This is a genomic window from Serratia microhaemolytica (assembly GCF_004011885.1).
In the GTDB taxonomy this organism is placed as follows: Bacteria; Pseudomonadota; Gammaproteobacteria; order Enterobacterales; family Enterobacteriaceae; genus Serratia_G; species Serratia_G microhaemolytica.
Map to the genome: position 1 here is coordinate 1 of NZ_SBEF01000010.1, position 98,817 is coordinate 98,817.

The 98,817-nt window shown below is 49.1% G+C and carries 83 protein-coding genes, 1 other RNA gene and 3 pseudogenes; 40 read left to right on the plus strand and 47 right to left on the minus strand.

Annotated features, from left to right (window positions below; translation table 11 throughout):
- Nucleotides 1–817 precede the first annotated feature (817 nt).
- Both clpB and rluD read right to left on the minus strand, forming a co-directional pair.
- Nucleotides 818–3,391: an ATP-dependent chaperone ClpB gene (gene clpB, locus EOJ37_RS05865; protein WP_127958817.1), complete on the minus strand. Its 2,574-nt coding sequence runs from the start codon at nt 3,389–3,391 to the stop codon at nt 818–820.
- Between the two features lie 331 nt (nt 3,392–3,722).
- Nucleotides 3,723–4,700, minus strand: a complete 978-nt coding sequence (rluD, locus tag EOJ37_RS05870) for a 23S rRNA pseudouridine(1911/1915/1917) synthase RluD (RefSeq protein WP_127958819.1) — start codon at nt 4,698–4,700, stop codon at nt 3,723–3,725.
- 132 nt (nt 4,701–4,832) lie between these two features.
- Here rluD and bamD point away from each other — a divergent pair, with 132 nt between their 5' ends.
- The 3 genes from bamD to pheA all read left to right on the plus strand — a co-directional run bounded on the left by bamD (nt 4,833) and on the right by pheA (nt 7,650).
- The gene (gene bamD / locus EOJ37_RS05875; RefSeq protein WP_127958821.1) at nt 4,833–5,564 is read left to right on the plus strand and encodes an outer membrane protein assembly factor BamD; all 732 of its coding nucleotides are present in this window, start codon (nt 4,833–4,835) and stop codon (nt 5,562–5,564) included.
- Between the two features lie 259 nt (nt 5,565–5,823).
- On the plus strand, nt 5,824–6,153 hold the full coding sequence (gene raiA / locus EOJ37_RS05880; protein WP_127958823.1) for a ribosome-associated translation inhibitor RaiA: 330 nt from the start codon (nt 5,824–5,826) through the stop codon (nt 6,151–6,153).
- A gap of 339 nt (nt 6,154–6,492) precedes the next feature.
- Nucleotides 6,493–7,650: a bifunctional chorismate mutase/prephenate dehydratase gene (gene pheA / locus EOJ37_RS05885; protein ID WP_127958825.1), complete on the plus strand. Its 1,158-nt coding sequence runs from the start codon at nt 6,493–6,495 to the stop codon at nt 7,648–7,650.
- 55 nt (nt 7,651–7,705) lie between these two features.
- On the opposite strand, the gene tyrA is transcribed toward pheA, so the two are convergent.
- Nucleotides 7,706–8,824 (minus strand): bifunctional chorismate mutase/prephenate dehydrogenase, encoded by a 1,119-nt coding sequence (gene tyrA, locus EOJ37_RS05890; protein WP_127958827.1) that lies wholly within the window; start codon nt 8,822–8,824, stop codon nt 7,706–7,708.
- 3 nt (nt 8,825–8,827) lie between these two features.
- Nucleotides 8,828–9,904 (minus strand): 3-deoxy-7-phosphoheptulonate synthase, encoded by a 1,077-nt coding sequence (locus EOJ37_RS05895; RefSeq protein ID WP_127958829.1) that lies wholly within the window; start codon nt 9,902–9,904, stop codon nt 8,828–8,830.
- Nucleotides 9,905–10,869: 965 nt separating this feature from the next.
- On the opposite strand from EOJ37_RS05895, the gene EOJ37_RS05900 reads away from it, so the two are divergent.
- Entirely contained in the window at nt 10,870–11,049 is a 180-nt protein-coding gene (locus EOJ37_RS05900) for a type II toxin-antitoxin system HicA family toxin (RefSeq protein WP_127958831.1), read from the plus strand.
- Nucleotides 11,050–11,070: 21 nt separating this feature from the next.
- Entirely contained in the window at nt 11,071–11,481 is a 411-nt protein-coding gene (locus EOJ37_RS05905; RefSeq protein WP_127958833.1) for a type II toxin-antitoxin system HicB family antitoxin, read from the plus strand.
- Nucleotides 11,482–11,587: 106 nt separating this feature from the next.
- Here EOJ37_RS05905 and EOJ37_RS05910 read toward each other — a convergent pair whose 3' ends face one another.
- From EOJ37_RS05910 to EOJ37_RS14780, 10 genes and pseudogenes are all read right to left on the minus strand, one after another.
- On the minus strand, nt 11,588–13,396 hold the full coding sequence (locus EOJ37_RS05910) for a pyocin knob domain-containing protein (protein WP_127958835.1): 1,809 nt from the start codon (nt 13,394–13,396) through the stop codon (nt 11,588–11,590).
- Nucleotides 13,393–14,013 carry a baseplate wedge 1 family protein gene (locus tag EOJ37_RS05915; RefSeq protein WP_127958837.1) on the minus strand — a complete coding sequence of 207 codons (621 nt, stop codon included), beginning with the start codon at nt 14,011–14,013 and terminating at the stop codon, nt 13,393–13,395. The genes EOJ37_RS05910 and EOJ37_RS05915 overlap by 4 nt, the downstream gene beginning before the upstream one ends.
- 57 nt (nt 14,014–14,070) lie before the next feature.
- Entirely contained in the window at nt 14,071–14,892 is an 822-nt protein-coding gene (locus tag EOJ37_RS05920; protein ID WP_127958839.1) for a hypothetical protein, read from the minus strand.
- Between the two features lie 50 nt (nt 14,893–14,942).
- Entirely contained in the window at nt 14,943–16,124 is a 1,182-nt protein-coding gene (locus EOJ37_RS05925; RefSeq protein WP_127958841.1) for a baseplate J/gp47 family protein, read from the minus strand.
- A complete protein-coding gene (locus tag EOJ37_RS05930) occupies nt 16,111–16,458 on the minus strand; it encodes a contractile injection system sheath initiator (protein ID WP_127958843.1) in 348 nt (115 codons plus the stop codon). Before EOJ37_RS05930 ends, EOJ37_RS05925 begins: the two co-directional genes overlap by 14 nt.
- Nucleotides 16,455–17,252, minus strand: a complete 798-nt coding sequence (locus tag EOJ37_RS05935) for a Gp138 family membrane-puncturing spike protein (protein ID WP_127958845.1) — start codon at nt 17,250–17,252, stop codon at nt 16,455–16,457. The genes EOJ37_RS05930 and EOJ37_RS05935 overlap by 4 nt, the downstream gene beginning before the upstream one ends.
- The gene (locus EOJ37_RS05940) at nt 17,234–18,073 is read right to left on the minus strand and encodes a baseplate hub protein (protein ID WP_127958847.1); all 840 of its coding nucleotides are present in this window, start codon (nt 18,071–18,073) and stop codon (nt 17,234–17,236) included. Before EOJ37_RS05940 ends, EOJ37_RS05935 begins: the two co-directional genes overlap by 19 nt.
- A complete protein-coding gene (locus EOJ37_RS05945) occupies nt 18,074–18,376 on the minus strand; it encodes a phage baseplate plug family protein (RefSeq protein ID WP_127958849.1) in 303 nt (100 codons plus the stop codon).
- Nucleotides 18,377–18,625: a hypothetical protein gene (locus EOJ37_RS05950; protein WP_127958851.1), complete on the minus strand. Its 249-nt coding sequence runs from the start codon at nt 18,623–18,625 to the stop codon at nt 18,377–18,379. It lies immediately after the preceding gene.
- A 15-nt stretch (nt 18,626–18,640) separates the two neighbouring features.
- A pseudogene (locus EOJ37_RS14780) lies at nt 18,641–18,898 on the minus strand (recombinase); the annotation flags it as partial.
- 215 nt (nt 18,899–19,113) lie between these two features.
- Here EOJ37_RS14780 and EOJ37_RS05960 point away from each other — a divergent pair.
- Nucleotides 19,114–19,374 carry a YfhL family 4Fe-4S dicluster ferredoxin gene (locus EOJ37_RS05960; RefSeq protein WP_127958853.1) on the plus strand — a complete coding sequence of 87 codons (261 nt, stop codon included), beginning with the start codon at nt 19,114–19,116 and terminating at the stop codon, nt 19,372–19,374.
- A 23-nt stretch (nt 19,375–19,397) separates the two neighbouring features.
- On the opposite strand, the gene acpS is transcribed toward EOJ37_RS05960, so the two are convergent.
- The 12 genes from acpS to trmN form a co-directional block, all read right to left on the minus strand.
- Entirely contained in the window at nt 19,398–19,781 is a 384-nt protein-coding gene (gene acpS, locus EOJ37_RS05965) for a holo-ACP synthase (RefSeq protein ID WP_127958855.1), read from the minus strand.
- Nucleotides 19,781–20,512, minus strand: coding sequence for a pyridoxine 5'-phosphate synthase (pdxJ, locus tag EOJ37_RS05970; protein WP_127958857.1), 732 nt, complete (start codon nt 20,510–20,512; stop codon nt 19,781–19,783). The genes acpS and pdxJ overlap by 1 nt, the downstream gene beginning before the upstream one ends.
- 149 nt (nt 20,513–20,661) lie before the next feature.
- Nucleotides 20,662–21,393, minus strand: coding sequence for a DNA repair protein RecO (recO, locus tag EOJ37_RS05975; protein ID WP_127958859.1), 732 nt, complete (start codon nt 21,391–21,393; stop codon nt 20,662–20,664).
- 8 nt (nt 21,394–21,401) lie between these two features.
- Entirely contained in the window at nt 21,402–22,310 is a 909-nt protein-coding gene (gene era, locus EOJ37_RS05980) for a GTPase Era (RefSeq protein WP_127958861.1), read from the minus strand.
- A complete protein-coding gene (rnc, locus tag EOJ37_RS05985; RefSeq protein WP_127958863.1) occupies nt 22,307–22,987 on the minus strand; it encodes a ribonuclease III in 681 nt (226 codons plus the stop codon). Before rnc ends, era begins: the two co-directional genes overlap by 4 nt.
- Before the next feature lie 124 nt (nt 22,988–23,111).
- A complete protein-coding gene (gene lepB, locus EOJ37_RS05990) occupies nt 23,112–24,083 on the minus strand; it encodes a signal peptidase I (RefSeq protein ID WP_127958865.1) in 972 nt (323 codons plus the stop codon).
- Nucleotides 24,084–24,115: 32 nt separating this feature from the next.
- Nucleotides 24,116–25,912, minus strand: a complete 1,797-nt coding sequence (gene lepA / locus EOJ37_RS05995; protein ID WP_127958867.1) for a translation elongation factor 4 — start codon at nt 25,910–25,912, stop codon at nt 24,116–24,118.
- Between the two features lie 288 nt (nt 25,913–26,200).
- Complete coding sequence (locus EOJ37_RS06000; protein ID WP_127958869.1) at nt 26,201–26,695, minus strand: SoxR reducing system RseC family protein; 495 nt, start codon at nt 26,693–26,695, stop codon at nt 26,201–26,203.
- The gene (rseB, locus tag EOJ37_RS06005; protein WP_127958871.1) at nt 26,692–27,648 is read right to left on the minus strand and encodes a sigma-E factor regulatory protein RseB; all 957 of its coding nucleotides are present in this window, start codon (nt 27,646–27,648) and stop codon (nt 26,692–26,694) included. The genes EOJ37_RS06000 and rseB overlap by 4 nt, the downstream gene beginning before the upstream one ends.
- 2 nt (nt 27,649–27,650) lie before the next feature.
- Nucleotides 27,651–28,346: an anti-sigma-E factor RseA gene (gene rseA, locus EOJ37_RS06010; RefSeq protein ID WP_127958873.1), complete on the minus strand. Its 696-nt coding sequence runs from the start codon at nt 28,344–28,346 to the stop codon at nt 27,651–27,653.
- A 30-nt stretch (nt 28,347–28,376) separates the two neighbouring features.
- Nucleotides 28,377–28,952 (minus strand): RNA polymerase sigma factor RpoE, encoded by a 576-nt coding sequence (rpoE, locus tag EOJ37_RS06015; RefSeq protein ID WP_127958875.1) that lies wholly within the window; start codon nt 28,950–28,952, stop codon nt 28,377–28,379.
- A 299-nt stretch (nt 28,953–29,251) separates the two neighbouring features.
- A complete protein-coding gene (trmN, locus tag EOJ37_RS06020; protein ID WP_206194028.1) occupies nt 29,252–29,998 on the minus strand; it encodes a tRNA(1)(Val) (adenine(37)-N(6))-methyltransferase TrmN in 747 nt (248 codons plus the stop codon).
- Nucleotides 29,999–30,129: 131 nt separating this feature from the next.
- Between trmN and srmB the strand changes: the two genes are divergently transcribed.
- Entirely contained in the window at nt 30,130–31,446 is a 1,317-nt protein-coding gene (srmB, locus tag EOJ37_RS06025) for an ATP-dependent RNA helicase SrmB (protein ID WP_127958877.1), read from the plus strand.
- An 86-nt stretch (nt 31,447–31,532) separates the two neighbouring features.
- Here srmB and grcA read toward each other — a convergent pair whose 3' ends face one another.
- Nucleotides 31,533–31,916, minus strand: coding sequence for an autonomous glycyl radical cofactor GrcA (grcA, locus tag EOJ37_RS06030; RefSeq protein WP_127958879.1), 384 nt, complete (start codon nt 31,914–31,916; stop codon nt 31,533–31,535).
- Nucleotides 31,917–32,474: 558 nt separating this feature from the next.
- Between grcA and ung the strand changes: the two genes are divergently transcribed.
- Nucleotides 32,475–33,152, plus strand: a complete 678-nt coding sequence (gene ung / locus EOJ37_RS06035) for a uracil-DNA glycosylase (protein ID WP_127958881.1) — start codon at nt 32,475–32,477, stop codon at nt 33,150–33,152.
- 55 nt (nt 33,153–33,207) lie between these two features.
- Here the strand turns inward: ung and grpE are convergent, their stop codons facing one another.
- Entirely contained in the window at nt 33,208–33,795 is a 588-nt protein-coding gene (gene grpE, locus EOJ37_RS06040; protein ID WP_127958883.1) for a nucleotide exchange factor GrpE, read from the minus strand.
- 124 nt (nt 33,796–33,919) lie between these two features.
- Here grpE and nadK point away from each other — a divergent pair, with 124 nt between their 5' ends.
- From nadK to bamE, 3 genes are all read left to right on the plus strand, one after another.
- On the plus strand, nt 33,920–34,798 hold the full coding sequence (gene nadK / locus EOJ37_RS06045) for an NAD(+) kinase (protein WP_127958884.1): 879 nt from the start codon (nt 33,920–33,922) through the stop codon (nt 34,796–34,798).
- Nucleotides 34,799–34,950: 152 nt separating this feature from the next.
- Complete coding sequence (gene recN / locus EOJ37_RS06050) at nt 34,951–36,612, plus strand: DNA repair protein RecN (RefSeq protein WP_127958886.1); 1,662 nt, start codon at nt 34,951–34,953, stop codon at nt 36,610–36,612.
- A gap of 148 nt (nt 36,613–36,760) precedes the next feature.
- The gene (bamE, locus tag EOJ37_RS06055) at nt 36,761–37,099 is read left to right on the plus strand and encodes an outer membrane protein assembly factor BamE (RefSeq protein WP_127958888.1); all 339 of its coding nucleotides are present in this window, start codon (nt 36,761–36,763) and stop codon (nt 37,097–37,099) included.
- Between the two features lie 185 nt (nt 37,100–37,284).
- On the opposite strand, the gene EOJ37_RS06060 is transcribed toward bamE, so the two are convergent.
- Both EOJ37_RS06060 and EOJ37_RS06065 read right to left on the minus strand, forming a co-directional pair.
- Nucleotides 37,285–38,574 carry an HlyC/CorC family transporter gene (locus EOJ37_RS06060; RefSeq protein ID WP_127958890.1) on the minus strand — a complete coding sequence of 430 codons (1,290 nt, stop codon included), beginning with the start codon at nt 38,572–38,574 and terminating at the stop codon, nt 37,285–37,287.
- An 86-nt stretch (nt 38,575–38,660) separates the two neighbouring features.
- Nucleotides 38,661–39,434, minus strand: coding sequence for a cytochrome C assembly family protein (locus EOJ37_RS06065; protein ID WP_127958892.1), 774 nt, complete (start codon nt 39,432–39,434; stop codon nt 38,661–38,663).
- Nucleotides 39,435–39,692: 258 nt separating this feature from the next.
- Here EOJ37_RS06065 and ffh point away from each other — a divergent pair, with 258 nt between their 5' ends.
- From ffh to rplS, 5 genes are all read left to right on the plus strand, one after another.
- The gene (gene ffh / locus EOJ37_RS06070) at nt 39,693–41,054 is read left to right on the plus strand and encodes a signal recognition particle protein (protein ID WP_127958894.1); all 1,362 of its coding nucleotides are present in this window, start codon (nt 39,693–39,695) and stop codon (nt 41,052–41,054) included.
- A 329-nt stretch (nt 41,055–41,383) separates the two neighbouring features.
- Entirely contained in the window at nt 41,384–41,632 is a 249-nt protein-coding gene (gene rpsP / locus EOJ37_RS06075) for a 30S ribosomal protein S16 (RefSeq protein WP_127958896.1), read from the plus strand.
- 18 nt (nt 41,633–41,650) lie between these two features.
- Complete coding sequence (gene rimM, locus EOJ37_RS06080; RefSeq protein WP_127958898.1) at nt 41,651–42,199, plus strand: ribosome maturation factor RimM; 549 nt, start codon at nt 41,651–41,653, stop codon at nt 42,197–42,199.
- 49 nt (nt 42,200–42,248) lie between these two features.
- Nucleotides 42,249–42,992, plus strand: a complete 744-nt coding sequence (gene trmD / locus EOJ37_RS06085; protein WP_127958900.1) for a tRNA (guanosine(37)-N1)-methyltransferase TrmD — start codon at nt 42,249–42,251, stop codon at nt 42,990–42,992.
- A 72-nt stretch (nt 42,993–43,064) separates the two neighbouring features.
- Nucleotides 43,065–43,412, plus strand: coding sequence for a 50S ribosomal protein L19 (rplS, locus tag EOJ37_RS06090; RefSeq protein ID WP_127958903.1), 348 nt, complete (start codon nt 43,065–43,067; stop codon nt 43,410–43,412).
- Between the two features lie 320 nt (nt 43,413–43,732).
- On the opposite strand, the gene EOJ37_RS06095 is transcribed toward rplS, so the two are convergent.
- Both EOJ37_RS06095 and EOJ37_RS06100 read right to left on the minus strand, forming a co-directional pair.
- A complete protein-coding gene (locus EOJ37_RS06095; protein WP_127958905.1) occupies nt 43,733–46,873 on the minus strand; it encodes an efflux RND transporter permease subunit in 3,141 nt (1,046 codons plus the stop codon).
- 18 nt (nt 46,874–46,891) lie between these two features.
- Nucleotides 46,892–48,082, minus strand: coding sequence for an efflux RND transporter periplasmic adaptor subunit (locus EOJ37_RS06100; protein WP_127958907.1), 1,191 nt, complete (start codon nt 48,080–48,082; stop codon nt 46,892–46,894).
- 146 nt (nt 48,083–48,228) lie between these two features.
- On the opposite strand from EOJ37_RS06100, the gene acrR reads away from it, so the two are divergent.
- Both acrR and EOJ37_RS06110 read left to right on the plus strand, forming a co-directional pair.
- On the plus strand, nt 48,229–48,882 hold the full coding sequence (gene acrR, locus EOJ37_RS06105) for a multidrug efflux transporter transcriptional repressor AcrR (protein WP_127958909.1): 654 nt from the start codon (nt 48,229–48,231) through the stop codon (nt 48,880–48,882).
- A gap of 83 nt (nt 48,883–48,965) precedes the next feature.
- Nucleotides 48,966–49,319 (plus strand): DsrE/DsrF/TusD sulfur relay family protein, encoded by a 354-nt coding sequence (locus EOJ37_RS06110; RefSeq protein WP_127958911.1) that lies wholly within the window; start codon nt 48,966–48,968, stop codon nt 49,317–49,319.
- Between the two features lie 167 nt (nt 49,320–49,486).
- Here the strand turns inward: EOJ37_RS06110 and rsmS are convergent, their stop codons facing one another.
- Nucleotides 49,487–49,675: a pleiotropic regulatory protein RsmS gene (gene rsmS, locus EOJ37_RS06115; RefSeq protein WP_127958913.1), complete on the minus strand. Its 189-nt coding sequence runs from the start codon at nt 49,673–49,675 to the stop codon at nt 49,487–49,489.
- A gap of 128 nt (nt 49,676–49,803) precedes the next feature.
- The gene (gene priC, locus EOJ37_RS06120; RefSeq protein WP_127958914.1) at nt 49,804–50,340 is read right to left on the minus strand and encodes a primosomal replication protein PriC; all 537 of its coding nucleotides are present in this window, start codon (nt 50,338–50,340) and stop codon (nt 49,804–49,806) included.
- A 327-nt stretch (nt 50,341–50,667) separates the two neighbouring features.
- Here priC and apt point away from each other — a divergent pair, with 327 nt between their 5' ends.
- From apt to hemH, 8 genes are all read left to right on the plus strand, one after another.
- Entirely contained in the window at nt 50,668–51,219 is a 552-nt protein-coding gene (gene apt / locus EOJ37_RS06125; RefSeq protein WP_127958916.1) for an adenine phosphoribosyltransferase, read from the plus strand.
- 127 nt (nt 51,220–51,346) lie between these two features.
- Nucleotides 51,347–53,347, plus strand: a complete 2,001-nt coding sequence (gene dnaX / locus EOJ37_RS06130; protein ID WP_127958918.1) for a DNA polymerase III subunit gamma/tau — start codon at nt 51,347–51,349, stop codon at nt 53,345–53,347.
- A 40-nt stretch (nt 53,348–53,387) separates the two neighbouring features.
- Nucleotides 53,388–53,717, plus strand: a complete 330-nt coding sequence (locus EOJ37_RS06135) for a YbaB/EbfC family nucleoid-associated protein (protein ID WP_127958920.1) — start codon at nt 53,388–53,390, stop codon at nt 53,715–53,717.
- On the plus strand, nt 53,717–54,322 hold the full coding sequence (recR, locus tag EOJ37_RS06140; protein WP_127958922.1) for a recombination mediator RecR: 606 nt from the start codon (nt 53,717–53,719) through the stop codon (nt 54,320–54,322). The genes EOJ37_RS06135 and recR overlap by 1 nt, the downstream gene beginning before the upstream one ends.
- A 236-nt stretch (nt 54,323–54,558) precedes the next feature.
- Nucleotides 54,559–56,436: a molecular chaperone HtpG gene (htpG, locus tag EOJ37_RS06145; protein ID WP_162473660.1), complete on the plus strand. Its 1,878-nt coding sequence runs from the start codon at nt 54,559–54,561 to the stop codon at nt 56,434–56,436.
- 533 nt (nt 56,437–56,969) lie between these two features.
- Entirely contained in the window at nt 56,970–57,611 is a 642-nt protein-coding gene (gene adk, locus EOJ37_RS06150) for an adenylate kinase (RefSeq protein WP_127958926.1), read from the plus strand.
- A 158-nt stretch (nt 57,612–57,769) separates the two neighbouring features.
- The gene (locus EOJ37_RS06155; RefSeq protein WP_127958928.1) at nt 57,770–58,909 is read left to right on the plus strand and encodes a sugar diacid recognition domain-containing protein; all 1,140 of its coding nucleotides are present in this window, start codon (nt 57,770–57,772) and stop codon (nt 58,907–58,909) included.
- A gap of 73 nt (nt 58,910–58,982) precedes the next feature.
- A complete protein-coding gene (gene hemH / locus EOJ37_RS06160; protein WP_127958930.1) occupies nt 58,983–59,957 on the plus strand; it encodes a ferrochelatase in 975 nt (324 codons plus the stop codon).
- Here the strand turns inward: hemH and ybaL are convergent.
- From ybaL to copA, 3 genes are all read right to left on the minus strand, one after another.
- Nucleotides 59,954–61,660, minus strand: coding sequence for a YbaL family putative K(+) efflux transporter (gene ybaL / locus EOJ37_RS06165; protein WP_127958932.1), 1,707 nt, complete (start codon nt 61,658–61,660; stop codon nt 59,954–59,956). The two genes, hemH and ybaL, sit on opposite strands and share 4 nt — an antisense overlap.
- 129 nt (nt 61,661–61,789) lie before the next feature.
- Nucleotides 61,790–63,010, minus strand: a complete 1,221-nt coding sequence (locus EOJ37_RS06170) for an MFS transporter (RefSeq protein ID WP_127958934.1) — start codon at nt 63,008–63,010, stop codon at nt 61,790–61,792.
- A 446-nt stretch (nt 63,011–63,456) separates the two neighbouring features.
- The gene (gene copA / locus EOJ37_RS06175; protein ID WP_127958936.1) at nt 63,457–66,216 is read right to left on the minus strand and encodes a copper-exporting P-type ATPase CopA; all 2,760 of its coding nucleotides are present in this window, start codon (nt 66,214–66,216) and stop codon (nt 63,457–63,459) included.
- Nucleotides 66,217–66,714: 498 nt separating this feature from the next.
- Between copA and EOJ37_RS14785 the strand changes: the two genes are divergently transcribed.
- A complete protein-coding gene (locus EOJ37_RS14785; protein WP_240651670.1) occupies nt 66,715–70,149 on the plus strand; it encodes an autotransporter outer membrane beta-barrel domain-containing protein in 3,435 nt (1,144 codons plus the stop codon).
- A 510-nt stretch (nt 70,150–70,659) separates the two neighbouring features.
- A complete protein-coding gene (gene serA, locus EOJ37_RS06185) occupies nt 70,660–71,898 on the plus strand; it encodes a phosphoglycerate dehydrogenase (protein WP_127958938.1) in 1,239 nt (412 codons plus the stop codon).
- 56 nt (nt 71,899–71,954) lie between these two features.
- Here the strand turns inward: serA and EOJ37_RS06190 are convergent, their stop codons facing one another.
- From EOJ37_RS06190 to zapA, 3 genes are all read right to left on the minus strand, one after another.
- The gene (locus tag EOJ37_RS06190; protein ID WP_127958940.1) at nt 71,955–72,551 is read right to left on the minus strand and encodes a 5-formyltetrahydrofolate cyclo-ligase; all 597 of its coding nucleotides are present in this window, start codon (nt 72,549–72,551) and stop codon (nt 71,955–71,957) included.
- 110 nt (nt 72,552–72,661) lie between these two features.
- A non-coding RNA gene (ssrS, locus tag EOJ37_RS06195) (6S RNA) lies at nt 72,662–72,845 on the minus strand.
- An 89-nt stretch (nt 72,846–72,934) separates the two neighbouring features.
- The gene (zapA, locus tag EOJ37_RS06200; protein WP_127958942.1) at nt 72,935–73,264 is read right to left on the minus strand and encodes a cell division protein ZapA; all 330 of its coding nucleotides are present in this window, start codon (nt 73,262–73,264) and stop codon (nt 72,935–72,937) included.
- Nucleotides 73,265–73,703: 439 nt separating this feature from the next.
- Here zapA and EOJ37_RS06205 point away from each other — a divergent pair, with 439 nt between their 5' ends.
- The 4 genes from EOJ37_RS06205 (at nt 73,704) to ubiI (ending at nt 78,141) form a co-directional block, all read left to right on the plus strand.
- Nucleotides 73,704–74,282 carry a YecA/YgfB family protein gene (locus EOJ37_RS06205; RefSeq protein WP_127958989.1) on the plus strand — a complete coding sequence of 193 codons (579 nt, stop codon included), beginning with the start codon at nt 73,704–73,706 and terminating at the stop codon, nt 74,280–74,282.
- Between the two features lie 89 nt (nt 74,283–74,371).
- The gene (pepP, locus tag EOJ37_RS06210) at nt 74,372–75,709 is read left to right on the plus strand and encodes a Xaa-Pro aminopeptidase (protein WP_127958951.1); all 1,338 of its coding nucleotides are present in this window, start codon (nt 74,372–74,374) and stop codon (nt 75,707–75,709) included.
- Between the two features lie 13 nt (nt 75,710–75,722).
- Nucleotides 75,723–76,901 (plus strand): 2-octaprenyl-6-methoxyphenyl hydroxylase, encoded by a 1,179-nt coding sequence (ubiH, locus tag EOJ37_RS06215; protein WP_127958953.1) that lies wholly within the window; start codon nt 75,723–75,725, stop codon nt 76,899–76,901.
- 37 nt (nt 76,902–76,938) lie between these two features.
- Nucleotides 76,939–78,141 (plus strand): FAD-dependent 2-octaprenylphenol hydroxylase, encoded by a 1,203-nt coding sequence (gene ubiI / locus EOJ37_RS06220; protein ID WP_127958955.1) that lies wholly within the window; start codon nt 76,939–76,941, stop codon nt 78,139–78,141.
- A gap of 289 nt (nt 78,142–78,430) precedes the next feature.
- Here the strand turns inward: ubiI and EOJ37_RS06225 are convergent, their stop codons facing one another.
- Both EOJ37_RS06225 and EOJ37_RS06230 read right to left on the minus strand, forming a co-directional pair.
- Nucleotides 78,431–79,621: a hypothetical protein gene (locus tag EOJ37_RS06225; RefSeq protein WP_162473661.1), complete on the minus strand. Its 1,191-nt coding sequence runs from the start codon at nt 79,619–79,621 to the stop codon at nt 78,431–78,433.
- Between the two features lie 692 nt (nt 79,622–80,313).
- The gene (locus tag EOJ37_RS06230; protein ID WP_127958959.1) at nt 80,314–81,567 is read right to left on the minus strand and encodes a hypothetical protein; all 1,254 of its coding nucleotides are present in this window, start codon (nt 81,565–81,567) and stop codon (nt 80,314–80,316) included.
- Between the two features lie 240 nt (nt 81,568–81,807).
- Here EOJ37_RS06230 and EOJ37_RS06235 point away from each other — a divergent pair.
- Nucleotides 81,808–81,935: pseudogene (locus EOJ37_RS06235) on the plus strand (FAD-dependent 2-octaprenylphenol hydroxylase); the annotation flags it as partial.
- 75 nt (nt 81,936–82,010) lie between these two features.
- Here the strand turns inward: EOJ37_RS06235 and EOJ37_RS06240 are convergent.
- Complete coding sequence (locus tag EOJ37_RS06240) at nt 82,011–82,991, minus strand: alpha/beta hydrolase family protein (protein WP_127958961.1); 981 nt, start codon at nt 82,989–82,991, stop codon at nt 82,011–82,013.
- A gap of 499 nt (nt 82,992–83,490) precedes the next feature.
- Here EOJ37_RS06240 and gcvT point away from each other — a divergent pair, with 499 nt between their 5' ends.
- The 3 genes from gcvT to gcvP all read left to right on the plus strand — a co-directional run bounded on the left by gcvT (nt 83,491) and on the right by gcvP (nt 88,080).
- Nucleotides 83,491–84,588, plus strand: coding sequence for a glycine cleavage system aminomethyltransferase GcvT (gcvT, locus tag EOJ37_RS06245; protein ID WP_127958963.1), 1,098 nt, complete (start codon nt 83,491–83,493; stop codon nt 84,586–84,588).
- 21 nt (nt 84,589–84,609) lie between these two features.
- Nucleotides 84,610–84,996, plus strand: a complete 387-nt coding sequence (gene gcvH / locus EOJ37_RS06250) for a glycine cleavage system protein GcvH (RefSeq protein ID WP_127958965.1) — start codon at nt 84,610–84,612, stop codon at nt 84,994–84,996.
- 186 nt (nt 84,997–85,182) lie between these two features.
- Entirely contained in the window at nt 85,183–88,080 is a 2,898-nt protein-coding gene (gene gcvP, locus EOJ37_RS06255) for an aminomethyl-transferring glycine dehydrogenase (RefSeq protein WP_127958968.1), read from the plus strand.
- A 190-nt stretch (nt 88,081–88,270) separates the two neighbouring features.
- On the opposite strand, the gene ygfZ is transcribed toward gcvP, so the two are convergent.
- Nucleotides 88,271–89,257: a tRNA-modifying protein YgfZ gene (gene ygfZ / locus EOJ37_RS06260; RefSeq protein ID WP_127958970.1), complete on the minus strand. Its 987-nt coding sequence runs from the start codon at nt 89,255–89,257 to the stop codon at nt 88,271–88,273.
- A 181-nt stretch (nt 89,258–89,438) separates the two neighbouring features.
- Between ygfZ and sdhE the strand changes: the two genes are divergently transcribed.
- Nucleotides 89,439–89,705 carry an FAD assembly factor SdhE gene (gene sdhE / locus EOJ37_RS06265; protein WP_127958972.1) on the plus strand — a complete coding sequence of 89 codons (267 nt, stop codon included), beginning with the start codon at nt 89,439–89,441 and terminating at the stop codon, nt 89,703–89,705.
- Nucleotides 89,686–90,123: a protein YgfX gene (locus EOJ37_RS06270; protein ID WP_127958974.1), complete on the plus strand. Its 438-nt coding sequence runs from the start codon at nt 89,686–89,688 to the stop codon at nt 90,121–90,123. Before sdhE ends, EOJ37_RS06270 begins: the two co-directional genes overlap by 20 nt.
- Before the next feature lie 148 nt (nt 90,124–90,271).
- Here the strand turns inward: EOJ37_RS06270 and fldB are convergent, their stop codons facing one another.
- From fldB to metH, 3 genes are all read right to left on the minus strand, one after another.
- Entirely contained in the window at nt 90,272–90,790 is a 519-nt protein-coding gene (gene fldB, locus EOJ37_RS06275) for a flavodoxin FldB (protein WP_127958977.1), read from the minus strand.
- A gap of 27 nt (nt 90,791–90,817) precedes the next feature.
- The gene (locus EOJ37_RS06280) at nt 90,818–91,387 is read right to left on the minus strand and encodes a glycerol-3-phosphate responsive antiterminator (protein ID WP_127958979.1); all 570 of its coding nucleotides are present in this window, start codon (nt 91,385–91,387) and stop codon (nt 90,818–90,820) included.
- A gap of 67 nt (nt 91,388–91,454) precedes the next feature.
- The gene (gene metH, locus EOJ37_RS06285; RefSeq protein ID WP_127958981.1) at nt 91,455–95,132 is read right to left on the minus strand and encodes a methionine synthase; all 3,678 of its coding nucleotides are present in this window, start codon (nt 95,130–95,132) and stop codon (nt 91,455–91,457) included.
- A 413-nt stretch (nt 95,133–95,545) separates the two neighbouring features.
- On the opposite strand from metH, the pseudogene EOJ37_RS14790 reads away from it, so the two are divergent.
- Nucleotides 95,546–97,225, plus strand: a pseudogene (locus EOJ37_RS14790) (type VI secretion system Vgr family protein); the annotation flags it as partial.
- A gap of 1,092 nt (nt 97,226–98,317) precedes the next feature.
- Nucleotides 98,318–98,608 carry a barstar family protein gene (locus EOJ37_RS06295; protein WP_127958991.1) on the plus strand — a complete coding sequence of 97 codons (291 nt, stop codon included), beginning with the start codon at nt 98,318–98,320 and terminating at the stop codon, nt 98,606–98,608.
- Nucleotides 98,609–98,817 lie beyond the last annotated feature (209 nt).

A 98,817-nucleotide genomic window follows, 5' to 3' on the forward strand; every position in this document is an offset into this window, starting at 1 on the left:
ATTAACTGTATGAATTTACTTCTACGAGTCACTCTTCAAGACTTCATTTATTTCGCCGCTTGCGCAGCGTGATAACGGCCTTGTGAGTGCCCACACAGATTGTCTGATAAATTGTTAAAGAGCGTTGAGTTCACCGGCTCGCCGGCTGGCTCGAGGTGGCGTATATTACGCTTTCCTCTTTCAGAGTCAACCCCGTTTTTCAGGTTTTTCTCTCGACTGACGGAACTTTTGCAAACTTGTTTTCTTGCTGCCCTGTCAGTGGATGCGCATTATAGGGACTGCAAAAAATGGCGCAAGTGTTAAATGCAAAAAAAAAATCTGACTGCACAAATAACGACCTTTGGCGCAGCTATTGCATGATTTTAGACCAACTCAGTTGCATATTATATACAGCAATCCTCGTACGCCCCCGCCACAATGTCACGAACATCGGGATAATTCATTTATAAGTTAATAAGTTGGATTTTCACTCCGAGTTGGAAGATACGTTTGCAAGATCGATATCGGTAATGCTAATACCCATGTTTGCTATGAGCATGTTTCTTCATAATGTCGATCTGTTCACAAAATGGAGACTCCATATCGACTTTAGCCATGCTAACCTTGCTGCTGAATCAGGCATCCTACATTGCAATCAATGCATTGAATACTAAATCAAAAAACCAACCTTTCTAATAAGGGGGGAATCCACTGTAGGTTGATTCTTGCACTAAGATCTAATCATAGGCTCAGGCGCTAACGTCACAACTTACGCTAGCACCTGTACTTTACTGAATTTCCAGATTATCGAAATAATGTAGTGTCGCTGGGAAAGGTCCTACTGGCTCGCTACAATGCTACCATTCTCCACACCCAGTGTGACCAAACTGCCTGGAAGCAATTGTCCCGACAAAATTTGCTGAGCCAATGGGTTCTCAATTTCCTGTTGGATCGCTCTTTTCAGTGGGCGTGCACCATATACTGGATCGTAACCAGCCTTACCCAACAGTTCCAGAGCTTCTTCGGTGATATGAATTTCATAACCTCGTTCCTCCAGACGCCGGTAAAGCCGCGCTAGCTGGATCTGGGCAATTTGCGCAATGTGTTGCACACCCAGTGGATGAAATACCACCGTCTCATCGATTCGGTTGATAAATTCCGGTCTGAAATGATGACCAACCAACTCCATAACCGATTGTTTCATCTTACTGTAGTTAAGTTGACCAAACTGTTCTTGGATCATCGCAGAACCGAGATTTGAAGTCATGATGATGACCGTGTTACGAAAGTCGACGGTTCGCCCTTGGCCATCTGTCAGCCTTCCATCATCCAGCACTTGTAGCAAAATATTGAATACGTCAGGATGTGCTTTTTCGACTTCATCCAGCAGAATCACTGAATAAGGGCGACGACGCACTGCTTCAGTTAAATAGCCGCCTTCCTCATAGCCAACATAACCAGGGGGAGCACCTACCAGTCGTGATACCGAATGTTTTTCCATAAATTCTGACATGTCGATGCGCACCATGGCATCATCACTGTCGAATAAATAAGTTGCTAAGGCTTTACATAACTCTGTCTTTCCTACCCCAGTTGGTCCTAAGAACAGGAACGAACCAATTGGACGTTGTGTATCAGAAAGCCCTGCCCGGCTACGCCGAATAGCATTCGCTACCGCATTGACCGCTTCGTCCTGCCCAATCACACGTGTATGCAATTGTTCCTCTAGACGTAGCAGTTTTTCACGCTCACCTTCCAACATTTTAGCCACTGGAATACCGGTCGCTTTGGCTAATACCTCGGCAATTTCTTCGTCAGTAACCCGGTTACGCAGCAATTTCATAGCGCCGCCCTCAATCTGCGTCGCTGCCTGTAATCGCTTCTCCAGTTCAGGGATCTTGCCATATTGCAGTTCAGACATACGTGCAAGATCGCTGACTCTTCGTGCCTGTTCCAACGCCAGCTTTGCCTGTTCTAACTCTGCTTTGATGTGCTGCGTTCCAGACACTGCTGCTTTTTCAGCTTTCCACTCTTCTTCCAGTTCCGAGTATTCACGCTCTTTCTGTTTTAATTCATTCAACAGCATCTCCAGCCGTTTTTTACTGGCTTCATCTGATTCTTTGTTCAGTGCTTGCTGCTCTAGCTTCAATTGGATGATGCGACGTTCCAGCCGATCCAGTGATTCTGGTTTAGAATCCATTTGCATACGGATGCTGGAAGCAGCTTCGTCGATCAGATCTATGGCTTTATCTGGTAATTGACGGTCTGAAACGTAGCGATGTGACAGAGTCGCTGCTGCCACAATGGCCGGATCAGTAATCTGCACATGGTGATGTAACTCATAGCGCTCTTTCAATCCACGCAGGATAGCAATCGTATCTTCCACGCTAGGCTCTGCGACATAAACTTTTTGGAACCGGCGCTCCAAAGCCGCATCTTTTTCAATATACTGACGATACTCATTGAGCGTTGTTGCGCCGACGCAGTGTAATTCACCTCGCGCCAAAGCCGGCTTCAGCATGTTACCTGCATCCATCGCACCATCCGCCTTGCCTGCACCAACCATGGTATGCAATTCATCGATAAACAGAATGATACTGCCTTCCTGTTTTGCCAGATCATTGAGAACCGCTTTCAGGCGCTCTTCAAACTCTCCTCGATATTTAGCCCCAGCGATCAGTGCGCCCATATCGAGCGAAAGTACACGCTTATGTTTCAGTCCTTCGGGTACCTCACCATTGACGATACGCTGTGCCAACCCTTCAACAATCGCTGTTTTACCCACCCCCGGTTCACCAATCAGAACAGGATTATTTTTGGTGCGACGTTGTAACACTTGAATGGTTCTTCTGATCTCTTCATCACGACCAATCACCGGATCAAGTTTTCCCTGTTCGGCACGTTCAGTCAGGTCAATAGTGTATTTTTGTAGTGCCTGACGTTGATCTTCGGCACCCTGCTCATCAACTCGGCTACCACCACGCATTTGTTCAATTGCCTTAGTAATTTTCTCTACTGTAGCGCCCGCAGCCAGCAGCAGATCGGTTAGCGTTCCGCGATCTTCCAGTACCGCAAGCACAAATAATTCTGAGGAGATAAATTTATCTGAGCGTTTTTGTGCCAGTTTATCGCAGAGGTTGAGTACACGTACCAACTCCTGAGAAGGTTGAACATCACCGCCAGTACCTTCAACCTGCACTAGTCGTGCCAAGGCTCGATCGATATCCGTTCGCACACGCCCTGCATCAATACCGGCGGCAGTTAACAATGGACGAACCGTGCCCCCTTCCTGAGTGAGCAGAGTGCTCATCAGATGCAATGGTTCAATGTATGGGTTGTCGCGCCCAAGTGCTAAAGATTGGGCATCGGCGAGGGCAAGCTGGAATTTGTTGGTAAGACGATCCAGACGCATAACACCTCCAGGTTGGGTCAAAATTGCTACTGGAGATTAAATGAGGTCAGACCTCAAATTTTCAAGGTTATCTCGACACCAATTCGCTGTGTGGTGTGATGCATCTGTGGATCGTCCTAGATCTGTAGGTTATATCACTCGGTACAAACTTGCCAGACATCCTGTAACTCTGTCATGCTAATAGAATAAAAATTGGCTAATTTGGGTGATGTTCCCTCGTTAAAACTGGTGTTACTGCTTTTTTGCTTACCATACCGATGGAAAATCTGTGCTGCTGCTTTACCTCGCACCAGCAAGCAGCCAGATCGCTATGACTTCTATTGGCGTATTTTTAGCCGTCAAATTGGTGCTTAAACTCCTCCTTGTCGTCTTTGAGAGCTTGAATAAGATGCTGCATATCCTGCGGTAAAGGAGCCTGCCACTCCATCTGGATCCCACTAATCGGATGATAAAGCCGCAACATAGTGGCATGGAGCGCCTGGCGATCAAAACTACGCAGCATCGTGATCAACTGTTCACTGGCTCCCTTCGGAGGACGAGGACGTCCGCCATAGAGCGGGTCTCCCACAAGAGGATGGTTGATATGTGCCATATGTACTCGTATCTGATGGGTTCGTCCGGTTTCCAACCGAAGCCGTAGTCGGGTATGAGCACGAAAATGTTCCATGATACGATAGTGGGTCACCGCCGGTTTACCCATTGGATGCACCGCCATGTGCGTGCGCTTAGTTGCATGGCGAGCTATCGGTTCTTCTACACTACCACCACCAGTCATAGTACCAACCGCTACAGCCTCATACTCACGCGTGATCTCTCGTGCCTGCAGCGCCTCAACCAGATGAGTTTGTGCCGGAACCGTTTTTGCTACCACCATAAGTCCAGTAGTGTCTTTGTCTAAACGATGGACAATCCCTGCACGAGGCACATCTGCAATTGCTGGAAAATGGTGTAATAGCGCATTAAGTACCGTGCCATCGGGATTACCTGCTCCCGGATGTACCACCAGATCACGTGGCTTATTGATTACCAGAATATCTTCATCTTCATACACTATATCTAACGCAATTTGCTGCGGTTGCCAGCGTATTTCTTCTTCTATCTGTGCCTCGATGGTGATTATCTCCCCCCCTAACACCTTTTCTTTCGGCTTATCTATAATTTTGCTATTGACCTGTACCACGCCTTCGAGTATCCACTCTTTTAGGCGAGATCTTGAATAATCAGGGAACAATTCAGCTAACGCCTGATCTAAACGTTGTCCAAGCTGAGTTTCAAGCACTGTTGCAGTAAGTTTCACTTGTTGTGGCATATGCTGTTTCTTCGTTAACTTTAGGTTTCCACGGCGCAGCCGTTTAATATAATGTGGTACCATAACTGGTCTTTTGTCGGGAGCTTAACAGGCAGTCTCCCGGAATAACACTCTGAGGATAATCAAAACGTCATGACGCGTATGAAACATCTGGTGGCAGTGGCCACACTAAGCCTGGTTTTAGCAGGCTGCTCCTCATCTCAAGATGCGACTTCCGACAGCCCACCGGCAGAAGTCTATGCAAGCGCACAGGAAAAACTGCAGGACGGTAACTTTAAAGGAGCAATTACTCTGCTCGAAAAGTTAGATAGTCGTTATCCTTTTGGCCCTTACTCCCAGCAAGTGCAATTAGATCTTATCTATGCTTACTACAAGTCCGCCGATTTGCCACTAGCACGTGCCTCGATTGATCGCTTTATGCGTCTTAACCCAACCCATCCTAACATTGATTACGTTATCTATATGCGTGGCGTAACCGATATGGCACTGGACGATAGCGCACTACAAAGCTTGTTTGGTATTGATCGTTCCGATCGCGACCCACTGCAGGCTCATGAGGCGTTTCGTGACTTTAGCCTTTTAATTCAACAGTACCCAAATAGCCAATATGCTCCAGATGCACATAAGCGTCTTATCGCACTGAAAGAGCGTTTGGCAAAGTATGAGCTTTCCGTTGCACAATACTACACTAAACGTGGTGCTTACGTTGCAGTAGTTAACCGTGTTGAGCAAATGATGAGTGAGTTTCCTGATACCCAAGCCACGCGTGATGCATTACCGTTGATGGAAAATGCCTATCGTCAGTTAGCGTTAGAAACACAAGCTGATAAAGTCGCCAAAATTATCGCTGCCAATCCTAATTAATCCCCGGCCTGTCTGAGTGAAAGCGGCAACAAAAATTGCCGCTTTGATGCTCTTCAACGATTTTCGTCGAGTTGCTCACAGATTCTATTTCTCCTTCATGTTAAAGCAAAAAGTCATGACCTTCGTCACACCTTTTCGCGCCAAGACGTATATGCTGAAACTGTGTCTTGATGATGACGAGGAAAGCGAACCTCGCTACGTTCAATAATTAGCGTCATCTAGGCATATCCTGGACAGTCAAGCTAGAGAGGTAAGTTATATGACAATCAGTATTACTAGCAAACACATGGATATCACTCCTGCCATCCGTGGTCATGTCAAAGACCGTCTCGCGAAACTAGAGAAGTGGCAGGTTCATCTGATTAACCCGCATATTGTTTTATCTAAACAGCCACAAGGATTTGCTGCTGATGCCACAATTACCACACCTAATGGTCCATTGTTAGCCAGTGCCAAACACGATGACATGTACGCAGCCGTTAACGACCTGATGGTCAAGCTTGAGCGCCAACTGAATAAGGTACAGCATAAGGGTGAGGCTCGTCGTGCATACTTTAGTGTGAAAGACTTGGTTCCCAAAGAGGGATAAAAATCAGTTGACTGAACTCATGTGTGAAGTGTGTTGGCGATCTTCAAGTTTTTTTGTTGACAGCGAGAAAAGCTAACGGTTACTTTAGCAGCGAGCATCTCACCTTCACACTCTTTGGATAGATATGGAACTTATGCTGTTCACATTTGCACCATTTTTTCCCCTCCATGACTCGGGAGGTGTGCTGTGATGTCAGCAAGTTGTTGCCAAGAGCAACCATGAAGCCTCCTAACACAGGAGGCTTTTTTTATCGCTACAGCCACATGAGCGGAGTCAGCAGATACTGCTACAACTGCTTTAACCTGATTGGACTTATGTAAAACAAAAGGCTACGTTGATATGACTGATAACCCGTTACTCGCGCTACGTGAACGTATCAGCGCACTGGATATAAAGTTGTTGGCTCTACTGGCTGAGCGCCGTCAACTGGCAATTGAGATCGGACAGAGCAAACTGAACTCACATCGACCGATTCGTGATAAAGAACGTGAGCGAGATTTGCTGAATACACTGATCAATGCGGCAAAACCCTACGATCTTGATGGTTTCTATATTACACGCTTGTTCCAGTTGATCATTGAAGACTCGGTTCTCACTCAACAAACGTTACTGCAACATCAACTCAATCAGATCAGTCAACACTCTGCGCGCATTGCCTTTCTAGGCCCTAAAGGCTCCTATTCTCACTTAGCGGCACGGCAATATGCTGCCCGTCATTTTGAGCAGTTAATCGAGTGTGGATGCCAAAAATTCGCAGACATCTTTACCCAGGTAGAAACCGGGCAAGCCGATTACGCCATGTTGCCGATCGAAAATACCAGTTCAGGTTCCATCAATGAGGTCTATGATTTGCTGCAACACACCTCACTGGCTATTGTCGGTGAGTTAAGTTTACCAATTGATCACTGCTTACTTGCTAGCACTGATTGTGACCTTGCTGATATCGAAATCGTCTACAGTCATCCTCAACCTTTCCAGCAATGCAGCCAATTTATTCAACGCTTTCCACATTGGAAGTTGGAATTCTGTGAAAGTACCGCTGCAGCGATGGAAAAAGTGGCCAAACTCGGTTCAACCAAGGTGGCTGCTCTAGGAAGTGAAGCAGGGGGAGCGCTGTACAACCTACAGGTTATTGAGCGTCATTTAGCCAATCAACAGCAAAATATCACCCGCTTTATTGTCTTGGCGCGTAAAGCACTGGAAGTCTCTGAGCAAGTACCCGCCAAAACCACTTTAATCATGGCTACTGGTCAACAATCCGGTGCTTTAGTCGAGGCGCTATTGGTGTTACGCGAACATGGCGTCATTATGACGAAATTGGAGTCGCGCCCAATTCACGGCAATCCCTGGGAAGAGATGTTCTACATCGATCTACAAGCCAATTTACGCTCACAGGCGATGCAGCAGGCACTGAAAGATCTGGCCGCAATTACCCGTTCATTAAAAGTTCTTGGTTGCTACCCTAGTGAAAATATTGTACCGGTGAATCCAGCCTAGCCAGGCTGGCTGTCGGCGCTGGAGTTGGCCAGTGCCAATCCCAGCCAGCCTTCATCTAACGATTATCGTTCGCTTGGCGCAGTAGTGTACGACTCTCTAACAAGAAACGCTGAGCATAATCACCAAACCACTGACCTACCTGCTGAAAACGTTGTATAAACTCCTTTTTATTCGAGCAATCAAGCAGTTTGATTGCTTCACCCAAACAACGGTAATAGCGCTTGATCAGTTGGATGTTGTCATCTGAAGACATAATAATATCCGCATACAACTGTGCATCCTGAGCGAACAAACGTCCCACCATTGCCAGTTCTAGCCGATAAATAGGTGAAGAGAGTGCCAATAGTTGCTCCAGTTGCACTTTTTCCTGTGTTAAGTGCAGTCCATAGGCAAAAGTAGTAAAGTGACGCAATGCTTGGATGAAGGCCATGTTCTGGTCATGTTCAGCCGCATCAATACGGTGTAACCTCACACCCCAGACTTGTAACTGCTGCAAAAACCACTGGTACGCCTCCGGCTGACGCCCATCACAGTAGACCACTACCTGCTTTGCCACACTGCCTACATCAGGGCCAAACATAGGATGTAAGCCCACTACTGGGCCACTGTGCACCGCTAGCATTGCCTGTAATGGTTCTCTCTTCACCGAGGCGAGATCAAGTAAAATACAATCTGCTGGCAGAGGCGGGAGTTGGTGGATCACCTGTTGTGTGACATGGATCGGGACACTAATAATTACCATTCCTGCGTTCGCCAACAACGCGTCGGCTTGTCCCCAATCTTCTGGCTCTAACACGTTAACTTGATAACCAGAGAGTTGGAGTAACCGACCAAACAGGCGCCCCATCTGCCCATTGCCACCAATAATCACAACGGGACGCAGTTCTGGGCAAAGAGTTTTAAACCCTTTGTCATTCTCGCTGGTATAGGATTCGCGCATAATGCGGCGTAATACATCCTCGATCAGATCTGGCGGCACGCCGAGCTGTTCAGCTTCTTGACGACGCGACGCCAGCATCACTGCTTCCCGTTCAGGAACATAAACCGGCAGACCATGACGGCTTTTCACTTCCCCAACTTCAGCAACCAGCGTCAAGCGTTTCGCCAGCAACGCCAGTAATGCCTTGTCCACTTCATCGATTTGATCACGTAATGCGCTCAGCTCTGCCACCATAACTTACCTATCTCCAATACGTGCCATTAATGCTGTACCAATTTCTTGATGAATTTGGCGCAGTAGTGTTTCTGTACTTTCCCAACTGATACAAGCATCTGTCACTGAAACACCATGGCGCATGGCTGCACGTGGCTGCTCAGAAGACTGACTCCCTTCATGCAGATTACTCTCCAGCATAATACCGGTAATAGAACGATTACCTTCCTGGATCTGCGCTACCACCACCGCTGCTACGTTCGGTTGTAAGCGATAGTCTTTATTAGAATTACCGTGGCTACAGTCTATCATCAGGGAAGGTATTAACCCTGCTTTTTGCATCTGCTGTTCACAAGCTTGCACATGCTCAGCATCATAGTTAGGTGTTTTGCCTCCACGTAAAATCACATGGCCATCTGGATTACCTTGTGTCTGTAACAAACAAACCTGCCCAGCCTGATTGATGCCGACAAATCTATGTGGCATTGCCGCAGCTCGCATTGCATTAATTGCTGTTGTTAAACTACCATCTGTGCCGTTTTTAAATCCCACTGGCATAGAGAGCCCAGAAGCCATCTCGCGGTGTGTTTGTGACTCCGTAGTACGCGCACCAATTGCAGACCAACTGAATAGATCACCTAAATATTGTGGGCTATTCGGATCCAACGCTTCTGTTGCCAACGGCAGTCCAATTTCAACCAGATCCAATAACAGCCGGCGTGCAATGTGTAGACCCGCTTCAACATCAAAAGAGCCGTCCATGTGAGGATCATTAATTAACCCTTTCCACCCCACTGTCGTTCTTGGTTTTTCAAAATAGACTCGCATTACAATGTAGAGTTGATCACTTAGCTCAGTCGCCAATGCCTGCAAACGCCGTGCATACTCCAGTGCTGCATCAGGATCATGAATCGAACAAGGGCCACACACCACTAGCAAGCGGTGATCCTGCTTTTTGATAATATTGGCAATCGATTGACGTGCAGTAGCGATTTGAGCAGCATGACCTTGGTCAAGTGGATACTCCTTTTTTAACTCTTCCGGAGTAATCAAAACCTGCTCTGCACTGATATGTACATTATTGAGTACGTCTTTCTGCATGATTTACTTTCCTAAAATCAGTTGTTGCACTGGGCATCCAAAAGAATGAGTATTTTTTAATCAAAAAGCTATCCAGTTTCTATTGCTTATCTGCGCTGTCGGCAAAGCAGCCTATAAGCGAGGTAATACAATCATTACACCGTCAGCACTATTGATCAGCACCTGCCTAGATTAGCATGATGTGTAAAAATTTTAATCCGGCAAGTGTAAATAATTAAAGCCACAAAATCATACAAGCACTCACTCTCAAGATGGCAAGGAGTAAATTTAACTTATTGAAATAAAACAACAAATAAATAAAGAACTAAGGATGATTATTTTCATACAAAAAAACGTAATTAAAAGTTTACAAAAATAAGTTAAACATCGAACGATATCGCATCGTGATCCACCACTCTATGGCCTCTCGTTAATCCACACAATGGTGACTGTTCCCTTCCCATTTTGAGATAAATGCCACTCTATTAGCAGCCATTCAACTCAACATTCGCTGTTGTTGGCGTTTGCTGCTGGCTATGCTACAGTGCGGCCGTTAACGCAACCGATTGGTTAGGCAACAAGGTTACTTAAATGATTTTTTCATTAATTCTCATCGTATTATATCGTTGGCGCAGTTTGAATTGCTCGTAATCAGCAAATCCAGCAACAACAGAACAACAAGAAAAGACAAAAAGGCAACTGACTGAAGTGGCTCTATTAATTACCACCCGCTGTATTAATTGTGATATGTGTGAACCACTAATAAAAAACATTAAAAAAACAATAAATTAATTTTTCGTGTTACCCTTTGCGTTGCGATGAGTAATGCATAGGTTAAGCATCAAAAAACCACCGTAACACAAAACGCTTTACAACACTTACGACTTCTCTTCTCCAAAAATAACCCCAATAACCCTAAAATCTCTTGACCATCAATAAAGGAAGAGTTATTATAACCCCATCAAAGCAAAACAGAGAGCGGGAGGATGGATAGCAGGAATGTAATAGCAATGATAGAGGCCGATGGATGGTATCTGGTGAGAACAAAAGGCAGTCACCACCAGTTCAAACACCCATCAAAAAAGGGACTGGTAACGGTAAAACACCCACAAAAGGACATACCGCTGCCAACACTGAAAAGTATCAAGAAACAGGCGGGGCTTTAAGCCCCACCTCTTGGAGGTTATATGTTGTATCCAGTTGCTATTGATAAGAGCGATTCATCCTTCGGCGTTCGCGTGCCGGATATTCCCGGCTGCTTTTCTGGTGGCGATAACTATCGGGATGCGCTTGAGAGCGTGCGTGAGGCTATCGACGCGCATATCGAATTGCTGGTGGATGATGGCGAGGCGGTGCCAGAAGCGACCAGCGTTGAAAACTGGCTGGCCGACCCCGAGTACGCGGGGGTGGTGTGGGCGCTGGTGGATGTGGATGTTACACGGCTGATGGGGAAAGCGGAAAAAATCAACGTAACGCTTCCAGCGTTGCTGATCCGCCGTATAGATCAGTTTGTTGCCGCGCACCCTGAGTATGGGAGTCGCTCCGGCTTCCTGTCCCGTGTGGCGGCTGATAAAGTGATCGGCCGCGAAAAACGTTAACCCGCGTCCCCTGCAGTGTGGTCACCTTGGGGCTGGTGGCCACGCGATATTAGGCGCTGTTGCTACATCTGTAGCCTGTAGTGCCTTGATGTAACCACCAACGTTATCAGTACAGCTCCCATGCGCTAAAGACCAGAGGATCACCGAATGCGAAGCGCCGATACTCTGCCGTGGAGTTATATGGCATGTAGACTTGACGACATCCGTTGTCGTCAACGCCGGTGCGGTAAACTTTTAAAGCTCCAGCTACCAGCACGGGGTAGTTAAGTGCTAGCGTTGCGTTGCTGGTCACATTTTGATAGTACTCCCCCGGTGCCGTGATGTCGTCTAGATCGGTTCCAGCCCCGATCACATCATCAGCGATAAAGACAGCGCTTACGTCTTTTGCTGTGATGTCGCTTTTAGTTGCCAACTCACCCAGCCCTAAATTTTCCCGTGCTTTAGTTTGCAGTTCTTCATCTTGCGAAAATTCAGATAACGTGTTGCTAATTCTAAGGTATTTCTCATCTTCTGGCGCGGCCTTGGTGGTGATGGTGATGGAGTCTTTAACACCGGAACTTGCCCCAGCCAGTGTTAGTACCACTTTGCCAACATCGCTGATCGTGAGCGTCCCATCTTGTGACAGAAAGGCAGTCGTTGAGTCAGATGATGAGGCGATCAGCGCTTCGGTGTATGTTGCAGGGCTGCAATTTACGGGGATTTTGTACGTTTTACCCACGATCAATTCTGATGGCACAGCACCAATATCAACCGACTCAAGATAAACATGCTGTGTTACCGTAGCTGTTGCGGCTAGCCCAGTTGCTACGCTTGCTATGATACTCTGTGTGCCGTTTTTGCCAGCCTTGGCCACATACTGGCCAGAAACTCCGATAGAACCCAAAAGTGGATCTGACACTGACCAGGTCACAGGGTATTCATGCGCAATTTCCGCTGGTAGTACAGTAGTGGCAAAGTTCACGCTGCTGCCCGCATTGATCGTTGCCGTTGCAGGGGTGACGATAACGCCGGTGGGTTGATCCGCTTTTTTCGTTGTTGCTCCCTGAATGTAAAAAATCGAGAAAACCGCGTTAGCACCTCTTCCCCAGTTTGTTTTATGCTCAAAAGTTAACGCGCTACCCTCGGCTAGCTGTAGATCGACAAGCATCGAGAAGGGGAGCGATTCCACGCGGTAGTGTGCGTGGCCTTTGCTGCCACTTACCCAGCCGCTGAAATCACGGCGGTTAATCAACATGCCGTTGGCGTACAACTCATTTGTCCACACGTTACGGCTTTCTACGCCTATAGCTTCATAGTGTCCAATGATCAGCACTTGGATTACGCTGGCTGGTACGGTCAATGTCGCTCGTCCCGGCATTGTTGGCGTGGCCGCTGTATTGACGGCGGCAACTTGTAGGTTGCCCACGCGGGTGATCGCACTTGAGACGCGGCCAATTTCGCTTTCTATGATGTCAGTTTTGTCTTTTAAGCGACGTGGCGTGATAACGCTGGTGGATGACAGCCCAGCAATCGCCTCTTGTTTTGATGCTTCGCGCTGGATGTACGGCTGCCAGTTCTCAGATGTACCCGGCATCGCAGTGTTATTTTCAACGAGCGATAAATAGAATTTATCTCCATGTTTAACAACGACTCCCACATCATATGGCAGCGGTGCGCCTGCGTTGTCGGCAGAGGAAACCCACTCAGGATAAGTAGTGGTTTGGTAGTGCTTTATAGCCGAAGTTACTGAGTTTAAAACCGCATTCATTGCTCGTCGCTCGACGGCTTTTGCTTTTGTATCGCTGTACAGATCGCGCTCGTAGTCTTCTCCCCATCCTTCTGAAAAGCTGACTGATCCGTCGGCGGTTTTGTCGTCTGGCAACTCTTGCCTGTCGCCAGATTGTGCAAAAGGGACTCTAAAATACTTTTGATTCATGCGGTTTCCTTTTTATATGGCCATGTGAGTTTTCCGCCGTCGTAGAACGGGGCATGACCAAAATTGTGATTGTGGTGACCAAAGCCAAAAGGCCGATATCTGATGATGCGAAAACCAAGCCCGACGGTTGCAGGCCGTGGCAAAAGGTCATATTTCAGCAAGATGAAAGCCAGTGCTTCATCGGGCTGATAAGTGAAAACGTAGAGAATGCAACTCATATCGTTGGGGTCAAGCGCGTAGGCTTTGCCCTTCTCAGTTGTGAACATATCTTTCATGATCCCGTTTACTTCTGGGATAGTGGCACGGGTGATTAACTGATAGTACCGTAAGCGGCAAACAAAGCGTTTTTGCTCTGTGGTTAATTCTATGTCTGGATACCCCTCCGCAATGAACGACACGCCGAGAATAATTGACCAGATTTGTAATCCGAAATCATTTGCTGTTTTTAAATCGAAAACGTCACGATACCAATCATCCCAATACTTTGTTTGTTCATTCTCGTACCAGCCATTTTTCTTTGAAATGATTGTATTGAGTGCTTCTGAGCTATCATATTGCCAGATAATGCTACGCAATAAGTTAACGCTAGAATCAGGCTCTGGAACTTTAGAGGTCATTATTTCCACCAAATAAAAAGCCCAGGCAATGCCTGGGCCGTGTTGCGTTAATAGTGCTTAGTGTAACAAAGCAGTTAATATGGCGTCTGCTACTCGAGCATCATATTCATCAAGTGTTAATGTGTAAGATTTGCTGCTAATGTGGAAAATTACCCCATCAGCGAAACTTTCAAAACTGGTTAGTTTTGTCAGTGGTGCTTCAAAACTCTTTTTGTCGCCAGCAAAAATAACGCGCATGTCAGTTATCACAAGTTCCCCCCGCGCTACAATCGCATTCTCTTTTATTGCTCGTGACCTGCCTCTGCCAGTGCCGATCGATACGCCTTTCACTACTCTGACTCTTACACTTGCACCACCAGATGTGTAGCCAGTGGTGATATTCTCGACAAGCTTAGCTGACTCAGAAAAGTGTGCGATTTCGCCATCGCGTATAATGGCTTTTCTAGCTCTCACGATCGGCAGTTGGCCATCATAAATCTGATTTACTTCATCCTTGACTTCTCTTTCTCTTTCTTCTGTTTTTTTGATTAACCTTTTATTTTCCATGTGCCTATTGAAAAGAAAACGAGCGGTTATCAGCAAGTAAAATAAGAAAATGACCCCGTGGAAATTTTTACCGCTGGCGAAGTTGCCCAGAGCAGCAAACAGCGATACTGGCAGAGATAGCCATGCTGCGAAAGCATACATTTTCAGGCGTCGCCTGCTTTTTTCGTCGTACCCGTTCGCTGCTTGTCGTACAAAATATATAGTGATAGCGATAAAGCAGATCAGAAACAACGTTGCTCTTGTTGAGTCTCCGCTATGTATCACATCGTATGCTGTTGTTGTGTTAGCCATTGCTGCTGCCGGAAGCAACAATGGTATGATAAAGCGCTTCATGATTCACTCCAATCCTCGTCAATTGAAAGCACAGTCTACCCCTTTTAACATTATGTGTTTATTGTTACGCTGATATTTTCTTCAGTGATCGACGGCAGCTCATCCGGTGCGATGGTGATTTCTGCCGCTGCTGGTGGCTCGCCACTGCGGCAAATCTTGATGCTGCGCACAAAAATAGCTGTGCTGAAAAGATTGATCGCCCCAGCCAGCTCAAAGGGGCTGACATTGCCACCGACAACTAAACCTCTTTCACCTTCTAGTTTTCCGCTTGCGTACTGCATGATTGCCGTTTTGACTTGCTCCACGGTGCCCTTGCTGATTGTCACATGCAGATCAATCTTCACCTCTTTAGGTCGATCAAAAAGCACGGTGTAAGGGATGTCTGCGCTTGGCTCGATGATGACTGTTTCAACTGCGCCGTTCCATGCTGCGCCGTCTGTTTTATGCTTGAGTAGCGACATGGCTATATCTGCATCAAGACCACCGTGTACACATGCCCACACGCTGTGCGGCTTCATCCTGATACCGTTTATGACCTGATAGTCATGGCTGATATTTTCTTGAAAAGAGAGCGACTTGACTCCATCCACGGCATAGAGTCCGCTGATCTGCGCTTCCATCGTTGAGATCCCCTGATTGGCTAAGCGCATTTGGCGTTCCAGACGCAAAGATACATCACTCTGAATGTCTCCACCCACAACGGCTGCGTTGCTGTTGTAGACTGTCTCCCAACCAAGTACAGCATCAACGAGGGTGCTCAAGTCGCCTTGGGCACACGCGATCGCGCCAGTATCGACTGCCACAAAGTCCACAATGGCGCGGCCAGCGGTATCTAGTACTACATCACGCGATGATTCGAAGAGATCGCCAGCACGGCTACGCGCACGCGATCCGGCGGCAATTTTCACGAGTGGCGTACCAGTTAGCCTGACGTTGTTGATTATCGATTTTGTAGCTTGTTTGCGCGTGATGCCCAGCAGCGCAGCCAGTGCATCAAGATAGACGCCTGTCGCTAGGTTTGGGTTAATTTGGTTGGCTAACAGTGCGTTATTGCGTGCGACAAATGCTCTTGCCGCTGTCTCAGTGCTGATCAGGCGCCCTTGAGGCGAGTCCGGCGCGGTTGACATTCTTTCGCCTAGCGCTTCCCTAAACTCTGCTTCTACCGCTGCCTTTATGTCGGCAGTGTCTGGCACGATAACGCCAGTTTCAGTAATAAAATCATAACCTGCCATTTAACGCCCCGTTGCCGTATGTCGTTTCTATAGTTGCCGTGTAGTTAAGTGCATCGCCATCTCTCGTTACTGAAAATTTGAGAATGCTTACCACGCCAGGCACTTTTAATATTTCGTGACGTACCGCCGCTTCAAACTGAGCTGGTCGGTAGCTTTCCCACACCAGCGCTTTGGTTGGTACTCCTTCATCCATGGCGTAGATCATCTCGCCGCGCTGTGCGAGAATTGCCGTTTTGCAGGCTTGCATGACCGCTGGCAAATCTGAGGTTATGCTCAAATTACCAGCATCGTCTAAATAGATGTCACCCCTATCGTTTAAGCCTAGACTGATCATGCTGTCGGTGCTCCTGTACGGCCATCTATCATCGTGCCTCCGGTGTGTCGGTGGCTTTCTAAGCGGGTGCCTCCAGCGCTCATTGATGGAGCTGTAAAGCTGCTTGGTGATGATACCGCTCCCGCTGTAGTGAATGACACGCCGTTGATGGTGATGCCGGTTTCCGTGATCGTGATTTTTGAACCACCCACGGATAGGACGATCTCCGAATTTGCCATGGCAATTTCAGCACTTCCGGTTTTAACATTGACAGTTGATTCGGTCAGCGTAGCTGATGAGCCACCGGTAACGCCTCTGATTCTGTTGCCGCTGATGCCGATGAACGTGGTGCCGTTGGTGTGCTGGATGATCGCTTCGTCGTCAGCGTGGGATGGCAACGTGTAGCGATTAAAAACATCGGGGATAAATCGAGCATCAGAAAATTCATGTAATCTTAGCGTGTTTGGTCTTGATGAGGCTTTGCTTTGCATGAACAGCGAGATGTCCCGATCGCTCGCTTCAATCCAACCGAGATCACCCGATTTGAGCGGAAAAGTGACAGAGATACCTCCTCCACCTAGCGATAACACAGGGATGCTGGCGATAGTGGGGCGTTCTACTGGGTCGCCTGCCGTTGTTAGCCTTGAAATCAACGGCTTCACCATCGCCAGATTTTTCTCCCTGTCGTAGCTGATGACTACGGCGGGTAGCTGAACATCAGTGCGCTGAAGTGATTTTTTTATTGCAAATTCAATTACCCCAGCCAGTGATTCGCGTGCCCCAGGGTCGATTGAACCTAGATGAGTTTCTGCCATATGCCTAATTTCCTGCATTCTGCGACGTTATAAAATGCGCCATCGCGGTTGCTGAGTTCATATGTGATTTTGAAGATGACAAATGAGCCGTTTGCCGCTGGATTCATTTCACTGTTGATAGTAAGGAGTCCGCCAATTTTACTGTTCGGGTCTAGCAGATATTTCACTGTGACACCCTCTTCATTAACCAGCGGAATGCCAATCATGCCTGAGTTTTTATTCAATGATGCTGATGTGTTGGTGAGGGGCTGATCTGCATTTTTAACCACCAGCTTATCATCATCGACGAACACGTTGTAATTACCTGCCGATGCCAAGCTGTCTATCTGCTTTGCTTTTGCCCCACTGTAGTTGTAGTTGCTGATGTTTTTGTCTGTTGCTTCAAATGCTAAGGTTAACCCCATTCCTTCCGCTGTGTCTTTGGCTATTTTACTCATGGCAACATCAGCGGCATAGCTTGTGCTGGTGATGTCGCCCATAAAGAAAAAACCGGTTCTCGCTTTGATGGTGAGCGCGATATCTGGCGGCTGAGTAATTAACGTCTGGACTATATCGCCTTCGAACACTTTGAAGGTTCCGTAACTCTGCCTACCAGCATAGAGAATTATTTGCCTTCGCTTTCTAGGTAAATTTAACGGTGAGGTCTCGTTAATAATGTGATCTCGCGCTGCTCGAGAGAGATTATAAATTGTGATCGAGAATTCACTCTGTATGGTGTTGGCGAGTTTTGAGCCTGTTGCCTTTATTGGTAGGTTTTTATATGTGCTGACCTTTCCATCAATTTCAATCGCCACATTTAATATTCGTGGGTCAAGTTGCATTTAAACCTCATCGCCTGAATAGTAAAAAAGCAGGTGGTCGCTAGTGAATTTTTCCCAGTGCGGATATTCATCATCACGGGTGATAAAGGCAAAATTCCCGGCGTTACCCGCTAAGTAAGCTGGCAGCAACAGCATTGATGGCATAGCCCGTTGATTTTGTATCAATAGCATGTCATCACGTGCGATCGACACACTCATCACATCGATGGATATCATCTTAACGGTAATTTCGTAGCGATGATCACCAAGCCGAATGGTTAAGCTCTGATTTGGCACCGCTTCAAGATTGACTTGTTGTGGCATTTATCCTCCTGGGAACAGTGCATTGAGTTTCTCATCGGCCATGTTGTATAGCTTTTTCGTTACAGTCTGCTGAGTGGCTTTCTGCTCTCCGCGCTGCACTGTGCTGGCGTCGCGTGGGTCAAGTACCTTCTCCTGTGGTAGTGCTTGGTACTGGGTAGTGACTATTTTCGCCTCTTTGAGCTTGATGATCAGCATTATGCTGTCAATTTGCTCTGGCGTTTGCTCGTGGGGTATCGCTTGCAGTGCCATATTGCTGTACCACTACACTCCCATCTTTTTAGGATACTCTGCATAGAACGTAACCTTGCCCGCTTTGCTGAAATCAATGCGTAGATAGCTGTCTTTCTCATACTTAGACCGTCGAGATTGTCCTTGGTGTTTGAGTATGGTTTTTACCGCAGTAACACAGATCCGTATGTCCGAGCTTGTATAGGGGGGCTTGCACCCTTCCCAACGTTCTAACGCGCTCAAAAAATCATCATTATTTGGCTTTTCGGGGTGATGTGTTACAGTGTGCGGCATTGAAATTCCTTATCCCATGCCCTGCGGTGAAAAAAGCTCACACATGAGGGTTTTTAGGAGGTTCATTTTCTGTATGTGTTGCGGTTTTGTGTTGCTACGCTAAGTGTATCAGTGTTTTTTATACTGTACAAACCCACAGAAAGTTAACCACAGTAAGGAATGCAAAAAGCAATTAACCAATTGATTAAAATAGATAAAAAAGGCAACTGACTGAAGTGGCTCTATTAATTACCACCCGCTGCATTAATTGTGATATGTGTGAACCTGAATGCCCTAACCAAGCAATTTCAATGGGTGAGCAGATATACCAGATCGACAGTAGTCGTTGTACTGAATGTGTTGGCCATTACAACGTACCGACCTGTCAACAGGTCTGTCCGATCGACAATACTATCATCACGGATCCAGAACAGATCGAAAGCCAAGAGCAGTTGTGGGAGAAGTTCGTTCTACTGCACCACAGTGATCAGCTTTGATTAGCAGTAGGTAGCAATACTCATCAGTTGCCTTCAATGATCACTGTCGCACACGCATAGCTGCGTTCATCGGCCAAAGAGACATGGATCTTGTCCACGCCCATTTCTATTGCCAACTCGGCAGCGCGTTGGTGCAATCGGAGGTTTGGCTTACCAAGATCATCATTGAACACTTCAAATTGATTAAAGGCCAAACCATTGCGAAAACCGGTACCAAAAGCCTTTGCTGCTGCTTCTTTCACTGCAAACCGTTTGGCTAGAAAGCGGATTGGCTGTTGATGCTGACAATAGAGCACCCACTCGGCCGGTGACAATATGCGACGAGCAAGACGCTCTCCACTACGCGCAATCACCGCTGAGATACGATCTATCTCAACGATGTCAGTGCCTAATCCAAGTAACGCCATTAACGACGCGCCTGCCACATCAGTTTCTTCATCTCGGCCACAGCATTTGCCAGTCCACTGATGACCGCCTGACCAATAATGGCATGGCCGATGTTAAGTTCATAAAGCTCAGGCAATGCTGCTATCGGCTGTACATTGTGGTAGGACAAACCATGCCCAGCATTGACTTTCAGCCCTTTACCTGCCGCATAAGTCGCCGCTTTAGCAATCCGTTTTAACTCAGTTTGCATCGCTAACTCACTCTCTGCTTCAGCATAGCTACCAGTATGAATTTCAATATAGCTAGCACCAACAGCAACTGCGGCATCAATCTGACGGTGATCTGCATCGATAAACAGCGAAACTTGGATCCCTGCCTGAGTCAAGCGCTCAACCGCAATCGTCATCTTGTCTAACTGGCTAGCAACATCCAAGCCACCCTCTGTTGTCACCTCTTGCCGTTTTTCTGGCACTAGGCAGCAGAATTGGGGCTTTAGCTCGATGGCAATATCTAACATTTCATCGGTTACTGCCATTTCCAAATTCATCCGCGTTTGGATAGTCTGACGTAAAATACGCACATCACGATCGGTGATGTGGCGGCGATCTTCACGCAAATGAACAGTAATACCATCAGCACCAGCCTGCTCAGCAATAAAAGCCGCCTGCACCGGATCAGGATAGTCAGTCCCGCGCGCATTACGTAAAGTTGCAATATGGTCGATATTCACACCCAACAATAAATCAGCCATGATAATCCTCTAAAACAAATCATTTTCAATAACTGTAGTTTACATCGCGGCTTTCAGTGGCAAAAGAGAAATAACGACAACTGACCGAGTCAGGGGGATATGTTGTGCGTTTGTTCGATATCTAACAAAGCAACTGAGGAAAACTTTTATTAAACCTCATCAATCGGCGAATCAGGTTGCTTACGCACAAACTGACGAAATAATTCCCGACTTTTTAATGGTCTATTACCAAGATAAGGCTTTAATGCCAAGCGGGTAAAGCGTTTAGCCGCTCGAAGTGTAATCTGATCAGGAAATTGTCGTTCTGCCAATGCCCTCAATTCGCGCCCAGTAAAACTGTGATGGTCAATCACTAAGCTTGCAATAAAACCTTTCTCTTCACGATACCGATAACTCATGGCATCATCGATCGGCTGTCCGCTGCCGGCGCAGTGGAGAAAATCCAAGCCATAGCCGAGATGCGTGAGCAATGCCAGTTCAAATTGCCTCAGTGCTTGTTCCGGAGAGCCCCCCTCACTCGCCAATGCTTGCAAACAAGCTAAATAGTCAAAAAACAGTGCCTGATAGTCACCCTCTTGCTCCAGTACTCGAGAGAGTAGTTCATTGATATAGAGTGCGCTGTAAAGCATTGAACCAACTAACGGTAAACCGAGCGAGATCGCCTCCGCCGAACGTAAGATCTTAATCTCGCCACGTCCCCCCCAACGTACTAACAGCGGAATAAACGGTTGTAAGCAGCCTTTTAAAGGCGAACGGCGACTGCGTACACCTTTTGCCAACAGCCGCACTCGACCATGATTCTCGGTGAACAGATCGAGTAACAAACTGCTTTCACTATAGGGACGTGCATGTAGGACAAAAGCGCGTTGCCAACTCTCCATCAGAAAAACTACTTCACATCGTCAACGTAACCCAAGCTGCTCAATGCTCGTTCGTCATCCGCCCAGCCTGACTTCACTTTTACCCATAGCTCCAAGTGGATCTTACTGTCGAACATACGTTCCATATCTTGGCGCGACTCAATGCCGATTGTTTTGATCTTGCTACCTTTGTTGCCAATTACCATTTTTTTCTGGCCTTCACGCTCCACCAGAATCAAACCATGCACATCGTAACCACCACGATCATTGGCCGCGAAACGTTCAATTTCTACCGTGACTGAATAGGGCAGTTCCTCTCCGAGAAAGCGCATCAATTTCTCACGAATAATTTCGGAGGCCATAAACCGCTGGGAACGATCTGTAATGTAATCCTCTGGAAAATGGTGTTCAGCTTCTGGCAATAAACGCCGCACGATATCTGCTATTGTTGCCAGATTGTCTCCTTTTTCTGCCGAGATTGGCACAATATCAAGAAACTGCATCTGCTGGCTGAGAAAAGCCATATGGGGCAGTAACTGTGTTTTATCAACAACATTATCAATCTTATTGATCGCCAACAATACTGGGCACTTCACACCGCGCAACTTGTTAAGCACCATCTCGTCATCAGCCGTCCAGTGCGTACCTTCAACGACAAAAATCACCAATTCAACATCACTAAGTGAACTACTTGCCGCACGATTCATTAACCGGTTGATTGCCCGTTTCTCTTCAATATGCAGCCCTGGGGTATCAACGTAGATCGCTTGGTAGGCCCCTTCGGTATGGATACCCATAATGCGATGGCGTGTAGTCTGTGCCTTACGTGAGGTGATCGAGACTTTTTGCCCGAGTAGCTGGTTCAGTAATGTCGATTTCCCGACATTAGGACGACCAACGATAGAAATAAAACCGCAATACTGTTTTTGCTCGCTCATTCAAGTTCCAGTTTTTTCAGTGCCTGTTTTGCTGCTTCCTGTTCCGCTTTACGACGACTGGAAGCAATACCAACCACCGGCTGTTCCAGCCCGCTGATCTGACAATGAATAGTAAATTCCTGATCATGTGCCTCGCCGCGAACCTGCACCACTAAATAGTTCGGTAGCGGTAAATGTCTTCCTTGCAAAAACTCCTGTAGGCGTGTTTTCGGATCTTTCTGCTTATCCCCCGGACTGATCTGTTCTAGCCGGCTGTGATACCAAGTCAGGATCAAGCGTTCAACTGTTTGAATGTCACTATCCAGCAAAACACCCCCGATCAATGCTTCCATGGTATCAGCAAGGATTGATTCACGCCGAAAACCACCGCTTTTCAATTCACCAGGTCCTAAACGCAAGCATTCGCCCAGATCAAATTCACGCGCCAGTTCAGCCAGCGTATTACCTCTCACCAAAGTCGCTCGCATTCGACTCATATCCCCTTCATTAACATGGGGGAAACGCTGATAGAGGGTATTGGCAATGACAAAACTGAGAATCGAATCGCCCAAAAACTCAAGCCGTTCATTATGCTTGCTACTGGCACTGCGATGGGTGAGTGCCTGTAGTAACAGCTCCTGCTGCTGGAATGTGTAGCCTAGCTTACGCTGCAACCGGTTTATTACAATCGGGTTCATGAGTTACCAATAGGTCAATAATACGTCAAAATGTCCAACAGAGTGTGAGTGCCACTTTGACCAGTGGCAGCCAAAATAGCGCTCTCTTCGAAGTGCACGCCAACAGCAACGTTAAGCAAACTAATTAATGGATACCGCCAATCCGACTGAATCGGATGCCGGTAGGCCATTCACCTGGCTGTTTCTCAAAACTCATCCAGATAGCAGTCGCCCTGCCAACCAAATTTCTTTCCGGCACAAAACCCCAATAGCGACTATCTGCACTATTATTACGGTTATCACCCATCATAAAGTAGTGACCTGCTGGAACGATCCATTCAGCGAAAGGCATTCCGTCTTGTCGATGATAAGCCCCGATCTGATCCTGCACTCCAGGGACCAATAAAATACGATGGCTAACCTCACCCAATGTTTCGTGACGTTGCATCAGCCGAATGCCACCCTCTGGCACGCGCTGACTAACTGGAACCTGCACAAAACGCCCACTGGCTTCAGCCATCCCATTACGCGAGAATATTTGTACAAAATCGCTCTCTTCAACTCTGCCATAACTAAACGGTAGCGGTTGTTCGCAAGGCGCTGCACCACACGATGGCCATACCACCACTTGCTTAGCCACCGGATCATAAGTGACACGGTCACCAGGTAGCCCAACCACACGTTTGATATAGTCTAAACTTGGATCTTTGGGAAACTTGAATACCGCAATATCACCGCGTTTTGGCTGTCCAGTTTTAATCAGTGTGGTCTGAGTGATCGGATCTTTAATTCCATAAGCGAATTTCTCCACTAGGATGAAGTCACCGATCAACAACGTCGGCATCATCGAACCTGACGGAATTTGAAATGGTTCATAAATAAATGAACGCACAACAAATACCACCAACAGCACTGGAAAAAATGAAGCAAATGTATCCGCCCAACCAGAACTTACTGCTTTGGCCACCGTCTGTGGATCAATCGCATCTCCGTTCTGCTCATGAAGCGCAGCAAACTTGGCTCTACGTGCTGGTGCCCACTTGAAACGTTCAAAACACCAGATGATACCGGTTACCAATGTTGCAATCGCCAATATCAGGGCAAACTTATTCGCCATGTAAACTCCCTATCTTAGGTCAGCTTATGCTGTTATTTATCTTTGCCAACGTGCAAAATAGCCAAAAACGCCTCTTGTGGTAATTCAACATTACCTACCTGCTTCATGCGTTTTTTACCCTCTTTCTGCTTCTGCAGTAGTTTCTTCTTACGACTGACATCACCACCATAACACTTGGCAAGCACGTTTTTGCGCAGTTGCTTAACCGTAGAGCGAGCAATTACATGAGTACCAATCGCTGCTTGGATAGCAATATCAAATTGCTGGCGAGGGATCAGATCTTTCATTTTATCAACCAACTCACGACCACGGTATTGCGCATTGTCACGATGTGTGATCAGCGCCAGCGCATCCACTCGCTCACCATTTATCAACACGTCAACACGCACCATATTCGATGCCTGAAAACGCTTAAAACCATAATCAAGCGATGCATAACCGCGTGAAGTCGACTTTAGCCGATCGAAGAAATCAAGCACCACTTCTGCCATCGGAATTTCATAAGTCAGCGCGACCTGGTTGCCGTGATATACCATATTGGTTTGTACACCACGCTTTTCAACACACAAGGTGATCACATTCCCCAAATACTCCTGCGGCATCAACATATGACACTCGGCGATCGGTTCACGCAATTCAGCAATGTTATTTAGCGGTGGCAACTTTGACGGGCTATCAACGTAGATGATCTCTTTGCCTGTTGTTTCAACTTCATACACTACTGTCGGTGCGGTAGTGATCAGTTCCAAGTCATATTCACGTTCCAACCGCTCTTGGATAATTTCCATATGCAACAAACCAAGAAAGCCGCAACGGAAACCAAAACCCAATGCGGTAGAACTTTCTGGCTCGTAGAATAGCGAGGCATCATTCAAGCTTAGCTTTCCAAGCGCGTCTCGGAAAGCTTCATAATCATCAGAGCTGATCGGGAATAGTCCGGCATAGACCTGTGGTTTGACCTTTTTAAATCCAGGTAACATCTGTTCCGCTGGTTGGCGAGCCAGCGTCAAGGTATCACCCACTGGGGCACCAAGAATGTCCTTGATTGCACAGACTAACCAGCCCACCTCCCCACAACTCAAAACATCGCGATCAACACGTTTTGGTGTGAAGATACCTAACCGATCGGCATTGTAGACCTGCCCAGTGCTCATCACTTTGATCTTGTCGCCTTTACGCAAGGTACCGTTTTTTACGCGGATCAATGACACCACACCAAGGTAATTATCGAACCATGAGTCGATAATCAATGCCTGTAGTGGTGCTTCAGGATCGCCTTGTGGTGCTGGAATATCACGGACTAAACGCTCTAGTACATCGGGTACCCCAACGCCGGTTTTAGCCGAACAGCGCACAGCATCAGTCGCATCAATACCAACAATATCCTCAATCTCCTGTGCAGCACGATCGGGATCTGCTGCTGGCAAATCGATTTTGTTCAGTACTGGTACAACCTCAAGATCCATATCCAACGCAGTGTAACAATTAGCCAATGTCTGTGCTTCTACCCCTTGCCCTGCATCAACAACCAGCAGCGCACCTTCGCAGGCAGCCAAGGAGCGGGACACCTCATAAGAGAAGTCAACATGGCCAGGGGTATCAATAAAATTGAGCTGATACACTTGGCCATCGTTGGCTTTATAGTCCAGCGTTACACTCTGTGCTTTTATCGTAATACCACGCTCACGCTCCAGATCCATCGAGTCGAGAACTTGTTCGGCCATTTCACGGTCACTCAAACCACCACAAATCTGGATGATACGATCAGACAAGGTCGATTTACCGTGGTCAATATGAGCAATGATGGAGAAGTTTCTTATGTATTTCATTTAACTCTTTTTTCTCAGATTAATCGCTTACGTTTTTAATCAATGGATATTGTGAGAATGATAAATCAACACATCCACATGGCATGGCTGGCATCTTACACTGTCTGTGCGTTCGACGAAAGCATAGCAAACCCAAGTCTATCGGTAACGCTAACGCCTGTAGGCTAGGCTGTTACTTGAATGACATCATGAATATTTTCTAACCCGCGATGATTGTTCAGCGGAACAGGGGCAGAGCTTGGCAAAACTGTTGAAGATTGCCACCGAGAGTTTTACCACTCGCTACAATCACGATGAGAGTTGGATAGAGTGTGGAGGATGGCTCTCCTGTGCAACACGCGAGGAATTTGGCAACGGCAACACCTGCAACAACACCGGCTGCCAACCACCTCTTTTGGACAACTTTGGTGCGAGATACCTGGCCAGCAAAAACGCCACAGAACCACCAAATATTGCACCGCATAACGCAGCAATATCATTGTCAAACTGCCACTGGAGTAGCGCTGCACCGAACAATAAACCCAACAACGGGGTGATATAAACCAGCGCAGCAGAACGCAATAGATTCGTGGTTACTAGCCCCAGTTCGACCTGCTGACCTGGTCGCAACGGCTGAGCCACAGTCAACTGTAACTGATTTCTGTGTTCAGTGGCTGCACTGCCAACTACCCCTGCAGCACAATTGGAACGTGATTGACACCCAGCACAACTACTGTTTAGCTGGCATTGTACAACAGCAACACCGTGCTGCCAGGACTGCACTGTTGCCCAAATCCTGATCATTGTGCTTGAACCTTAAAAGAGAGACTGCTGGCAATCCGTTTTGCTGTTGACGGCGGTAGTTCACCCACCACCGTGATTTCATTACCATTGCGCGTTTCAGTCTGAATGGTGCGGCGACCTTGACGATAAAACTGCTGCCCCACATTACTACCGGACGGGCTGATATTGACGGAAAAACTAAACAAACCATCGCTATAAAGGCGAGACTCAACAGGTTCACTGATATTGGGCAACTTACGGCGGCTACGAGCCACCTCATGCATTCCGGCCGGCACCCATCCGATACTCCAATCAAGCTCGACGTTCTCTGCTGCTGGCAGTGAAAGCCGTGGCGGTGAGCTGATGCTGAGCAGTTCTTGCATTTCGCTTTTTACCTGCTCTCCCTCCAACAGAGAAATCACACGGTATTGCTCCAACGGCTCACCATCACGATCAAGTAATTCAATGCGTAACGGCAGTTTAGTGACGCTATCAATCCAAATGACATAGCTATAGCGTGAACCGTCGCGGGCAACAATGCGGAATGCTTCCGACAAACGATCAGCAATACGATTTCGGCCGACTGGAATAAAATCGTAATACTTCTCCAAGTAGCTAAAATCAGCAAACACTATCGCGGGCAGCGCATCAACAATATGGTCACCCGCTAGCGTGAACGCTTCCAATCCAGGTTCAAAATAGCTGATACCACCAATATGGCTGACCACTTCACGCCGTGGTCCATCCATATGCAAAAGTTGCCCTAGCGGCTGCTTGTCAATCACTGCATGTCGATAGCGCAGGGAATCAATACCCTGCTTGCTGATGCTAATGTAGGAAATTTCATAGTCGAGTGAACGACCAGCACGGCTCATCTGTTGCAGCACATCCACTGGCTGTGGATTCGCGTGTGCAATGCCAAATGAGAACAGAGTGGCCGTTACAATACAAAGGCAAGAACAGAGTGTTTTCATCACTACTGTTGTATTCCTAAAGCATGGGACCCAGTGACCTGTTCCACCATATGCTGTGGCGTCAGTTGTTCCAACTCCAGCAGATCCGAATGCAAACGCCGTTGCAACTCATAATCCTGAAGCATGGCATTGATCCGTTTACGTTGCTCCTGGACCTGCTGCTGTTGACCATTACTAATCGACAAACTTTGTGCAGGAACGCCTAAACTGACCGGGGAAGCTTGTCCCATAATCGGTATGGTATTAAATGCAGGAGACTCAAAACCTTGTTCTGTCGCTGCTGGTTGCTTGTAATACTGAACACCAACAATCACAAATAACGAAACACTGGCAGCAACCCCAACTTGCATTAGTTGACCTATCCAAGGACGAACACGTTGACTCAATGGAAGTCGCACCGTCTCGTTGACTGCCCGCTTGTTAAACTCGCTGTTAGATTGGTTGCTATCCCCTGGATGAGGCTGTGCTTCAAGTATGCCTGAGGGAATTAAGCGTACTGGCTCTTTTTCTAACGCAGCAGCAACTCGACTAGCAATATCGATATGGATCACATCACTACTGTCACCACGCAACACATCACGTATTAAGTGATAACTCTGCCAGCTTTGTTGCAGTGTCCTATCCTTCGCTAACGAAACCAGCAGCTCGTTATCGAACATTTCGCCATCCATCAAAGCGGAAAGCTTTTCTCTCTGCATAGTTAATACCCTTTCAGTGTCCGCTATCACTTAACGCTGGAGCAACGGTTGAACTTTATTATCGATAGCTTCCCTAGCACGAAAAATACGCGAACGCACTGTTCCAACGGGGCAATCCATAATTTCGGCTATCTCTTCATAGCTCAGACCATCCAGCTCTCGCAGGGTGATTGCCACACGCAAATCCTCCGAGAGAGACTCAATAGTCTGAAAAACTATCTGGCTCAGTTCCTCTGACAACATTAAGTTCTCAGGGTTCGCAATCTCTTTCAAGTTAGTTGCCGTTTCGTGACTCTCCGCATCATTTGCGTCAATATCACTTGACGGAGGGCGGCGCCCCTGAGCTACCAGATAATTTTTTGCTGTATTGACCGCAATTCGGTACAACCAAGTGTAAAAAGCACTATCACCACGGAACGACTCCAATGCGCGATAGGCTTTGATGAACGACTCCTGCACCACATCAGGCACATCCCCCTGTGGCACATAACGGGAAACAAGGCTCGCCACCTTATTCTGATAGCGAACCACAAGTAAATTGAACGATTTCTGATCACCATTTTGGGTTCGTTCAACCAAAACCAAATCCGTTAGCTGCTCACTCATCCGAGGTAAATTCTCCTCAAGCTCATTTAGACGTGCAAAATTACCATCCCGCCAGTCATACACAATTATTTCCTGAGCAAGCACTCGCTTGGAGTTCACACAGAACGTAAAGTTCCATGTGCAGGCTTATTTTTTCTCACTGCTCGTCAGAGCAATTTCAGGCTACTACCTAAGGGCAACGCATTCATCCAACACCACGGTGAGTCAGCATGGTTGACTCACCAAGCAATCAGGAAAGTAAAAACCACTCTTGTCAATAAAGCAAGCATCGCTCCCGTTTTGCCCAACAAAGTTATCATTCAATAATGCAGATAAAAATCACCAATTAACTGGCAGAACTGGGCCGAGTAACCACCTTCTGTATTTTTTATCACCAGATGTGCCTGTTGTTCTGGCTGCTTCTGCCGCGTTAGTGTCAATATCATACGATGGTTTGCAGTATCGTCTCGATCACTGATAGTTAACCGATGTGCGCTATACCAACCTTGTTGCCGTGCTTGTTGCTGAAAATTCTCACCAACACGATAAGGCAGAATAAGACAAAAGCGCCCATCATCACTAATCAGCCGCTGCGCGCAATCAAGCAATCCACGGTGCGTCAGTTTTTGTGTGTAACGCGCATCAGCACGTGCACTGTCACGGCAGGCAACTGCCGGTTCAAAATAAGGGGGGTTGCTGACAATCAAGTCATAACTATCATCGTTCGGTGCAACAAAGTGATGGATATCCTGATGATGGACCGTCACTTTCTCCGGCCACGGCGAAGCGCGCACATTATCTCTCGCTTGTATCGCTGCCGCTTCATCCAGTTCTACCGCATCGATAAAGACATCAGTTGCTGTGCGTTGGGCAATCATCAATGCAATCAACCCACTGCCACAACCAATATCCAATACCCGCTGAGTACGTTCAATATTTACCCAAGCACCCAATATTACCCCATCAGTACCCACTTTCATTGCACAACGATCATGGGCAATGAAAAACTGTTTGAAGGTAAATCCGCCACGACGCAGCGGAGTTTCTGTTTTAGGCTTATCATTCACAACATTCACCAAAAGAAAAAGTGGCTCTCAGCTCAGCGCTTATCCATCAGCCTAACAGATAGGTTGACGCTAAAAAAGGTGAACCTCAGCGCTAACCCGTTTATAATCTGCGCCCCAAGCAGAGGTAGCACATGACAATAACCCGTTTTTCTGAACTTGAACTCGATGAACGCCTACTCACCGCATTAAGTGAGAAAGGTTACCTTCGGCCCACGGCCATCCAGGCTACCGCTATCCCACCCGCGATGGATGGTCGTGATGTGTTAGGTTCAGCGCCAACTGGCACTGGTAAAACCGCCGCATTCTTGCTACCCGTATTACAGCATCTGCTCGACTTTCCACGTAAAAAATCTGGCCCACCACGGGTGCTGATCCTTACTCCAACCCGTGAGTTGGCGATGCAGGTAGCAGAACAGGCTCGAGAGCTCGCTGCACATACCTCGCTAGACATCGCCACCATCACTGGCGGCGTTGCCTATATGAATCACGCAGAAGTTTTCAGTGAAAATCAGGATCTGGTGGTCGCTACCACCGGGCGGCTATTGCAATATATCCGCGAGGAAAATTTCGATTGCCGTGCAGTCGAAACGCTGATCCTCGATGAAGCTGACCGCATGCTTGATATGGGTTTTTCACAAGATATCGAAACCATCTCGGCTGAAACCCGCTGGCGTAACCAGACTCTGCTGTTCTCAGCCACGTTAGAAGGCGATGCGATTCGGGATTTCGCTGAACGGATCTTAAATGATCCCGTAGAAGTTGAAGCTGACCCATCACGGCGCGAACGCAAAAAAATCCACCAGTGGTACTACCGTGCTGATGACTTAAAGCACAAGACTGCACTATTGATTCATCTGCTACAGCAGCCTGACGTACAAAAATCGGTCATCTTTGTGCGTAAACGCGAACGGGTACATGAGTTGGCGACTTGGTTACGTGAAGCCAATATCGCCAGTTGCCACCTTGAAGGTGAAATGGTGCAAGCCAAACGTAATGAGGCAATCAAACGTATGCTAGATGGACGGGTTAATGTCCTGATTGCAACCGATGTCGCTGCACGTGGCCTCGATATTCTCGATATCACACATGTGTTCAACTTTGATATGCCAATAACTGCCGATACTTATCTGCATCGCATCGGAAGAACTGGACGTGCCGGACGTAAAGGAACCGCTATCTCCCTGGTTGAGGCGCACGATCATCTGCTATTAGGCAAAGTGAGCCGTTACCTCAATGAGCCATTAAAAGCGCGTGTTATTGATTCTCTACGCCCAATCACCAAGCCACCCAGCGAAAAAAACAACGGAAAACCTTCGAAAAAAGTACTGGCGAAACGCGCAGAAGAGAAGCTGAAGAATAAGCCGAAAGTAAAAGCAAAGTTACGTCAGCGCGACGTAAAAAATGTCGGTAAGCGCCGTAAACCAGCAGCAAAAGCTCACAGCGACTGATTGCAAATAAAAAGCCCCCAGACTTCAAGTCGCCAGGGGGCTTCACCTAACCAAAGCAGTGCTGTTGCTGGCAATGCCGGTGATCGCTACAAACTTTCAGTAAAAGTACGAGCGATAACATCACGCTGCTGTTCTGGTGTCAGTGAGTTAAAGCGCACTGCATAGCCAGAAACACGGATCGTCAACTGCGGGTATTTTTCTGGATTCTTCACGGCGTCTTCCAACGTTTCACGCCGCAGCACATTTACATTCAGGTGCTGACCACCTTCTACACGCACAGTGGGTTTCACTTCCATGGGCACTTCGCGATACTCGAACTGCCCCAGTTGTTCTACTGGAACGATTTGATCTTCTTGATACTCGGCTTTCGCACAGACACAACGTGCTTCGGACTTCTCTTCATCCAGCAACCAGAATGAGTTCACCAGTGCCTGATTGTTTGCCTTAGTGATTTGGATACCTGTAATCATATTATTGCCTCCATATCGGGGAGAAAAATTTTATCTCGCTGAAACTCAGCCACGATACCGACTGTTTTATTTGCCAAAATCGGTTATTTGGTAAAACCAATGCTACCTTATTGTCCTGTATACCAGCCCAAGGGAAGACGTTCTTTGATACAAATCAATTTCCCCAAGGTGCCGCAAAATCACCAAACCATAAAATAATGTTTTAAATCAATTTTACTCATTTTTCGCTACAAATTATTTTTGTAAATTTTCAAAATTTTTTGCACTGATGCGTGAAATAGCAGAACACTATTTCACTGTAATGCAGCACACGGTAAGCTATAGCCACTCAGAGCAGAGCCTGACTTTTAATATAGCCCGCCGTTACCGTGCCAGACAGTCAGCCATCTAATCAGATCAATGCTAAACAATCGATAACGGTAATTTGTACGGTTCGACCCTCTCTCTACCCTCGACAAGTCGATCAATGTGTTGGCTGAATTGAGTTTTATATAGAGGCAGTTCTGGCTACCCTGAGTACAACACTGCATCCTTTATCACACTACAAGGAGAACGTTGATGTCTGATTCGTTAACGTGGCACGACGTCATTGGTACCGAAAAAAAGCAGCCCTACTTTCTCGAAACGCTCGCCTTCGTTGCAGCCGAACGCCAAACGGGCAAAACCATCTACCCACCCGCTCAAGATGTCTTTAATGCCTTTCGTTTTACTGAATTCACTGATGTCAAAGTAGTGATTTTAGGCCAGGACCCTTATCATGGCCCCAATCAGGCACATGGTCTGTCGTTTTCCGTTCGGCCTACTGTTCCGCCGCCACCGTCACTGGTGAATATGTATAAAGAGCTAGCGACCGATATCCCCGGTTTCGAACGGCCAACACACGGTTATCTAAAAAGTTGGGCAGAACAGGGCGTGTTACTGCTTAATACCGTACTAACAGTAGAAGGGGGAAGAGCACACTCTCATGCTAATTTAGGTTGGGAGACATTTACCGATCGTGTGATCGCCGCATTGAATCAGCATCGTAATGGATTGGTTTTTCTACTTTGGGGCAGTCATGCACAGAAAAAAGGGGCATTTATTGATCAAAAACGGCACCACGTACTAAAAGCACCACACCCTTCACCGCTCTCGGCTCATCGTGGTTTCTTTGGCTGCCGTCATTTCTCACAAACCAATCAATTTCTCGCGCAACAGGGCCTATCGCCTATTGATTGGTCACCTCGTTTGCCATAAGTGTTTAAAAACCGAACCCCTGGTAGTTAAGAGGTTCGGTGATCAGCAATAGCACTTATTCAGATTTAGCTTTCGAAACCGCAACCATCGCTGGTCTGAGTAAGCGTCCATTAAGTGTGTAGCCTTTTTGCATCACCATCATCACCTGATTCGGTTGATGCTCCGGTGACTCAATCAAACTCATCGCTTGATGAAGATCCGGATTGAACGGTACTAACGTTTCACCAACCACTTCAATACCGTGTTTGCGCACCGCATCAAGCAAAGATTTCAGTGTCAGCTCAATCCCTTCCACCATTGAAACCAATTCAGGATTTGCTTTATCAACCAATTCCAGCGCCCGCTCCAGGTTATCGATCACTGGCAGCAAATCAGCAGAAAAGCGTTCCAGTGCAAACTTATGTGCTTTCTCAACATCCAGTTCACATCTACGACGAACGTTTTCCACTTCGGCCTTGGCCCGTAGCAAGCTATCACGCTCATTTTGTTGCGCTTTAGCCAACTCGGCCTCTAATTCGGCAATCCGTTGATTGAGAGACTCGACACTTTCCACCACCTCTGGCACGCTCTCTTCACATTGTGTTTGCTGCTGTATTTCTTCCGAGACTGGCTCGTTAGGCGTATTTTGTCCTGTGCTACTCATTAATATCTCCGCATTTTCACATTAACCTCGCAACTTCGCTTATTATGGGGATCAATACTTGAGTTTCAAGTCAACCGGTTGCAATGTGGGGCATAAACCTGCTTCGGTAAGGAAAATCACTACCATGAATAAAAAGTTTACATGCATTGGTATCGTTGGCCATCCACGCCACCCTTCGGCGTTAGCTACACATGAAATGCTATTCTACTGGCTCACTTCGCGCGGTTATAACGTGATTGTTGAGCGCCAGATTGCTCTCGCACTCAATCTGACTGAAGCCCTCACTGCCAGCTTATCGGAAATTGGTCAGCGAGCTGATCTTGCTGTCGTTGTCGGTGGTGATGGTAACATGCTGGGTAGTGCACGCACCTTGGCACGTTATCCGATCAAAGTGATCGGTGTTAATCGTGGTAACCTTGGTTTTCTGACAGATCTCGACCCTGATAACGCGTTACAGCAACTCGCTGAGGTATTGGAAGGTGAATATATTGATGAGCAGCGCTTTCTATTAGAAGCCGTAGTACATAAACAGCAACAGCCGTGTCACTCTAGTACCGCAATTAATGAAGTGGTTCTACACCCTGGCAAAGTAGCACACATGATCGAGTTTGAAGTCTATATTGATGATCGCTTTGCTTTCTCACAGCGTTCAGACGGTCTGATCATTGCAACTCCTACCGGATCCACCGCTTATTCACTATCTGCTGGAGGCCCAATCCTGACACCTTCTCTAGATGCAATCGCTCTGGTGCCCATGTTCCCACATACCCTCTCGGCTCGGCCCCTAGTGATTAACAGTAGCAGCACTATTCGCCTCAAGTTTGCCCAAACCGGTAACCCACTGGAGATCAGTTGTGATAGCCAGATCGCACTGCCGATCCAAGACGGAGAAGAAGTACTGATCAGGCGCAGCGAGTTTCAACTCAATCTAATCCACCCAAAAGATTATAGTTATTTCAATACATTAAGCACAAAATTGGCATGGTCAAAAAAATTGTTCTAACAATCACTCAGCCTCTTTACTGTATATTTATTCAGTATATACTGTATATAACAACAGTTATATTTACCGACCCACTCTTGGCTGTTCTTTCTGTTCGAGATGCCATTGGTAAAAGTACAGCTAACGAGTGGCAGTAAAACAGGGAGGCCCTGATGCTTACACAATTAACTATCAGCAACTTTGCCATCGTACGCGAGCTAGAGATTGACTTTCAAGCCGGAATGACCGTCATCACAGGTGAAACCGGGGCAGGTAAATCGATTGCTATTGATGCACTAGGACTCTGCCTAGGCAATCGGGCCGATGGTGACTCCGTGCGGCAAGGCGCTTCACGGGCTGATATCTGTGCTCGTTTCTCGTTAGCTGATACCCCATCTGCGCGTAACTGGCTAGAAAAAAACCAACTTGATGATCACAACGAGTGTCTGCTGCGACGAGTGATCAGCAAAGATGGACGTTCACGTGGGTTTATCAATGGTACCGCTGTACCTATCTCACAACTGCGCGAATTAGGCCAACAACTGATCCAGATCCACGGTCAGCATGCACACCAATTATTGCTCAAGCCTGAACATCAAAAACAGTTACTTGATGCCTACCTAGCAGATCCGGCTTTAACTCTTGCCATGCGACAAGCCTATCAACAGTGGCACCAAAGCTGCCGCGCCCTCTCGCAGTATCAACAGCAGACCCTTGAACTGGATGCTCGCCAACAGTTACTACAATATCAGTTGAAAGAGTTAAATGAATTTGCCCCGCTCAGTGGTGAGTTTGAACAGAACGATCTTGAGTACAAACGGCTGTCCAACAGCAATCAACGGTTGGCAATCAGCCAGCAAGCGCTACAACTGCTCACTGAGCATGACCAGCACAATATGCTCAGCCAACTCCATAGCACCAAGCAACTGCTACTGGAACTCTCAGCAATAGATAACCAATTACTGCCCCTGTTAGAAATGCTAGACGCCGCAGCGATCCAACTCAAAGAAGTCAGTGATGAACTGCATCACTACGCAGATCATACCGAGTTTGATCCCAACCGCTTGCATGATCTGGAGCAGCGAGTATCACGACAGATCAATTTGGCACGCAAACATCGTATTGCGCCGGAAACCCTGCCGGAACTTCACCAACAATTGCTTGATGAACAAAAACGCATCACACAACGGGAAACACATCATCAGCAACTGCAAACTGATATGGAGCATTATCACCAACAGGCATTGGCGTTGGCGCAACAGCTACACCAAAAAAGGCAACAATATGGCAATGAACTGGCGGCACTAATCAGTGAAAGTATGCACACACTCGCCATGCCACACGGGCAATTCAGCATTCAGCTGAGTTTTGAACCGCAGCATCTCGCCAATGATGGTGCCAGCCGCATTGAGTTTTGTGTCTCCACCAACCCAGGGCAACCACTGCAACCTTTGGGCAAAGTCGCTTCTGGGGGGGAACTTTCGCGTATTGCACTGGCGATCCAATTAATTAGCGCACGCAAAATGGAAACACCCGCCTTGATATTTGATGAAGTTGATGTCGGTATTAGTGGCCCTACTGCCGCAACGGTCGGTCGTCTGCTGCGGCAATTGGGTGACTCAACACAAGTCATGTGCGTCACCCACCTACCACAAGTTGCTGGTTGTGGCCACCACCACTTTTTTGTCAGTAAGTCTAGCAACGGTGTAGAAACAGAGACACAGATGTCAGCCTTGAACAAAACTGCCAGACTACAAGAGTTGGCACGGTTGCTGGGTGGTAATGCTGTAACCAAAAATACGCTGGCAAATGCCAAAGAGTTACTAGCAGCTTAATCTGGCCACTTGAGGAAATTAGAAGCATTGGCGAACAGCACAGGCTAGATCGGCAGTATATTGGCGCGCTCTTGGCACTATAAAGGTTTTCAAGCACCGAAAGGTCTATTATCATCTCTATTCTGAGCCCTAATGGAATCTATCGACTATGCGCTGCAAAACGATGGCAATTGCCACCACAGTTTTTATGATGTTCACCACCGGTTGTTCTACCCTGGAAAAGGCCGTCTATCGCCCTGACATTAACCAAGGTAACTACCTTACCGCCAGTGATGTGGCAAAAGTTCATACCGGAATGACACAACAGCAGGTTGCCTATGTTCTGGGAACACCGATGATGCAAGATCCGTTTGGTACCCAAACTTGGTTCTATGTATTCCGCCAACAGCCGGGACATAAAACCATTACTCAGCAAACCTTAACACTAACGTTTAATAGCGCAGGTATTCTGACCGATATACAGAATAAACCCGCTCTGGCACAGTAACCCGTTCTTACTGCTGCCAACCTATCACTGCAAGCTAATCCGTGTATATACTAGAAAAAACCGCCGGTTGTATCAGCAACAGGCGGCATGGATGAGATCTGATGCGGTTATTGCGTGTTTAAGCTGTTGTATCGACCATTACTGCAACGACTACGCTCAGTCGCGGCTGGTTTGAATTTTTTAAATCAACCATCTTGTACACTTGATTGCAGCGACTTGATCGGGGTAACACGCACCTGCTTGATCATGTTCTCCTGCACATCAAGAATATCGATCTCATAACTATCAATACGCACCCGTGTGCCGACACAGGGGATTTCTTCTAACTCTTCCAACAACATGCCGTTGATTGTGCGTGCATCGTTAGCGGGTAACGACCAGTTAAAGGCTTTATTCAACTCGCGCACGTTGGCGGTTCCATCAATCAACACTGATCCATCACTCTGTGGATTAACTTCCTCTGCTAATGTTGGTGACATCGAAGTGGTAAAATCACCAACAATCTCCTCCAGAATATCCTCAACTGTCACCAAACCTTGGATATCGCCATATTCATCAACCACAATTCCTACTTTCTCCTTGTTGCGTTGGAATTTCACCAACTGAATATTTAATGGTGTCCCTTCCGGTACATAGTAAATTTTATCAGCGGCACGTAACAGGTTTTCTTTATTGAATTCTTTCTTTTCTGTCATCAAACGATAGGCTTCACGTACCCGCAACATACCAATCGCATCATCCAACGAATCACGATACAGCACAATCCGACCATGAGGAGAGTGAGTCAACTGACGCATGACCGATTTCCACTCATCATTAACATCAATACCAACGATCTCATTACGCGGCACCATAATGTCATCCACTGTCACCTTCTCAAGATCGAGCACCGATAGCAGCATATCCTGATTACGACGTGAAATTTTAGAGTGTGACTCATTCACTATGGTACGTAACTCATCTTTGCTGAGAGCGGCACTAAGTTGATTATTCAATCGGATGCCAAAAATACTCAACAACAGTGAAGTGATGCTATTCAGCAACCATACCAGTGGAAACATCAATTTTTGCAATGGACTGAGCAGGAAACTGCTTGGTAACGCAATCCGCTCTGGATGCAGAGCAGCAAAAGTTTTTGGCAATACTTCGGCAAATAACAGCACCACCAGTGTCAGTACCCCAGTGGCGATGGCAACACCAATGTCACCATACAGACGCATGCCGACGATAGTCCCCAACGCAGACGCAAGAATATTGACCAAGTTATTGCCGATCAACACCAAACTGATCAAGCGCTCAGGGTTCTTCAGCAGTTTCTCGGCACGACGTGCGCTGCGATTCCCCTGCTGTGATAAGTGACGAAGGCGATAGCGATTAAGCGTCATCATGCTAGTTTCAGATGCAGAAAAATAAGCAGAGATCACTATCATAATCACTAGAATAAAGATGAGAGTCCCTGTTGAAACATGCTCCAACGCAGTATTCCTCAAGTAAAGGGAAAAAATTACCGTCTAACATTCAGCCCATGCCCAGTATTAATCCAGACAGGCATAACGACATATCAGATCAGGCGGCTACCAAAATAGGCTACGGTAAGTAACAACACACCGGAAAAGCTGGCCCAGACAACGCGACGACCACGCCAACCGTGACGGTAATGTCCCCATAGCAGAACGACATAAAGCACCCATGCCAATAGCGATAGCACAAATTTATGCCCGTTTTCTTTACCAAACAGGTTATCCATATACAACAAGCCAGTACACAGCGTCAACGTCAGTAACACCACACCAATCTGGGTGATATGCAATATCTTTCTCTCAATCCGCATCAATGGTGGCATCTCGACACTAAAAGTCAGCTTTTTGTGCTTCAGCAAATAATCCAGCCAAGCCAACTGAAAGGCGTAAAGTGCAGCAATGATCAGCGTCGCGTAGGCAAACAACGCTAACCCGATATGTACCATCAGTGTCGGACTGGCTTCAAGATGAGTGACAAACTCCCCAGGCAACAGACTGGCAAAGGCGAGATTGATGATGGCAAAACTGTAGACAATCGGCAGCAAAAACCAGCCACGATCACGTGAGGCAACCAGAGTCATCACTGAACAGATGATCAAACTCACTAACGAGCCGATATTCAGCAGACTAAAGTTTTGCCCAGAATCGAGATCAAAAATACGCTGCTGCAACACAATAGCATGGCAAATCAACGCGACCACTGCCGCAATCACAGCTGATTGACGGTATGCTCGATGTTTCCGCAGCAACCCAGGAATGATCAGCCCCAGGCTGAGCAGATAGGCTAGCAGAGCAACAACAGAAAAGTGTGGCATGGCGTTAAGTAGCGTCGGTATGGTTAATCAGAGTGTCAGTATATACCCTTATTTGTTGAAGTTGCAGTATTCAACTGATTAGGGTTGTCCTAGTGATTAGGATCCATTCTGTCAGCTTGAACTACAGATAGCCATCACAGGCCGCATCATCAACAACGTAACAGCTGAGATCATCACAAGATAGTGTTATAATCGCGCCAATTCTAACGCCATCACGGCTCGCAGTGTCGAGCCTGACTCTTGGATTGAGCATCAAATATGTTTGAAAACTTAACTGATCGATTGTCGCGCACACTACGCAATATCAGTGGCCGTGGTCGCCTGACTGAAGAGAACATTAAAGAAACCCTGCGTGAAGTGCGTATGGCTCTGTTGGAAGCCGACGTTGCCCTACCAGTAGTGCGTGATTTCATTACTCGGGTCAAAGAGAAAGCAGTTGGTCATGAGGTCAATAAAAGCCTAACCCCAGGTCAAGAGTTCATAAGAATTGTACAAAATGAACTAATTAGTGCCATGGGTGAGGTGAATAGTGAGCTTGATTTAGCCGCCCAGCCTCCAGCAGTAGTGTTAATGGCTGGTTTGCAAGGTGCCGGTAAAACCACCAGCGTAGCGAAACTCAGTAAGCATCTTAAAGAAAAACAAAAGAAAAAAGTGTTAGTGGTCTCTGCTGACGTTTATCGCCCTGCAGCGATTAAACAGTTAGCCACGCTGGCTGAAGGAGTTGGTATCGATTTTTTCCCCTCCAGTGTGGATGAAAAGCCTCTCGATATCGTCAACCGTGCGCTGCAACAGGCCAAACTGAAGTTTTACGATGTATTGATTGTGGATACCGCCGGTCGCTTACACGTCGACGAGGCGATGATGGAAGAGATCAAACAGATCCACGCAGCCATCACACCCGTCGAAACGCTGTTTGTTGTTGATGCAATGACAGGCCAAGATGCGGCGAATACCGCCAAAGCGTTTAACGATGCACTTCCCCTAACCGGGATTGTCTTAACCAAAATTGATGGTGATGCTCGTGGTGGTGCCGCACTCTCTATCCGTCACATCACCGGCAAACCGATCAAGTTTCTTGGTATTGGCGAAAAATCTGATGCGCTAGAGCCATTCCATCCTGATCGTGTTGCCTCGCGCATTCTTGGTATGGGTGACGTGCTATCGCTGATCGAAGATATCGAAAGTAAAGTCGATCGTGCTCAGGCAGAGAAGCTGGCTAACAAGTTAAAGAAAGGCGATGGATTTGATTTAACAGACTTTCTTGATCAACTCAAACAGATGCGCAACATGGGCGGCATGGCCAGTATGCTCAGCAAATTACCGGGTGCCGGTCAGTTGCCAGACAATGTAAAGTCACAAATGAATGATCAACTCTTGGTGCGTATGGAAGCGATCATCAACTCGATGACACTCAAAGAGCGCGCGAAACCAGATATCATCAAAGGATCACGCAAACGCCGCATTGCTATGGGTTCTGGTGTGCAAGTGCAAGACGTCAACCGGCTGTTGAAACAGTTCGACGATATGCAACGCATGATGAAGAAAATGAAAAAAGGCGGATTAGCCAAAATGATGCGCGGCATGAAAGGGATGATGCCACCGGGTTTTCCTGGTCGTTAACTTCACATTTTATTGCCAGTTAATTTATTGATAGCTTTACTTTTAACTGGCAAAAAACACGATATCACTAAAAAGCCCACCACCAATTTGCGCTTTAGATTGCTTTTGGCGTCAAAATGGGTAAAATTTTCGGGCTTTTTGTACCCACATTATCTAGTGAGTAAGGCGATTAGCAACTCTTTTTCCGAGTGCTACACTGCGGTTACCGCCTGTATATCTCAGGGTTTAGAGTGTGCGATCACCACCTACCGCTGGCAATGTTGAGTATCTATTGCAACCGGCCCCTGCCCTCAATGGGGCCGATTGTTTTATTAACTAAAGAGGATGTTATGGTAACAATTCGTTTGGCACGTGGCGGCGCTAAAAAGCGTCCGTTTTATCAAGTCGTAGTCACCGACAGCCGCAACCCGCGTGATGGTCGTTTTATCGAGCGTGTGGGCTTCTTTAACCCAATCGCTTCCGGTCAAGCGGAAGAACTGCGTCTGGATCTGGACCGCGTCGAGCATTGGCTGGGTCTGGGTGCTACCGCATCTGATCGCGTTCAGGCGCTGATCAAACAAGCAAAAAAAGCAGCATAATCTGTTGCGGTGGTAACAATGAGCAAACAACTTCATCCAGTAGCACCCTCTCAACCGCTAGTTCTCGGTAAAATGGGCTCTACTTACGGTATCCGTGGTTGGCTCAGAATGTTCTCATCCACCGAAGATGCCGAAAACATCTTTGACTATCAGCCCTGGTTTATCCAGCGTGCGGGTCAATGGCAACTCATTGAGTTGGAAGACTGGAAACGACATAACCACGATCTGATTATCAAAATCAAAGGTATTGATGATCGGGATGCGGCAAATCTGCTGACAAATTGCGAAATTATCGTAGATTCAGAACAATTGCCGCCGCTTGACGGTGATGATTATTACTGGAAAGACCTTATGGGCTGCCAAGTGATCACCACTGCCGGATACGAACTGGGCAAAGTCATCGACATGATGGAGACCGGTTCAAACGACGTCTTGGTTGTACGTGCCAATCTGAAAGATGCGTTCGGTATGAAGGAGCGGTTAATACCGTTTCTCCATCAGCAGGTTATCAAGAGAGTTGATCTCTCCATTAAGGTTATCGAAGTGGAATGGGATCCTGGTTTTTGACCACCGTATTTATCGTTAACGGTTGGCATAACAGTACGGAGATTGGCGCATGTTTATCGGTATTGTAAGCCTATTTCCGGAAATGTTTCGCGCCGTCACCGATTACGGGGTTACTGGCCGAGCAGTAAAAAATGGCCTATTAAGCGTACAGTGTTGGAGTCCACGCGACTTCACCCACGATCGACATCGTACCGTGGACGACCGCCCATATGGCGGTGGCCCTGGCATGTTGATGATGGTTCAGCCACTACGGGCTGCCATCTCTGCGGCAAAAGCTGCTGTAGGCGAGGGGGCAAAGGTGATTTATCTGTCACCTCAGGGGCGTAAACTGGATCAGACCGGTGTATGTGAGTTAGCCCGCAACCAGAAAATGATACTGGTCTGTGGTCGCTACGAAGGGATAGATGAGCGCGTGATCGAAACCGAAATTGACGAAGAATGGTCAATTGGTGATTACGTACTGAGTGGTGGTGAGCTACCGGCAATGATTCTGATCGACTCCGTCGCCCGTTTTCTGCCGGGAGTTTTGGGTCATCAGGCTTCAGCAGAAGAGGACTCTTTTGCCAGTGGATTACTCGATTGCCCACACTATACCCGCCCTGAGATACTGGAAGGGCTTGAAGTTCCAGCAGTATTACTGTCAGGAAATCATGCCCAGATACGTCGCTGGCGCTTGAAACAATCGCTTGGCCGTACTTGGCTTAGAAGATCTGAACTTCTACAAAGCCTAGCTCTGACTGACGAGCAAAAGGCGTTACTGGCCGAATTCCAGCGGGAATATCAGGCTAAGTAACGAAACCATCAGGGGATTCTGGATCATTCAGCATCGCCGATATATCAGTTTACCTAGGGTAAGAGACATACTATGAGCAACATTATTAAGCAACTTGAACAAGAACAGATGAAGCAGAACCTACCTGCTTTCCGCCCTGGTGATTCAGTGGAAGTGAAGGTATGGGTCGTTGAAGGCAGCAAAAAGCGTCTGCAGGCATTTGAGGGCGTGGTTATCGCCATTCGTAACCGCGGTCTGCACTCTGCATTCACTGTTCGTAAGATTTCCAACGGCGAAGGCGTTGAGCGCGTATTCCAAACTCACTCGCCAGTAGTTGACAGCATTACTGTTAAACGCCGTGGTGCCGTTCGTAAAGCTAAACTGTACTACCTGCGTGAGCGTACTGGTAAGGCTGCTCGTATTAAAGAGCGCTTAAACTAAGATACAGCACACGCTGCATCCCAAGTTAATAATTATAAAGGGCCTATCTCTATTGATAGGCCCTTTTTGCTGGTCACAGACCACCGCTATTTCACCATGCTAGCTGCGTACATCTGGTACGCAGGCCAGCCGTATGCAACATCGCTAACACTGCCTTTCGATAACAGATCCCGTTGACCAGTACCCAAATGGCCAATATCGTGCCGAACCTACTACTGAGACGGTCTAGCGAGTAACAGCAAAAGTGAGTAGAACCGAAAATGTCGACAGCCGGCTGCGCTAGGCAACAGGCTGTCGAATCAGCAAGGTGAGATAATCAATTAAGAATCGAGCGCTTGTTGCTGTTCTCCGGCGCTCTTGCTGCCGAACCGACGACGCACCACCACAAAGAACACCGGCACAAAGAAGATTGCCAGCACCGTTGCTGCCACCATCCCGCCCATTACACCGGTACCCACTGCATGTTGTGCGCCAGATCCTGCACCACTGCTGATAACCAGAGGCAACACACCGAGGATAAACGCCAACGATGTCATCAGAATTGGACGTAAACGCATACGTACCGCATCCAGCGTAGCTTCAATCAGCCCTTTGCCTTCTTTATCCATTAAGTCCTTGGCAAACTCAACAATCAGAATGGCGTTCTTCGCCGACAAGCCGATGGTCGTTAATAGCCCAACCTTGAAGTAAATATCATTCTCCAATCCACGTAAGCTAGTCGCCAGTAATGCACCAATTACACCGAGCGGCACTACCAGCATCACCGAGAAAGGAATCGACCAGCTCTCATACAGTGCAGCCAAACACAAGAACACCACAATCAGCGAAATTGCATACAGCGCCGGTGCCTGGTTACCCGCCAACCGCTCTTGATAGGACATTCCTGTCCAATCATAGCCGATACCCGCAGGCAACTTGCCCGCCAACTCTTCCATCAGTGCCATCGCTTCACCGGTACTGCGCCCAGGTGTAGCCTGGCCTTGGATCTGCATCGATGGCTGACCGTTATAACGCTCTAAGCGTGGTGAACCAAACTGCCAGCGTGCCGAAGAGAAGGCCGAGAATGGCACCATCTGACCATGACTACCACGGACATACCAGTTATCAATATCTTGCGGTAACATCCGGAACGGTGCTTCCGCTTGAATATAAACGCGCTTCACTCGGCCTCGGTCGATAAAATCATTGACATAAGCGCCACCGACAGCACTGCTGAGTGTGGTGTTGATATCATTGAGCGAAACACCAAGTGCTGCTGCCTTCTCTTGGTCAATATCCAACTTAAACTGCGGCGTATCCTCTAGGCCATTTGGGCGCACACGTACCAGTAACTCTGGGTGTTGTGCTGCCATTCCTAAAAGCTGATTACGTGCCTGAGTCAGTTTTTCATGCCCTAAATTACCTTGATCAAGCAGTTGGAAATCAAACCCGCTTGCGGTGCCTAACTCGACAATCGCTGGCAAATTGAAAGCGAATACAAAGCCATCCTTAATTTGTGAGAATGCCCCCATTGCGCGACCAATAATCGCCGGCACCTTGTTTGCAGCACCATGGCGCTCAGACCAATCTTTCAGGCTGATAAATGCCAATCCCGTATTCTGTCCCTGGCCACTAAAACCAAATCCATTCACTGTAAATACTGAACGCACATTATCGGCTTCTTTGGTGAGGAAGTGGGCATTGACCTGATCCATCACCAGTTGGGTACGCTCTTGGGTCGCACCAGCCGGTAGCTGCACCATCGCCAGTAACATGCCCTGATCTTCATCGGGTAAAAAGGATGCTGGCAGACGTATAAACAGAAATACCATCCCGACAACAATCGCCAAATAGATCACCAAATAGCGCCCAGCACTGCGCACCATGCTGGCAACACTGTTGGTGTAGTGATGAGTACTTTTGCTAAACAGACGGTTGAACCAGCCAAAAAACCCGGTGGTAATGCCATGATCGCCTTTCGGGATCGGTTTTAGCATTGTGGCACAGAGTGCTGGAGTCAAGATCAAGGCTACCAGTACTGAAAGCACCATCGCAGAAACAATGGTGATCGAAAACTGGCGATAGATAGCACCGGTAGAACCACCAAAGAAAGCCATCGGAATAAATACTGCCGACAACACCAAAGCGATACCGACCAACGCGCCCTGGATCTGCTCCATCGAACGCTTAGTCGCCTCCTTCGGTGATAATCCCTCCTCTGCCATCACGCGCTCAACGTTCTCAACCACGACAATCGCATCGTCAACCAATAGACCGATTGCCAGCACCATCGCAAACATCGTCAAGGTGTTAATCGAGAATCCAAACGCGGCCAGAATGGCAAATGTACCCAACAAAACCACCGGTACTGCGATAGTTGGGATCAGCGTAGCGCGGAAATTCTGCAAGAACAGATACATCACCAGAAATACCAGAATAATCGCCTCAATCAGTGTTTTAACCACTTCATTGATCGAAATTTTGACAAATGGTGTCGTATCATAAGGATAAACTGCACTCAAGCCAGCAGGGAAAAATGGCTCCAGTTGGCTCAATTCGGCTTTCACCGCAGTGGCAGTATTTAAGGCATTCGCCCCAGTCGCCAATTTAATCGCCAGACCGGCAGCAGGTTTGCCATTATAACGCGCAATGACATTGTAACCTTCGCCACCCAGTTCAATTTTGGCCACATCTCTCAGCCGTACTTGTGAACCATCGCTGTTCACCTTGAGCAAGATATTGCCGAACTCTTCTGGCGTGCTTAACCGTGTCTGTACAATAATCGAGGCATTCAGTTGTTGCCCTTTAACTGGCGGTGTTCCCCCCAGTTGACCACCAGCAATCTGGTTGTTCTGCACCCTGATTGCCGATACCACATCACCCGGCATCAACTGGAAATTATGTAACTTATTCGGATCTAACCAGATACGCATCGCATACTGCGAACCAAAAAGCTGTACACTGCCAACACCGGAAGTACGGCTCAGTCTATCCTGTACATTAGAACCGACGTAATCAGCGATATCTTCCTGTGTCATACTGCCGTCTTCCGAAATAAAGCCGACCACCATCAGGAAACTGCTGCTTGACTTACCAACCCGCACCCCTTGCTGCTGCACCTGTTGTGGCAACAGTGGCATGGCAAGTTGCAGTTTGTTCTGCACTTGCACCTGGGCAACATCGGGATCAGTATCTGAACTGAAAGTTAAGGTGATTTGGGCATTGCCCGCAGCATCGCTGCTGGAGGACATATAGAGCAGATTATCAATTCCATTCATATTCTGCTCAATCACCTGTGTAACGGTATCCTGTACCGTTTGTGCATCAGCGCCTGGGTAGCTGGCACCAATCGTCACCGCCGGTGGTGCAATATTAGGATATTGTGACACCGGCAACTTAATGATCGACAAAAGCCCCGCCAGCATCACGATAATAGCGAGTACCCACGCAAAGATCGGGCGATCTATAAAGAACTTAGCCATCGACTATCGCTTCCTCAATTATCGTTTCTGTGCCGCACTAGAGGCTGGTTGTGATTGAGCGGGTGCATTGAGATCGATCTCGCTCGCTTTTACCGAGGCGCCAGGTCTTACGCGCTGTAATCCACTGACGATAACACGATCGCCAGCCTTAACGCCCGCAGTGACCAGCCATTGATTGCCTACCGTTTGATCAGCCTGCAACACTCGCAGTTCGACTTTGTCATCAGCGCCTACCACCAGTGCTGTCGCTTCACCTCGCGGATTGCGTGTCACCCCTTGCTGGGGCACTAGCACCGCATCGGGTTTCTCGCCTTGGTTGAGGCGTGCGCGAACAAACATACCGGGAAGCAGTTGTTTGTCAGGATTAGGGAAGACCGCTCGCAGTGTGATTGCCCCTGTGGTTTGATCAACCGTCAAATCAGAAAACTCCAGCGTACCGGCTTGAGCGTACTCCTGCTGGTTGTCCAGCAGCAACTTCACCTGAATTTTGCCGTTTTGCTGCACCAGTGAACCATCGGTCAACGCCTGCTTCAAGCGTAGATAGTCACTGGCACTCTGTTTGATATCGACAAACATGGGATCCAGTTGCTGCACAGTGGAAAGTGGAGCCGGTTGGCCGCTAGTGACCAGCGCACCTTCACTAACCGCAGAAACACCAATACGCCCAGAAATCGGTGAAGTCACTTTGGTGTAGGCCAAATTGATACGCGCACTCTCCACTGCTGCTTTCGCTGCCAACACAGCGGCTTTAGCCTGCATCAACAGTGATGACGCAGTGTCATAATCCTGTTTACTGACATAGTTGCTACCGCGCAATGGTCGATAACGTTCAACCGTCAAACGAGCGATCTCCTCAGCGGCTTCCGCTTTGGCTAGCTCGCCCTTAGCGCTCTCGTAGGCTGCCTGATAGCTGGCAGGGTCGATCTGATACAGTGAAACACCCGCTTGAATTTCTGCACCTTCGACAAAGTTGCGGCTCAGAATAATACCACTCACCTGCGGGCGCACCTCGGCAATACGATAAGGTGCGGTACGGCCAGGTAACTCTGTCGTTATTGCCAACGGCTCAGCCTTTAGTGTCACCACCCCTACCGATGGTGTTGAATTGTGCCCCTGTTGTGGCTGTTTATTGTCACACCCTGCGACCATGAAACCACCTGACAGGATCATAAGTGCTACCAGAGGCGATAACCCTATATTTTTTTTCATCTAAAAAACCTCAACTATCCGGCTTTAACTTAAAATCGTCAATGGATCACAAACCTGTCAAACCCATTACTGCGCTAATCTCATCTGCGTGCTATGATACATACATTCGCGAATGTATGTAAATCACACTTTTAATAAACAACGTTATGGCACGAAAAACCAAACAGCAAGCGCAACAGACACGGGAACAACTGCTTGATTCAGCATTAAACGTATTTTCGGAACGTGGCGTGTCATCAACCTCACTGGCCGATATCGCCACTGCCGCAGGGGTCACACGTGGTGCAATTTACTGGCACTTTAAGAATAAAGTAGACCTGTTTAATGAAATTTGGCAGCGTTCGCACGCAAAAATAAACCAGTTGGAGCTCACTTATCAGGCAAAGTTTCCTGATGACCCGTTGCGTGTTCTCAAAGAGTTGCTGACTTACATCCTGATCGCGACTGTCGATGATCACCACCGCCGAGCGTTGATGGAGATCGTGTTCCATAAATGCGAATTCGTTGGTGAAATGATGCCACTGTGTGATGCCCGAAGAGCACTCTACAGTGAGAGCTATCAGCGTATTGAACAGGTGCTGATCACCTGTATTCACCATAAACAATTGCCGCTTGATCTGCATACACGCCGAGCTACGGTGCTACTGCGCGCTTACATGACCGGACTGATGGAAAACTGGCTATTTATGCCTGAAAGCTTTGATTTGAAATCAGATGCCAGCCTGCTGGTTGATGCCTTCATTGATCTGATCCAGCTTAGCCCGTCACTACGGCAGCCCATCTCCAGTGCAGGTAATTGACCATGTCGGATCACCTTATTCGCGGTTAACATATTCGCACAGCCTCAATTAACAACACTCAAATTAAGCTACAAGGATACACCATGTCATCACTGTTGATTATTGCCAACGGCGCTGCTTACGGCGCTGAATCGCTGTTCAACGCGCTACGCTTAGCGATTGCACTAAAAGAACAACAACCGACGTTGAGACTGAAACTGTTTCTGATGTCTGACGCCGTAGTCGCAGGGCTTGCTGGACAACAACCACGTGAAGGTTATCATCTACAGCAGATGCTAGAAATACTCACCGCACAACATGTACCCGTGAAATTGTGCAAAACCTGCAGTGACGCACGCGGTATCAGTCAACTCAAACTGGCTGACGGTGTCACAATTGGCACTCTGGCCGAATTAGCTGAGTGGACATTAAGCACAGAGAAGGTGCTCACCTTCTAGTATGGTGGTAGGAACAATCGACCGCATTATCTACAGCCACTAAAAGCAACTGTTTGCTATTATCGGCATCTCGCCAAAAAAATAGCGCGCTAACGCGCTGACTAAAATAGTCGAGAGACGGAAAAAACAGCCCTCTTCAGCATCTATCAGCACGCTGGACAGTGCATTCAACCTCGGTGCTGTGCTAACTCTGCACTCACTGACACACTGCCAGCTTGGCTGATCTTGGCTTGATAATCTCTGCGCACAATTTCTAACGCAGCCAGCACCGTTGCCGGTTCAACTTCGTTACACTCCAGCAGATAAATCAAATCAACTGCCAGTTGCAATTCAGGGGAGGCATTTTCTAGTGACATAGATCCCACATGATAGATGGATACAGAGCGCTGCGGCTTCGTTTGATTGCTATTGGCAAACAAACCGCCCAAGTATCGTGAACTGAAATATAGGCCAAGAATAATAGCGCAAATTGAGTAAGAAACCTTCAAGAATTACTTTCTTTACCCTCTATACTGCGTTCAATTCGTGCTAATGCCTGTCGACAACGCTGCAATCTACCCTCAAGTGCCGCCAATTCCTGTTGCAATTTACGCTGTTCAGCCAGAGTTGTTTGCCGTGCTAACAGACTCTCGCGATCTTGCAACATCGCTAACAAACGGCGCTCATAACCTTGGTGTTCTGCCAGTTTTTGATAGAGATCGAATACCTGCGGTTGCCGAGGCTGATTCTTTTCGCGAATAGATTGAGTGGCGATTTCACGCTGTAATGCGCTCAATTGTGCTACCAGTTTTTCGGCCAGAAAAGCGACCTGCGCGTGATGTTTGTTAGCCACTTCAATCTGCAATTGGGCAAAATTTTTCTCTACTTCAGCAAGATAGTCACGCAATCTTGTCCCGCGACAAGCGAACAGCAGTACATCAAAACGCGCCTGTTGAACCGAGCTATCCGCATAAGGCTCAACTGCCTGAGCTAACAGCACAAGTTGACTACTCAGTGTTTGTAATAACAACTGGCTATTCACGCACTCCCCCTTCTACACGGCCAGACAGCAGCACAGTCAACGACACTGTTTACGCTGGTTCACATTGGCACAAATTCAACCTGACTACTTCAGACTGACTACACAACAACTTAGCAGCTTATCGCCGTTATCTGGCTAGAGTACTCACTCCGAGCTGTTTTCGAGCATAACAAAAAAACCATTAATCTCGCACTGCCGGTTGCATTTATCAGTAATTTTGCATAGATTTGGGCGTTTTCGTGCGCAGGTTTTCCCGCCATTTTTAGACCGGGCTTGGCTGTTGAAGGCTTGCATAGCGCTTATTATTGGTTTTATCAGGCAATCACTATGACGGCTACAACGCAGCAACTACAATTTATTAAAGACAGCATTAAAACTATCCCTGACTATCCCAAGCCGGGCATTATCTTTCGTGATGTCACTAGCTTATTGGAAGATCCTCAAGCCTACGCTTGTAGCATTCAGTTGTTGACTGAACATTATCGCCAGGCAGGCATCACCAAAGTGGTGGGCACTGAAGCACGTGGTTTCCTGTTTGGTGCCCCAGTTGCTCTGGCACTGGGTGTTGGTTTTATCCCCGTGCGCAAACCAGGAAAGTTACCACGTGCAACACTGAGTGAAAGTTACGAACTGGAGTATGGCACCGACAATCTTGAGATCCACACCGATGCAATCACTGCTGGTGACAACGTATTGGTGGTAGACGATCTACTCGCCACAGGTGGCACCATTGAAGCAACGGCCAGCTTGGTGCGCCGTTTAGGCGGCACAGTAAAACACGCGGCTTTTATTATCAATCTACCCGATCTGGGCGGAGAGACCCGCTTGAACAAACTGGGGATTGAATGTTATAACCTGGTCAATTTTCCAGGCCATTAATCGTGCCAACGACACCCTGCACTGTGCAGAGTCAACCTGCGCTGACGGTTAATCGATAACAGCCTCGCAGATCATTAGCGGCCTGTGTTAGCATGGCCGCCTCACTGTTTTAAACTTTGCGGTATTAATGAGCTATCAGGTTCTCGCCCGTAAGTGGCGCCCCCAAACCTTCGCCGATGTGGTCGGCCAAGAACATGTTTTGACCGCTATCGCCAATGGTCTGAAACTTGGGCGGTTACATCATGCCTACCTGTTCTCTGGCACACGTGGTGTGGGTAAAACCACCATCGCTCGCCTGTTCGCTAAAGGGCTGAACTGTGTTACCGGTATCACCGCAACACCTTGTGGGCGCTGTGATAATTGCCAACAGATTGAGCAAGGTCGTTTTGTTGATCTGATCGAGATCGATGCTGCCTCAAGAACCAAAGTTGAAGATACTCGAGAGCTACTCGACAACGTACAATATGCCCCAGCGCAAGGTCGCTTTAAGGTCTACCTGATCGATGAAGTACACATGCTTTCGCGTCACAGCTTTAATGCTCTGCTAAAAACGCTGGAAGAGCCACCAGCACACGTTAAATTTCTGCTTGCCACTACCGATCCACAAAAATTACCGATTACCATTCTATCGCGCTGTTTGCAATTTCATCTCAAAGCGATGGATCTGGAACTGATACGCCAGCAATTAGAGTCGATCTTACAGGCAGAGCAAATCAGCAGCGATAACCGAGCGCTACAACTGCTGGCGCGCGCTGCCGATGGCAGTATGCGTGATGCATTAAGCCTTACTGATCAGGCCATTGCTCTTGGGCAAGGCCAAATCAGCAGTGAAATTGTCAGCCAAATGTTGGGCACGCTTGACGATCAGCAGCCATTAGCAATTTTAGAAGCATTAGTGAATGCCAATGGTGAAAGCGTCATGAGCCAACTCACCCAAGCGGCTGCGCGTGCGGTAGATTGGGAAAATCTATTGGTTGAGATGTTAACCTTGTTGCATCGTATCGCCATGATACAGCTACTGCCCTCGGCACTGGATAGTCTGTATGCACCGGTTGAACAGCGGCTGCGCGAACTGGCGCGCACCATGCCACCGGAAGATGTACAGCTCTACTATCAAATCTTACTGATGGGCCGTAAAGAGTTACCATTAGCTCCTGACCGTCGTATGGGTATTGAAATGACGCTGCTGCGCGCACTGGCATTTCATCCCAAAGCGGTGATAGCGGCACCCAATTCACCAACCGCCGCCAACGGGGTATTACCACAATCCTCATCACCACTATCCGCGTCAGCCGCTGCACCCGCTCCCCCGGGATCAAACCAAAATACAGCGGTCACACAGCCAATACCTGCCGTGCAACCCACCAGTGCTAGCACAGGCAACACGCACCTCTCTGAGACCACCGCGCAATTACTAAAAGCGCGCAGCCAACTCCTACGGCAACAAGGAAACAACAGCACAAAAAAGGATGAACCGGCAGCGCCGGCAAAAGCGCGGCCGGGCAACTCGACACTGGAGCGTTTGGCTTCGGTGGTTGAACGCATTCAACCACGCAGCACAGAACAAGCCATCGACCCCTCAAGCAATAACCCGAGCAGCATCAAACAAGACGCTTATCGCTGGCGAGCACAGAACGAGCCCAGCAGTAATACTGCTCCGGTCACTACGCCGAAAGCATTGCGAGCAGCGCTTGAACACGAAAAGACCTCGGCAGAGTTACAGGCTAAGCTGGTAGCGGAAGCGATAGAGCGTGACAGTTGGGCCAGTGACATCGCCCAACTCACACTACCCAAACTGGTTGAGCAACTGGCGCTCAACAGTTTTAGGCAGCAAGTATCGGCCAGCGAGATCTGTCTGCACTTACGCACCGCACAGCGTCACCTGAACACCACATCAGCACACAACCACTTGAGCGCAGCATTAAGCCAATTACTGGCTCAACCAGTTGAACTGACGATAGTAGCAGACGATAATCCGGCAACGCGCACTCCACTGGAGTGGCGACAAGCCATTTATGAAGAAAAGCTGGCACAAGCACGCCAGTCGATTGTTGCGGATCCTCATATTCAGATGTTGTGTCAACTGTTTGATGCCGATCTGGATCAAGAGAGCATCCGCCCCGTTTAATGCCGGGTATCCTACACGGCCAACACAATGAGAGACAATTATGTTTGGTAAAGCTGGTTTGGGCAATTTAATGAAGCAAGCCCAGCAAATGCAGGAAAAAATGCAACAGATGCAGGAAGAGATCGCCAGACTGGAAGTGACGGGTGAATCGGGCGCGGGTCTGGTTAAAGTCACCATCAACGGCGCACATAACTGTCGCCGGGTAGAAATAGATCCCAGCCTGATGGAAGATGACAAAGAGATGCTGGAAGATTTGATCGCTGCGGCTTTCAACGATGCGGCGCGCCGTATTGAAGAGGAGCAAAAAAGCAAAATGGCTGCCGTTTCTGGCGGAATGCAACTGCCGCCAGGCTTCAAGATGCCGTTCTAATGCAGACCAGCCCACTTCTTGAGTCATTAATGGAAGCGTTGCGCTGTCTACCGGGCGTAGGCCCGAAATCGGCGCAACGTATGGCATTCCAACTGTTGCAGCGTGATCGCAGTGGTGGTATGCGTTTGGCACAAGCGCTTACGCGCGCCATGTCGGAAATTGGTCACTGCAGCGACTGCCGTACCTTTACCGAACAGGAACGCTGCACCATCTGCAACAATCCACGCCGCCAACAGAGCGGGCAACTCTGCGTAGTGGAAACACCCGCCGACATCCATGCGATCGAACAGACTGGACAGTTCTCCGGTCGCTACTTTGTTTTGATGGGGCACCTGTCGCCACTGGATGGCATCGGCCCAGGCGATATTGGCCTCGATCTGCTGGAACAACGGCTGGCCAAAGAAACCATCAGCGAAGTGATCTTGGCCACCAATCCAACTGTAGAGGGGGATGCTACTGCCAGCTACATTGCTGAAATTTGCCACCAATATGGTATCGTTGCCAGCCGCATCGCTCACGGCGTACCCGTCGGTGGTGAATTAGAGATGGTCGATGGCACTACGCTATCACACTCATTGGCTGGTCGTCACACCATCAAATTTTAGCGCTACCAGACCGCACACCCCGGTACCCTTTCAATGATGAACTGGCCCGAGGTGGCGGTATTACCGAACAACCACGGCGGTTTGTCTACCAAGGCTATCAGCCAAACAACCCCCCTATCGCTAGCCAGCGATCGCAACAAAAATTTTCTGCTAGCTGCTTGAAAAATTCAGGGTTACCCCCATTTGCTAGTCATCGTTCGCTTTAGTCATGACTGTCTTTGAGGTAATCAATGAGTATGAAAAGTCAAGAAACCCGTAGTTTTCAATCTGAAGTCAAGCAGTTACTGCATTTAATGATCCATTCGCTCTACTCTAATAAAGAAATTTTTCTGCGTGAGCTGATCTCGAATGCTTCTGATGCGGCTGATAAATTACGTTTTCGTGCCCTGTCGCAGCCCGAGCTTTATGAAGGTGATGGTGAACTGCGTGTACGTCTCGGCTTTGATAAAGAACAACGCACCCTGACCATCTCCGATAACGGCATCGGTATGACGCGTGACGAAGTCATTGACAACTTAGGTACCATCGCCAAATCAGGGACCAAAGCTTTCCTGGAGTCGATCGGTTCTGATCAGGCAAAAGATAGCCAGTTGATTGGCCAGTTCGGTGTTGGTTTCTACTCAGCATTTATCGTCGCTGACAAAGTTACCGTGCGCACACGCGCTGCGGGTACCAGTGCAGACCAAGCGGTATTCTGGGAGTCTGCCGGTGAGGGTGACTACACCATCGCCGATATCAGCAAAGTTGATCGTGGCACCGAAATTACGTTGCACCTGCGTGAAGGTGAAGATGAGTTCCTCAGCGATTGGCGTTTACGCTCGGTGATTGGTAAATACTCTGATCACATTGCCCTGCCTGTGGAAATTGAGACCAAAAACGAAAACGAAGAAGACGACAGCGTTACCGTTAGTTGGGAAAAAATCAATAAAGCGCAAGCACTCTGGACACGCAGCAAGTCAGATATCAGTGATGATGAATATAAAGAGTTTTATAAACACATCGCCCATGACTTCTCTGATCCACTCGTCTGGAGCCACAACCGGGTTGAAGGTAAACAGGAGTACACCAGCTTACTCTACATCCCAGCACAAGCGCCGTGGGATCTGTGGAACCGTGACCATAAACGTGGCCTAAAACTCTATGTTCAGCGCGTATTTATCATGGATGACGCAGAACAGTTCATGCCTAACTACCTGCGCTTTGTACGCGGGCTGATCGACTCTAACGATCTACCACTCAACGTTTCGCGTGAAATTTTGCAGGACAACCGCATTACGCAGAACCTGCGTGGCGCATTGACCAAACGCGTACTGCAAATGCTGGATAAAATGGCGAAAGATGATAGTGAAAACTATCAGAAGTTTTGGCAGCAGTTTGGTTTAGTACTCAAAGAAGGGCCAGCGGAAGATCACAGCAATCAAGAAGCGATTGCCAAACTGCTACGCTTTGCCACTACCCACAGTGACAGCTCGGCGCAAACCGTTTCGCTGGAAGAATATGTTGGCCGCATGATCGAAGGCCAAGAAAAAATCTACTACATCACCGCAGACAGCTACGCTGCGGCGAAGAGCAGCCCACACCTTGAGCTGTTCCGCAAAAAAGGCATTGAGGTACTGCTGCTCTCCGATCGTATCGACGAGTGGATGATGAGCTATCTGACTAAATTTGATGAGAAAACATTCCAGTCAGTCAGCAAAGCAGATGAAGATCTGGAAAAATTAGCTGATGAAAGCGAAGAGCAGAAAGAGGCCGAAAAACAGCTTGAGCCATTTATCGAGCGAGTTAAAACACTGCTCGGTGAGCGAGTGAAAGATGTGCGACTGACTCATCGTTTAACCGATACACCGGCCATCATCACCACCGATGCCAACGAGATGAGCACCCAAATGGCGAAGCTATTTGCTGCCGCTGGGCAAGAGGCACCCGAGGTGAAGTATATCTTCGAACTCAACCCAGATCACACTCTGGTCAAACGTGCCGCTGAATTGCAAGATGAAGCACAGTTTGCTGAGTGGATCGAACTCCTGCTGGATCAAGCGCTACTGGCAGAGCGCGGCACACTGGAAGATCCTAACCAGTTTATCCGCCGCATCAATAAACTGCTCGGAGCCTAAGCGGTTACTCGATTCTCGATCACTGCTATATGCGGGTAAATCAACCAGGGCAGATCCACTGCCCTGGTATAACACACGGCTAAGATAACTGCTCATTTGCTGACAACACCGTTTAGATAATGCTGTTATTCACCCCCTTCACTCGCAGAGCTGACAAACTGACTTAAGCAACAAGCCGAGTTAGCAACATAGCGCCTGGTGTCGATCAATCCGCCGCTTTACACACCGCTGTTCAGGTTGCCAACCATCACACTGTATTTTGACAAACACAGCAAACCGAGGCTAACTCGGCCACTTACTGCCGCTTCAACCTTGAGCCATACCCCGATAAAATGGTAAGGTTACTGGTTTGGTAATGTTACAAAATTTGAAACCACGCCAAGCCAGCTCAACTGCCGCTTGGTATGGGGCATCACCCTAAACGCAGGCAAGTTGCTGGCACGCTCGAATTGCTGGTAACTGGTTGTTAGTCACTGATAGATAAACCGATAGCTAAACAATTTGTAATCACACAGAGCAAGGGGATTTACGCAATGCGTATCATTCTGCTAGGCGCCCCAGGCGCAGGTAAAGGCACACAGGCTCAATTCATCATGGCGAAATATGGCATTCCGCAAATTTCCACGGGTGATATGTTACGTGCAGCCGTCAAGGCCGGTACTGAACTGGGCAAGCAGGCGAAAGAAATAATGGATGCTGGCAAACTGGTCACAGATGAGCTGGTTATTGCGCTGGTAAAAGAGCGTATCGCACAACCAGATTGCCAGCAGGGTTTCCTGCTCGATGGTTTCCCGCGTACCATTCCACAAGCCGACGCGATGAAAGAAGCAGGCATCAACGTCGATTATGTACTGGAGTTCGATGTACCCGATGAGCTGATTATCGATCGTATCGTAGGTCGCCGTGTTCATGCCCCATCTGGTCGCGTTTATCACATCAAATACAACCCACCCAAAGTTGCCGATCACGACGATATCACCGGAGAAGCACTTACCATCCGTAAAGATGATCAGGAAGAGACGGTGCGCAAACGTCTGGTCGAATATCATCAAATGACCGCGCCACTGATTAGCTACTATCGTCAGGAAGCAGCGGCTGGCAACACACAATACCACTGCATCGACGGAACGCGTCAAGTGACCGAAGTCAGTGCTGAGCTGGCCAACATTCTATAAAGCAGCACAACTGAACTTAACCACGGCAAACAATACAGCATGGGCAACCTAACACGTTGCCCAACACGAACAACGTCTGCTGGCTTGCTTGCCATACCCCGTCTCATTAACCACACATACCTGCTGCCAATCGGTTAACCTAACCAAGAGAGGAATGGATGATCAGGCAAGCAAACTTTCTACAACAGGCTACCGCCCGCCAGATTGTGCAACGCGCAATGCATATCATCCCTCACTCAGTCAATGTGATGGATAGCAACGGGGTGATCATTGCCTCTGGTGACCCCAGTCGCCTGTATCAATGCCATGAAGGGGCACTGCTCGCATTAGCCGAGAATCGAGTGGTAGAAATAGACAGTGCAACCGCTCGTCAATTGAAAGGTGTGCAACCCGGTGTCAACCTACCGTTCAACTTTCGTCAGCAACGCATAGGAGCTATTGGTATTTCTGGCGATCCCACTACAGTGCGTGCCTATGCTGAACTGGTAAAAATGGCCGCAGAGTTGATGGTTGAACAGGCCGCGATGCTTGAGCAGCATCAGTGGCAAAAGCACTACCGTGAAGCACTGGCCAACCAGTTGCTGCAACCCACACGTCAAACCGGATTACCACAAGAGTTGGCGGCCTATCTGGATTGGGATCTTCAGCAACCGCTCATCGTCTGGCTACTTGAACTGTATCAACCAACAGCGGTAACACTACAAAATGTGTTCGCAGAGTTGCAACGCAGCCAGCCTGATGCACTCATCACCCAGCCACAGTTTAATGAGTTGGTGCTACTACGCCCTGCCAGCCATAAACAGCGCCACTGGCAATTTTCACAAGAACAAAAACAGGCGCAGCAGCTACAGCGCACACTACAAAAACAGTGTCGTTTTCGCCTGATTGTTGGTGGCTTTTTTGACGCAGAAGATGCCCCCTACCGCTCACTACAAACAGCCCGTGCCGTGCAAAACCTAGCGCGTCAACAGCAGCTTGATCACTCGCTGCTATTTTATCAGCAACACGCACTACCCGCGTTGCTCTGTGATGTTGCGCAGCCTTGGCGCATTGAAGAACTCTGCCGACCCTGGCAACAACTCGCCGAACAGGATAAAAACGGCGTGCTGCGTCACACCCTGAGACAATATCTTCATCACCATGCTGATTTGAATGCAACTGCATCAAGTTTACATATCCATATCAACACATTGCGCTATCGACTCCAGTGTATTGAAAAAAAATGCGCGATTAAAATCAGCCGCTTAACCGAACTCTTTCCGCTCTATGTTGGTATGTTGTTCGACAGCAACATTTAATGTTTTCTGGCTGCCAGCAGCAGTGATAGATTAACCAGCCAATCACTACTGGCAGCAGGAGATCACCACATCAATGAAAGAGCAACAAACTGGAGTATTGCTGGTAAACCTAGGCACCCCGGATGAGCCTACGCCTCGGGCGATAAAGCGCTATTTAAAGCAGTTTCTCTCTGATCGTCGAGTGGTTGATCTTCCCCGCCTTCTCTGGTGGCCGATCTTGAATGGCATCATCCTGCCAAGGCGTGCGGCACGGGTAGCAAAGCTGTACCAAGAGATCTGGATGGAGCAGGGTTCACCCTTGCTGGTTTATAGCCGTCGGCAGCAACAGCGGTTAGCGGCACAATTAGGCAATATACCGGTTGTATTAGGTATGAGCTACGGCTCACCCAGTTTGGCCAGTGCGCTGGATGAGCTGTTGGCTAACAAGCTAGACGCGTTGATAATCCTGCCACTCTACCCTCAATACTCCTGCTCCACTAGCGCCGCTGTATGGGATGCTATCGCCGAGCGGCTGAAACAATATCGCCGTCTGCCCTCAATACACTTTATCCGCGACTATGCCGACCATCCAGCCTATATTGCCGCATTAAAGCACAGTGTGATGCGCGCAGTGACACAACATGGCATACCGGACTGTCTGCTGGTCTCATTCCACGGCATCCCACAGCGTTACGCTAATCAAGGTGATGACTATCCCCAGCGCTGTGAAGCGACTTTCCAGGCCCTGGCGACTGAGCTGGATTTAACCGCAACACGGTTAGTGATGAGTTATCAATCGCGTTTCGGTCGTGAGCCTTGGCTACTGCCCAACACCGATGAGACAATAGCGCAATTGGCGACCGAGGGTGTACGCCACATTCAGGTGATCTGCCCCGGTTTTTCCGCCGACTGCTTAGAGACACTTGAGGAGATTAACCAACAGAACCGGCAGCTTTTTGTTGCTGCTGGCGGCGAGCGGTTTGAGTATATTCCGGCGCTGAATGATGACGATGCCCATATCGCGTTGCTGCAACAACTGGTGATGCAGCAACTGGAGCGCACAAACTAGGGGGCAACCGCACTGGCAGGTGAACCCGAAGCAGCATCCGCCGCTTCGGGTTGCTCAAGTTTTAGCATCGTCAACATACTCTGAGCAATTTCACGCTCCCCCATCACCACTTGATCAGCACCATGTTCGGTGATGTAACTCAACTCATCATCGTGGTAGGCACAGGCAATAATTTGCAACTCTGGCCGTTTGCTACGTGCTGCGGCAACAATCTCACCGACCTCGTAGCCATTAGGAATGGTGACCAGTAACCAACGCGCACACTCAATGCGCGCCAACTCCATCACCCCGGCATTGGCCGCGTTACCATAAACAGCCTTAATATCCTGTTCGCGTAACGCCTCAACCCGGCTACGCGAATTATCCAGCACCACCAGCGGCACCCCGTTCTGCTGCAGTTGTTCACACAGCACACTGCCGACACGGCCATAACCAACAAGTAACGCATGGTTGCACATATCAACCGGGATCTGCTTCTCCTCTTCTACCGCTTCTTCAAAAATCTGGTCTTCAATTGTCTCGGTTTTTTCCAGATAGCGTTCCAGCAAGCTAAACAGTAGCGGATTAAGCATGATCGACAAAATAGCGCCGGCGAGCACCAGATTGCGCGCTGTCGGCTCCATCATACCCAGCGTGACACCCAGCCCAGCCAGAATAAAAGCGAACTCGCCGATTTGAGCCAAACTGGCGCTGATCGTCAACGCAGTGCGTTTAGAGTGACCAAACAGTTTCACCAGCAGAAATGCCGCCAACGATTTACCAAACAGAATAATCATCAGCGTTGCCAGCACTGCTAGCGGTTTCTCAATCAGGATCATGGGATCAAACAACATACCAACTGAGACAAAGAACAGCACGGCAAATGCGTCACGCAGCGGTAGTGTGTCATGTGCAGCACGCTGACTCAGCTCTGATTCATTAAGCACCATGCCAGCAAAAAAAGCACCTAGCGCAAACGAGACCCCAAACAGCCCGACCGCGCCGTAAGCAATACCCAAAGCTAATGCAAGCACCGCCAAGGTAAACAGCTCACGCGAACCAGTACCGGCCGTTTTTGCCAATATCCAAGGCACCACACGCCGCCCCACCACAATCATCAACAGGATAAAAGCAAAAACCTTGCCCAGCGTGATCACTAATTCACGTAGCAGTTGCATCAAATTGCTGTTATCGCTGCTCAGCATATTACTGGCCGCTGGCAGAAGCACCAGCACCAACACCATCGCCAAATCTTCTACAATTAACCAACCAATCGCGATCTGCCCGCGTTGACTATCAATTAATTGCCTCTCCTCCAGCGCACGCAGCAACACCACCGTACTGGCAGTTGACAGGCAGAGACCAAACACTAAACCAGAAATCAGATCCCATCCCATAAGGTGGGATAACCCAACACCGAGTAGTGTCGCTACCGCAATTTGTGCCACCGCACCGGGGATCGCGATCGACTTCACGGCTAACAAATCTTTTAACGAGAAATGCAACCCAACGCCGAACATCAGCAAGATCACTCCGATTTCGGCCAGTTGTGGCGCCAGTGACGTATCGGCGACAAATCCTGGCGTAAATGGCCCGGCCAATACCCCAGCGGCCAAATAACCGACCAACGGAGAGATACGTAAGCGATTTGCCAACATGCCTAGCAGAAAGGCCAGGCCCAAACCACCCACGATGGTGCTGATCAATGGGGTCGCATTATGCATCTCTTCTTCTCCTACTGCCGAAAACAGCAACAACCAGCATTACCGAAAGATGTCCAGTTTATGATATTTATTCACTAGTTGCTTGGCTGATTACTGTTTTTTTACCACAACCTAGCCAATTAACGCGATTTAGTGCCGCTGTTGTTCAAGATTTGGCAGAAATAGGGTGATAATGCCCAGCAACGGTAAAAAAGCGCAGATTTGATAAACCAACACAATATCGGTTAAATCGGCAATATACCCCAGCACTGCTGCACCTAACCCACCGACACCAAAAGCAAAACCAAAAAACAACCCAGAGATCAGGCCGATTTTGCCTGGGATCAACTCCTGGGCATACACCAAAATCGCCGAGAAAGCGGACGCTAGGATGATCCCAATGATCACCGTAAGCACACCAGTCCAATAGAGAGAGGCATAGGGCAGTGCCAACGTAAACGGCGCAACACCCAGAATGGAACCCCAAATAACATATTTGCGCCCTATCCTGTCACCCAATGGCCCCCCAATAATGGTGCCGGCTGCCACTGCAAACAGAAAAGCAAACAGATGCAATTGCGCACTCTGCACCGAAACACCAAAGCGCTCGATCAGATAGAAGGTGTAATAGCTGCTGATACTGGTCAAATAGATATATTTAGAGAAAATCAGCAACAGCAGAACGACTAACGCACGTACCACCGTGCGTTGTGGTAACCGGTTAATCGACTGTGCGGCTTTAACGCTACGCTGATAACTCTGCTGTTGCAGTTGATACCACTTGCTCACCTGAAGCAACACCACAATTGCTAGCAACGCAGCCAATGAAAACCAGGCAATATTGCCTTTACCATAAGGGGCGATGAGCAATGCTGCCAGTAATGGCCCGAGAGAGGTACCCAAATTGCCACCAACCTGAAATAGCGACTGCGCCAAACCATGCCGACCACCAGAGGCCATACGGGCAACACGCGACGATTCCGGATGGAAGATCGACGAACCGGTGCCAACCAGCGCCGCAGCCAGTAGCACCAGCGCGAATGTGTTGGCGAATGCCAGCAGTAGCAAACCCGTAAGGGTAAACCCCATCCCTATCGGTAACGAATAGGGCTGCGGTTTTTTATCCGTGGCGTAGCCAACCAGCGGCTGCAATAGCGAGGCAGTAAACTGATAGGTCATGGTGATCATGCCAATCTGGACAAAGTTGAGATTGAACTCACTGTGCAGTAGCGGATAGATCGCCAAAATCAGCGATTGCAGCATATCGTTCAGCAGGTGTGAAACACTGATTGCACCCAAAATGGCAAAAGTAGGTCGTTTTAATGCACTTTTTGTTATTGATGGTGTAGAAGATCCACTCGCTTCACTCATATTAATAGCCTGGTTAAAAGGTAAATTATTGGGGAGTCTGCCTGAAACATAACCACCGTTCTGATTGCGCCGATGTGATTGTTGGATAATGCAGAAGAGTGCCGGGAGTGGTTAGCTGCTGCTGCCAAGTTTCCGTTAGGCTACATCTCCAGTTCGCTATGCCGAGACTGGCCAGTCTCGGCTAACAACTTCATATACTCGCTATCATCAGTAAAACAGGCGGTGAGAACGAGCCATCAATCAGTGTTGTTCATTCTGTGCCCTCCGTACTGACAGTGCAAGCTGCACAGCACGCTTTATCAAGCTATCCCCTTATCAAGCTGTCTCTTTTAGGCACTCGGCGCCAATGCCCAACCGCCACTTAGCAACCAGGACACACACTGGCTGCTTGGGCTACCGCCAGAACATAAGTGCAATAGCATGTGAATTGGCAGTAACCATTAGTGCTAACGCTTAAAACGTAACAGTCGGTTAGCATTGCTCACCACTGTAATCGATGACAGCGCCATCGCCGCTCCAGCGATAACAGGGCTGAGCAGCGTTCCTGTCCACGGATAGAGCACGCCGGCAGCAATCGGGATCCCGAGTATGTTGTAGATAAAAGCACCGAACAGATTCTGGCGAATATTGCTCAAGGTCGCTTTTGCCAATGCTAATGCATCTGCGACACCCTGGATACTGTGGCGCATTAAAGTGATCGCTGCCGTTTCAATCGCAATATCACTGCCGCCGCCCATCGCAATCCCAACATCTGCCTGCGCTAACGCTGGAGCATCGTTGATACCGTCACCGATCATCGCAACTCGACGCCCTTGTGCCTGAAGCTGCTGGATCGCCTGCGCTTTACCTTCAGGCATCACGCCGGCGATCACCTGCTCGATCCCTGCTTGTTGTGCTATCGCTGCCGCAGTGACCGGATTGTCACCAGTCAGCATCACCAATTGGTAGCCTTGCTGGCGTAGCTGCTGCAAAGCACTCACACTGTCGCTACGCAGCGGATCGCGGATGGCAAACAGCGCCACCGGCTGACCATTTGCCGCCAGTAGTACCGGCGTGATCCCCTGCTCGGCGAAACGCATCATCTCGCTTTGCAGCGCTTCATCACTGATCTGATTCTGCTGCAACAGCGCACTATTGCCCAACAGCAGCGATACGCCTGCGACTTCACCGCTGACGCCCGCGCCACGCCAGGTACGAAATTGTTGCAGCACTGGCAGCTCGATACCGTTAGCACGTTCGACAATCGCCCGAGCCAATGGATGGTGGGAACCCTGCTCCAGCGCAGCCGCCCAAGCGACTGCCTGCTGTTCGCTCACCTGATTCAAGGTAATAACTTCGACCACTTTCGGTTGGCCTTGCGTTAAGGTACCGGTTTTATCAAATACTAGCGTGTCCAGCTCACTCGCCTGCTGTAGCGCTGCCGCATCGCGTACCAACACCCCCAATTCAGCACCGCGCCCAACACCAGCAATAATCGACATCGGTGTCGCCAAGCCCAATGCACAAGGGCAAGCAATAATCAGCACGGTATTGATGATCACCAACATATACGCCAACTGCGGTTCAGGGCCATAAAAGTACCAAATCGCCGCACTGCACAGCGCAATCAGCAACACCACCGGAACAAAAATTGCCGAAATTTTATCAGCCAGTTGCCCCATCTCTGGCTTACTGCCCTGTGCTTTACGCACCAGTTTAATGATGCGTGCCAGTGTCGTTTGGCTGCCAATCGCCTCGGCACGAAACAGCACGCTGCCATCTTCAACCAAGGTGCCGGCATGTAGCCGTTGACCAATGCTCTTTTGCTGCGCTAGCGCCTCTCCGGTTAACATCGCTTCGTCGATCCACACCTCCCCCTGCGTGATCTCACCATCAACAGGAATACGATCACCACTGGTCAGCCGCAGTATCATGCCGAGTTGCACTTGCGCCAATGGGATCTGCTGCTCCCCCTCTGCGGTAACTAGGCGTGCAGTGGGCGGGGTCAGATCAAGCAGACGTTCAATCGCCTGCGACGAACGTTGCCGTGCTCGTTGCTCCATCGCGTGCCCGAGATTAATCAAGCCAATAATCATCGCGCTGGCTTCGTAGTAGAGGTGACGCGCCTCAAGCGGGAAAAAGTCTGGCCAAAGATTAACGGCCATCGAATATAGCCAAGCAGAGCCGGTTCCCAGTGCGACCAGCGAATCCATCGTCGCACCGCCTCGCTGCAATGCAGACCAGGCATTACGGTAGAAATGGCCACCGGCAAGCGCCATCACCAGCAGAGTGAGTACGCCAACAACCAACCAGCCGGTTTGATTCGCTGGCGTTAACATCATACTGCCGCCAAACAACCCCCAGGCCATTAACGGAATACCCAGAGCCAGGGCTAACATCGCCTGCCAGCGAAAACGCCGTATGCTTGCCTGTGATCTTTGCTGCTGCCGTTGGCGCCGCACCGCCTCATCTTCGATGATCTCAGCACCATAGCCAGCCTGTTCAACCGCTGTAATCAATGCGGTTGCTGCCACCTTGCCCACCACCATTGCGCTGCGTTCCGCCAGGTTGACCTGCGCCAGAGTGACGCCAGGTACATGTTGTAGTGCCGCTTGGACTTTACTGACACAACTAGCGCAACTCATGCCACTCAACAGTAGCCAATGGCTCTGCTCTTCAGCGGCCACCGATGAGATGTCACTGGCTGCTGCACTTGTCGTCGCGGTCAGCAAACTGGCGGGTGCCGAAATAACATCGTTCGCCACTGACTGCGCTTTCGGCAACCTGACACCTGTTGCAGTCAGTGGCTCAGTTTTTTTTACTGCAACCGCTGCCGATAGTGCTTGATAGCCTGCCGCACTCACCGCCGCGATCAACTGCTCTGCGCTTGCTTCACCATAAACCTTGGCAGTTTCAATGCTCACATCAGCCATCACCACACCGGGCAGTGATGCTAAAGCCTGCTGAACACGATTAACACAGTGACCACAAGATAGCCCAGAGAGTTGCAGCGTAACATCAGGCTCGCTCGCCAGTTGTGCGGCATAACCCGCATTGCCAACCGCTGCAATTAAGCTTTCCGCCAGTGCTACCCCCTCCACCTTGGCATAACGCCGTGTGACCTCAAGTTGCTCAACACCGTTAACTTGCACTAAAGCTTGCTTAACGCTTTGTATACATTTGACACAGGAAAGCCCCTGTAGCACCAGCAGCGTGGTTTGTGACATGATCTGTTTTCCTTATTTTTTCGGCTACAACCGATCAACGATTGCTTGAGCAGTAATTAGCTTACTCTTTGTGATAAGGGCATCGTCAAGCAGATCCGTTGATAGATGTTGCTGTAATGCTTAACCCCACACTAATTGTTCTAATTTAAGCCTGCCGGTTGTCACTGAGCCACTGATGAACAACCGTCAGAACAATTTTCACCTGACGATAGAAACAACAAAATCCACGCCAAATCAATTAACAGTAAGTTGTTTTTAGTAACCGCAAGATATAAATGGCATTAAATAGGCAACATTATTTAACATCAGTTATTGATTAATATGGTTAATCGATTATCCTAAGAGTGTTGCGCAAAATACGCACAAAAAAACAAGAAATGGGATGCAGACCCGCATCAGCAGACGCATGAGTAGCAAAACGATCTGATACAGCTCGCCAGCAGAGGAACTGTGTCGTGTTTGCTCTGACAACAAACCGCCTTTAGGAAGTCACTACTTATGACAAAACCGAATCGTCACCCAATTTACCGCACTGCTACCAAGATCAACCTGCTGATCGGCAGTCTTATTGTTACCAGTATCGCCACTGCTGCACCAATAAGTAACACCAATAATACCCCTAATTCCCCTCAACAGATCGATACTCGGGGTGATACTCAAATCGGTGATATCACCGCAATCAATGACACAGGCACCCTCGACCAAACCATTGTCACGGATGATGTTGAGGGTTATATCAAAGCTGAAAACAGAGGGACTGGCGATCAAAAAATCACCACCGGGAACGTGACCTCTACTGCCGCCAATAGTACTGCGATTACGGCAAATAATATCGACAATGATGGCGGACTGAGTATCACCACGGGGGAAGTGATTGGTCAGCGCGTGGGAATAAGTGCAAGCAACTCCGGCACAGGTTCGCTCTCAATCAAGGCTAAAAAAGTGTCTGCTAGCCGGACAGCAATCAATGCTGTTAACCAAAAAAATTCGCTGCTTGAGATCACAGTAACAGAAAATGTTGAGGCTCCGAACGGTAATGGTATTGTGGCAGTAAACTCTGCTGGCTCCGATTCGGGCTCTGGCTCTACCGTCATCAACGTGCACGATGTTACTGCGCAAAGTACTGCTATTACCGCAAGCAACGCGGTAGGCACACTCACTATCACCTCCAGCGGTACCCTCTACGCAAAAAATGGTGCAGGATTGGCTGCAACGGGAGAAGATAAGGAAATCACCATTGATGTCAACCAGGTGCAAGGCGGGACATTCGGCATTCAAGCCACCAATACTGGCACCGGCACCCTCTCGATCACTGCCAAAGATGTTGAAGCCAGAGCCGCAACCGGTAAAGCGATTGAGGCCAATAACACCGGTGATGGCCTGTCAATCACGGTCGAGAATGCCGAAGGTGTTAATGCTGGTATTGATGCCACCAATTCGAACAACGGTGCGCTATCGATTAACTCAAGTGGCCGCATTACTGCCAGCAACGGTACCGCGATTATTGCTGAGAATAGGGGTAGCGATCTTAAGATCAATGTCAATGATGTCAGCGCTACTGACACCGCGATTGAAGCCAACAACCTTGGCAGTGGGCAACTCAGCATCACCTCAACCGGTACTATCACGGCCAAAGATGCCAATGGTGTCGGTATTAACGCCACTAATCAAGCTGCTGGTAGCGACCTGCTGATGGAGATCAACAATGTTACTGCCGCACTTACCGCTGTTATGGCTAACAACGCTGGCAGAGGCAAACTTTCGATTAGATCAACCGGCACTATCACCGCTACAGATGCCACTAATGGTGTCGGTATTAACGCCACTAATCAAGCTGCTGGTAGCGACCTGCTGATGGAGATCAACAATGTTACTGCTGCACTGACCGCTGTTATAGCTGACAACTCCGGCACAGGCCAACTTTCGATTAAATCCACCGGTACTATCACGGCGACAGATGCCACTGCGGGTGTCGGTATTAAGGCTACTAACCGAACTGACGGTGGCGATCTGATACTGGATATCAACAACGTTGCCGCCGAACTGACGGGCATTTTCGCCAATAATCAGAGCAGTGCTCGCGCAGTTTCAATCACTAGCCGTGGCGAGGTAACCGGTAGAGGGCAGTATGGGATTGAGGCCAAAAATAGTGGCAATTCATCCCTCTCCCTCAATGTCGAGCAAGGCAGCCTGGTGCAAGGGGGAGTTGCTGCGATTGATATTGAATCAAACTCTGCGACTACCCTGACAAACCACGGCACAATCCAGAACCTTTCTGGCGAAGTGGCTGCCATGGCGCTAAAGGCCGAAAGTAGCGAGCTTATCTCGCTCAATAACCACGGCGTGCTTGTCGGCAGAGTAAACTTGGCAACCAACAGCAGCAGTGTCATCAACCAAACAGACGGCATTTGGTATACTGCCGGCAGCAGTGATTTTGGCCTACTCAACAACAATAACCAGTTCACCAACCACGGCACTATTATTATCGGTGCGCGCACGCCGGATAGTGCCTCGTCCACGCCACGGGTGCCTGATTCTGCCAGCACACCAACAACGACCGAATTCAATCGAGTTGATAACTTCCGCAATTTCGGCACCCTGAGTATGGTAAACGGTGTCGCCGGTGACGTGACCACCATCGATGGCAACTACATCGGTGAAGGGGGAGAATTACAGTTCGACGCCGTGCTGGAGGGAGATAACTCATTGGTGGATAAATTGATTATCAATGGCAACAGCAGCGGTACCTCCTATGTTCACGTTAACAATCTCGGCGGCAATGGTGCGCAAACTATTGAAGGCTTGAACCTGATCTACGTCAATGGCCTCTCCGAAGGGGAGTTTGTACAACGCGGTCGCATTGTCGCCGGTGCCTACGACTACTCACTGGTACGCGGGTTGGATGCACTGAGCAATCACTGGTACCTGACCAGCAAACCAAGCCAGGATGGATCTTCGACCAGACGGCCAGAAGAAGCAATTTACAGCAGCAACCTCGCCGCTGCCAACACGCTGTTTATTGGCCCACTGTTTGAACGCGCTGTTGGCAGTTCATATATCGATCCATTCAGTGGCGCTGAACGATACAGTAGCCTGTGGATCCACAATGAAGGCGGACATAACCGCTACCGTGATGAGAGTGGTCAACTCAGAACACGAGCCAACCGCTATATGGTGCAACTGGGTGGCAGCCTTGCCGAGTGGGGTTATCGTGATCAAGGCCGCTTCAGCCTCGGGATCATGGCTGGCTATGGACGCAGTAGCAGCAGCACAGAATCAAATCGCTCCGGTTACCGTGCCCAAGGCGAAGTAGATGGTTATAGCGCAGGGCTGTATGGAACCTGGCAGGCTGATGCCGAAAAACGCCTCGGTAGCTATATGGCTGGCTGGGTGCAGTATAACTGGTTTGATAACCGGGTTTCCGGTCAAGATCTACCGCAGGAGAAATATAAATCGCGTGGTTTCAGTGCAGCTCTTGAGAGTGGATATAACCTTAAACTCGCTGAAAACAGCATCCAAAATTTCAGTTGGTATCTACAGCCGCAGGCACAACTATACTGGATGGGAGTTAAAGCCGATAGCCATACCGAAGCGAATGGTACGCGTGTCAACAGCAAAGGAGATGGCAATATTCGTACTCGTTTGGGGGTGAAAACGGCTCTCGATGGCACCCACAAACGTGACAAAGATAAGCAGCGCTCCTTCCAGCCATTCCTGGAGGCAAACTGGATTTACAACAGCAAGGACTTCGCCAGCGAAATGGATGGTACTGTAATTAAGCAGGATGGCGCGGGTAACCTGGCTGAGCTGAAAATCGGTCTGGATGGCCAACTGAACTCCAACATCAATATATTTAGCAATATTAGTCAACAAGTTGGTGACAAAGGCTACAGTGATACTGCAGCAAAAGTCGGTGTGAAATATCGCTTCTAGCCTTGGTGCAGCGAAACATCATCGACAGTCGCGTGTGTGGGCAAATCAGCACTCTTGTTCCGCACACGCTTCACTCCTTCCCGCTAGCCCCGATGACTTGCCTGAGTGATGTTTAATTGCACTGTTTGCCATGGCCGGTTAATCACCCCGTGATGCCATAGTTACGGCTAGCGGGTGCTGCGATGGTATAAAAAACATCCGCACGATTATTGACTGCGCTGCAGATCAACCATCGACAACAATAAAAATTAGTGATATGTATCACAAAAAACAATTATGGCAATATAACAAACCATAGATAAAACATATGCTGGAATTAAAAACCAAAAAACTTCAATTTAGCACAAGCTAGTGCCATCAACTCGCTATTATTTATATTGCCGTGCCGCTTATTTTTGTTATGTTGGAGGCTGTGCTGTTGAGTGCAGGTTGTGGCGAAGAGAACAGCAACCTTGAAGTATCTACAAGGAGCAACAGCGGCTTCTGAAGTCTGAACATAGGGTCGGTTAAATGGCAAAAGTATCATTGGAGAAGGACAGAATTAAGTTTCTGTTAGTGGAAGGGGTACACCAGAGCGCGGTTGATAATCTGCGTGCTGCTGGCTATAGCAATATTGAATACCATAAAGGCGCATTGGATGATGATGCGCTGAAAACATCAATTCGCGATGCTCACTTCATCGGCATCCGCTCGCGCACTCACTTATCGGAAGAGATATTTGCCGCAGCAGAGAAACTGATTGCTGTTGGCTGTTTCTGTATCGGTACCAACCAAGTTGATCTAAAAGCGGCCACTCGGCGTGGTATTCCGGTGTTTAATGCGCCGTTCTCCAATACCCGTTCCGTCGCTGAAATGGTGCTGGGAGAACTGCTGCTGCTGCTACGTGGCATTCCTAGTGCCAATGCCAAGGCGCATCGTGGCCAGTGGCAGAAACTGGCTGTCGGTTCCTATGAAGCGCGTGGTAAAAAACTGGGCATCATTGGCTACGGTCATATCGGCACCCAACTCGGTATTCTGGCCGAAGGGCTGGGGATGAACGTCTTCTTCTACGATATCGAAAACAAATTACCGTTAGGAAATGCACAGCAAGTACGTCATCTCTCTGATTTGCTAAATATGAGTGATGTGGTCAGCCTGCATGTACCAGAAACTGTGGCAACTAAGAACATGATCAGCAGTGACCAGTTGCAACTGATGAAGCCCGGCTCGATCCTGATCAATGCTTCGCGTGGCACTGTGGTTGATATTCCAGCACTGTGCCACGCGTTGAGCAGCAAGCATCTTTCCGGCGCTGCGATTGATGTTTTCCCTGAAGAGCCAGCCACCAACAGCGATCCGTTTGAATCACCACTGCGTGAGTTTGATAATGTACTGCTCACCCCTCATATCGGCGGCTCCACTCAGGAAGCGCAAGAAAATATTGGTTATGAGGTGGCAGGCAAACTGGCAAAATATTCAGACAACGGCTCGACACTATCGGCAGTCAACTTCCCTGAAGTGTCACTACCAATGCACAGTGTGAACAGCAGCCGTCTGCTGCATATTCACCAGAACCGCCCGGGTGTTCTGACGCAGATCAACCAGATCTTTGCCGAAGAGGGAGTCAACATTGCAGGACAATATCTGCAGACCAGTGCTGAAATCGGTTATGTCGTTATCGATATCGAAGCAGAGACCGAGCGTGCAGCAACCGCGCTGTTGCGGATGAAGGCGATTGAAGGCACCATTCGCGCACGTTTACTGCTCTAATTGATCTAACCGCTGTAACCGCGTCAGGCCAGGTTAGCGCTTGGCCTTGATGCTGACTACCAGCGCCAATTTCTTGTCGGCGTGATAATTTCCGGCAACGGCACATCCCACGCTTCTACCGGCAAGCGTTCCACCTGCTGACAATCGTGTGCTAGGCCAATTGGATAAGGGCCACCCGCTTGCCAGTGTTGCAAGGTTCGATCATAAAATCCGCCCCCCATACCAAGCCGATGCCCGTGCAGATCAAATGCGACCAGTGGCGTGAGCAGCAGTTCAAGTTGTGGAAATGGCAGCACGTTGGCAACATCCAACGCTGGCTCTAGGATATTAAAACGGTTATAAACCAATCGAGTGTGCGGTGTATACGCTAAAAAAAGCAGATGTCCAGCGCTGAACGGATGCAGCACGGGTAGATAGAGACGTTTGCCTGACTGCCATAAACGCTGGATCAGTGTTGCTGTCTCTAACTCACCATCAAAAGAGAGAAATACCGCAATTTTTTCAGAAAATTGAACACGTGAATGCTGTAACAAACTCAGCGCGATTTGATCCGCAAACTGCTGCTGCTGGGCCGCTGTCAACGCACGCCGACGCTGGCGGATCTGTTGGCGAATAGCGTGACGCTGTTGAGCAAACTGTGGCTGAAAAGGCATCTGGGTTAACTTGTTATAAACTGGAGTGGTTATGGTATTGAAGCAGAGCGAAACCGCAATCTTTGAATAAAATCAATACAATATATTGAGTGGTAAAGAAACTGTGATTGAGGTTCTCCGGGATGCCGCCGCAGGTTACAACCCTTGAACCCACGGTTCAAGGTGAACGAGCTATCGCAACCTTCAGGCTTCTCGGACCAAGCGAGCATGCACACCAATCGCGGTTTAACCCATTCTATTGATACTAACTATCGGCTCAGGGGACTCACCCGCTAGCAAGCACCCCAGAGAAATTTGTTATTTACTGACCGAGACAAAACTGTTGTTTTAGCCTGACCAAAACACTCTCACTTCAGTGAGAACGAGGCGATTATAACGATAAATCATGCCTCTTCGCTATCCTGGCGTTCACTAACCCGGTTCTGCTTAAGCAGCGCTTGCTCAATGGTCTGTTGCAGTAAACGGATGCGCTGCTCCATATTGGCTGCATAGTCACGCGTTTTCAAGCGCTCTTCGGCAAGTTCGTGACAGACATTCAATGCCGCAATAAAAACCAACTGTTCTGTATTGCTGACTCTAGTTCGAACTTTCAGATCTTGCAACCTCTGGCTAAGATCCTCTGCAGCCATATGCAACGCATCTTGTTGCTCTAATGGGCAATTAACTTTAAATGTGCGCCCAAAAATTTGAATATCTACCGGTTGTGCAGACATGATCTCTTCCTGCTTAAGTTTCGCGTGAGCGCCGGTTAACGATCACCACGCTAGCCACCATACTGTTAACGGTTAGAACCTCTGCCATTTGCTCTCTCACTGAGTATTTTGCCGTTAGGTCGTGCTCACCGGATCCAGATCCTGGCTTCTATTGACCACTATAGCGCTCTCCTTGTGCAAACTGGCGACGATAATCCAGGTTACGACAACCTTACCGTGACAATATCACTCACCGGCAACAGCGCTTGGCAAGAGAGGCGACTAATGTCATAAATTTAATTGAATTCATTTTGTTATCGATATCGGTATAGATTGCAGTTTATAAACTGCACCAACACTGCCGAGTTGTGACTGCACTCTGTTCGTTGTCAACTGGTATATCGATAGAGCTTGGTGGTAGCATAGCATGAACTTATCCCGCCAACGATGATAAATGAGCATATCTATGGATAATATATTGCCGAGTTACCCATCATTGACCGAAGCACTGGAGCAATATCAGATTGCTCTGACGGCCGCCGAGATGCACGGTTTAATCTGCGGTCTGCTATGCGGCGGTAACCGCGATGCCAGTTGGCAGACCTTGCTGATTGAGCTGACTAACGAAGGTCTCGCTTTGCCCTATGCCCTAAATACTTTGCTGAAACAGGCCTATGAAGCCAGTCGACAAGCGCTGGAAGATAATAACTTTATGTTTCAGTTAATGATGCCTGACAGCGACAGTTCCACTCTGTTTGAACGAGCCGATGCACTGGCAGGTTGGGTAAACCACTTCCTACTTGGATTAGGCATGATGCAGCCTGAATTGGCACGCATGAAAGACGAAGTTGGCGAAGCGATTGCCGATCTACGCAATATCGCCCAGTTAGGGTACGACGAGCACGAAGACCAAGAAGTGATGGCGCAATCATTGGAAGAGGTACTGGAATATGTACGTGTCGCCGCGCTGATTTGCCACACCGAGTTTACCAATTACCAACCGACAGCGGTCGAAATGCCAAAACCGACCTTACATTAAGCACCATCCGCTCGATATTGCCGATTATGCTTAAACCACGATAGCGGCCACCGTCAGGTCAAATTACACAGCGATTGCAGGAGAACATCATGCTCGAGCAGGAATTTCATCAACGCCGTCAACGGTTGCTAGCACAAATGGCACCTGCCAGCGCAGCACTGATTTTTGCTGCCCCCACAGTCAGCCGAAATGCAGACTCTGAATATCCCTACCGCCAGAACAGCGATTTTTGGTATTTAACCGGCTTTAATGAACCCGACGCGGTATTGCTACTCATCAAGCAGGATTTGATCGAAGGCGAGTGTGTGCTGTTTAACCGTGAACGTGATCATCTGGCCGAAATCTGGTCAGGGCGTCGTTTGGGGCAACAGGGAGCACTGGATAAATTGGCGGTTGATCGCGCACTGCCGTTTAACGAACTCGAACAGCAGCTACCACTGCTACTGAATGGACTCAGCGAAGTCTATCACGCACCGGGGCAGTATGCTTTTGCCGATCAGATACTGGCCAATGTGATGGAGAAATTGCGCCACGGTTTTCGGCAGAATCTGAGCGCGCCAACCCGCCTGACCGACTACCGTCCACTCCTGCACGAAATGCGCCTGTTCAAATCACCGGCTGAGATTGCGCTGATCCGCCGAGCCGGTGAAATTAGCGCCCTCGCCCATACCCGCGCGATGGAAAAATGCCATCCCGGCATGTTTGAGTATCAACTGGAAGGAGAAATTCTGCACGAGTTTCACCGTCACGGTGCACGTTACCCCTCCTACAACACCATTGTTGGTAGCGGTGAAAATGCCTGTATTCTGCACTACACCGAAAATGATTGCCAAATGCGCGAGGGTGATCTGGTGCTGATTGATGCCGGCTGCGAATACCAGGGCTATGCCGGTGATATTACACGTACCTTCCCAGTTAATGGTAAATTTACCCCCGCACAGCGGGCGCTGTACGATATTGTGCTGGCAGCACTAAAACAGGCTTTACATCTGTTCAAACCAGGCACCAGCATTAGTGAGGTCAACGATCAGATTGTACGCACAATGATTGCCGGTTTAATTGAGCTGGGTATTCTACATGGTTCGATCGAACAGTTGGCAGCCGAGCAAGCACACCGGCCATTTTTTATGCATGGCCTTGGTCACTGGCTGGGGCTGGATGTTCATGATGTCGGGCATTATCGCACACCAAGCCGCAGTCGCACCTTGGAACCCGGCATGGTATTAACGGTTGAACCCGGTTTATACATTGCTCCAGATGCCGACGTCCCAGTGCAATACCGTGGCATCGGCATTCGTATCGAAGATGACATCGTGATCACCGCCAACGGCAATGAAAACCTGACCGCAAGTGTGGTCAAAGATGCCGACGAGATAGAAGCCTTGATGGCAGCAGCAAAGTTAGCCGCAGAAAAAGCAGAAAAATAAGTAGAGAAATAACATGAGCGTGATTATTGTCGGCGGCGGTATGGCTGGTGCAACGTTAGCGCTGGCCATCTCAGCATTAAGCAAAGGGCGTATCGCCGTTGATCTGATCGAATCAGCGCTCCCCTCAACGGCCACACACCCAGGGTTTGATGCCCGTGCCATCGCCCTGGCGCAAGGCACCTGCCAACAATTGATGGCTATCGGTATCTGGCCAGCATTAAGCGATGCCGCCACGGCAATCACCGATATTCATGTCAGTGATCAAGGCCATGCCGGTATGCTGACACTGCATGCGACAGAGTATCATATCCCTGCATTAGGCCAGGTCATTGAACTGCAAGATGCCGGCCAACGCCTGTTTGCACTGCTGGCTAAAGCTGATAATGTGCGCTTGCACTGCCCAGCCAAGGTACTTAATGTACAACGTCATACCGATCGAGTTGACGTGGTGCTAGATAACGGCCAACAACTGTGTGGACAACTGCTGGTTGCTGCTGATGGTTCACGGTCTGCGGTAGCGCAGCAGTGTCATATCAGTTGGCAACAGCATCGTTACCCGCAGTGCGCCACCATTGCCACGATCACCTGCAGCAAAGCCCCAAACGGCTGGGCTTTTGAGCGTTTTACCCGTCATGGGCCACTGGCCTTGCTACCGCTTGCCCACGGGCGCTGTTCACTGGTCTGGTGCCATCCTCAACAAGATCAGGCAGAGGTTAGTGCCTGGAGCGACAGCCAGTTTCTGCAGCAGTTACAACTGGCATTTGGCTGGCGTTTGGGAAAGATCCTGTCAACCAGCCAGCGACACTGCTATCCGCTCAGCTTACTGGTCGCTAATCAGCATGTTAGCCACCGTTTAGCATTGGTCGGCAACGCTGCACAAACGCTGCACCCCATCGCTGGCCAAGGTTTCAACCTCGGGCTGCGTGATGTGATATCACTGGCTGAGACCTTGGTACAAGCGGCAGAGCAGCAGCAGGACCTGGGCGACTATTCCGTATTACAGCACTATCAACAGCGACGCCAAACCGATCAACAAGCAACGATCAACCTGGTTGACGGCTTAGTACGCCTGTTCGCTAACGACTATCCGGCTCTGGTTGTTGGCCGTAATTGTGCGCTACTGGCACTGTCACAGTTGCCGATGATGCGTGCCGCCTTTACCAAACGTACACTCGGTTGGGTGAAACATTAATCCGTTTCCATCCGCTATATTAAGGAACTGAAATACCATGCAATCCTTTGACGTGATGATCGCCGGTGGCGGAATGGTAGGCTTAGCTCTAGCCTGTGGCCTACACGGCAGTGGTCTACGTATTGCCGTATTGGAACAGCAAGCACTGCAACACACACCACTCGCGGCACAGCCTGCGTTACGGGTCTCAGCCATCAATGCAGCCAGCCAGCGCCTATTACAACAATTAGGCGTCTGGCAAGAGATCCTGTCACTGCGTGCCAGTGCTTATCAGGCAATCGAAGTATGGGAACGTGACAGTTTTGGAAAAATTCATTTTGATGCCCGCGAGTATGGCTATCAGCAATTGGGGCACATTGTTGAAAATGATCTGATCCAACAAACTCTGTACCAAAAAGCACGACAACTGAATGACATCACACTGATCTCGCCAGCACAACTGAAGCAAGTGGCCTGGGGAGAAAACGATGCTTTTGTCACACTGGAAAATGGTCAAATGCTGACTGCACGCCTTCTGGTTGCGGCTGACGGTGCGAACTCATGGCTGCGTCAACAAGCAGACATTCCGCTCACCTTCTGGGATTATCGCCACAGTGCTCTGGTGGCGACGATCCGTACCCATGCAGCTCATCAGGCGACGGCACGTCAAGTTTTTTACGCTGACGGGATCTTAGCCTTGCTGCCACTGAGTGACGCACAACTTAGCTCAATTGTCTGGTCAGTAGCGCCACAACAAGCGCAACGTTTACAACAAATTGATCCAGAAATGTTTGCACGCGAATTGGCTGTCACTTTCGATATGCGTTTGGGGCTGTGCCAATTGGAGAGTGAACGCTTAATCTTCCCACTGACCGGCCGCTATGCACGCAATTTTGCCGCACATCGCTTAGTGCTAGTGGGCGATGCAGCACACACCATTCATCCACTCGCAGGTCAGGGTGTCAATTTGGGCTTGATGGATGCAGCACTGCTGATCGCCGAACTGAAGCGGTTACATCAACAAGGCAAAGATATTGGCCAGCACCTCTACCTACGCCGTTATGAACGCCAGCGCAAGAAGAGTGCAGCAATAATGTTGGCAACGATGCAGGGACTGCGTGAACTGTTCGCCGGCGACCATCCAGTGAAAAAGCTGTTGCGTGATGTTGGATTAACCATGGCGGATCACTTGCCGGGAGCAAAACCACAACTGATCCGCCAAGCGATGGGGCTTGATGATCTGCCTGATTGGTTGAGATAAGCCTCTTCGGCACCAGGCCAGCACACTTCGCTGACGAAATCTGTCATCTCTCGCTGTTCATACCCGATAAAGGGAGACAACTTGTTCACGTCGGGCAGCTCAAGGTTCGCGCTGGTACATCATCGAGCCGATGTGGTTAATTATCGATGCGGAAGAGACTTACGAGAATGGGCGGCATTAAAGAGCGCGCAGTATTGAGAGGGCAGTGTCAGTGTTGCTTAGCAACAACACTGATCACAGTATTAACCCGTTAAGACAAGAAAGTTAAGACAGCAAAGTGGGCTGTAACCTAACGCTGTACCACCGAAAACGTCGCTTGCGCAGTATAATCGCCCGGCACACCGGTTGCGCCACACAGACGGAAAGAGACCTGGTTCTGTACATCTATGCTACCCCCTGACACTACTCGGGATAAAGCAATACCATCCCGGCCATCAAAATACATAGTTGAGCCTGCACTACAGCTTGAACTCGCTGGCGCAGTGCCCGACCAGTTCCCGATGATCCATAACCGGCCGCCAGTTCCTGCAACACCCAGTTTTGACGGCGTGCTACTTAACCCGCTAGAAACCCCTGCAGCCATCACAGAAACATAAGGTGTCATAGAAACATTGGAGGCACCCTGATCACTGCACTGCACACGATAATTCAGCGTGGCAGTATCGTTACTAGTGCCAGCACCTGTCGATAAATCGACCGATGTCGGTATGTTCAGGGCACAGGAGTAATTCGCAACACGGACATCTACCCTATCCACCAGCAGTTCTGCCATATCCCCGCTACCACTGCTAGACAAATCAGCATGGTAGAGAGGTCTAACCGCATAATTACCCGGCATTAACGGCCTAGCGGCATAGATCTTGAAACGGACATTCACTGAGGATGTGCGTATCGCGTCGGGGTCATAGGTGACGCTGGGAATATTCGGGCAAAAAATCCTGGTGTCAACGTAGGGACTAGTCCCATCGGCATTACTTTTACTCGATTGAGTGGTAATGCCATCACTCCAAGTGTTGGTCCATAGCCCCTCGGTATAAACGATCAAGCCGTTGAGTCTCTTACCATCAGCCAAGGTACGCAGCCAAGTTGCAGAGCCATCCGGCAACAACCTCGCCCCAGAATCATTCCCAACATCGTTTCTCAGAATAATGCCATATGGCTTGCCATCACTGCCTTCAATACTAACCTCACGACTGGTAATATCGTCACAAATCGCCGTTGTGGTACTGATTGTAGATATACCATAACTTGTTGAGTACCTGGCATCCATCAATGCCTTGTTGAGAGTAGAGGTCACAGAGCCCGTTGCCCCAACAATCCCGCTGCGCCCGCCTTCGACCACCGCAGTCAGTGTTACAGCCGAGACGGTATAAGCTGTACTCACCCCCGCCATTATTATCAGCGCCTTCATCAACCACAGCGACCGTGTGGCGTATCGAACGCCAGCCATGCCAATAAACTGTGAGGTTGGTTGTTGCATTTGGTTGCGCGTCGCAACTTGTCCCGGTGCAAAGATTATCTTTTTATTTACTTTAATCATGAAAGTAGCTTTTGTTGAAATAATTGTTCAAAAAATAACAAAAAATAACATTTTTTATATCTAAAAAACAAAAACACAGTAAATTAAACCAAAAATATAATCAACAAAAATTTACTTTATGTCGTCTATTCATACCAACTGCAACTGTGGCACATAACTTGATTACCCGTTTTACTGATCAAGCGGATACTGCCTGAAGCTCAACGGCTCACGCTGCGTGAACGCTTCGCCGGCGACCATCCAGTGAAAAAGTTGTTGCGTGATGTTGGGTTAACTATGGCGGATCACTTTACCGGGGCAAAACCGTAACTGATCCGCCAAGTGATGGGGCTTGATGATCTGCCTGATTGGTTGAGATAAGCCTCTTCGGCACTAGGCCAGCACACCTTGCTGACTGAATCTGTCATCTCTCGCTGTTCATACCCGATAAAGGGAGACAACTTGTTCACGTCAACCAGCTCAAGGTTCGCGCGGGTACATCATCGACCTCATGTGGTTAATTATCGATGCGGAAGAGCCTTACGAGAATGGGCGGCATTGAAGAGCGCGCAGTATTGAGAGGGCAGTGTCAGTGTTGCTTAGCAACACTGATCACGGTATTAACCCGTTAAGACAGCAAAGCAGGCTGCAACCTAACGCTGTACCACCGAAAACGTCGCTTGCGCAGCATAGTCACCCGGCACACCGGTGCCACACAGACGGAAAGAGACCTTACCCGATACATCTATGCTGCCCCCTGGCATTACTCGGGATAAAGCAGTGGCATCCCTGCCATCAAAATACATGGTTGAGCCTGCACTACAGCTTGAACTCGCTGGCGCAGTGCCCGACCAGTTCCCGATGATCCATAACCGGCCATCAGTTCCTGCAACACCCAGTTTTGACGGCGTGTTACTTAACCCGCTAGAAACCCCAGCAGCCATCACAGAAACATAAGGTCTTATAGAAATATCGGAAGTACCCCAATCACTACACTGCACACGATAATTCAGCGTAGCAGTATCGTTACCAGCGCCAGCGCCAGTACCTATCGATAAATTGACCGATGTCGGTATGTTCAAGGCACAGGAGTAATTCGCAACACGGACCGTTACACGATCCACCAGTAGTGCTGTTATATCCCCTCCATAACTATAAGAAAAATCAGCATGGTAGAGGGGGTCAACCGTATAATCACCCGGTATTAACGGCCTAGCGGCATAGATCTTGAAACGGACATTGACTGAAGATCTGCGTATCGCGTTGGGGTCATAGTTGACGTTGGGAATATTCGGACAAAAAATACTCGTAGGGGAGTAGGGGCTAGTCCCATCGGCATAACTTCCGCTCGATTGAGTGGTCGTACCATCACTCCAAGTGTTGGTCCATAGCCCCTCGGTATAGACGATTGAACCCTTGAGTACCTTACCATCAGCCAAGGTGCGCTGCCAAGTTGCAGTGCCATCCGGCAACAGCCTCGCCCCAGAATCATTCCCAAGAGCGTTTTTCATAATAATGCCATATGGCTTGCCATCACTGCCTTCAATACTAACATCACTAGACAAACGAGTCTGACAACTCACACTGTAAGTACTGATTGCAGCCATACCATATTGACCTGCGTGCCGGCCATCGCCCAATGCCTTGCTGAGAGTAGAAGTCACGGGAGCCGTTGCCCCAACAATCCCGCTGCGCCCGCCTTCGACCACCGCAGTCAGTGTTACAGCCGAGACGGTATAAGCTGTACTCACCCCCGCCATTATCATCAGCGTCTTCATCAACCACAGCGACCGTATGGCGTATCGAACGCCAGCCATGCCGATAAACGGTGAGGTTGGTTGCTGTATTTGGTTGCGCGTCGCAACTTCACCCAGGGCAAAGATTGTTTTTTTATTTACTTTAATCATAAAATAGCTTTCATTGAGATAGTTGCTCGAAAATTAACGAATGCTAACGAAAGTTAACACTTCTTTATCTAACATCACACGATAACGTTAAACAAAAATAAACATACAATCAACAAAAGTTTACTTTACGTCACGTATTCATACCAACTGCAACGGTGGCACATAACTTGACTACCCGTTTTACTGATCAAGCGGATACTGACTAAAGCTGAACGGCTCACGCTGCGTGAACGCTTCGCCGGCGACCATCCAGTGAAAAAGTTGTTGCGTGACGTTGGGTTAACCATGGCGGATCACTTGCCGGGGCAAAACCACCACTGATCCGCCAAGCGATGGGGCTTGATGATCTGCCTGATTGGTTGAGATAAGCCTCTTCGGCACTAGGCCAGCACACCTTGCTGACCTTAAGTGCACACTCAACCACTTTTTGCCTTACTCTCCGGTTACCGATGACCAGCAAACGCCAGTGTAATTACCTTTTCTACCTCGCTAAAATGGGGCGACTGAGGGTCGACAATATCAAAATGTCCTGCACATTCAATTATTTGATAATAAACATCCATCTCATGTTCTATCGCATCCTGATAGTAAAACCGATTAGTATCCATCGGCACACTGTCATCCATCATACCATGAACCAAATAAGCCTTGGTTTTTACAGGCAACATCGCTGCCGGTGAGGTATTACTGATAATCTGCCGGAACTCGGCCATTTTATCGGGCGGCATCTGGGCATAATTTGCTACTTCACTTGGGCCAATTAACAGCCCCAATGCTGCATTATCAGACAGATGATGGGCAATGGCATAATCAAGATCCAGCACCCCGGCCAATGAGATAAAACCCGCCGTCGGTGTAGCATTTTCAGAAAAAAGTACACTCTGCCGGTCAATACTGGCTCTACTGGCCGCCCAGGCAGCCAAGTGCCCCCCCGCAGAATGACCAATCAGTACAATATTATTCAGGTCAATCCGTTGTTCCAGTTTAGCGTCACGAATAATCTGTGGTAGGCGATCAATACAATTGGCAACGTCAAGAAAAGTGCCAGGATATCCCCCACCCACATCACCAACACGCCGATACTCAATATTGGCTGAAGCAATACCCATTTTGGTCAGTGCTGCGGCTAAATGCGAAAGATATTGCAGATCATATTTGCTGCGCCAATAACCACCATGTATCAGGATCGCCAACGGATAACGCCCTTCCCCTTCAGGTATCCTAAGGTCAAAAAAATTCTGCGGATGCTGATCATATTGATAGCGTTGCAGATACGGTGGCTGTGGCTGCGCAAAAGTTGCAGAGTCCAATTCGTTATCTGGCGCTTGGCATTGAGCCTGCGCAGCAGAAGCCACGCCAGTACCGAATGACAACGATAGGGGTAAATAAACCCCAAGTGTGGTCAGAAAGTTTCGTCTATTCATTGCTATATATCCAGAAAAATAAAAATTTTAAACTGAAAAGTGGCTGACAAACCAAAAAGTGAACAATAGTAACAACCCGTTATCATACGAACCAACCATCTCCATTGATAGCACTCTATTTGAAAAAATCTAATCCAAGACAACCCCAATCATTACTTTTTCTAATCCATAAAAAATCACCCCCACAATAAAAATTGCGGCGACAAGCAAAAAAACAGTATAAAAAAACATATAATCAAACACAAAAAGAGCTTTAATCTTCATTAAAAGGAAAATAATCAAAAACAATCCAATCCTCTATTGAGTGATAAAGATCTAACAAGCACCATCGATATATTTTTATTTATGGTGATCTAGGGCATTCAGTGATAACGTCAATCTAAGCAGCGCGATGAATATGCTGTGTTTAAATCGATACCGTTCTTGGTTCCTGATACCACCACTGCAACGGCATAAGATATCTTCTCTTCATCGAATTGATGGTTGACAAGAGGAAACAATGACAAAACAAACCATACTCTATCAGCAGCATCTCGCCAGTGGCGCACGCATGGTCGATTTTCATGGCTGGATGATGCCACTGCATTATGGCTCCCAGATCGACGAACACCATGCAGTACGCCAAGATGCTGGCATGTTCGATGTCTCCCATATGACCATTGTTGATCTGCACGGTGCCGCCACTCGCCGCTTTCTACGTTACCTACTGGCTAACGACGTTAATAAACTCACCCAACCGGGCAAAGCCCTCTACAGCGCGATGTTGAACACCGCTGGTGGTGTGATTGACGATCTGATTGTCTATTTCTTTGACGAAAACTACTTCCGTCTGGTGGTTAACTCCGCCACTCGAGACAAAGATCTGGCCTGGATCGCTCAACATGCGGCAGCCTATCAGGTTGAATTGAAACTGCGTGATGACCTGGCGCTGATTGCCGTGCAAGGGCCACAAGCCAAGCAGCGTGTTGCTAGCCTGCTTAGCCCGGCACAGCAACACGCTGTTGCCAGCATGAAACCCTTTTTTGGTCAGCAGACCGAGGCGCTGTTTATTGCTACCACCGGCTATACCGGTGAAGCGGGTTACGAAATTGCACTGCCACAGGAATTAGCCACGGAATTCTGGCAACAGCTTTTAGCCGCAGGTGTGAAACCTGCTGGATTAGGTGCCCGCGATACGCTGCGTTTAGAAGCGGGTATGAACCTGTACGGTCAAGAAATGGATGAAAGCATTTCACCACTCGCGGCCAATATGGGCTGGACGATCGCTTGGCAGCCAGAAGATCGTCAGTTTATTGGTCGTGAGCCGCTAGAACAGCAGCGAAAACAAGGTACTGAGCAGCTAGTCGGCTTAGTGATGAAAGAGAAAGGGGTGTTGCGTAACCAACTGCCGGTTCACTTCATCGATAGTAAGGGCGATCCACAGCAGGGGATCATCACCAGCGGTTCATTCTCCCCGACGCTCGGTTGCAGTATCGCACTGGCACGCGTGCCTGCTGGTATTGGCGAGCAAGCCACCGTCCAGATCCGCCAGCGTGAAGTGCTGGTTAATGTTAGCAAACCCAATTTTGTCCGTTTCGGCAAGTCATTGATCGATTAAACCAGAAGGAGTCACTATTCCATGAGCAATGTGCCAACAGAACTGAAATATACCACCTCCCACGAATGGGTTCTCGATGCCGGAAATGACGAATATCTGGTCGGCATCACCGAACATGCACAGGAGTTACTCGGTGACATGGTGTTTGTCGATTTACCGGAGATCGGCACACAGGTTAATGCCGGTGATGAATGCGCAGTGGCAGAGTCTGTGAAAGCCGCTTCTGATATTTATGCGCCGATCAGCGGCGAAATTATTGCCGTCAATAACACGCTGGAAGGGGAGCCGGAACTGGTTAACAGCGATCCCTACCAAGAAGGCTGGCTGTTCCGCATCAAAGCCTCTGACTTGGCAGAACTTGATCGCTTAATTGATGCAGAAGCGTATCTCGCATCGATTGACCAATAGCATTGTCACCATGTTCCGCATGGTCATATTCTGCAGCACGCTAATGCCACTGAGCAGAGTATGGCCGCCCTGCAGCATGTTCTAAATCCGCGAGCGGCAATACAGCCTAGCCAATCAACTCAATGCTGAGCAGAATGTCGAGCATGGTGCCATCCAATCCCCGCCCATATGCAGGAATTTGTAGCAATGAACCAGACACTCAGCCAACTTGAACACCCGCAGACATTCGTTCAACGCCACATCGGCCCCTCACCCGCGCAGCAGCAACAGATGCTCGACGCGGTCGCTGCCACTTCGCTAGATGCACTGATCGAACAAATTGTTCCCGCCAATATCCAGTTACCGACACCCCCAGCAACCGGTGAAGCAACCACTGAACATCAAGCACTGGCAGAACTCAAAGCGATTGCAGCCAAAAACCAGCGCTATAAATCCTATATCGGTATGGGCTATAGCCCGGTACTGACACCACCGGTTATTCTGCGTAACTTATTGGAAAACCCCAGTTGGTACACTGCCTACACACCTTACCAACCGGAGATCTCTCAAGGGCGTCTTGAGGCACTGCTCAACTTCCAGACTGTCACGCTTGATCTGACCGGATTGGATTTAGCCTCCGCTTCACTACTGGATGAAGCCACCGCTGCTGCCGAGGCAATGGCGCTGGCCAAACGCGCCAGCAAATTAAAGCAGGCCAACCGTTTCTTTGTCGCCGATGATCTACACCCGCAAACACTGGATGTGGTGCGCACGCGCGCCGAAACATTTGGCTTTGAGCTGATTATCGATAAACCCGCTAAGGCGTTAGAAACCGAAGGGGTGTTTGGTGTACTGCTGCAACAGGCCGGTAGCAGCGGTGAACTGCATGACTACAGCGCTCTGCTACAGCAGTTGAAACAACGCAACATCATTAGCTGTATGGCTGCCGACATCATGGCATTGGTGCTACTCACTGCTCCGGGTCAGTACGGGGCAGATGTGGTATTTGGCTCTGCGCAACGTTTCGGCGTGCCGATGGGTTATGGTGGCCCACATGCGGCTTTTTTTGCCTGTCGTGATGAGTTCAAACGCTCAATGCCTGGCCGGATCATTGGCCTGTCACGCGATGCGGCAGGCAACCCAGCGCTACGCATGGCAATGCAGACGCGTGAACAGCACATTCGGCGTGAAAAAGCCAACTCGAATATCTGTACTTCACAGGTTCTGTTGGCCAACATTGCTGGCCTGTATGCGGTCTATCACGGCCCGCAAGGGTTACGACGCATTGCTCAGCGGATCCACCGCCTGACTGATATTCTCGCCACTGCGCTACAGCAAGCCGGTCTGAAACTACGCCATCAAACTTGGTTCGACACGCTCTGTGTCGAGGTCAACGATAAAGCAGCCACATTAGCGCGCGCAACAGCGCAGGGGATCAACCTGCGTAGTGATCTGCAACATGCTGTCGGCATCACACTGGATGAGACCACCCGCAGTGAAGATATCCAAACCTTGTTTGCACTGTTAGTGGCAGATGATCACAACACCGCTACAACGCTGCCACTCGATATTGCTGCACTGGATAACACGCTAAGCCAGCACAGCAGCTCAATTCCTGCCAACATGTGGCGTAAAGCACCGATCCTGACCCACCCAGTATTTAATCGCTATCACAGCGAAACCGAGATGATGCGCTATATGCATCGACTGGTGCGTAAAGATCTGGCATTAAATCAGGCGATGATCCCGCTCGGTTCATGCACCATGAAGTTAAATGCTGCCGCAGAGATGTTGCCAATCACTTGGCCTGAGTTCGCGGATCTGCACCCGTTCTGCCCACCAGAGCAGGCCGCCGGTTACCAGCAGATGATTGCTCAACTGGCTGACTGGCTAGCAAAACTCACCGGCTACGATGCGATGTGTATGCAGCCTAACTCAGGCGCACAAGGCGAATATGCCGGCTTACTGGCGATCCGCCGTTATCACCAAAGCCGTGGTCAAGGCAACCGCCACATCTGCCTGATACCCAGCTCGGCACATGGTACTAACCCGGCCTCAGCACAAATGGCCGGCATGAGCATTGTGGTGGTTGGCTGTGATAAAGAAGGCAATATTGATCTCGATGACCTGCACCACAAAGCGCAACAGGCGGGAGACGCGCTATCTTGTATCATGGTGACCTACCCTTCCACCCACGGTGTCTATGAAGAGACCATCCGTAGTGCCTGTGAAATTGTTCATCAATTTGGCGGCCAAGTTTACCTTGATGGCGCCAACATGAATGCGCAAGTTGGCATCACAACACCTGGTTATATTGGCGCCGATGTCTCGCACCTCAATCTACACAAAACCTTCTGCATTCCACACGGCGGTGGTGGGCCTGGTATGGGGCCGATTGGTGTCAAAGCACATTTGGCACCGTTTGTCCCTGGCCACTGCGTGGTCAATATCGAAGGGGTACTGACTCAACAGGGGGCGGTTTCTGCGGCGCCATTTGGCAGCGCGTCAATCTTACCGATCAGTTGGATGTATATCCGCATGATGGGTGCTGAGGGGCTTAAGCAGGCCAGCCAAGTGGCGATCCTGAATGCAAACTACATCGCCTGTCGACTGAAAGATGCCTATCCTGTGCTCTACACTGGGCGTGATCATCGTGTCGCTCATGAGTGCATTCTCGATATCCGACCATTAAAAGAGCAGAGCGGCATCAGCGAGATGGATATCGCCAAACGCTTGATTGACTATGGCTTCCATGCACCCACCATGTCATTCCCGGTCGCTGGCACTTTGATGATTGAACCGACTGAATCAGAAAGCAAAGTAGAGCTTGATCGTTTTATCGCTGCGATGCTTGCCATTCGGGCTGAAATAGCACGTGTCGAAGCGGGTGAATGGCCATTACAGGATAACCCGCTGGTCAATGCTCCACACACCCAGGCTGAACTGGTTGAACAGTGGCAGCATCCCTATAGCCGCGAATTGGCCGCCTTCCCTGTGCGCGAACTCCGTGACAACAAATATTGGCCGAGTGTCAAACGGCTGGATGATGTCTATGGTGATCGCAATCTGTTCTGTGCCTGCGCACCGATCAGCGACTACAGCTAGTTAATTCGGCTGACCGGCACCGGTTGCTACTCACCATCAGCAACCGGTGCCAGCATCTTTTACCCAACCGCCCTGGCAGGGTAACTCACCCGGTTAGATCCCCATCCGTTTGGAGACTGTTAACTGCCAAGCGCTGTTTATCCACTGTGCCAACTTAGCGCTGTAACTAGCAAACTGATCACGTTCTGAATTAACAAACCACCGCATACGGCAACGATCTCATCTGCAATTGGCTACTGTCATCTTGGCTCACGCGCAATAGGCTGTCTGCCGCTAAGTCGTTGTTCATCACCACTTGTACCCAAATCCGCCCATCGGCCAAACGTATCGTGGCCAATACCGTGCCAGTGCGCCGCCAGTTCTGCTCCAGCTTTAGTTCCAAATCATCACCCGGCTGTGGAAGCTGCTCAGCGACACCTTCCAGCCAGTAGAGCGCGCGCTTATTCGCCCCGCGAAACTTGGCGCGCGCCACCATCTCTTGCCCCATATAGCAACCTTTATTAAAGCTAATACCATCGAGTGCTTGCAGATTGGTTGCTTGTGGCAATAACTGCGCGCTGGTGGCGGCATCAATCACCGGATAACCGGCTTCAATTTCCAGTGCCAGCCATTGGCGACTGGCATTAAATTGCGCCCGTCCAGAGAGTTGAGTCACCAGTTGGCTTACTACCCGCTCACTGCTGATCAACAAAAAGCGTTCCACAGGCAAGCTGAAATGCAGCAGTGTTGTCTCTTCTTGCTGCAACACCGGTTGCTGTTGATCCGGCAACCGGACAAAAAACGGTGCCAGTGCCTCACGTGCCTGTTCACCTGCCACCCCTAACAGCACTGCATCTTCTTGCGGCTCGATAGTCACCTTGGAAAATACCGCATACTTTTTTAGCTCAGCCAACTGGCTTACCAACACACTACGGCGCAATAGATAAGCCAACCCTTCTGCTCGATGAAACAGGCGTAAGTTGCTAAACATCTTTCCTTTGGCATCACAATGACCACATAGCTGGTGCTGTTCAGTTGCTAATTGAGGCACATCCAGCGTCAGTTGCCCCTGAAGATATTTGACCTGATCTGCGCCATTAACTTGTACCAGTGCCCAATCTTCCAGTGAGATCAGTGTCAATGGTAACTGTGTCGCGCTGACTACCGGGCGCGGTGAAAAAGGAATGTTGAGTGCCATATCAGCCCCTGCTCTCTGTTTAACGTCAATCAAACTCACCCAATGAGTTTAGATAATGCGATCAATACTCTTTCCAATCGGTCTGCCAGATTGTTAATCTATACCCCTTCTGCAAGTGATCGCCCGAATCAGGTCAATCACCAACGCATGGACTTATCCGTCAAGAGGTTTTTATAACGTCATGGATATCAATAACAAAGCACGCATTCACTGGGCCTGTCGCCGTGGAATGCGCGAACTTGATCTCTCGATCATGCCATTTTTCGAATATGAATACGACACACTGAACGATCAGGACAAAGCGTTGTTCATTCGGTTACTCGCGTGTGACGATCCTGACCTGTTTAATTGGTTAATGAATCATGGTGCTCCGCAGGATCCTGAGCTGCAGAGAATGGTCTCCCTTATCCAAACGAGAAATAAAAACCGTGGCACCGTGGCGCTGTGATGTCCGTGTATCTTGGCATACACAACTCTTTTCATTAATGATCCACGGACTGCTGATTTTGCTGGTACTGATCTTACCCTGGCCAGAAGGATACAGCCCACTCTGGTTAATGCTGCTGGTGTTACTGGTTTTTGAATGCACCGTTAGCCAAAAGAAGATCGCTTTCAGCCGTGGTGAATTCTGGCTGTGTAACGACCAGTACGTTAAATGGCACGATGAAGAGTGGACAATGCGCAGCAAGCCGTGGATCTCGCGTTTTGGCATTCTGTTCTCTCTGCAACAAGTGGGCGGTAAACACCGCTGTCGGCTGTGGCTGGCCTCCGATGCGTTGCACAAGGAAGAGTGGCGTCACTTAAATCAACTGCTACGCAACGACAGCATCAGCAGTGGCGAAAAAAGTGACGATAAAACAGAGTAATCACTGCCATTACCGCTCAAGGTGAACCGGACAATGCACCGGTTCACCTAACACGGGCTGCCAAGCGCTAACGTACCCAGCCACAACTCTCGAGCGTCAGTAATGCCGAGTCGACAGCCTGCAAGTGAGACACTGTGCACAATCATCGCTATAGGTGTGCATCTATCTCCAGCAAGATCTGTTCACACCAATCCTGCAAACGCTGATCAGTTAATTGATACTGGTTCACTTCATCCAGCGCCAAACCAACAAACTGCTGACCATCTGCCGTCAACGCCTTAGAAGCAATAAACTCAAACCCGGCTGTCGGCCAGAAACCGACAAACTGAGCCCCCAGTGGGGCCAGATAGTCGTGCAAGATCCCCAACGCATCCAAGAACCATTCGCCATACCCCAACTGGTCGCCCATGCCATACAGCGCCACAATCTTCCCTTGCCAATCAAGGCGCGCTAACTGCGGCCAAATTGCTAGCCAATCTTCCTGTAATTCACCAAAATCCCAGGTTGGAATGCCGAGGATTAACACTTGATATTGCTCGATCCGTTGTGGCGCAACTTCGCGCAGATTGTGCAGTTCAACCAGATCACTGCCTAAAATCTGACTGATTTTCTCTGCGACTATTTCGGTGTAGCAGGTGGTTGAACCATAAAACAGACCAATTTTCATTGCGATACCAAATTACCTATCTTACTGTCACGATAATTTAAACTGCCAGACATCATGATTGGTGGTTGCTACCGCAATAGCCCCCGCCGTTAACGCACTCTGGGCATCATCCTGATCACAAACCAAACCACCGGCTATGATCGGCAGCGCGACCTTTTCGGCAACCCAACCGAGAACTTTCGGCATACATCCCGGCAAGATCTCGATGCAGTCAGGTGTCGACTGAGCGACCTGCTTACCAATGTTATGAAAAGAGATTGAATCCATAATGAACAGACGATGGATCGCATAAAAACCATGCTGACGTGCCGCTTTTACCATCGCTGCTTTGGTGCTGATAATACCATCAGCCTGAGTAACAATTTTCAAGAAATTAATCACAATCTCTTTGTTCGAGCTACCTTCCAGCAGATCAACGTGTACAAAAGCGTGTTTACCTGCTTCTTTTATCTGCTGGACAATACGCCCAATATTGCAGATATTGCCGTATAGCACCGAGATAATCTGGCAATCAGACTGCACAGCAAGCTGTAGGCTTTCATGATCTTTCACTGCGGCAATCACCGGGTGCAGTTTCAACAGTTCAATGATAGACACAGTAAACCTCCCCTAGCTAAAAAACCGTTTGACAGTGGATAACATCTGGCCGCTAACGCCGCCACAACTACTCAGCATCATAGGCTAAATTGGGTGCTAACCAGCGCTCAGCTTCACTCAACGTGATGCCCTTACGCTCGGCATAGTCTGCCACCTGATCGCGCTGGATCTGTGCCACTGCAAAATAGCGGCTTTGTGGATGGCTAAAGTACCAACCAGAAACTGAAGCTCCCGGCCACATAGCAAAAGAGTCGGTCAGCTTCATGCCGGTATGTGTTTCAACATCAAGCAGTTGCCAGATGGCCTGCTTTTCACTGTGTTCCGGACAAGCAGCATACCCGGGTGCCGGACGGATCCCTTGATACTCTTCGCGGATCAACGCCTGGTTATCCAATACTTCATCAGGCGCGAAGCCCCAATAGTGTTTACGCACCTGTTGATGCAAGTACTCAGCAAAAGCCTCCGCCAAACGATCTGCCAACGCTTTCACCATGATTTTATTGTAATCATCATGGTTTTCATCGTAGGCCGCTGCCAGTTGATCCTCCTCCAGCCCCCCAGTCACCGCAAAAGCCCCCAGATAATCAGCCTTACCGCTCTGTTTGGGTGCGACAAAATCAGCCAGACAGTAGTTGGCAAAATCGGTTTTTTCGGTCTGTTGGCGCAGATGGTGGCTGATTGCTAAACAGTGCTGACGGCTTTCATCACGATAAATTTCAATATCATCCCCCACGCTGTTGGCCGGGAACAGGCCAAATACCGCCCGTGGACGTAAACTCGCTGTCGCGGCTAACTGATCCAGCAACTGATTGGCGTCGTGATAGAGACGCGTCGCCTCTTCGCCTACCACTTCATCGGTTAAAATACGCGGATATTTACCAGCAAGCGACCAAGTCATAAAGAATGGCGTCCAGTCGATATAGTGACGCAACGTGTTAATGTCTGCTTCCAGTGTGACTACACCCAGTTGGTTTGGTACTGGCGGCTGATACTGCTGCCAATCGAGGCCAAGCGCATTAGCGCGCGCCTGTTGCAGGCTCACTGGTGGAGTACGTGGTTTTTTACGCCCATGCTGCAAACGTACCGCCTGATACTCGTTACGTATCCGGCTGACAAATTCATCACGCTGGCTATCAGAAAGCAGTGCGGAAACCACCCCGACACTGCGTGAAGCATTCTGCACGTAGACCGTTGGGCCACTGTAATGCTGCTCGATTTTCACTGCTGTATGCGCTTTCGACGTGGTCGCACCACCAATCAATAATGGCAACTTAAAGCCTTGACGTTCCATCTCTTTGGCAACATTGACCATCTCCTCCAGTGACGGCGTGATCAGCCCCGATAAGCCGATAATGTCCACCTGCTGTTCACGCGCTGTCTTTAAGATCTTGTCAGTGGGCACCATCACACCAAGATCAATAATTTCATAGTTGTTACACTGCAACACCACACCAACAATGTTCTTGCCGATGTCATGCACATCCCCTTTTACTGTCGCCAGCAGGATCTTTCCGGCAGCGCTGCCCTGCTGTTTGCTTGCTTCAATAAATGGCTCCAAATAAGCCACCGCCTGTTTCATCACACGGGCAGATTTGACCACCTGAGGCAAAAACATTTTACCTTCGCCAAACAGATCCCCGACGACATTCATCCCCGCCATCAACGGCCCTTCGATCACCTCTATCGGCCGTTGCACCTGCTGACGCGCCTGCTCAGTATCCTGCTCAATAAATTCCGTGATCCCTTTCACCAGAGCATACTCAAGCCGCTTGTTGACCGGCCAGTTACGCCACTCAGCCAGCTGGGTCACTTCGTTCTCTTTGCTGCCACGATACTTCTCTGCCAGTGCCAACAGCCGTTCGGTGCTATCCTGACGGCGGTTGAGAACGACATCCTCTACCGCCGTGCGCAATTCGACACTCAGATCATCATAAATCGCTAATTGCCCGGCGTTGACAATACCCATATCCATGCCGTTAGCGATCGCATGGTACAGGAACACTGCGTGGATCGCCTCGCGCACTGGCTCATTACCACGGAACGAAAACGAAACGTTAGAGACACCGCCAGAGATCATCGCGTGCGGTAGATGCTGTTTTATGTCTGAACAGGCATTGATAAAATCAACGGCATAATTGTCATGCGCCTCAATCCCAGTGGCAACAGCAAAAATATTGGGATCAAAAATGATATCTTCAGGCGGGAAGCCAACCTGCTCGGTAAGGATCTGGTATGCCCGGCGGCAGATGTCAAACTTGCGCGCCCGTGTATCCGCCTGCCCGACCTCATCAAATGCCATCACCACCACAGCAGCACCATAACGCCGCACCAATTTGGCCTGATGGATAAACGCCTGCTCGCCCTCTTTTAATGAAATTGAATTGACGATCCCTTTACCCTGTAAACATTTTAGTCCCTGTTCGATCACACTCCATTTTGACGAATCAATCATCACCGGCACACGCGCAATATCAGGTTCGGAGGCGATCAGATTAAGAAAACGGACCATTGCCGCTTCAGCATCCAGCATCCCCTCATCCATATTGATATCGATGATCTGTGCGCCATTCTCAACCTGCTGTCGCGCCACCTCGAGTGCCTGTTGATACTTCTCTTCCTTGATCAGCTTCTTAAAACGCGCCGACCCGGTGACGTTGGTTCGCTCACCAACATTCACAAACAACGAATTGGCATCAATGGTCAGCGGTTCCAATCCAGAGAGACGACAGGCAACCGCTAAACCAGGCAACTGGCGCGGGGCAATTCCAGCCACCGCCTGCGCCATCGCAGCAATATGTACTGGCGTAGTGCCACAACAACCACCGACAATATTGAGGAAACCCGCCTTAGCCCACTCAGCCACCTGTTCAGCCATCTGAGCGGCATCCAGATCATACTCGCCAAACGCATTCGGCAAACCAGCATTAGGGTGCGCACTGACATAACTTTCACTGATTCTTGCTAACTCAGCGACATACTGCCGCAACTCTTGTGGCCCAAGCGCACAGTTGAGGCCAAATGCAATCGGGTTAACATGACGCAGTGAGTTATAGAATGCTTCGGTAGTCTGCCCCGACAAGGTGCGCCCAGAGGCATCAGTAATAGTGCCTGAAATCATAATCGGCAGTGTTACGCCCAGCGCCTCAAACTCACTGGTCACAGCAAATGCTGCTGCTTTCGCGTTAAGTGTGTCGAAGATAGTCTCGATCATAATCAGATCAACACCACCTTTTATCAGCGCACGGGTGGAGTCGCGATAAGCTGCCACCAATTGATCAAAGGTAACATTGCGCATCGCTGGGTCATTAACATCCGGGGAGATCGAAGCAGTGCGGTTGGTTGGCCCCAACACCCCAGCGACAAAACGCGGTTTGTCCGGGGTTTTCGCCGACCACTCATCGGCACAGGCGCGCGCCAAGCGTGCAGCCTGATAGTTGATCTCATCAGACAGTGTTTCCATCTGATAATCAGCCATCGCAATACTGGTCGCGTTGAAGGTGTCGGTTTCAATAATATCTGCACCTGCCTCTAGGTAGGCCAGGTGAATAGCGCGGATCACTTCGGGTTTGCTCAATACTAGCAAATCGTTATTGCCCTTCAGCTCAGTAGGCCAATCCGCAAAACGTTGTCCTCGATAATCCTGCTCTGCCAATTGATGTTTCTGGATCATCGTGCCCATCGCACCATCCAGGATTAAAATACGCCGTGTTAACTGTTGGCGCAGTTGTTCTGCTTGATTGCTCACAGTTGCTCCTTCACACCCGCTGATTGACTGTTGCCACACTACGGCAACCACAGAAAATATGTTGCATTCTCACTTGGAAAATCAATTGACTGCCATGCTAACACAGTTCATCACCAGCAACAGTCAGCCACCCGGTAATAGGCACAAAAAATATCTAGCTCGATTAAGCGATGTTCTACTGCACTTTGATTATCAGCACCGCATCTACTTTCCAATAATCGGCAGGCGAGAATAAAGTCAGGCTATAGTTCCATCACTCACACAAGATCACTGCACACTATTTTTTCGACTGGCACCCACACGTTGTGCGTAGCACGAAAAAAACAGTTCCCATTTATCGCCATCACTGTTTTAATCGAACAATCTTATTTAACCTATTGCTTCGAACAGGGAATGTGAACATGAGTACCCAACCCAGTGGATTGCAATTCACCCTCAGCGCCGGTGGCCAACCGGCCGACACCTTCGCAGTGGTCGATTTCACCCTTAACGAACACTACTCCTCGCTGTTTGAACTGGAACTTAACCTTGCCAGCAGCAACCCGGCGGTTGATTTTGATGCCGTACTCGATCGCGGTGCCAAACTCTCGGTCTGGCGCGACGGCGTGCTGCAACGCACCGTTTCCGGCATTGTCACCTGCTTTCAACAGGGCGACAGCGGCTTCCAGCAAACCCGCTACCGCATGGAAGTACGCCCCAGCCTGTGGCGCTTGAGCCTGTGCCGTAACTCACGCATCTTCCAGCTTGAGACGATCGAGCAGATCATCAGCAAACTGCTGCGTGAAGCGCAAATCGTCGACTATGCCTTTGGCCTGCGCCACCCGCACCCAGCACGCGAATTCTGTGTGCAGTACCAAGAGAGCGACCTTGAATTTATCCAGCGCCTGGCCGCCGAAGAGGGCATCTTCTACTACTTTGAATTTAACCAAGGCCGCCACACGGTGGTGTTTGCTGATGATGTTGGTATCGTGCCAAAGAAAGCCAGCCTGCCCTACAACCCGAACGTCGCGGCACAAGCCAACGAGTTGTGCGTCAACCGCTTTATCTGTAGCGCTCAAGTGCGCCCGGCGGAGGTGCAACTGAAAGATTACACCTTCAAAAACCCGCGCTGGGATGCGACATTCAGCCAACAGGCCAGCGGTGAAATCGCTCAGCGTCGCAGCTACCAACAGTTTGATTTTCCTGGTCGCTTCAAAGATCAGCAACACGGCGAAGATTTCACCCGCTACCGGCTGGAGGCACTGCGCAACGATGCTCGCTTGGGGCGCGGCACCAGCAACGACTTCCGCCTGCAACCCGGCATTCGCCTGACGCTGAGCCAGCACCCGCGCGCCGACCTGAACTGTGCCTGGCAACTGGTGGCGACCCAGCATCACGGCCAACAGCCGCAAGCGCTGCAGCAAGAGGCCGGTGAGCAAGGCACCCACCTCAATACCGAGTTCCAGTTTATCCCGCGTAGCCAAACCTGGCGGCCAACGCCACTGCCGAAACCGGTCATCGACGGGCCACATCTGGCCAACGTGGTTGGCCCCGGCAACGAAGAGATCTTCTGCGATGAACATGGCCGCATCCGCGTGCAGTTCCGCTGGGATCGCTACGGCAACAGCGACGACCACAGCTCATGCTGGATCCGCGTCAGCCAACCGTGGGCAGGACAAGGCTGGGGGATGATCGCCATCCCGCGCGTCGGCCAGGAAGTGGTGGTCGACTTCCTGCATGGCGACCAGGATCAACCGATTGTTACTGGGCGTACCTATCACGCGGTCAACCGCGCCGCGCTGAAACTGCCGATGGCGAAAACCCAGATGGTGCTGCGCAGCAAAACCCACAAAGGCGAAGGCTACAACGAACTGCGTTTTGAAGACGCCAAAGGCCGGGAAGGCCTATTCCTGCGTGCCCAGCGCGACATGACCACCCAAGTGCTCAACAACCGCGTCACCGAAGTCAGCGCTAACCACATCGAAACGGTGCAACAAAATCAGCAAATTGAAATTGGCCAACATTATCACTTCACCACGCACGGCAACCACACCCTGACGGTTCAGGGCGATCAACGCACAGAAATCAACGGCCAACAACAACGCACAGTACAGCAAGTGCTGGAACTGGCCTCGGCGCGCGGCATTCGGCTGGAGAGTGGCGCATCGGCACTGGAACTGCACGCCGATGGTCACATCAGCCTGCACGGCAAAAACTTCAACATTTATGCCACACACAACGGCCAGATCACCGCCAGCCAAGCGCTCGATCTCAACGATGAACAGCAGCTTGCCGAAGCCAGCCAGTGGATAAAAAATGCGTTTGCTGGCCAGCCATTAACGGTCGAAACCGCTGCCAACGTCACACCGGAAGCGGCTGCCGCGAGTGCTACCGCACGCGCAGCCGCCGCTAGCGAGACTGCACCGGCACTGAGCACACTCAACAGCGCAGCGGTGGGGCGATTGCTGGCCGCCGGAGCGCTGTATCACCAAAACCCAGAAACCTTTGCCACTATCGCCGAACAGTTGGGTGGCGAAGCGCTCAGTGCCTATCATAATGATTACCAAGACCCGAGTTCGAAAGAGTTAATCAGCCAACTCTCAACCTTGGCCGATTTTGTCCCGGTGGTCGGTGATATTAAGGGCTTTGCCGAAGCGGAAGACACACTCGATTTTCTCGCTGCCGCCATCGGCGTGATCCCGGTCGTCGGCGACGCCGCTGGCAAAGCGCTGAAAGCAGCGAAACACGCGTTGAAAAAAGGCGATGTCGCTGGGGCGTCGAAGTTGGTTAATCAGGCCAGTGAGAAGGTTTCGGCATATAATGCAGCAACCTATGCTGGCTTGAAGTTGGATCTGAAAACCACTGAGGCGGCAAATCAAGTTGTGGAAAGTTTGCGTAATACTGGAAAGCTACCAGCTCATTACCTCACAAAAGAAATGGCTACAGAGAAAGGATGGAGGGCAGGTAAGGCTCTACATAATAGTGTGAAAAATGGAAAGATTGGCGGAGATATATTTAAGGATGCAGATAATTTATTACCGTCTATGCCAGATCGAATTTGGTATGAAGCTGATATTGGTCTAGATAGTAAAATGTCTAGAAGTAATCAACCAGGAACTCGTTTGTTATATTCGAATGATGGTTTACTTTACATCACAACAGATCACTATGAAAGTGTGACTTCAATAGGTAAGTGGAAGTAAATGATGAATAAAGTAATTTTAAATGGGGAACATATACACACTGAGCTAGAATTTCACAAAGCGATTTCTGAATCGTTGGGTTTTGGTTCGAATTATGGAAAAAACCTTAATGCATTATGGGATCGCTTAAGCACAGACGTTGAAAGACCAGTGATCATAATATGGTTAAACTCTGAACAATCAAAAGAATTTCTCAATGAATACTTTGACAGGATCATTGAAATTTTCGAGCAAACGAAGCAACAAGACATTCGATTCAATTGGGAGGATAAATTTGACTATTTATTAAAGTAGATAGAATCCCCTTGCCCAAGTTCAGGTCGGGATTCTACTTTGTGTGATAATTAACTCAACCTTGGCCGATTTTGTCCCGGTAGTCGGTGATATTAAAGGCTTTGCCGAAGCGGAAGACACACTCGATTTTCTCGCCGCGGCCATCGGCGTGATCCCGGTTGTCGGCGACGTCGCTGGCAACGCGCTGAAAGCAGCGAAACACGCGTTGA

Excerpts from the sequence above, each read along its gene's own strand:
- EOJ37_RS05945 (WP_127958849.1), bottom strand. The coding sequence starts at position 18,376 with ATGCCACAACAAGTCAATCTTGAAGCGGTGCCAAATCAGAGCTTAACC.
- acpS (WP_127958855.1), bottom strand. The coding sequence starts at position 19,781 with ATGGCGTTACTTGGATTAGGCACTGACATCGTTGAGATAGATCGTATC.
- EOJ37_RS06240 (WP_127958961.1), bottom strand. The coding sequence starts at position 82,991 with ATGAATAGACGAAACTTTCTGACCACACTTGGGGTTTATTTACCCCTA.
- grcA (WP_127958879.1), bottom strand. The coding sequence starts at position 31,916 with ATGATTACAGGTATCCAAATCACTAAGGCAAACAATCAGGCACTGGTG.
- rseA (WP_127958873.1), bottom strand. The coding sequence starts at position 28,346 with ATGCAGAGAGAAAAGCTTTCCGCTTTGATGGATGGCGAAATGTTCGAT.
- clpB (WP_127958817.1), bottom strand. The coding sequence starts at position 3,391 with ATGCGTCTGGATCGTCTTACCAACAAATTCCAGCTTGCCCTCGCCGAT.
- rpoE (WP_127958875.1), bottom strand. The coding sequence starts at position 28,952 with ATGAGTGAGCAGCTAACGGATTTGGTTTTGGTTGAACGAACCCAAAAT.
- ubiI (WP_127958955.1), top strand. The coding sequence starts at position 76,939 with ATGCAATCCTTTGACGTGATGATCGCCGGTGGCGGAATGGTAGGCTTA.
- EOJ37_RS06170 (WP_127958934.1), bottom strand. The coding sequence starts at position 63,010 with ATGAGTGAAGCGAGTGGATCTTCTACACCATCAATAACAAAAAGTGCA.
- pepP (WP_127958951.1), top strand. The coding sequence starts at position 74,372 with ATGCTCGAGCAGGAATTTCATCAACGCCGTCAACGGTTGCTAGCACAA.
- recO (WP_127958859.1), bottom strand. The coding sequence starts at position 21,393 with ATGGAGAGTTGGCAACGCGCTTTTGTCCTACATGCACGTCCCTATAGT.
- EOJ37_RS06110 (WP_127958911.1), top strand. The coding sequence starts at position 48,966 with ATGTCATCACTGTTGATTATTGCCAACGGCGCTGCTTACGGCGCTGAA.
- srmB (WP_127958877.1), top strand. The coding sequence starts at position 30,130 with ATGACAATAACCCGTTTTTCTGAACTTGAACTCGATGAACGCCTACTC.
- lepB (WP_127958865.1), bottom strand. The coding sequence starts at position 24,083 with ATGGCGAATAAGTTTGCCCTGATATTGGCGATTGCAACATTGGTAACC.
- trmD (WP_127958900.1), top strand. The coding sequence starts at position 42,249 with ATGTTTATCGGTATTGTAAGCCTATTTCCGGAAATGTTTCGCGCCGTC.
- EOJ37_RS06295 (WP_127958991.1), top strand. The coding sequence starts at position 98,318 with ATGAATAAAGTAATTTTAAATGGGGAACATATACACACTGAGCTAGAA.
- EOJ37_RS06100 (WP_127958907.1), bottom strand. The coding sequence starts at position 48,082 with ATGAAAAAAAATATAGGGTTATCGCCTCTGGTAGCACTTATGATCCTG.
- pheA (WP_127958825.1), top strand. The coding sequence starts at position 6,493 with ATGACTGATAACCCGTTACTCGCGCTACGTGAACGTATCAGCGCACTG.
- grpE (WP_127958883.1), bottom strand. The coding sequence starts at position 33,795 with ATGAGTAGCACAGGACAAAATACGCCTAACGAGCCAGTCTCGGAAGAA.
- serA (WP_127958938.1), top strand. The coding sequence starts at position 70,660 with ATGGCAAAAGTATCATTGGAGAAGGACAGAATTAAGTTTCTGTTAGTG.
- EOJ37_RS05915 (WP_127958837.1), bottom strand. The coding sequence starts at position 14,013 with ATGACCTCTAAAGTTCCAGAGCCTGATTCTAGCGTTAACTTATTGCGT.
- bamE (WP_127958888.1), top strand. The coding sequence starts at position 36,761 with ATGCGCTGCAAAACGATGGCAATTGCCACCACAGTTTTTATGATGTTC.
- EOJ37_RS06230 (WP_127958959.1), bottom strand. The coding sequence starts at position 81,567 with ATGATTAAAGTAAATAAAAAAACAATCTTTGCCCTGGGTGAAGTTGCG.
- copA (WP_127958936.1), bottom strand. The coding sequence starts at position 66,216 with ATGTCACAAACCACGCTGCTGGTGCTACAGGGGCTTTCCTGTGTCAAA.
- tyrA (WP_127958827.1), bottom strand. The coding sequence starts at position 8,824 with ATGGTGGCAGAGCTGAGCGCATTACGTGATCAAATCGATGAAGTGGAC.
- rplS (WP_127958903.1), top strand. The coding sequence starts at position 43,065 with ATGAGCAACATTATTAAGCAACTTGAACAAGAACAGATGAAGCAGAAC.
- EOJ37_RS05920 (WP_127958839.1), bottom strand. The coding sequence starts at position 14,892 with ATGAAGCGCTTTATCATACCATTGTTGCTTCCGGCAGCAGCAATGGCT.
- EOJ37_RS05900 (WP_127958831.1), top strand. The coding sequence starts at position 10,870 with ATGGATAGCAGGAATGTAATAGCAATGATAGAGGCCGATGGATGGTAT.
- EOJ37_RS05935 (WP_127958845.1), bottom strand. The coding sequence starts at position 17,252 with ATGGCAGAAACTCATCTAGGTTCAATCGACCCTGGGGCACGCGAATCA.
- adk (WP_127958926.1), top strand. The coding sequence starts at position 56,970 with ATGCGTATCATTCTGCTAGGCGCCCCAGGCGCAGGTAAAGGCACACAG.
- recR (WP_127958922.1), top strand. The coding sequence starts at position 53,717 with ATGCAGACCAGCCCACTTCTTGAGTCATTAATGGAAGCGTTGCGCTGT.
- gcvT (WP_127958963.1), top strand. The coding sequence starts at position 83,491 with ATGACAAAACAAACCATACTCTATCAGCAGCATCTCGCCAGTGGCGCA.
- EOJ37_RS06095 (WP_127958905.1), bottom strand. The coding sequence starts at position 46,873 with ATGGCTAAGTTCTTTATAGATCGCCCGATCTTTGCGTGGGTACTCGCT.
- EOJ37_RS05940 (WP_127958847.1), bottom strand. The coding sequence starts at position 18,073 with ATGCAACTTGACCCACGAATATTAAATGTGGCGATTGAAATTGATGGA.
- ubiH (WP_127958953.1), top strand. The coding sequence starts at position 75,723 with ATGAGCGTGATTATTGTCGGCGGCGGTATGGCTGGTGCAACGTTAGCG.
- rnc (WP_127958863.1), bottom strand. The coding sequence starts at position 22,987 with ATGAACCCGATTGTAATAAACCGGTTGCAGCGTAAGCTAGGCTACACA.
- gcvH (WP_127958965.1), top strand. The coding sequence starts at position 84,610 with ATGAGCAATGTGCCAACAGAACTGAAATATACCACCTCCCACGAATGG.
- EOJ37_RS06155 (WP_127958928.1), top strand. The coding sequence starts at position 57,770 with ATGATCAGGCAAGCAAACTTTCTACAACAGGCTACCGCCCGCCAGATT.
- EOJ37_RS06225 (WP_162473661.1), bottom strand. The coding sequence starts at position 79,621 with ATGCAACAACCAACCTCACAGTTTATTGGCATGGCTGGCGTTCGATAC.
- apt (WP_127958916.1), top strand. The coding sequence starts at position 50,668 with ATGACGGCTACAACGCAGCAACTACAATTTATTAAAGACAGCATTAAA.
- ffh (WP_127958894.1), top strand. The coding sequence starts at position 39,693 with ATGTTTGAAAACTTAACTGATCGATTGTCGCGCACACTACGCAATATC.
- rsmS (WP_127958913.1), bottom strand. The coding sequence starts at position 49,675 with ATGTCACTAGAAAATGCCTCCCCTGAATTGCAACTGGCAGTTGATTTG.
- rseB (WP_127958871.1), bottom strand. The coding sequence starts at position 27,648 with ATGAAAACACTCTGTTCTTGCCTTTGTATTGTAACGGCCACTCTGTTC.
- htpG (WP_162473660.1), top strand. The coding sequence starts at position 54,559 with ATGAAAAGTCAAGAAACCCGTAGTTTTCAATCTGAAGTCAAGCAGTTA.
- nadK (WP_127958884.1), top strand. The coding sequence starts at position 33,920 with ATGAATAAAAAGTTTACATGCATTGGTATCGTTGGCCATCCACGCCAC.
- ygfZ (WP_127958970.1), bottom strand. The coding sequence starts at position 89,257 with ATGGCACTCAACATTCCTTTTTCACCGCGCCCGGTAGTCAGCGCGACA.
- EOJ37_RS06135 (WP_127958920.1), top strand. The coding sequence starts at position 53,388 with ATGTTTGGTAAAGCTGGTTTGGGCAATTTAATGAAGCAAGCCCAGCAA.
- EOJ37_RS05895 (WP_127958829.1), bottom strand. The coding sequence starts at position 9,904 with ATGCAGAAAGACGTACTCAATAATGTACATATCAGTGCAGAGCAGGTT.
- bamD (WP_127958821.1), top strand. The coding sequence starts at position 4,833 with ATGACGCGTATGAAACATCTGGTGGCAGTGGCCACACTAAGCCTGGTT.
- raiA (WP_127958823.1), top strand. The coding sequence starts at position 5,824 with ATGACAATCAGTATTACTAGCAAACACATGGATATCACTCCTGCCATC.
- zapA (WP_127958942.1), bottom strand. The coding sequence starts at position 73,264 with ATGTCTGCACAACCGGTAGATATTCAAATTTTTGGGCGCACATTTAAA.
- dnaX (WP_127958918.1), top strand. The coding sequence starts at position 51,347 with ATGAGCTATCAGGTTCTCGCCCGTAAGTGGCGCCCCCAAACCTTCGCC.
- EOJ37_RS05950 (WP_127958851.1), bottom strand. The coding sequence starts at position 18,625 with ATGGCACTGCAAGCGATACCCCACGAGCAAACGCCAGAGCAAATTGAC.
- recN (WP_127958886.1), top strand. The coding sequence starts at position 34,951 with ATGCTTACACAATTAACTATCAGCAACTTTGCCATCGTACGCGAGCTA.
- fldB (WP_127958977.1), bottom strand. The coding sequence starts at position 90,790 with ATGAAAATTGGTCTGTTTTATGGTTCAACCACCTGCTACACCGAAATA.
- EOJ37_RS05925 (WP_127958841.1), bottom strand. The coding sequence starts at position 16,124 with ATGGCAGGTTATGATTTTATTACTGAAACTGGCGTTATCGTGCCAGAC.
- EOJ37_RS06065 (WP_127958892.1), bottom strand. The coding sequence starts at position 39,434 with ATGCCACACTTTTCTGTTGTTGCTCTGCTAGCCTATCTGCTCAGCCTG.
- sdhE (WP_127958972.1), top strand. The coding sequence starts at position 89,439 with ATGGATATCAATAACAAAGCACGCATTCACTGGGCCTGTCGCCGTGGA.
- EOJ37_RS14785 (WP_240651670.1), top strand. The coding sequence starts at position 66,715 with ATGACAAAACCGAATCGTCACCCAATTTACCGCACTGCTACCAAGATC.
- EOJ37_RS05905 (WP_127958833.1), top strand. The coding sequence starts at position 11,071 with ATGTTGTATCCAGTTGCTATTGATAAGAGCGATTCATCCTTCGGCGTT.
- hemH (WP_127958930.1), top strand. The coding sequence starts at position 58,983 with ATGAAAGAGCAACAAACTGGAGTATTGCTGGTAAACCTAGGCACCCCG.
- pdxJ (WP_127958857.1), bottom strand. The coding sequence starts at position 20,512 with ATGGCTGATTTATTGTTGGGTGTGAATATCGACCATATTGCAACTTTA.
- EOJ37_RS06190 (WP_127958940.1), bottom strand. The coding sequence starts at position 72,551 with ATGCCTTTTCAGCCACAGTTTGCTCAACAGCGTCACGCTATTCGCCAA.
- era (WP_127958861.1), bottom strand. The coding sequence starts at position 22,310 with ATGAGCGAGCAAAAACAGTATTGCGGTTTTATTTCTATCGTTGGTCGT.
- ybaL (WP_127958932.1), bottom strand. The coding sequence starts at position 61,660 with ATGCATAATGCGACCCCATTGATCAGCACCATCGTGGGTGGTTTGGGC.
- rimM (WP_127958898.1), top strand. The coding sequence starts at position 41,651 with ATGAGCAAACAACTTCATCCAGTAGCACCCTCTCAACCGCTAGTTCTC.
- rpsP (WP_127958896.1), top strand. The coding sequence starts at position 41,384 with ATGGTAACAATTCGTTTGGCACGTGGCGGCGCTAAAAAGCGTCCGTTT.
- gcvP (WP_127958968.1), top strand. The coding sequence starts at position 85,183 with ATGAACCAGACACTCAGCCAACTTGAACACCCGCAGACATTCGTTCAA.
- EOJ37_RS06000 (WP_127958869.1), bottom strand. The coding sequence starts at position 26,695 with ATGATCAGGATTTGGGCAACAGTGCAGTCCTGGCAGCACGGTGTTGCT.
- rluD (WP_127958819.1), bottom strand. The coding sequence starts at position 4,700 with ATGCCACAACAAGTGAAACTTACTGCAACAGTGCTTGAAACTCAGCTT.
- EOJ37_RS05910 (WP_127958835.1), bottom strand. The coding sequence starts at position 13,396 with ATGAATCAAAAGTATTTTAGAGTCCCTTTTGCACAATCTGGCGACAGG.
- lepA (WP_127958867.1), bottom strand. The coding sequence starts at position 25,912 with ATGAAATACATAAGAAACTTCTCCATCATTGCTCATATTGACCACGGT.
- ung (WP_127958881.1), top strand. The coding sequence starts at position 32,475 with ATGTCTGATTCGTTAACGTGGCACGACGTCATTGGTACCGAAAAAAAG.
- acrR (WP_127958909.1), top strand. The coding sequence starts at position 48,229 with ATGGCACGAAAAACCAAACAGCAAGCGCAACAGACACGGGAACAACTG.
- EOJ37_RS05930 (WP_127958843.1), bottom strand. The coding sequence starts at position 16,458 with ATGATCAGTCTAGGCTTAAACGATAGGGGTGACATCTATTTAGACGAT.